The 112,381-nt window shown below is 69.2% G+C and carries 119 protein-coding genes and 1 riboswitch (1 of these 120 cut by a window edge); of the genes, 79 read left to right on the top strand and 40 right to left on the bottom strand.

Going from position 1 to position 112,381, the window contains the following annotated elements; genetic code table 11:
• Positions 1–400 carry the 3' portion of a response regulator gene (locus QSK35_RS17100; protein WP_285747209.1) on the top strand. It extends 251 nt beyond the left edge of the window, so the window shows 400 of its 651 coding nt (coding positions 252–651); its start codon lies beyond the left edge, outside the window; it ends in the stop codon at positions 398–400.
• A gap of 31 nt (positions 401–431) precedes the next feature.
• Positions 432–1,739, top strand: coding sequence for a DUF2185 domain-containing protein (locus QSK35_RS17095; protein WP_285747207.1), 1,308 nt, complete (start codon positions 432–434; stop codon positions 1,737–1,739).
• 170 nt (positions 1,740–1,909) lie between these two features.
• Here the strand turns inward: QSK35_RS17095 and QSK35_RS17090 are convergent, their stop codons facing one another.
• Positions 1,910–2,176 (bottom strand): GlsB/YeaQ/YmgE family stress response membrane protein, encoded by a 267-nt coding sequence (locus QSK35_RS17090; protein WP_285747205.1) that lies wholly within the window; start codon positions 2,174–2,176, stop codon positions 1,910–1,912.
• Positions 2,177–2,310: 134 nt separating this feature from the next.
• Between QSK35_RS17090 and dxr the strand changes: the two genes are divergently transcribed.
• The 10 genes from dxr (at position 2,311) to map (ending at position 12,177) form a co-directional block, all read left to right on the top strand.
• Positions 2,311–3,444, top strand: coding sequence for a 1-deoxy-D-xylulose-5-phosphate reductoisomerase (gene dxr / locus QSK35_RS17085; RefSeq protein ID WP_285747201.1), 1,134 nt, complete (start codon positions 2,311–2,313; stop codon positions 3,442–3,444).
• Positions 3,445–3,446: 2 nt separating this feature from the next.
• Positions 3,447–4,652 (top strand): M50 family metallopeptidase, encoded by a 1,206-nt coding sequence (locus tag QSK35_RS17080; RefSeq protein ID WP_285747198.1) that lies wholly within the window; start codon positions 3,447–3,449, stop codon positions 4,650–4,652.
• Between the two features lie 17 nt (positions 4,653–4,669).
• A complete protein-coding gene (ispG, locus tag QSK35_RS17075; protein ID WP_285747196.1) occupies positions 4,670–5,818 on the top strand; it encodes a flavodoxin-dependent (E)-4-hydroxy-3-methylbut-2-enyl-diphosphate synthase in 1,149 nt (382 codons plus the stop codon).
• A gap of 145 nt (positions 5,819–5,963) precedes the next feature.
• Positions 5,964–6,089 (top strand): lasso RiPP family leader peptide-containing protein, encoded by a 126-nt coding sequence (locus QSK35_RS17070; protein WP_285747194.1) that lies wholly within the window; start codon positions 5,964–5,966, stop codon positions 6,087–6,089.
• 6 nt (positions 6,090–6,095) lie between these two features.
• A complete protein-coding gene (locus QSK35_RS17065; protein WP_285747192.1) occupies positions 6,096–7,871 on the top strand; it encodes an asparagine synthase-related protein in 1,776 nt (591 codons plus the stop codon).
• Positions 7,834–8,082, top strand: a complete 249-nt coding sequence (locus QSK35_RS17060) for a lasso peptide biosynthesis PqqD family chaperone (RefSeq protein ID WP_285747191.1) — start codon at positions 7,834–7,836, stop codon at positions 8,080–8,082. The genes QSK35_RS17065 and QSK35_RS17060 overlap by 38 nt, the downstream gene beginning before the upstream one ends.
• The gene (locus QSK35_RS17055; protein ID WP_285747189.1) at positions 8,079–8,501 is read left to right on the top strand and encodes a lasso peptide biosynthesis B2 protein; all 423 of its coding nucleotides are present in this window, start codon (positions 8,079–8,081) and stop codon (positions 8,499–8,501) included. The genes QSK35_RS17060 and QSK35_RS17055 overlap by 4 nt, the downstream gene beginning before the upstream one ends.
• Positions 8,502–8,537: 36 nt before the next feature.
• Entirely contained in the window at positions 8,538–9,392 is an 855-nt protein-coding gene (locus tag QSK35_RS17050; RefSeq protein ID WP_285747187.1) for a GNAT family N-acetyltransferase, read from the top strand.
• A 36-nt stretch (positions 9,393–9,428) separates the two neighbouring features.
• Positions 9,429–11,216 carry a penicillin-binding transpeptidase domain-containing protein gene (locus QSK35_RS17045; protein WP_285747185.1) on the top strand — a complete coding sequence of 596 codons (1,788 nt, stop codon included), beginning with the start codon at positions 9,429–9,431 and terminating at the stop codon, positions 11,214–11,216.
• A 103-nt stretch (positions 11,217–11,319) separates the two neighbouring features.
• Positions 11,320–12,177, top strand: coding sequence for a type I methionyl aminopeptidase (gene map, locus QSK35_RS17040; protein ID WP_285747183.1), 858 nt, complete (start codon positions 11,320–11,322; stop codon positions 12,175–12,177).
• On the opposite strand, the gene QSK35_RS17035 is transcribed toward map, so the two are convergent.
• The 3 genes from QSK35_RS17035 to QSK35_RS17025 all read right to left on the bottom strand — a co-directional run bounded on the left by QSK35_RS17035 (position 12,174) and on the right by QSK35_RS17025 (position 13,637).
• On the bottom strand, positions 12,174–12,449 hold the full coding sequence (locus QSK35_RS17035; RefSeq protein WP_285747181.1) for a hypothetical protein: 276 nt from the start codon (positions 12,447–12,449) through the stop codon (positions 12,174–12,176). The two genes, map and QSK35_RS17035, sit on opposite strands and share 4 nt — an antisense overlap.
• Before the next feature lie 107 nt (positions 12,450–12,556).
• Positions 12,557–12,730: a hypothetical protein gene (locus tag QSK35_RS17030; RefSeq protein WP_285747179.1), complete on the bottom strand. Its 174-nt coding sequence runs from the start codon at positions 12,728–12,730 to the stop codon at positions 12,557–12,559.
• Positions 12,731–12,950: 220 nt separating this feature from the next.
• Positions 12,951–13,637 carry a hypothetical protein gene (locus QSK35_RS17025; protein ID WP_285747177.1) on the bottom strand — a complete coding sequence of 229 codons (687 nt, stop codon included), beginning with the start codon at positions 13,635–13,637 and terminating at the stop codon, positions 12,951–12,953.
• 28 nt (positions 13,638–13,665) lie between these two features.
• On the opposite strand from QSK35_RS17025, the gene QSK35_RS17020 reads away from it, so the two are divergent.
• A complete protein-coding gene (locus QSK35_RS17020; protein WP_285747644.1) occupies positions 13,666–15,168 on the top strand; it encodes a cobyric acid synthase in 1,503 nt (500 codons plus the stop codon).
• Here QSK35_RS17020 and QSK35_RS17015 read toward each other — a convergent pair.
• Positions 15,092–15,985: an EamA family transporter gene (locus QSK35_RS17015; protein WP_285747169.1), complete on the bottom strand. Its 894-nt coding sequence runs from the start codon at positions 15,983–15,985 to the stop codon at positions 15,092–15,094. The genes QSK35_RS17020 and QSK35_RS17015 overlap by 77 nt on opposite strands.
• Before the next feature lie 73 nt (positions 15,986–16,058).
• Between QSK35_RS17015 and QSK35_RS17010 the strand changes: the two genes are divergently transcribed.
• On the top strand, positions 16,059–16,946 hold the full coding sequence (locus QSK35_RS17010) for a LysR family transcriptional regulator (protein ID WP_285747166.1): 888 nt from the start codon (positions 16,059–16,061) through the stop codon (positions 16,944–16,946).
• Here the strand turns inward: QSK35_RS17010 and QSK35_RS17005 are convergent.
• The 3 genes from QSK35_RS17005 to QSK35_RS16995 are packed head-to-tail and all read right to left on the bottom strand — an operon-like array spanning position 16,933 to position 19,832.
• Positions 16,933–18,000, bottom strand: coding sequence for a winged helix DNA-binding domain-containing protein (locus tag QSK35_RS17005; protein ID WP_285747164.1), 1,068 nt, complete (start codon positions 17,998–18,000; stop codon positions 16,933–16,935). The two genes, QSK35_RS17010 and QSK35_RS17005, sit on opposite strands and share 14 nt — an antisense overlap.
• 17 nt (positions 18,001–18,017) lie before the next feature.
• Complete coding sequence (locus tag QSK35_RS17000; RefSeq protein WP_285747162.1) at positions 18,018–19,118, bottom strand: epoxide hydrolase family protein; 1,101 nt, start codon at positions 19,116–19,118, stop codon at positions 18,018–18,020.
• A gap of 42 nt (positions 19,119–19,160) precedes the next feature.
• Positions 19,161–19,832: a FadR/GntR family transcriptional regulator gene (locus QSK35_RS16995; RefSeq protein ID WP_285747160.1), complete on the bottom strand. Its 672-nt coding sequence runs from the start codon at positions 19,830–19,832 to the stop codon at positions 19,161–19,163.
• Between the two features lie 162 nt (positions 19,833–19,994).
• Between QSK35_RS16995 and QSK35_RS16990 the strand changes: the two genes are divergently transcribed.
• Positions 19,995–21,128, top strand: a complete 1,134-nt coding sequence (locus QSK35_RS16990; RefSeq protein WP_285747157.1) for an MFS transporter — start codon at positions 19,995–19,997, stop codon at positions 21,126–21,128.
• Here the strand turns inward: QSK35_RS16990 and QSK35_RS16985 are convergent.
• From QSK35_RS16985 to QSK35_RS16975, 3 genes are all read right to left on the bottom strand, one after another.
• Complete coding sequence (locus tag QSK35_RS16985; RefSeq protein ID WP_285747155.1) at positions 21,125–21,544, bottom strand: NADPH-dependent FMN reductase family protein; 420 nt, start codon at positions 21,542–21,544, stop codon at positions 21,125–21,127. The two genes, QSK35_RS16990 and QSK35_RS16985, sit on opposite strands and share 4 nt — an antisense overlap.
• A gap of 65 nt (positions 21,545–21,609) precedes the next feature.
• Positions 21,610–22,980: a mycothione reductase gene (locus QSK35_RS16980; RefSeq protein WP_285747153.1), complete on the bottom strand. Its 1,371-nt coding sequence runs from the start codon at positions 22,978–22,980 to the stop codon at positions 21,610–21,612.
• Between the two features lie 39 nt (positions 22,981–23,019).
• The gene (locus QSK35_RS16975) at positions 23,020–23,547 is read right to left on the bottom strand and encodes a YbhB/YbcL family Raf kinase inhibitor-like protein (RefSeq protein WP_285747151.1); all 528 of its coding nucleotides are present in this window, start codon (positions 23,545–23,547) and stop codon (positions 23,020–23,022) included.
• Positions 23,548–23,631: 84 nt separating this feature from the next.
• On the opposite strand from QSK35_RS16975, the gene QSK35_RS16970 reads away from it, so the two are divergent.
• The 3 genes from QSK35_RS16970 to QSK35_RS16960 all read left to right on the top strand — a co-directional run bounded on the left by QSK35_RS16970 (position 23,632) and on the right by QSK35_RS16960 (position 25,426).
• Entirely contained in the window at positions 23,632–24,408 is a 777-nt protein-coding gene (locus QSK35_RS16970; protein ID WP_285747149.1) for a polysaccharide deacetylase family protein, read from the top strand.
• A gap of 25 nt (positions 24,409–24,433) precedes the next feature.
• Positions 24,434–24,898: an AMIN-like domain-containing (lipo)protein gene (locus QSK35_RS16965; protein ID WP_285747148.1), complete on the top strand. Its 465-nt coding sequence runs from the start codon at positions 24,434–24,436 to the stop codon at positions 24,896–24,898.
• 63 nt (positions 24,899–24,961) lie between these two features.
• The gene (locus QSK35_RS16960) at positions 24,962–25,426 is read left to right on the top strand and encodes an AMIN-like domain-containing (lipo)protein (protein ID WP_285747146.1); all 465 of its coding nucleotides are present in this window, start codon (positions 24,962–24,964) and stop codon (positions 25,424–25,426) included.
• Between the two features lie 51 nt (positions 25,427–25,477).
• Here the strand turns inward: QSK35_RS16960 and lon are convergent, their stop codons facing one another.
• The 3 genes from lon to QSK35_RS16945 form a co-directional block, all read right to left on the bottom strand.
• The gene (gene lon / locus QSK35_RS16955; RefSeq protein WP_285747144.1) at positions 25,478–27,793 is read right to left on the bottom strand and encodes an endopeptidase La; all 2,316 of its coding nucleotides are present in this window, start codon (positions 27,791–27,793) and stop codon (positions 25,478–25,480) included.
• 80 nt (positions 27,794–27,873) lie between these two features.
• On the bottom strand, positions 27,874–28,734 hold the full coding sequence (locus tag QSK35_RS16950) for a nuclear transport factor 2 family protein (RefSeq protein WP_285747142.1): 861 nt from the start codon (positions 28,732–28,734) through the stop codon (positions 27,874–27,876).
• Positions 28,735–28,765: 31 nt separating this feature from the next.
• Entirely contained in the window at positions 28,766–29,980 is a 1,215-nt protein-coding gene (locus QSK35_RS16945; RefSeq protein WP_285747140.1) for a cytochrome P450, read from the bottom strand.
• Positions 29,981–30,066: 86 nt separating this feature from the next.
• Here QSK35_RS16945 and QSK35_RS16940 point away from each other — a divergent pair, with 86 nt between their 5' ends.
• Positions 30,067–30,858, top strand: coding sequence for an SAM-dependent methyltransferase (locus tag QSK35_RS16940; RefSeq protein WP_285747642.1), 792 nt, complete (start codon positions 30,067–30,069; stop codon positions 30,856–30,858).
• On the opposite strand, the gene srmL is transcribed toward QSK35_RS16940, so the two are convergent.
• Positions 30,828–31,868, bottom strand: a complete 1,041-nt coding sequence (gene srmL, locus QSK35_RS16935; protein ID WP_285747138.1) for a PheS-related mystery ligase SrmL — start codon at positions 31,866–31,868, stop codon at positions 30,828–30,830. The genes QSK35_RS16940 and srmL overlap by 31 nt on opposite strands.
• A 264-nt stretch (positions 31,869–32,132) precedes the next feature.
• On the opposite strand from srmL, the gene QSK35_RS16930 reads away from it, so the two are divergent.
• The 3 genes from QSK35_RS16930 to QSK35_RS16920 all read left to right on the top strand — a co-directional run bounded on the left by QSK35_RS16930 (position 32,133) and on the right by QSK35_RS16920 (position 34,370).
• The gene (locus QSK35_RS16930) at positions 32,133–32,948 is read left to right on the top strand and encodes a hypothetical protein (RefSeq protein WP_285747136.1); all 816 of its coding nucleotides are present in this window, start codon (positions 32,133–32,135) and stop codon (positions 32,946–32,948) included.
• Positions 32,949–33,024: 76 nt separating this feature from the next.
• Positions 33,025–33,228, top strand: coding sequence for a hypothetical protein (locus QSK35_RS16925; protein ID WP_285747133.1), 204 nt, complete (start codon positions 33,025–33,027; stop codon positions 33,226–33,228).
• Positions 33,192–34,370 (top strand): DUF6585 family protein, encoded by a 1,179-nt coding sequence (locus tag QSK35_RS16920; protein ID WP_285747131.1) that lies wholly within the window; start codon positions 33,192–33,194, stop codon positions 34,368–34,370. Before QSK35_RS16925 ends, QSK35_RS16920 begins: the two co-directional genes overlap by 37 nt.
• Before the next feature lie 63 nt (positions 34,371–34,433).
• On the opposite strand, the gene QSK35_RS16915 is transcribed toward QSK35_RS16920, so the two are convergent.
• From QSK35_RS16915 to QSK35_RS16905, 3 genes are read right to left on the bottom strand one after another with little or no spacing between them, the layout of a single operon-like run.
• Positions 34,434–36,311 (bottom strand): patatin-like phospholipase family protein, encoded by a 1,878-nt coding sequence (locus QSK35_RS16915; protein WP_285747129.1) that lies wholly within the window; start codon positions 36,309–36,311, stop codon positions 34,434–34,436.
• A 41-nt stretch (positions 36,312–36,352) separates the two neighbouring features.
• The gene (locus tag QSK35_RS16910) at positions 36,353–36,991 is read right to left on the bottom strand and encodes a CatB-related O-acetyltransferase (protein ID WP_502881673.1); all 639 of its coding nucleotides are present in this window, start codon (positions 36,989–36,991) and stop codon (positions 36,353–36,355) included.
• The gene (locus QSK35_RS16905; protein WP_285747127.1) at positions 36,991–38,076 is read right to left on the bottom strand and encodes an alpha/beta hydrolase-fold protein; all 1,086 of its coding nucleotides are present in this window, start codon (positions 38,074–38,076) and stop codon (positions 36,991–36,993) included. The genes QSK35_RS16910 and QSK35_RS16905 overlap by 1 nt, the downstream gene beginning before the upstream one ends.
• Before the next feature lie 107 nt (positions 38,077–38,183).
• Here QSK35_RS16905 and QSK35_RS16900 point away from each other — a divergent pair, with 107 nt between their 5' ends.
• Positions 38,184–38,717 (top strand): TetR/AcrR family transcriptional regulator, encoded by a 534-nt coding sequence (locus tag QSK35_RS16900; protein ID WP_285747125.1) that lies wholly within the window; start codon positions 38,184–38,186, stop codon positions 38,715–38,717.
• On the opposite strand, the gene QSK35_RS16895 is transcribed toward QSK35_RS16900, so the two are convergent.
• Both QSK35_RS16895 and QSK35_RS16890 read right to left on the bottom strand, forming a co-directional pair.
• Positions 38,712–40,583, bottom strand: a complete 1,872-nt coding sequence (locus QSK35_RS16895) for an ABC transporter ATP-binding protein (RefSeq protein WP_502881666.1) — start codon at positions 40,581–40,583, stop codon at positions 38,712–38,714. The two genes, QSK35_RS16900 and QSK35_RS16895, sit on opposite strands and share 6 nt — an antisense overlap.
• Before the next feature lie 34 nt (positions 40,584–40,617).
• Positions 40,618–41,529 (bottom strand): alpha/beta hydrolase, encoded by a 912-nt coding sequence (locus tag QSK35_RS16890; RefSeq protein ID WP_285747120.1) that lies wholly within the window; start codon positions 41,527–41,529, stop codon positions 40,618–40,620.
• 71 nt (positions 41,530–41,600) lie between these two features.
• Here QSK35_RS16890 and QSK35_RS16885 point away from each other — a divergent pair, with 71 nt between their 5' ends.
• The 7 genes from QSK35_RS16885 to QSK35_RS16855 all read left to right on the top strand — a co-directional run bounded on the left by QSK35_RS16885 (position 41,601) and on the right by QSK35_RS16855 (position 47,945).
• Positions 41,601–42,626 carry a M48 family metallopeptidase gene (locus tag QSK35_RS16885; RefSeq protein WP_285747118.1) on the top strand — a complete coding sequence of 342 codons (1,026 nt, stop codon included), beginning with the start codon at positions 41,601–41,603 and terminating at the stop codon, positions 42,624–42,626.
• A 15-nt stretch (positions 42,627–42,641) separates the two neighbouring features.
• Entirely contained in the window at positions 42,642–43,409 is a 768-nt protein-coding gene (locus QSK35_RS16880; RefSeq protein WP_285747116.1) for a S1 family peptidase, read from the top strand.
• Positions 43,410–43,538: 129 nt separating this feature from the next.
• Positions 43,539–44,255, top strand: a complete 717-nt coding sequence (locus tag QSK35_RS16875) for a S1 family peptidase (RefSeq protein WP_285747114.1) — start codon at positions 43,539–43,541, stop codon at positions 44,253–44,255.
• Positions 44,256–44,420: 165 nt separating this feature from the next.
• On the top strand, positions 44,421–45,788 hold the full coding sequence (locus tag QSK35_RS16870) for a serine hydrolase domain-containing protein (protein WP_285747112.1): 1,368 nt from the start codon (positions 44,421–44,423) through the stop codon (positions 45,786–45,788).
• A 232-nt stretch (positions 45,789–46,020) separates the two neighbouring features.
• Positions 46,021–46,914 carry a diiron oxygenase gene (locus QSK35_RS16865; protein WP_285747110.1) on the top strand — a complete coding sequence of 298 codons (894 nt, stop codon included), beginning with the start codon at positions 46,021–46,023 and terminating at the stop codon, positions 46,912–46,914.
• Between the two features lie 12 nt (positions 46,915–46,926).
• Positions 46,927–47,721 (top strand): class-II aminoacyl-tRNA synthetase family protein, encoded by a 795-nt coding sequence (locus QSK35_RS16860; protein ID WP_285747108.1) that lies wholly within the window; start codon positions 46,927–46,929, stop codon positions 47,719–47,721.
• The gene (locus QSK35_RS16855) at positions 47,718–47,945 is read left to right on the top strand and encodes an acyl carrier protein (protein ID WP_285747106.1); all 228 of its coding nucleotides are present in this window, start codon (positions 47,718–47,720) and stop codon (positions 47,943–47,945) included. The genes QSK35_RS16860 and QSK35_RS16855 overlap by 4 nt, the downstream gene beginning before the upstream one ends.
• Here QSK35_RS16855 and QSK35_RS16850 read toward each other — a convergent pair.
• On the bottom strand, positions 47,942–48,640 hold the full coding sequence (locus QSK35_RS16850) for a maleylpyruvate isomerase family mycothiol-dependent enzyme (protein ID WP_285747105.1): 699 nt from the start codon (positions 48,638–48,640) through the stop codon (positions 47,942–47,944). The two genes, QSK35_RS16855 and QSK35_RS16850, sit on opposite strands and share 4 nt — an antisense overlap.
• 12 nt (positions 48,641–48,652) lie before the next feature.
• Between QSK35_RS16850 and QSK35_RS16845 the strand changes: the two genes are divergently transcribed.
• From QSK35_RS16845 to QSK35_RS16830, 4 genes are read left to right on the top strand one after another with little or no spacing between them, the layout of a single operon-like run.
• Entirely contained in the window at positions 48,653–49,054 is a 402-nt protein-coding gene (locus QSK35_RS16845) for a MaoC family dehydratase (protein WP_285747104.1), read from the top strand.
• Positions 49,055–49,061: 7 nt separating this feature from the next.
• A complete protein-coding gene (locus QSK35_RS16840) occupies positions 49,062–49,853 on the top strand; it encodes a class I SAM-dependent methyltransferase (RefSeq protein ID WP_285747103.1) in 792 nt (263 codons plus the stop codon).
• Between the two features lies 1 nt (position 49,854).
• On the top strand, positions 49,855–50,496 hold the full coding sequence (locus QSK35_RS16835; RefSeq protein ID WP_285747101.1) for a PIG-L deacetylase family protein: 642 nt from the start codon (positions 49,855–49,857) through the stop codon (positions 50,494–50,496).
• Positions 50,493–51,638 carry a trans-sulfuration enzyme family protein gene (locus tag QSK35_RS16830; RefSeq protein ID WP_285747100.1) on the top strand — a complete coding sequence of 382 codons (1,146 nt, stop codon included), beginning with the start codon at positions 50,493–50,495 and terminating at the stop codon, positions 51,636–51,638. The genes QSK35_RS16835 and QSK35_RS16830 overlap by 4 nt, the downstream gene beginning before the upstream one ends.
• Here QSK35_RS16830 and QSK35_RS16825 read toward each other — a convergent pair.
• A complete protein-coding gene (locus QSK35_RS16825; protein WP_285747098.1) occupies positions 51,627–52,232 on the bottom strand; it encodes a LysE family translocator in 606 nt (201 codons plus the stop codon). The two genes, QSK35_RS16830 and QSK35_RS16825, sit on opposite strands and share 12 nt — an antisense overlap.
• 149 nt (positions 52,233–52,381) lie before the next feature.
• Between QSK35_RS16825 and QSK35_RS16820 the strand changes: the two genes are divergently transcribed.
• Positions 52,382–53,113 (top strand): serine protease, encoded by a 732-nt coding sequence (locus QSK35_RS16820; protein WP_285747096.1) that lies wholly within the window; start codon positions 52,382–52,384, stop codon positions 53,111–53,113.
• 62 nt (positions 53,114–53,175) lie between these two features.
• Positions 53,176–53,631: a GNAT family N-acetyltransferase gene (locus QSK35_RS16815; protein ID WP_285747094.1), complete on the top strand. Its 456-nt coding sequence runs from the start codon at positions 53,176–53,178 to the stop codon at positions 53,629–53,631.
• On the opposite strand, the gene QSK35_RS16810 is transcribed toward QSK35_RS16815, so the two are convergent.
• Positions 53,585–54,787: an 8-amino-7-oxononanoate synthase gene (locus tag QSK35_RS16810; protein WP_285747092.1), complete on the bottom strand. Its 1,203-nt coding sequence runs from the start codon at positions 54,785–54,787 to the stop codon at positions 53,585–53,587. The genes QSK35_RS16815 and QSK35_RS16810 overlap by 47 nt on opposite strands.
• A gap of 14 nt (positions 54,788–54,801) precedes the next feature.
• On the opposite strand from QSK35_RS16810, the gene QSK35_RS16805 reads away from it, so the two are divergent.
• The 13 genes from QSK35_RS16805 (at position 54,802) to QSK35_RS16745 (ending at position 69,773) form a co-directional block, all read left to right on the top strand.
• Entirely contained in the window at positions 54,802–55,908 is a 1,107-nt protein-coding gene (locus QSK35_RS16805) for a cytochrome P450 family protein (RefSeq protein ID WP_285747090.1), read from the top strand.
• A 10-nt stretch (positions 55,909–55,918) separates the two neighbouring features.
• Positions 55,919–56,908 (top strand): threonine aldolase family protein, encoded by a 990-nt coding sequence (locus QSK35_RS16800; RefSeq protein ID WP_285747088.1) that lies wholly within the window; start codon positions 55,919–55,921, stop codon positions 56,906–56,908.
• Between the two features lie 20 nt (positions 56,909–56,928).
• Positions 56,929–57,062: riboswitch (cobalamin riboswitch) on the top strand.
• A 36-nt stretch (positions 57,063–57,098) separates the two neighbouring features.
• On the top strand, positions 57,099–59,000 hold the full coding sequence (locus QSK35_RS16795) for a magnesium chelatase subunit D family protein (RefSeq protein ID WP_285747086.1): 1,902 nt from the start codon (positions 57,099–57,101) through the stop codon (positions 58,998–59,000).
• A gap of 9 nt (positions 59,001–59,009) precedes the next feature.
• Entirely contained in the window at positions 59,010–59,624 is a 615-nt protein-coding gene (cobO, locus tag QSK35_RS16790) for a cob(I)yrinic acid a,c-diamide adenosyltransferase (RefSeq protein ID WP_285747084.1), read from the top strand.
• Complete coding sequence (locus QSK35_RS16785; protein WP_285747082.1) at positions 59,618–60,997, top strand: cobyrinic acid a,c-diamide synthase CobB; 1,380 nt, start codon at positions 59,618–59,620, stop codon at positions 60,995–60,997. Before cobO ends, QSK35_RS16785 begins: the two co-directional genes overlap by 7 nt.
• Positions 60,998–61,030: 33 nt before the next feature.
• Positions 61,031–62,059, top strand: coding sequence for a cobalt-precorrin-4/precorrin-4 C(11)-methyltransferase (locus tag QSK35_RS16780; protein ID WP_285747080.1), 1,029 nt, complete (start codon positions 61,031–61,033; stop codon positions 62,057–62,059).
• A complete protein-coding gene (locus tag QSK35_RS16775; RefSeq protein WP_285747078.1) occupies positions 62,059–62,886 on the top strand; it encodes a hypothetical protein in 828 nt (275 codons plus the stop codon). Before QSK35_RS16780 ends, QSK35_RS16775 begins: the two co-directional genes overlap by 1 nt.
• Positions 62,887–63,097: 211 nt before the next feature.
• Positions 63,098–64,351, top strand: coding sequence for a cobalamin biosynthesis protein (locus QSK35_RS16770; RefSeq protein WP_285747077.1), 1,254 nt, complete (start codon positions 63,098–63,100; stop codon positions 64,349–64,351).
• Positions 64,352–64,449: 98 nt separating this feature from the next.
• Entirely contained in the window at positions 64,450–65,829 is a 1,380-nt protein-coding gene (locus QSK35_RS16765; RefSeq protein ID WP_285747075.1) for a M36 family metallopeptidase, read from the top strand.
• 117 nt (positions 65,830–65,946) lie between these two features.
• Entirely contained in the window at positions 65,947–66,717 is a 771-nt protein-coding gene (locus tag QSK35_RS16760; RefSeq protein ID WP_285747074.1) for a S1 family peptidase, read from the top strand.
• Positions 66,718–66,781: 64 nt separating this feature from the next.
• A complete protein-coding gene (locus QSK35_RS16755; protein ID WP_285747072.1) occupies positions 66,782–67,498 on the top strand; it encodes a PIG-L deacetylase family protein in 717 nt (238 codons plus the stop codon).
• A gap of 51 nt (positions 67,499–67,549) precedes the next feature.
• Positions 67,550–68,761 carry a uroporphyrinogen-III C-methyltransferase gene (gene cobA / locus QSK35_RS16750; protein ID WP_285747070.1) on the top strand — a complete coding sequence of 404 codons (1,212 nt, stop codon included), beginning with the start codon at positions 67,550–67,552 and terminating at the stop codon, positions 68,759–68,761.
• Positions 68,762–68,900: 139 nt separating this feature from the next.
• Positions 68,901–69,773 carry a ricin-type beta-trefoil lectin domain protein gene (locus QSK35_RS16745; protein ID WP_285747068.1) on the top strand — a complete coding sequence of 291 codons (873 nt, stop codon included), beginning with the start codon at positions 68,901–68,903 and terminating at the stop codon, positions 69,771–69,773.
• Between the two features lie 794 nt (positions 69,774–70,567).
• Here QSK35_RS16745 and QSK35_RS16740 read toward each other — a convergent pair.
• The 5 genes from QSK35_RS16740 to QSK35_RS16720 all read right to left on the bottom strand — a co-directional run bounded on the left by QSK35_RS16740 (position 70,568) and on the right by QSK35_RS16720 (position 75,367).
• A complete protein-coding gene (locus tag QSK35_RS16740; protein WP_285747066.1) occupies positions 70,568–72,097 on the bottom strand; it encodes a DEAD/DEAH box helicase in 1,530 nt (509 codons plus the stop codon).
• 239 nt (positions 72,098–72,336) lie between these two features.
• Entirely contained in the window at positions 72,337–73,287 is a 951-nt protein-coding gene (locus tag QSK35_RS16735) for a serine protein kinase RIO (protein ID WP_285747064.1), read from the bottom strand.
• Positions 73,288–73,465: 178 nt separating this feature from the next.
• Positions 73,466–74,194 carry a peroxide stress protein YaaA gene (gene yaaA / locus QSK35_RS16730; protein ID WP_285747062.1) on the bottom strand — a complete coding sequence of 243 codons (729 nt, stop codon included), beginning with the start codon at positions 74,192–74,194 and terminating at the stop codon, positions 73,466–73,468.
• Between the two features lie 11 nt (positions 74,195–74,205).
• The gene (locus QSK35_RS16725; protein WP_285747060.1) at positions 74,206–74,568 is read right to left on the bottom strand and encodes a DoxX family protein; all 363 of its coding nucleotides are present in this window, start codon (positions 74,566–74,568) and stop codon (positions 74,206–74,208) included.
• 46 nt (positions 74,569–74,614) lie between these two features.
• Entirely contained in the window at positions 74,615–75,367 is a 753-nt protein-coding gene (locus QSK35_RS16720; protein ID WP_285747058.1) for an SAM-dependent methyltransferase, read from the bottom strand.
• Between the two features lie 65 nt (positions 75,368–75,432).
• Here QSK35_RS16720 and QSK35_RS16715 point away from each other — a divergent pair, with 65 nt between their 5' ends.
• Complete coding sequence (locus QSK35_RS16715; protein ID WP_285747055.1) at positions 75,433–76,404, top strand: GNAT family N-acetyltransferase; 972 nt, start codon at positions 75,433–75,435, stop codon at positions 76,402–76,404.
• 489 nt (positions 76,405–76,893) lie between these two features.
• On the opposite strand, the gene QSK35_RS16710 is transcribed toward QSK35_RS16715, so the two are convergent.
• Complete coding sequence (locus tag QSK35_RS16710; protein ID WP_285747053.1) at positions 76,894–77,250, bottom strand: VOC family protein; 357 nt, start codon at positions 77,248–77,250, stop codon at positions 76,894–76,896.
• Between the two features lie 124 nt (positions 77,251–77,374).
• Here QSK35_RS16710 and QSK35_RS16705 point away from each other — a divergent pair, with 124 nt between their 5' ends.
• Entirely contained in the window at positions 77,375–79,120 is a 1,746-nt protein-coding gene (locus QSK35_RS16705; RefSeq protein WP_285747051.1) for a proline--tRNA ligase, read from the top strand.
• A gap of 1 nt (position 79,121) precedes the next feature.
• On the opposite strand, the gene QSK35_RS16700 is transcribed toward QSK35_RS16705, so the two are convergent.
• The 3 genes from QSK35_RS16700 to QSK35_RS16690 all read right to left on the bottom strand — a co-directional run bounded on the left by QSK35_RS16700 (position 79,122) and on the right by QSK35_RS16690 (position 81,359).
• Positions 79,122–79,643 carry a hypothetical protein gene (locus tag QSK35_RS16700; RefSeq protein WP_285747050.1) on the bottom strand — a complete coding sequence of 174 codons (522 nt, stop codon included), beginning with the start codon at positions 79,641–79,643 and terminating at the stop codon, positions 79,122–79,124.
• Positions 79,644–79,725: 82 nt separating this feature from the next.
• On the bottom strand, positions 79,726–80,409 hold the full coding sequence (locus QSK35_RS16695; protein WP_285747048.1) for an HAD family hydrolase: 684 nt from the start codon (positions 80,407–80,409) through the stop codon (positions 79,726–79,728).
• Complete coding sequence (locus tag QSK35_RS16690) at positions 80,406–81,359, bottom strand: DUF8017 domain-containing protein (protein ID WP_285747046.1); 954 nt, start codon at positions 81,357–81,359, stop codon at positions 80,406–80,408. The genes QSK35_RS16695 and QSK35_RS16690 overlap by 4 nt, the downstream gene beginning before the upstream one ends.
• 113 nt (positions 81,360–81,472) lie before the next feature.
• Here QSK35_RS16690 and QSK35_RS16685 point away from each other — a divergent pair, with 113 nt between their 5' ends.
• Positions 81,473–82,453 (top strand): YhgE/Pip domain-containing protein, encoded by a 981-nt coding sequence (locus tag QSK35_RS16685; RefSeq protein WP_285747044.1) that lies wholly within the window; start codon positions 81,473–81,475, stop codon positions 82,451–82,453.
• On the opposite strand, the gene QSK35_RS16680 is transcribed toward QSK35_RS16685, so the two are convergent.
• Together QSK35_RS16680 and QSK35_RS16675 are read right to left on the bottom strand one after the other, a co-directional pair.
• Positions 82,349–82,756, bottom strand: a complete 408-nt coding sequence (locus tag QSK35_RS16680; protein ID WP_285747043.1) for a YjbQ family protein — start codon at positions 82,754–82,756, stop codon at positions 82,349–82,351. The genes QSK35_RS16685 and QSK35_RS16680 overlap by 105 nt on opposite strands.
• On the bottom strand, positions 82,753–83,310 hold the full coding sequence (locus QSK35_RS16675) for a sugar O-acetyltransferase (protein ID WP_285747615.1): 558 nt from the start codon (positions 83,308–83,310) through the stop codon (positions 82,753–82,755). Before QSK35_RS16675 ends, QSK35_RS16680 begins: the two co-directional genes overlap by 4 nt.
• Between QSK35_RS16675 and QSK35_RS16670 the strand changes: the two genes are divergently transcribed.
• The 4 genes from QSK35_RS16670 to QSK35_RS16655 are packed head-to-tail and all read left to right on the top strand — an operon-like array spanning position 83,303 to position 86,305.
• Complete coding sequence (locus tag QSK35_RS16670; RefSeq protein WP_352244001.1) at positions 83,303–84,082, top strand: SDR family NAD(P)-dependent oxidoreductase; 780 nt, start codon at positions 83,303–83,305, stop codon at positions 84,080–84,082. The two genes, QSK35_RS16675 and QSK35_RS16670, sit on opposite strands and share 8 nt — an antisense overlap.
• Before the next feature lie 25 nt (positions 84,083–84,107).
• The gene (locus tag QSK35_RS16665; RefSeq protein ID WP_285747039.1) at positions 84,108–84,569 is read left to right on the top strand and encodes a DUF4442 domain-containing protein; all 462 of its coding nucleotides are present in this window, start codon (positions 84,108–84,110) and stop codon (positions 84,567–84,569) included.
• Positions 84,508–85,536, top strand: coding sequence for an aminotransferase class V-fold PLP-dependent enzyme (locus tag QSK35_RS16660; protein WP_285747038.1), 1,029 nt, complete (start codon positions 84,508–84,510; stop codon positions 85,534–85,536). The genes QSK35_RS16665 and QSK35_RS16660 overlap by 62 nt, the downstream gene beginning before the upstream one ends.
• Positions 85,537–85,591: 55 nt before the next feature.
• Entirely contained in the window at positions 85,592–86,305 is a 714-nt protein-coding gene (locus QSK35_RS16655; RefSeq protein WP_285747036.1) for a hypothetical protein, read from the top strand.
• Here the strand turns inward: QSK35_RS16655 and QSK35_RS16650 are convergent.
• Together QSK35_RS16650 and QSK35_RS16645 are read right to left on the bottom strand one after the other, a co-directional pair.
• A complete protein-coding gene (locus QSK35_RS16650; RefSeq protein ID WP_285747034.1) occupies positions 86,297–86,737 on the bottom strand; it encodes a ferritin-like domain-containing protein in 441 nt (146 codons plus the stop codon). The genes QSK35_RS16655 and QSK35_RS16650 overlap by 9 nt on opposite strands.
• Entirely contained in the window at positions 86,734–87,180 is a 447-nt protein-coding gene (locus QSK35_RS16645) for a hypothetical protein (protein WP_285747032.1), read from the bottom strand. Before QSK35_RS16645 ends, QSK35_RS16650 begins: the two co-directional genes overlap by 4 nt.
• A 128-nt stretch (positions 87,181–87,308) precedes the next feature.
• Here QSK35_RS16645 and rimP point away from each other — a divergent pair, with 128 nt between their 5' ends.
• The 9 genes from rimP to QSK35_RS16600 all read left to right on the top strand — a co-directional run bounded on the left by rimP (position 87,309) and on the right by QSK35_RS16600 (position 96,708).
• A complete protein-coding gene (gene rimP / locus QSK35_RS16640; RefSeq protein ID WP_285747030.1) occupies positions 87,309–87,824 on the top strand; it encodes a ribosome maturation factor RimP in 516 nt (171 codons plus the stop codon).
• Positions 87,821–88,822 carry a transcription termination factor NusA gene (nusA, locus tag QSK35_RS16635; protein ID WP_285747029.1) on the top strand — a complete coding sequence of 334 codons (1,002 nt, stop codon included), beginning with the start codon at positions 87,821–87,823 and terminating at the stop codon, positions 88,820–88,822. Before rimP ends, nusA begins: the two co-directional genes overlap by 4 nt.
• Before the next feature lie 97 nt (positions 88,823–88,919).
• Positions 88,920–89,189 carry a YlxR family protein gene (locus tag QSK35_RS16630; protein ID WP_502881665.1) on the top strand — a complete coding sequence of 90 codons (270 nt, stop codon included), beginning with the start codon at positions 88,920–88,922 and terminating at the stop codon, positions 89,187–89,189.
• A gap of 87 nt (positions 89,190–89,276) precedes the next feature.
• Positions 89,277–92,381 (top strand): translation initiation factor IF-2, encoded by a 3,105-nt coding sequence (gene infB, locus QSK35_RS16625; RefSeq protein WP_285747027.1) that lies wholly within the window; start codon positions 89,277–89,279, stop codon positions 92,379–92,381.
• A 63-nt stretch (positions 92,382–92,444) separates the two neighbouring features.
• Entirely contained in the window at positions 92,445–92,741 is a 297-nt protein-coding gene (locus QSK35_RS16620) for a DUF503 domain-containing protein (RefSeq protein ID WP_285747025.1), read from the top strand.
• Positions 92,742–92,754: 13 nt separating this feature from the next.
• Positions 92,755–93,207 (top strand): 30S ribosome-binding factor RbfA, encoded by a 453-nt coding sequence (gene rbfA, locus QSK35_RS16615; RefSeq protein ID WP_285747024.1) that lies wholly within the window; start codon positions 92,755–92,757, stop codon positions 93,205–93,207.
• A 57-nt stretch (positions 93,208–93,264) separates the two neighbouring features.
• The gene (locus QSK35_RS16610; protein WP_285747022.1) at positions 93,265–94,242 is read left to right on the top strand and encodes a DHH family phosphoesterase; all 978 of its coding nucleotides are present in this window, start codon (positions 93,265–93,267) and stop codon (positions 94,240–94,242) included.
• Complete coding sequence (locus QSK35_RS16605; protein ID WP_285747020.1) at positions 94,239–95,402, top strand: ROK family transcriptional regulator; 1,164 nt, start codon at positions 94,239–94,241, stop codon at positions 95,400–95,402. The genes QSK35_RS16610 and QSK35_RS16605 overlap by 4 nt, the downstream gene beginning before the upstream one ends.
• A 13-nt stretch (positions 95,403–95,415) precedes the next feature.
• Entirely contained in the window at positions 95,416–96,708 is a 1,293-nt protein-coding gene (locus QSK35_RS16600; RefSeq protein WP_285747018.1) for an MATE family efflux transporter, read from the top strand.
• On the opposite strand, the gene QSK35_RS16595 is transcribed toward QSK35_RS16600, so the two are convergent.
• Positions 96,698–96,871: a hypothetical protein gene (locus QSK35_RS16595; RefSeq protein ID WP_285747016.1), complete on the bottom strand. Its 174-nt coding sequence runs from the start codon at positions 96,869–96,871 to the stop codon at positions 96,698–96,700. The genes QSK35_RS16600 and QSK35_RS16595 overlap by 11 nt on opposite strands.
• Before the next feature lie 146 nt (positions 96,872–97,017).
• Here QSK35_RS16595 and QSK35_RS16590 point away from each other — a divergent pair, with 146 nt between their 5' ends.
• The 10 genes from QSK35_RS16590 (at position 97,018) to QSK35_RS16545 (ending at position 106,673) form a co-directional block, all read left to right on the top strand.
• A complete protein-coding gene (locus QSK35_RS16590; RefSeq protein ID WP_285747014.1) occupies positions 97,018–98,349 on the top strand; it encodes an MFS transporter in 1,332 nt (443 codons plus the stop codon).
• A gap of 11 nt (positions 98,350–98,360) precedes the next feature.
• Positions 98,361–99,248, top strand: coding sequence for a tRNA pseudouridine(55) synthase TruB (gene truB, locus QSK35_RS16585; RefSeq protein WP_285747012.1), 888 nt, complete (start codon positions 98,361–98,363; stop codon positions 99,246–99,248).
• 51 nt (positions 99,249–99,299) lie between these two features.
• Positions 99,300–100,232 (top strand): bifunctional riboflavin kinase/FAD synthetase, encoded by a 933-nt coding sequence (locus tag QSK35_RS16580; protein WP_285747010.1) that lies wholly within the window; start codon positions 99,300–99,302, stop codon positions 100,230–100,232.
• Between the two features lie 87 nt (positions 100,233–100,319).
• Positions 100,320–100,793 (top strand): helix-turn-helix domain-containing protein, encoded by a 474-nt coding sequence (locus QSK35_RS16575; protein ID WP_285747008.1) that lies wholly within the window; start codon positions 100,320–100,322, stop codon positions 100,791–100,793.
• The gene (locus tag QSK35_RS16570; RefSeq protein WP_285747006.1) at positions 100,790–101,230 is read left to right on the top strand and encodes a 2'-5' RNA ligase family protein; all 441 of its coding nucleotides are present in this window, start codon (positions 100,790–100,792) and stop codon (positions 101,228–101,230) included. Before QSK35_RS16575 ends, QSK35_RS16570 begins: the two co-directional genes overlap by 4 nt.
• A gap of 135 nt (positions 101,231–101,365) precedes the next feature.
• Positions 101,366–101,635, top strand: a complete 270-nt coding sequence (gene rpsO, locus QSK35_RS16565) for a 30S ribosomal protein S15 (protein WP_285747004.1) — start codon at positions 101,366–101,368, stop codon at positions 101,633–101,635.
• Between the two features lie 223 nt (positions 101,636–101,858).
• Positions 101,859–104,099: a polyribonucleotide nucleotidyltransferase gene (locus QSK35_RS16560; protein WP_285747002.1), complete on the top strand. Its 2,241-nt coding sequence runs from the start codon at positions 101,859–101,861 to the stop codon at positions 104,097–104,099.
• 2 nt (positions 104,100–104,101) lie between these two features.
• Complete coding sequence (locus QSK35_RS16555) at positions 104,102–105,499, top strand: M16 family metallopeptidase (protein WP_285747000.1); 1,398 nt, start codon at positions 104,102–104,104, stop codon at positions 105,497–105,499.
• On the top strand, positions 105,496–106,239 hold the full coding sequence (dapB, locus tag QSK35_RS16550) for a 4-hydroxy-tetrahydrodipicolinate reductase (protein ID WP_285746998.1): 744 nt from the start codon (positions 105,496–105,498) through the stop codon (positions 106,237–106,239). Before QSK35_RS16555 ends, dapB begins: the two co-directional genes overlap by 4 nt.
• The gene (locus QSK35_RS16545; protein WP_285746995.1) at positions 106,236–106,673 is read left to right on the top strand and encodes a hypothetical protein; all 438 of its coding nucleotides are present in this window, start codon (positions 106,236–106,238) and stop codon (positions 106,671–106,673) included. Before dapB ends, QSK35_RS16545 begins: the two co-directional genes overlap by 4 nt.
• On the opposite strand, the gene QSK35_RS16540 is transcribed toward QSK35_RS16545, so the two are convergent.
• Complete coding sequence (locus QSK35_RS16540; protein WP_285746993.1) at positions 106,670–107,323, bottom strand: TetR/AcrR family transcriptional regulator; 654 nt, start codon at positions 107,321–107,323, stop codon at positions 106,670–106,672. The two genes, QSK35_RS16545 and QSK35_RS16540, sit on opposite strands and share 4 nt — an antisense overlap.
• A gap of 47 nt (positions 107,324–107,370) precedes the next feature.
• On the opposite strand from QSK35_RS16540, the gene QSK35_RS16535 reads away from it, so the two are divergent.
• Both QSK35_RS16535 and QSK35_RS16530 read left to right on the top strand, forming a co-directional pair.
• On the top strand, positions 107,371–108,072 hold the full coding sequence (locus tag QSK35_RS16535; RefSeq protein WP_285746991.1) for a DUF4386 domain-containing protein: 702 nt from the start codon (positions 107,371–107,373) through the stop codon (positions 108,070–108,072).
• Positions 107,972–108,823: an SRPBCC family protein gene (locus QSK35_RS16530; protein WP_285746989.1), complete on the top strand. Its 852-nt coding sequence runs from the start codon at positions 107,972–107,974 to the stop codon at positions 108,821–108,823. Before QSK35_RS16535 ends, QSK35_RS16530 begins: the two co-directional genes overlap by 101 nt.
• Positions 108,824–108,991: 168 nt before the next feature.
• Here the strand turns inward: QSK35_RS16530 and QSK35_RS16525 are convergent, their stop codons facing one another.
• Both QSK35_RS16525 and QSK35_RS16520 read right to left on the bottom strand, forming a co-directional pair.
• Positions 108,992–109,486, bottom strand: coding sequence for an SNARE-associated domain-containing protein (locus tag QSK35_RS16525; RefSeq protein ID WP_285746987.1), 495 nt, complete (start codon positions 109,484–109,486; stop codon positions 108,992–108,994).
• A gap of 24 nt (positions 109,487–109,510) precedes the next feature.
• Positions 109,511–110,050, bottom strand: coding sequence for a GNAT family N-acetyltransferase (locus tag QSK35_RS16520; protein WP_285746986.1), 540 nt, complete (start codon positions 110,048–110,050; stop codon positions 109,511–109,513).
• 141 nt (positions 110,051–110,191) lie between these two features.
• Here QSK35_RS16520 and QSK35_RS16515 point away from each other — a divergent pair, with 141 nt between their 5' ends.
• Positions 110,192–110,659 (top strand): Uma2 family endonuclease, encoded by a 468-nt coding sequence (locus tag QSK35_RS16515; RefSeq protein WP_285746984.1) that lies wholly within the window; start codon positions 110,192–110,194, stop codon positions 110,657–110,659.
• A 41-nt stretch (positions 110,660–110,700) separates the two neighbouring features.
• Complete coding sequence (locus QSK35_RS16510) at positions 110,701–111,900, top strand: winged helix-turn-helix domain-containing protein (protein ID WP_285746982.1); 1,200 nt, start codon at positions 110,701–110,703, stop codon at positions 111,898–111,900.
• Positions 111,901–112,381 lie beyond the last annotated feature (481 nt).

Here is a 112,381-nt window from a genome sequence, read left to right as displayed (position 1 = left end):
CGGCGAGGACGAGAACATCGTGCGCGCCCTCTCGGACGGGGCCGCTGGGTTTCTCTTGAAGGACTCGGCGCCTGAGGAGTTGCTGCGGGCCGTGCGTGCCGTGCACAACGGGGAGGCTTACCTGTCGCCCATGGTTACCAGCCGGGTGGTGGGGATGGTGGCCTCTTCCGGGCAGCCGAAGCGGCAGGAAGCCGTGCGGCAGGTGCAGCGGTTGACCGAGCGTGAGGTTGAGGTGCTCACTCTGTTGGGGCAGGGGATGTCCAATGCTGATGTCGGGCAGAAGCTGCACATGTCCGAGGCAACTGTGAAGACTTACGTCAGTCGGTTGCTCGCCAAGCTCGGGTTGACCAACCGGGTGCAGGCGGCGTTGCTGGCGCGGGACGCGGGTCTGGCGACCTGAGGCAGCCCTGCTGAATGGCACGATGTGCCGCATGACGGAGTTGCTGGGGAGCGCGTCCTTCCCGTCAGGTGATCTGCTGCTGATCGACTTCGGCTTGCTCCGGCTGTGGTCGGGTGATCAGCCACCGTTGCTTCCCGAGGAACTCGCGCCACCAGTGGTCGTGGCGAAGGCGAACGCCGCTGCGGACTTCGAGATCGTCGGCCCGCAGGCGGCCGAAGCCGCCGCACGCCTGAGCCTTGCCGCCGTCAAGGGCCGGTACGTCTTCGACGTGCCGCAGGACGGTGACCCTGTAGTCGAGGCGGTGGCGCTCACCGGACTCGAAGCGACCGTGCGGCAGGTGCCGAGGATGCCGCACTACACGCGGGTGCAGCGGCTGCTCGACGATCTGCCCGGCGGTGCCGAGGTGCCGTTCCACGGCGGCTGGGGTGTGGCGGTGCGTGGTCTGCCTGCCGGGCCGTTGCGGGTGCTGGGTGAGCGGATGGAGCCGGGGCCGGACCAGGAGCGGTGGCACTCGGTGTGGGTGGAGTGCGCGGAGGGTGTGCCCGCGGAGTCCATCGAAGCCGGATACGTGCTGGTCGACGAGGCGCGGCTGATGTTCGCGGATCCGGCCGCGTTGAACACTTGGGTCAACGACGAACCGGTTGACGGGCTCTTCGACCTCGCGTTCTGGGGCGCGGACGCGGAGCAGGTCGCCACGAGGCTCGCTGGTTCCAAAGTGGAGGACGAGTACCTCTGGGCCGATCTCACCTTCGACGAGATGCGGTCCCGGTACCACCAGCTGGAGTCGTTGCGGGGCGATGGTGTGAAGTTCGCGTTCGACCTGCGGCCGCACGACGACCACTATCGCCTGCTGAAGCCGATGCGTTCGTCCGCGACCGAGTCCGGGGACGTCGAGGTCGGCGGCGCGCTGATGACCGGCTGGTTCACCAGTTGGGGTGACGGTGCGTTCCCGGTGTACCGCGACCTCGCCGAGGACGGCACGTTGTTGCGTGTCCGAGTGGAGCTGGGAGCGCCGGAGATCGTGGCGCGCCAGCGACGGTTCGAACGGTTGTATTTCGGCGACCTCGCGAGGATGGCGATCGTGTCCGCCCGCGTGGCGCGCGACGGTGCCCACGCCGCGTGGCTGTACCGCGAAGAGCCTGGCCGCGACGAGGACAGTGGTTGGCGTGTGTTCGCCGGCGACGAGACGCAGGAGTACGCGGACGACGCCTCGAACGCCACGATCCTGCCGTTGCGCGAGCTGATCGGCGCGGACCCCGCGCTGGAGGCGGTGTTCGATCAGCCGCCGGGATCGGCGTTCGAGCGGGTGGACGGCGAGTTCGTGCCGGCCGAGGACTAGAACTTTGCCCGCGTAAGCCGTCGGCCCGCACTCGAATGGCCCAACCGCCGCAGGATGCTCGATCGAGACTGGCGACCTGAGCCAGCCCGGAACTGTCAGACCCTTCTGGAAGAATTGAAACCGGGGGTCCCCCAAGCGGGAGACCCCCGGTTTCTGCAGGTCAGGCAGGGCTAGGTGCGTGCGCGGCTCCCCGTGACCAGCCGGTAGATGCCCAGCAGGACGATCGCTCCGAGGATCGCGAGCAGCCACGTGCGCATGTCGAAGAAGGTTCCGAGATCAGTGCCGAACAGCGCCTGACCGATGAAGCCACCGAGGATCGCGCCCACGATGCCGAGCAGCATCGTGATGATGATCCCGCCGGGATCGCGGCCGGGCATGATGGCCTTGGCGATGGCGCCGGCTAGCAGGCCGAGAACGATCCAGCCCAGGATACCCACGGTGAGTCTCCCTTCCTTTGGTCCAATCGGGAGAGGGATGCCCATATCGAGCGACTTCACACTGCCGTGACCACGCCGTTATCAAAGTACGGGGGCGCACGGCTCTCAGCCGTGGTCCGGAACAATGAGGGGCGATGAGTACTCCACGCACTGTCCTGATCCTCGGATCGACGGGCTCCGTAGGCACGCAGGCGCTCGACGTCATCCGGGCCAACCGCGACCGGTTCAAGGTGGTCGGTCTGGCGGCAGGCGGTGCCAACCCCGCGCTGCTCGCCGAACAGGCCGCCGAGTTCGGCGTCGGGACGATCGCGGTCGCGAAGCCCGTCGACATCGCGACGGATGCCAAGGTCCTCACGTCGATCCAAGACCTCATCGAGGCCGAACCAGCAGACGTGATCCTCAACGGCATGGACGGCTCGCGCGGGCTGGAGCCGACGCTCAAGGCGCTCGAGACCGGCGCGGTGCTCGCGCTGGCGAACAAGGAGTCGCTCATCGCGGGCGGCCCGCTCGTCACCAAGGCCGCCAAGCCGGGGCAGCTCATCAGTGTCGACTCGGAACACTCCGCGCTGGCCCAGTGCCTGCGCGGCGGCACCGAGAACGAGGTCGCGCGGCTCGTCCTCACCGCATCGGGTGGACCGTTCCGCGGGAAGACGAAAAATGAGCTCGGCAAAGTCACCTTCGAGCAGGCCATGGCGCATCCGACTTGGGCCATGGGGAAGGTCGTGACGATCAACTCGGCCACCCTGGTCAACAAGGGGCTGGAGCTCATCGAGGCACACCTGCTCTTCGGCGTCCCGTACGATCGGATCGACGTCGTCGTGCACCCGCAGTCGATCATTCACTCGATGGTGACCTTCACGGACGGATCGACGCTGGCCCAGGCTAGTCCGCCCGACATGCGCCTTCCGATCTCACTCGGTCTCAGTTGGCCGGAGCGAGTGGCCGGTGCGGCACCCGCGTGTACCTTCGACGCACCCACCGCATGGACTTTCGAGCCGTTGGACGCCGGCACGTTCCCAGCGGTGGAACTGGCCAGGCAGGCGGGCACCACGGGCGGGTGCCAGCCGGCGATCTACAACGCCGCGAACGAAGAGGCCCTGGCCGCCTTCGTCGCTGGCGCCACGCCGTTCCTCTCCATCGTGGACACCATCGGGCGGGTGCTCGCGGAGGCGGACGGCTGGAAGCACGACCCGGCGGACGTGGCAGAGGTGCTCGCCGCCGAGGAATGGGCGCGGGCACGCGCACGTGAACTGGTCGGAAGGAACTGAACGTGGGCTACGTCCTCGGCGTCCTGCTCTTCGCCCTCGGCATCGCGGTGTCCATCGCGTTGCACGAGTTCGGTCACCTGCTGACCGCGAAGGCCTTCGGGATGAAGGTCACCCGGTACTTCATCGGGTTCGGGCCGAAGCTCTTCTCCTTCCGCAAGGGAGAGACCGAGTACGGCCTCAAGGCGATCCCCGCCGGCGGCTTCTGCGAGATCGTCGGCATGACCGCCCTGGAGGAGGTGCCGCCCGCGGACAAGCACCGCGCGTTCTACAAGCAGAAGACATGGAAGCGCGTGGTCGTGTTGGCCGCCGGGTCGATCACGCACTTCATGGTCGGCTTCGTCGTGCTCTACCTGCTCGCCGCGACACTGGGCCTGCCGAACAACAAGGACGTGCCGGTGCTGTCGCAGATCTCGAACTGCGTGCAGAACCACACGGTGCCGCTGGACTCGCCGTGTCCCGCGAACGCCCCGGCGCCCGCGAAGGCGGCGGGTCTGCAGGCCGGTGACCAGATCCTGGCGGTCGGCGGCGTCACGACGCCGACGTGGACCGACGTCCGCAAGAAGACCCAGGAGAGCAGCGGGCCCACGGACTTCAAGGTGCTGCGCAACGGCCAGGAGCAGACCATCAAGGTCGATGTTCCCAAGGTCTCGCGCGAGTTCCCCGACGGCAAGGGCGGCAAGACCGTCAAGGACGTCGGCACGATCGGTGTGCAGACCACCACGACCTTCCAGTACGGACCGGTCTCCGCGATCGGCGGCGCGACCGCGTTCACCGGCCAGATGTTCGTCAACACCTGGGAAGGCCTCATGCGCTTCCCGGAGCGGATCCCCGCCGTGGTGAAGGCGATCGGCGGCGGCGAGCGCGACCTCGACACCCCGATCAGCGTGGTCGGCGCGTCGCGGCTCGGCGGCGAGGCGGCCGAGCGCGGGCTGTGGGCGTTCTTCCTGCTGATGCTGGCGGGACTGAACTTCTTCGTCGGTGTGTTCAACCTCCTGCCCCTGCTGCCCCTTGACGGTGGTCACATCGCCGTCAACCTCTACGAACGGGTGCGAGACTGGGTGAGGGCCCTGCGCGGCAAGCCGGCCGGCGCACCGGTGAACTACCTGCGGTTGCTCCCGCTGACCTACTTCGTGATCTTCGTCGGCGGTGCCATCACCCTGCTCACGGTGACCGCGGACATCGTCAACCCCATCAGGCTCGGCCAGTAGTGAAAGGTGCTCAACCCATGAGTGACGGCGTGATGCTCGGAATGCCGGCATTGCCGCCTCCGGTGCTGTCGGAACGTCGCAAGACGAGGCAGCTCATGGTGGGAAACGTCGGCGTCGGGAGTGAGTTCCCGGTGTCCGTCCAGTCCATGACGACCACGCTGACCGCGGACGTCAACGCCACACTGCAGCAGATCGCCGAGCTGACGGCCGCGGGCTGTGACATCGTGCGCGTCGCGTGCCCGTCGCAGGACGACGCGGACGCGCTGCCGGCGATCGCGAAGAAGTCGCAGATCCCGGTGATCGCGGACATCCACTTCCAGCCGAAGTACGTGTTCGCCGCGATCGAGGCGGGCTGCGCCGCGGTGCGGGTGAACCCCGGCAACATCAAGAAGTTCGACGACAAGGTCAAGGAGATCGCGCAGGCGGCCCGCGACCACAACACGCCGATCCGCATCGGCGTCAACGCCGGTTCGCTCGACCCGCGCCTGATGCAGAAGTACGGCAAGGCCACGCCCGAGGCGCTGGCGGAGTCGGCGCTGTGGGAGGCCTCGCTGTTCGCGGAGCACGACTTCCACGACATCAAGATCTCGGTGAAGCACAACGATCCGGTGGTCATGGTCCGGGCGTACGAGATCCTGGCCGAGCAGTGCGACTATCCGCTGCACCTCGGCGTCACGGAGGCCGGCCCGGCGTTCCAGGGCACGATCAAGTCGGCGGTGGCGTTCGGCGCGCTGCTGCGGCAGGGCATCGGCGACACGATCCGGGTGTCGCTGTCCGCGCCGCCGGTCGAGGAGATCAAGGTCGGGCACCAGATCTTGCAGTCGCTGAACCTGCGGCCGCGCAAGCTGGAGATCGTGTCGTGCCCGTCGTGCGGCCGCGCGCAGGTGGACGTCTACACGCTCGCCGAGCAGGTGACCGCCGGCCTGGAGGGCATGGAGGTGCCGCTGCGCGTCGCGGTCATGGGCTGCGTCGTGAACGGGCCCGGTGAGGCCCGCGAGGCGGACCTGGGTGTCGCGTCCGGCAACGGCAAGGGCCAGATCTTCGTGAAGGGCAAGGTCATCAAGACCGTGCCCGAGCACCAGATCGTCGAGACGCTCATCGAAGAGGCCATGCGGATCGCGGAGGACATGGAGGCCGGCGGCGAGCCGGTCGTCTCAGTCGGCTGATTTCGCAACTTTCGGCACACACGAACGGACGCCTTCCTATCCGGAAGGTGTCCGTTTTTTCGTAACGATGATCGAGAAGCTTGACCTTCGAATTGGGATTGGATAGGCATATGGGCAGTCCCCTCATTTTCGAAGGAGAACTGCCATGGAGTTCGACGCGATTTACGAGCCGCCGGCACTGGTGGAACTGGGTGACCACGAGGAACTGACCATGGGTGGCAGCATGGGTATCTCATTTGACGGTACCCACGCTCGGTGGGAATACCTGTAATTCACCATGACGGAATCTTTGGACTGGTTCGTCGCGGTGGCCGACGGCGACCGCGAGGCACACGCGGTCCGGGGGTTCCTCGCGCGGGCGCCCCAGCGGATCGACCACCCGTCGGGGCGCCCGTGGCTGCTCGGGCGCTGGGCGGACGACCGGCTGGTGCGCGTGACCGAGCGGGGCGTCCAGATCGCTGTCCTGGGCGTCACCTCGGTCACGGCCTCGGCGTTGCGCGGCCGCTCGCTGGACGAGATCGCCGGGCTGCTGCGCGGCGAGTGGCATCTCGTCGCGGCCGTCGACGGGTGTCTGTCGGTACGCGGCATGGTCTCTGGCCTGCGGCGAGTCAGCTATTCGCTGATCGACGGCGTGCCCGTCGCCGCCGACCGGGACGACCTCCTGGCGAGCGACGGCGTCGATCCGGCGGTGGTCGCGGTGCAGCTGCTGACCCGCGGCGCCGGGCAGCTCGGTGACGTGCCGGCGTGGCGCGGGGTACGCCGGGTGCCACCCGATTCGGTGTTGCACACCAGGCCGGGCGGGGGGCACCGCGTGGAGCGGTGGTGGACGCCGCCGGCCCCGGAACGGTCGCTGGCCGAGGGCGTGCCGCTGGTGCGCGGCGCGTTGCGGTATGCCGTGGCGGCCCGGCTCGCGCCTTCGATGAGCGCCGACCTGTCAGGTGGAATGGACTCGACGTCGATCTGCTTTCTGCTCGACGCGTATCGTCCGGGTGAATTCGTAACGCAGGTAATGTCCGCGCCGGACGCCGATTTTGATGACGTGGAATGGGCCGGTCGGGCGGCCGCATATCTCAATTCGAAACACCAGGTTCTGGATGTCGGTGAACTGCCTTCGGCGTTCGGTGGGTTCGACGCCGTCTGGACTGATTTGGAACAGCCGCACGGCTGGATCCGCAACCGGTGGCGGCTGCAGGATCAGGCGGTGCGGATGGCCGCCGCCGGATCGGTCGCCCATTTCACCGGCGCCGGCGGCGACGAACTGTTCCGCCCGTGGGTGCACCACCTGCACACGCTCGTGCGGACCCGGCCGTGGCAGGCACTGCGGTCGGTGCGGGCGTACCGCCGGTTCGCGCGCTGGCCGCTCGGGCAGATCGTGCGCGCGCTCGCCGACCGCCGGTCGTACCGGGCGAACGTGCTCGACGCCATCGCGGGCATCGGCACGCCCGAGCGGGCGTCCGGCGTGCTCGACATGTCGTGGGTCGCACCGCTGCACCTGCCACCGTGGGCGACCCCGCTCGCCGCCGAACTGGCCGCTGACCAGCTGAGATCCGTCGACGAACCGGAGCCGCTCGGCCGGGACCGGGCCGCGCACACGATGCTGGAAGGGGTCCGGACCTGTGCCGCGAACGCCCGGCTCACGGACCGGCTGATGCGCCGGTTCGGCGTGCGGACCGCGACGCCGTTCCTGGACGACCGCGTGGTGGAGGCCGTGCTGTCCGTGCGGCAGTCCGACCACGCCGGCCCGGTGCGCTACAAGCCGCTGCTGGCCGCCGCGATGCGCGGGATCGTGCCGGACGATGTGCTCGGCCGGCGGACGAAGGGCGAGTTCAGCTCGGAGGTCCACCTCGGGCTGCGCCGCAACCGGGCCGCGATCGCCCGGCTCTTCGAGGACTCGGAACTGGCCCGGCTCGGGCTGATCGACCCGGCGGGCGTGCGGGACGTCCTCGTCGGGGTTCATCGGGACAACCTGGGCGTGATCGCCCTGGAAAGCACTCTGGCCTGTGAGGTGTGGCTGCGTGAAGTGGCAACTCGAACCGCACGTGTCGTTCGCTGAGACCGGGGACGGGATGGTGCTGCTCGACGAGCGCACCGGCCGGTACTTCCAGCTCAACACCACCGGCGTGGCCGTGTTGCGGGTGTTGCAGAGCGGCGGCGACCCGGTGTCGTCGCTGGTCCAGCGGTATCCCGGCGCGGCGGAGCGGATCGCACGGGATGTCGAGCAGGTCATGGAGGCACTGATCGACCGTGGGCTGGTGTGGTCGTGAGCGCGCCGGTCACGCTCGACGAAGGGGTGCGGCTGCCGGTGTGGCGGCGGGGCGCGCCGTTGCTCGCGGTGATCGCCGCGCGGGTGCTGGCGCGGGCGAAGCCTTACCGGATCAGGCGAATTCTGGAACGGCTGCGGCGGGGTGCCGCGCCCGCCACGCACGGGCAAGCGCTTGCCGCGCGGCAGCACGTGGTGGCCGTGTCGACGATGTGCGCCGGGCGGTACTGCCTGCAGAGATCGCTCGCGGCCGCGCTGCTGTGCCGGATGCGCGGCACGTGGCCGACGTTCTGCACCGGAGTGCGCACGTCGCCGTTCTACGCGCACGCGTGGATCGCCGTGGATGGCGTCGCGGTGGGCGAGCCACATGGGACGGCCGGGCTGCGACCACTCATGGTGGTCGGTCCGGGCACTGTTGGCTGATGCGATCGGCCCGTCTCGTCTGGCACGCTGGGGGGCGTGCTGAGGCTGGCCGGTGCGCGGTTGCTCGACGAACGGGATCTGCCCGAGGTGCTCGGGGTGCTGGAACATGATCCCGTCGCGTCGTGCATGGTGGCCGCAAGGGTCGAGACCGCGGGCTTGGACCCGTGGCGGCTCGGCGGTGAGATCTGGGCGTCCGACACCCGGTCGCTGCGCGGCGGCCGCGTGGAGGGGCTGTGCTTCTCCGGGCCGAACCTCATCCCGTTACGCGGCAACGCCTCGGCGATGCGGTCGTTCGCCGACCGGGCGCGCAGACGCGGGCGGATGTGCTCGTCGCTCGTCGGCCCGGCCGAGCAGGTGCTCTCGCTGTGGGAGGAGCTGCAGCCGGACTGGGGTCCCGCGCGCGAGGTCCGCGCCGAGCAGCCGCTGATGGCGCTCGGCTCGACGCCGCTGATCAAGGCCGACCCGCTGGTGCGCCAGGTGCGGCCGGACGAGCTCAACCGGTATCTGCCCGCGGCGATCGCGATGTTCATCGAGGAGGTCGGCATCGACCCGTGCGCGGAGGACGGCGGCGCCGGCTACCGCGCCCGCGTCGCCGAGCTGATCGCGGGCGGCCGGGCGTTCGCCCGGTTCGAGGGCGGCGAGGTCGTCTTCAAGGCCGAGATCGGCGCACTGTCCAAGAAGGTCGGCCAGATCCAGGGCGTCTGGGTGCGGCCGGACCGGCGTGGCCACGGCTACGGCACGGCGGGCACCGCGGCCGTCGCGGACCGGCTGCTGCGCGGACTCGGGCGCACCGCCTCGTTGTACGTCAACGGGTACAACCACGTGGCACAGGCCGCGTACCGGCGTGTCGGGTTCGAACAGGTCGGTCAGTACGCCACAGTGCTTTTCTAACGACGTTCGCATCCTTTTTAGGCAATACTGCCCGCCGTGCGGTTCATCACGGTATGCGCGGTTCTGGTGTTCGTCAGCGGCTGCGGGCTGTTCACGTCCAAGCCGGGCCCGTCCGACGTGACCAATGACTTCGTCGGCAAGCTCGCGAGCGGTGACGTCAAGGGCGCGGCCGGTCTGACCGACGACCCCGGTTCGGCGACCGAGCTGCTGGACAAGTTCCGCGGCGCCCTCAAGCCGAAGGGCATGGCGCCCAAGGTCGAGCAGGTCCGGGAGCCGGGCGGCGAATCGGTGTCGTCCGAGGCGACCGTGACGTTCGACTGGGACCTCGACAAGGGCAGGCACTGGAACTACCAGACCAAGTTCGAGCTGCGCCGCGACGCCGACGTGTGGAAGGTGCACTGGGCGCCGTCCGTCGCGCACCCGAAGCTCGGCGCGCAGCAGACCATCGCGCTGACCGAGCTGAAGCCCGACCCGGCGCCCGTGCTCGATCGCGACGGCACGGCCGTGCTGACGCCCGAGCGAGTGGTGTCGGTGCTGGTGAACCGCAAGGAGGCCGGTGACGTGGCCGCGGTGGCCAAGGCCCTGGCCGACGCGCTGGCCCCGTTCGACAAGTCGATCACCCAGCAGTCGATCACCGATGGGGTGAACAAGACGCCCGAGGGGCAGGTCTACCAGGCCGCCGCCCTGCGCGACGCGGACTACCAGACCGTGAAGCCCAAGATCTACGAGCTGCCCGGCGTGCGCTTCACGACTCAGATCTCCGTGCTGCCGCCGTCACGCGGCTTCGGCTCCCAGGTGCTGCCCGCCGTGCGCAAGGCCGTCGAGGAGGAGATCGCGGGGCACGCCGGCTTCCGCATCGCGACCGTCGACGCGGCCGGTGGCGAGGTCGACGAGCTGCACGCCACCCAGCCGTCGCCTGCCAAGGCCATCAACGTGTCGTTGTCGCGGGTCGTCCAGGCGGCGGCCGAGGACGCTCTGGAGCCGGTCACGCAGCCCGCCATGCTGGTCGCCCTGCAACCGTCCACCGGCGACATTCTGGCCGTGGCGCAGAACGAGCCGGCCGACGCGCAGGGGCCGATTTCCCTGAGTGGCCGCTTCCCGCCCGGTTCGACGTTCAAGATCCCGTCGGCGCTGGCCGTGCTGGAGGCGGGCAAGGTCAACGCCGAGTCGCCCGTGCCGTGTCCGGGGAAGACGACCATCGACGGGCGGCGGATCGTGCCGAACTCCAGCGAGTTCGAGAAGGGCACCATTCCGCTGCGGTCCGCCTTCGCCTTCTCGTGCAACACGACGTTCGCGACTTTGGCCGTGGACCTGCCCGCGGATGCGCTGTCCAACTCGGCTCGGTCGCTTGGGCTGGGGGTCGACTTCGAGATTCCGGCGTTGACGACGATCACCGGGTCGGTGCCGCCCGCTGCCGACGTGGTGGAACGGGCTGAGGACGCTTTCGGGCAGGGCAAGGTCGTGGCTTCGCCGTTCGGGATGGCCCTGGTGGCTGCGACCGTGGCCAAGGGGTCCATGCCTACGCCTTCGTTGTTGCGAGGGCGGGAGACCAAGGTCGACAAGGCTCCGGTCGCGCCCAAGGCGTTGGATCCCGTTCGGCAGATGATGAAGGAAGTCGTCGACTACGGGACCGCGCCGCAGTTGAAGGGGCTCGGGGACGTGCGGGGGAAGACCGGGACCGCGCAGTTCGGGGACGGCGTGCACTCGCACGGGTGGTTCGTCGGGTATCGCGGTGACGTGGCGTTCGCCGTGCTGCTGCTCGGGGCGGACAGCTCGACGCCCGCGGTGGACGTGTCGGCGAAGTTCCTGCGGGCGGTGCCGTGACCGCATGAGCACGCCCGAGGAGCGCCGGCTCCCTCCGAGGAGCGGGGGGCCGTCGTCGGCCCGCTTCCTCAGGGCGGTGCCGTGACGCCGTAATGTGGAGGCCATGGCTGTTCGTGCTCCGCTGGTTCCAGGTGTGCAATCCCCACGTCGACAGGTGCCGTCACGCATCGTGCGTCCCGAGTACGTGGACAAGCCCGCCCCGGCGAAGAACACGGACCCGTGGGTGCAGCCGCCGGAGATCATCGAGGCCATGCGCGTCGCCGGCCGCCTTGCCGCGCAGGCGTTGCAGGAGGCGGGCAAGGTCGTGCAGCCGGGCGCGACGACAGATGACATCGATGCCGTCGTGCACGAGTTCCTCTGCGACAACGGCGCGTACCCGTCGACGCTCGGCTACCGGAACTACCCGAAGTCGTGCTGCACCTCGCTGAACGAGGTCATCTGCCACGGCATCCCGGACAGCACGGTCATCGAGGACGGCGACATCGTCAACGTCGACGTCACGGCCTTCATCGGCGGCGTGCACGGCGACACCAACGCGACGTTCCTCGCGGGTGACGTCGCCGAGGAGAACCGGCTGCTCGTCGAGCGCACGCACGAGGCGACCATGCGGGCCATCAAGGCTGTGAAGCCGGGGCGTGAGATCAACGTCATCGGGCGCGTCATCGAGGCCTATGCCAAGCGGTTCGGGTACGGCGTCGTGCGCGACTTCACCGGGCACGGCATCGGGCGGTCGTTCCACAGCGGGCTGGTGGTGCTGCACTACGACGAGCCGTCGATGAAGACCGTGCTCGAGCCCGGCATGACGTTCACGATCGAGCCGATGATCACGCTCGGTGGGATCGACCACGACATGTGGGACGACGAGTGGACCGCCACCACGCAGGACAAGAGCTGGACCGCTCAGTTCGAGCACACCATCGTCGTGACGGACACGGGCTCGGAGATCCTGACGGTCTGCTAGCTCACCAGATGGCGTTGGGCGAGCGTCGACCAGCCGACGTGGGTCGCCGGTGCGTCGACCCAGGAGTTCGCGCGGGCCAAGAGGGTTTCGTACCTGGCGTACTTCTGTTCGCGCCACGCGCGCGGGTTCATGCCGCAGGCGAGCACGTAGGCCTGGACGTTGCGCCACGGCGGCCATTGGCGTCCGTTGTGCGTGCGCGCGAGCGTTGCGTAGGAGACGTGCATGTCCGGGTGCTCTCGGGCCAGACGGTCCGCGAGCGCTCGCAGGGACATGCCGGTCGATCGGCTCAGGGTCTGCAGGTCGAATGCGTGGGCTGCGACCGGGCCGTCCGCAGGATCAGGGATGTGGTGAGACCGGCCAGGACGTCGGCGCGTGGTGCTCATCTGCTTGCCCTGGCGCGAGGACTGGCCGGGCGCGGATCCTGCCTGGGGAAGCCCGACAGTTGCCGCACGGTGACCGCGGCTGCGCCCAGCACGACGACGATGGTGTCGATTCCGTACCCGAGCAGCATCATCGTGCTCGACCAGATCAACACCAGGGTGATCAGAACCAAGTACGAACCCGGAACGGGTGGGACGTCTGGGCGTGGCTTGACAGCGGAACCGGGCATGAGAACTCCAACGCTCCGTCGGGGGCCGGGTTGGCCCCTCGGTCAAACTGCCGTGCGAAGGATCGCTGGCGCGGTCTGCTGAGTGCTGGGCCGTGATTCCAGATTGGCCCCGAACGGTCGGTTGAACAAGGTCCACTGTCGTGGTCGTGTAACAACTCCGGTGCTACAAGGTGCTGAGTACGTCGGTGAGGGCGTCGGCGACGGTCACCGGGTCCGTGGCCGCCGCCAGGTGGTGCGACGACATCCGCTTCACCGGCCACCCGCGCTGCTCCGCCTCGTCCGCGGCGACGGAATAAGCGTCACTGAGCTGCACGTAGCCCGACGGTCCGAGCCACGCCACGGCCGGCCGTTGCTCCTTCAGGAACTCCCAGGACACCTCGGGGATCTCGTCTCGGATCTCCTCGCGCAGGACCGCGTCGAACACCAGCGACGAGAGCGGGTCCGGGGAGAACCAGAGGTCCCACCGCGGCAGCTTCCCCGCCCGCACCCGTGACTTGATCTCGGAGACAAGCGAAGGATCCACGGTGTCCCGCCACGCCCGGCCGGGGGTGGGCAGGTCGGAGTCCAGGTAGACGATCCCGGACACGGGCGATTCCAGGGCGTCGGCGAAACCGGGCAGCAGCGGGCCCGCGCCGCTGTGACCGACGAGCACGATGTCGTCGGTCACCATGGAGTCCTCCAGGGCGTCGGCGAAGGCGCCGATCAGGCGCTGGTGCACCGGGGGCTCGTTGACCGTCATCTGCAGGTCCATCAGCAGCACCGGCCATCCCCGCGCGGCCAGCGCGTCGGCTAGCGGACGCAGGCTCGCCGGGCCTAGGAAGGGGCTGTGCAGGAGGACGACGGTCGACATGCACGTGATGATGGCAGCATTGGCGCTCATGCGGGGTGCGCTGTTGATCGCAGGGACGACCAGTGACGCGGGTAAGAGCGTCCTCACGGCTGGGCTGTGCCGGTTTCTGAGCAACAACGGCGTGGACGTCGTGCCGTTCAAGGCGCAGAACATGTCGAACAACTCGGTGGTCACGCTCGACGGCGGCGAGATCGGGCGGGCGCAGGCGTTGCAGGCCGCGGCCTGCGGGAAAGAGCCCAGCGTGCGGTTCAACCCCGTCCTGCTCAAGCCCGGTGGTGACCGCACCAGCCAGGTCGTCGTGCTCGGCAAGGCGATCGGCGAGGTGTCGGCGCTCAGCTACCGCGAGCGAAAAGCGGAGCTGCAACACACAGTTCTGTCTACTTTGGACGGACTGAGAAGAGACCACGAAGTCGTCATCTGTGAAGGTGCCGGTTCACCCGCTGAGATCAACCTGCGCGCCAACGACATCGCGAACATGGGCCTTGCGACCAAGGCGAACATCCCCGTGCTCGTCGTGGGCGACATCGACCGCGGGGGAGTGTTCGCGCACCTCTTCGGCACGCTCGCGCTCCTCGACGCCGCGGATCAGGCACTGGTCGCCGGCTTCGTCATCAACAAGTTCCGCGGCGACCCGAAGCTCCTCGAACCGGGCCTCAAACAACTCGAGCAACTCACCAAAAGACCAATACTCGGTGTCCTGCCGTGGCGCGAAGAGCTGTGGCTCGACGCGGAGGACTCGTTGTCCTACACGGCGGACGGCGTGGTCGGCCGGCCGAAGCCGCCGGTGGGCGAGCAGTGGCTCAGGATCGCCGTCGTCCGGTTGCCGCGCATCTCCAACGCCACGGACGTCGAGGCGCTGGCGTGCGAACCCGGCGTGAGCGTGCGGTTCGTCACCGAGCCGTCGCGGCTCGCGGACGCGGACCTCGTGGTGCTGCCGGGATCCAAGGCGACGGTCGACGACCTCGCGTGGCTGCACCGGACCGGCCTGGCGCAGGCGATCACGGACTTCAGCGGCCCGATCCTGGGCATCTGCGGCGGCTTCCAGATGCTCTCAAGGCAGATCGAGGACGACGTCGAGTCGAAGAACGGGGTCACGAAGGGGCTTGGGCTGCTCGACGTCGACATCCGCTTCCGGCAACAGAAAACCCTCGGCAGGCCCGAAGCGACCGCCTGGGGAGAACCCGTGAGCGGCTACGAGATCCACCACGGCCAGGTCGTTCGCAGCAGTGAGGACCCGTTGATCGGCGACGAAGGCGCCCACCAGGACAGGATCCTGGGCACACACTGGCACGGGCTGCTGGAGAACGACGGCTTCCGCCGGAAGTTCCTCATGTGGGCGGCCGAACGGGCGAACCGCGACTTCAAGACGGGAACCGTCAGCTTCGCGCACGAGCGGGCCGCCCAGCTGAACCTGCTGGGCGACCTCGTCGCCGATCACCTGGACACCGCGAAGGTCATCGAACTGCTGGAACGAGGGGCTCCGAAAGGGCTGCCGTTCGTGCCGCCGGGCGCGCCACCAGCTGTGGAATAGCCAGCCCGGCCAGCACCAGGCCGCCCGCGGCTAGGCGCAGCGCGGTGAGCTGCTCGCCGAGGAACAGCCATGCCGAGAGCATGCCGAAGATGGGCACCAGCAACGAGAACGGCGCCACCGTGCTCGCGTCGTAGCGCTGCAGCAGGAAACCCCAGATGCCGAACCCGAGCAGCGTCGAGATCCACGCGACGTAGCCGATCGCGCCCGCGCCGCCCCACGACAGGCGCGTCAACGCCGACATGTCCTCGAACAGGAACGACAGCGCGAACAACGGCAGCACGGCCACCGCGCTCACCCACACCATGAACCGCAGGGTGTCGGCGGGCTTCGCGTACTTCATGACCACATTGGACACACCCCAGCACGCCGCCGCACCCAGTACGAGCAGGAACGCCCCGAGCGGGCTGCCCGCCCCGTAGTCGAGCGCGATCACCACGATGCCGGCGCACGCGATCGCGATGCCGGTCAACTGCACGCCACGCGGGCGTTCGCGCAGCACCACGAAAGCGAAGAACGTCGTGAAGATCACCTGCGACTGCAACACCAGCGAGGACAGGCCGGGTGGCATGCCCGCGTACATGCCGCCGAACAGCAGGGAGAACTTGAGGACACCCAGCACCAGCCCGACGAGCAGTACCCAGCGCCACGGCACCGACGGCTTGCCGACGAACAGCACCGCGGGCACGGCCGCGGCGAGGAAACGCAGCGCGGAGAACAGGATCGGCGGGAAGTTCGCCAGCCCGACGTGGATCACCACGAAGTTGAAGCCCCAGATGGCGGCGACGAGCACGGCGAGGGCGATGTGGCGTGGGTTCACGTCATCGAGTCTGAAGACAAGAACAGTTAAGAACCAGTGATTTATGCTCAACCGAATAGTTTAGAATCGCTACATGTTGGATATGGGTCGGCTCCGTGCGCTGCACGCCGTGGCGGCGCACGGTTCGGTGGGCGCGGCGGCGGAGGCTCTCGGGTTCACGCCGTCGGCCATCTCGCAGCAGATCGCCAAGCTGGAACGCGAGACGCGAACCACGCTACTGGAGAAGCGGGGCCGGGGCGTCGCGCTGACGGACGCGGCGCAACTGCTCGTCGAGACGGCCGGGCACGTGCTCAAACTCGTCGAAGAGGCCGAGGTCACGCTGGAGGAGCTGCGCGGCGCCGCGGTCGGGCGGCTGTGCATCGGGTCGTTCGCCACGGCGGCGCGCGGGCTGATGCCGCGGGTCCTGGTCGAACTGGCCGAGGAACACCCCGCGCTGGACGTGCGGCTGCTGGAGATCGACCCGCCCGAAGCGCTTGACGCCGTCTCGCGCGGTGAGCTGGACCTCGCGGTCGTGCACGACTGGACGAACACGCCGCTGCCCGTGCCGGACGAGCTCTCCCGGATGAAGATCTGCGACGACATCGCGGACGTGCTGATCCCGGAGAGCAACCCGTTGGCGGACAAGGACGTGCTCGAACCGGCCGACCTCGCGCACGAGCGGTGGATGTGCCAGCCGGAGGGTTCGATCTGCCACGACTGGCTCGTCAACACCTTCCGTGCGGCCGGCATCGAGCCGAACCTCGTCTACCGCATCGGCGAGTACCAGACGCAGTTCGCCCTGCTGGCCAAGGGAATCGGTGTCGCGCTGCTGCCGCGTCACGGTCGTGGTGTCGTGCCGGACAATGTCCGGGTCATCCCGTTGCGCCCGACGCCGACGCGCCGGCTGTTCGCCGTGTGGCGCACACAGGCGTCGCGGCGCCCGGCGATCACCGCGGCGCTGGACGTGATCAGGCGGGTGTGAAGCGAAAGTCGTGCGACTTGCCGGGTGCCACGAACTTCAGCAATGCCGCACCCTCACGGGACAGCGCCTGCTGGTCCCGTTTGGACACCTTCGCGTACCCCGTCAGCACGAGCGTCGCCGCGGCCTTCGTCTCCTCGATCTCCCACGTGCCGCGCACGAACCCGTCGACCAGGAACGTCTGCGGGAACACGCCGTTCTTCGTGGCCCCCCAACGCTTGCGGTGCTCGTCGGACATCACGCGCGTGCGATCGGCGTGCGACAGCAACAGGTTGTCGTAGACCGGCAGGTACCGCACCGGCGCGGGTGCGTCCTCGTCGGTCAGCTCACCGTCCGGCACGTCCAGCAGCTCGCGGCCGTTGGGATCCTGGTACTTCACGAGATCGAGCTGGTTGATGTGCGGCCGCAGCCCGGTCAGCTTCGACCACGCGGCGATGTCCGCGGCGGATGCGGGACCGAACGCCCGCAGGTAGCGCTCGATCATCGGGCCGGCGGGCGCGGTGTCCGGCAGCTCCAGACCGCTCCACTGGCGCAGCGACCCGTTCGACGGCATGGCCGACTGCCCCCAGACACCGCTCGGCGGCACGCGGACCATGGGGGACAACAACTGCGCGCCGAACGACAGGGCCCGCGCGGTCGAGTCCGGCCAGCGTTCCAGCAGGCGCGATCCCAGGTCCGCGACCGTCAGCGGCCCCTCTGCCAGGAGCGAGTCCGCCTCGGCGACCAGCTCGTCGAGGTCGACGGACTTCAGCTGCGGGCCGTAGGCGTTCTGCAAACCCTTGGCCAGCATCGGTTGCAGCACGGGCCGCAGCGCCGCGCAGTCCGGCGCCGCTACGAGGTGCAGGGTGCCGCGCATCAGCGTCATCCGCACCAGCGTGCGGTCTTCGATCAACGAGCTGAGGTCGTCGACCGAAAACGACTGAAGCCGCGACCACAGCGCCAGATACGGCGGCGTGGTGGTTTGCGCCTGGAGTCCGACGAGGTGGGTGATGGCGTCGACGACCGGCACGTCCTGGCGCGCCAGCAGGAGCTGACGCGCCAGGAGTGTGCGGTTCAATGTGCGCAGGGACAGTTTCACAGCTCTCCGAAGAACTTCCTGATGTCGGCAACCAGCAGGTCGGGCTCCTCCATGGCGGCGAAGTGGCCGCCGCGGTCGAACTCCGTCCAGTGCACGAGCGTCGGGATCATCTTCTCCGCCAGCGTTCGCACCGGCGAGCCGAGGTCGTGCGGGAAGACCGCGACGCCGGTCGGCACGGTCGTCGTCTCGCGCTTGCCCCACGCGGAGTCCTGCTCGCGGTAGAGGTCCGCCGACGAGCCCGCCGTGCCGGTGAACCAGTAGATCGAGATGTTGGTCAGCATCAGGTCGCGGTTCACCGCGTCCTCCGGTACCTCGTCGGAGTCGGTCCACTCGCGGAACTTCTCGGCGATCCACGCCAGCTGACCCACCGGCGAATCGTGCAGCCCGTACGCGAGCGTGCGCGGCCGGGTGCGCTGGATGTGCATGTAGCCGGACAGCTCCTGCATGTACCGGTCCAGCCCCTCCAGGCGCTTCTCGTCGTCCGCGGACAACTCGATGCCGGGGATTCGGTACGTCATCAGCATGTTCACGTGCACGCCCACGACGTGCTCGGGGTCGACCTGGCCGATGGCCTGCGAGATGGCCGATCCCCAGTCGCCGCCCTGCGCGCCGTACCGCTCGTAGCCCAGGCCGGTCATCAGCGCCGCGAACGCCCGCGCGATGCGGTTGACGTTCCAGCCGGTCTCCGTCTTCGGGGTGGAGAAGCCGAAACCCGGGATCGAGGGGATCACCAGGTGGAAGTCCTGCGACAGCGGCTCGATCACGTCGAGGAACTCGACGACCGAGCCGGGCCACCCGTGCGTGAGGACCAGCGGCAGCGCGTCCGGGCTCTCCGACCGCACGTGCAGGAAGTGGATGCGCTGACCGTCGATCTCGGTGACGAACTGCGGGTACGAGTTCAGCCGCGCCTCCCACGCGCGCCAGTCGTACTCCTGCTCCCAGTAGGACGCGAGCGACCGCAGGTAGTCGACGGGCACGCCGTACGACCAGCCGGCTCCCGGCAGGTCCGGTCCCGGCCAGCGCGTGTTCGCCAGCCGGGCCTTCAGGTCCTCGATGTCGGCGTGCGGGATCTCGATGCGGAACGGGGTGATGTCCATGTCGCTCACGCTACGAGCAAACGCGGACAGGTTCAGTCCTTTTCACCCGTGCTTCTGCAGCAGCTCCTCCAGGAACCCGCCCGCCTCCGCGGCGGCCTTCGCCGGGTCGCCCGCGCGGACCGCGTCCAGCAGCCCGGTGTGCGACACCTGGTTGTGGAACGGCAGCGACGTGTCGACCGATGCCGCGACACTGGCCCTGACCGCCTCGGAGAGCCCCTGGTAGAGCTCGGCGAGCAGGGTGTTGTGCGAGGACTTCACGAGCAGCAGGTGGAACGCGGTGTCGTGCTCGACGACCCGGTCCCAGTCCTGTGCCGCGAGTGCGCCGTCCCGCTGGGCGAGCAACGTGGTCAGCGTCGCGAGCTCCGCCTCGGTGCGGTGCGTCGCGGCGAGCCTGGCGCCCTCGACCTCGAGCGTGCGGCGAACCTGCAGCACCTCGCGCAGCTCGTTGCCGCACATGCGGCGGACCGCGCCGGAGAGCTCGCTGGTCGCGCGGACGAACGTCCCGTCGCCCTGTCTGACCTCCAGCAGGCCCGCGTGCGACAGCGCCCGGACGGCTTCGCGCACGGTGTTGCGCCCGACGCCGAGGGCGGTGACCAGCTCGGGCTCCGGCGGGATGCGCTGCCCGACGGGCCACTCGCCGCTGGTGATCGTCGCTCTCATCTGCTCGATCACCTGGTCAACGAGGCCCGCCCGTCGGGTAGTGGCCAACGGCACAGCGTCATCCTTTCATCCGAACATCCCATGTCTGCGATAGTAGAGCGCGTGACGATTCAGCAGACGACTCTCGACGCCCAGATTGCCACCGATCGTGTTCAACCGGTGCCGATCGCGGTTAAGAATCGTCACGTTCCGCTGATCGGAACCACGCTGCTCGCTGTGGGGGTCGCCCTGGCGGCAGCGAACCTCCGGCCCGCGGTGACCAGTCTGGCCTCGGTCCTCGGCGATGTCCGGTCCGCCCTGGGTGTTTCCGCCGCATGGACCAGCGCGCTGACCGCCGTTCCGGCGCTCTGCTTCGGCTTCGCGGCGTTCGCCGCTCCGTGGCTCGGTCGCCGGCTCGGCATGGCTCGGGCGGTGGGTCTGTCGCTCGCGGTGCTGACCCTTGGTCTCGTGCTCCGCGTGATCGACGGTCCGTGGGTGGTTCTGGGCGGCACGTTCATCGCCTGCGCCGGGATCGCCGTGTCGAACGTGCTGATCCCGGTCGTGGTCAAGGACTCGTTCCCGGCCAGGGTCGGCCTGCTCACCGGCGTGTACACGGCAGCGCTCGCCGCGGGAGCGGCACTCGCCGCCGCCGCGACCCCGCGCCTCGAGGAGCTCATCGGCTCCTGGCGCGGCGCGGTCGGCGCGTGGGCGCTGCTCTCGCTCGCCGCCTTGCTCGTGTGGGCCGCCGGTGCGCGGCACGGTGCTCCAACTCGGACGACGGGTGTTCGTTCCGCGTCGGCATCCGGTTCGATGCTGCGTTCGCCGCTCGCGTGGGTGATCACCGTCTTCTTCGGGCTGCAGTCGCTGTTCGCCTACACCGTCATGGGCTGGCTGCCCGCGATCCTCAACGACGCGGGCGTCGACCGGAACACCGCCGGACTGCTGCTCGCGGTGTCCATGCTGCTCAGCGTCCCGGTCAGCCTCATCGTGCCGCCGATCGCCGCGCGGCAGGCCTCACAGGCCGGCATGGTGGTGCTGCTCGGCCTGCTGTCGTTCGCGGGCATCCTCGGTCTGCTGGTCGCGCCCACGCTCGCGCCCGCCCTGTGGGTGGTGCTGATCGGCCTGGGCATGGGCATGTTCCCGCTCGCGCTGCTCATCGTGTCGCTGCGCACCCGGTCCACTTCGGACACCGCGCGCCTCTCGGCGATGTCGCAGTCGATCGGCTACCTGATCGCCGCCACCGGCCCGTTCGCGTTCGGCGTGCTGCGTGACTTCACCGGCACGTGGTCGGTGGCGCTCGTCGTGCAGCTGGCGCTGCTGGGCGCGCTGACGGCGTTCGGCGTGATCGCTGGGCGCCCCCGCGTCATCTAGTTGCTGACGAACCCGCGGTGCAGCACCGTTAGCTGGTCCGCTAGGTAGCGGGCCCAGGCTTTGGCGCGGTCCCAGTCCGGTGCCGCGCCCCCGAAGCTGACCGGTCCGCTGGCCCCGAGCCGGCGGATCATCCGCGTCACCTCCGGTGGCACCGGCGGCTGACCCCGGTGGAACAGCCAGAGTGGCGTGCGGCGCAACGGAACCTTGTGCAGCTTCACGAACCGGTGCGCGTCACGGGCGGCGGCGTCGCCCATGATCACGGCTCCGAAGTCGTGCAAGCTCGCCGTGTCCGCGACGCTGAGGACGGTCACGCGGAGCCCGCATCCGGCGAGCTCCGTACCGATGACTTTGGCGATCTCGTCTGTGGCGGCGATGGTCGAGGTGTAGGCGACCAGCACCCTCCCCTTCTCTCCCATCGGAGCATCGTGAAGGGTCGAATGCGCGCACTCCAGTGGCAGAAGTCCCTATGTGCTAGGGCGTTTCAGTCCAACGGGAGGTTCAGCAGAGCGTTTTCGACGATCTCGGGCATCGCGGGATGGATCCAGTACTGGCCCCGCGCCATGCTGCGCGCGTCCAGACCGAAGCTCATCGCCTGGATGATCGGCTGGATCACCGTAGACGCCTGCGGCCCGATGATGTGCGCGCCCAGAATTTGGCCACTTTCCGGGTCCGCCAACAGCTTCGCGAAACCCGTCGTGTCCTCCATGGCCCAGCCGTACGCGATCGACGCGTAGGCCTGGCTCGCGGTCACGTACCGGATGTTCTTCGCCTTCGCCTGTTCTTCCGTCAGGCCGACGCTCGCGATCTGCGGTGCCGAGAACACGGCGGCGGGCACGAAGCGGTGGTCCGACCTGATCTTCTCGTCGTTGATCAGGTTGTGCTGCACGACCCGAGCCTCGTGGTTGGCCACGTGCTTCAGCTGGTAGTCCGAGCTGATGTCGCCCAACGCGTAGATGCCGTCGACGTTCGTGCGCTGGTACTCGTCGACCTTGACGCGGCCGTCGTCGTGCTGGGCGATCCCGGCCTGGTCGAGGCCGAGCAGGTCCGAGTTCGGCGTGCGGCCGACGGCCACGAGGAGCACCTCCGCGTCGACGTTCTCCTCGCCCTCCGGGCCTTCGAGGTGCAGGCGGGTGATGTCACCGAGGCGTTCCGCGCGCACGGCCTTGCGCTTCAGCCGGACGTCCCACTTGTCCTTGGCGATCTCGGTGAAGCGTTCGGAGATCTCGCGGTCCTCCTTGCTCAGGAGGAGATCGCCGCGGGCCACGAGCGTGACCTGGACCCCGAAGCTGGAGAAGACGTGTGCGAACTCCGTGGCCACGAAGCCGCTGCCCAGGATGATCATCCGTTGCGGCAGCTCTTCCAGGCGCATGATCGTGTCGCTGGTGTGGTAGCCGACCGTCTCCAGGTCGGCCACGTCCGGGACGACGGGGCGGCTGCCCGCGGCGATCACGAACCGGTCCGCCGTGATCGTCTCGCCGGTGCCCGTGTCGAGGGTCTTCGGGCCGACGAACCTCGCCGTGCCCTCGAAGACCGTGACGTTCGGGTTGTCGTTGGCGCGCCAGTCGCGGCCCGACTTCGCGATCGGGTCGATCCGGCCGAAGATCCGGTCGCGGACGTCGGGCCAGCGGACACCGTCCAGATGGGCGTCCACGCCGAGCTTCGCGGCGTTGGCCGGAGCGGCGGCCTGGTCGGCGGTGTGGACGAACATCTTCGTGGGGATGCAGCCCATGTTGAGGCAGGTGCCGCCGAAGACACCCTTCTCGACTATCGCGATGTTCCAGTGGGCGAAGCGCTCGTCGGGGATCGAGTTGCCGGAGCCGGTGCCGATGATGACCAGGTCGAAGTGCCTCACGCCTTGATCCAACCATCGGCGTGAGGCACTTTGTTCCACTCAGTGCTGGTAAGTGGGTGTGATGATGGCCCTTGCCAGCGTGTGGAACGCGAGGTTGAAGCTGACCACCGCCGGCGACGCGTTCTCGTCCACGTCCAGCTTCTCCACGTCCACCGCGTGCACCACGAAGTAGTAGCGGTGCGGCATGTCGCCCTTCGGCGGCGCGGCTCCGCCGAAAGCGCGCTGGCCGTAGTCCGAACGCACGTGGAAGGCGTCACCGGGCAACGAGGCGTCGGAGGCACCCGCGCCCGTCTCCAGGGACTGCACGGAGGCGGGGATGTTGACCGCGACCCAGTGCCAGAAACCGGACGGGGTCGGCGCGTCCGGGTCGAAGCAGGTCACCACGAAGCTCTTCGTCTCGGCCGGGAAACCGGACCAGCTCAGTTGCGGGGACGTGTTGCCGCCCTCGAAGACCTGCGCGTCGGGGAGCTGCTCTCCGTCGCTCACGTCCGTCGACGTCACGTCGAAGGACGCGACCTTCGGGAGCAGCGAGTAGGGGTCGGGAGCGGCCGGGCGCTCGAGGAACATCGCAATCCCTCCACACGAGATGAATGTGACCTTGACGACCCTAGTCCCGTGCAACCCGAGCGGCCTCTCTAACGTCTCCGAGTTGTGGGGGGAAAGTTGCGTGTTGCCGCCGCGTTGTTGATCGCGGCTGTTGCGGTGTCCTGTGCCCGTGAGCCGGAGGCTCCGCCGCAGGCACCCGTCCTGACGACGTCGTCGCCGAGTCCGACGACCACGACCACTCCGCCGCCGCCTCCGGTGATGTTCCCGCCGCCGTACGCGTACGGGACGGTGCAGGCGACGGCACCGCCGATCGAGCACGGGATGGTGCCCGTGGTCAGCCGGATCGCGACGGACAAACCGTACGTCTTCATCACGATCGACGACGGGGCGATCAAGCATCCGGCGGCGGCCGAGATGATGAAGAAGGCGGGCATCCGGCCGTCGCTCTTCCTCAACACCAAGTACATCGAGGGGCACAAGGACTACTTCAAGCCCCTGCCCGTGACGGTGCACAGCCACACGGCGAACCACCCGAACATGAGCGGTAAGGGCTACGAGTTCCAGAAGCAGGAGATCTGCTCCAACGCCGACTTCATCGCCGGCGAGTACGGCAAGCGGCCCACGTTGTTCCGGCCGCCGTTCGGCAACTACGACGCCACCACGCGCAAGGCCGCGGCCGACTGCGGGTTCAAGGCGCTGGTGTTGTGGACCGCCGCGGTGAACGACGGGCACGTGCAGTTCCAGGCCGGCGACAAGCTCAACAAGGGTGACATCGTGCTGATGCACTTCCGGAGCACGTTCGCCGAGGACTTCCAGGCGTTTCTCGATCGGGCCAAAGCCGACGGCCTGACGCCGGTTCCTCTGGAAGACTTCCTGGCATAACGCTTTCCGACTGAGGGGGAGACTCATGAAGCGTTTCTTCGTGCTGCTCTTGGCCGCCGTGGCGATGTTCGCGGTGGTGCCGGCCGCCAACGCCGACTCGATCGCGCACCTGACGAACATCAGGACCGGGCGGAACATCGGGTACGACCGGGTGGTGCTCGACCTCACCGGGCCGCAGCCGGGGACTTCCTCGTTCGTGACGACCGAGCCCGCGAACTGCGCGTCCGGCAAGCCGATCTCGGTGTCCGGCAACGAGTTCCTCGAGGTGCACGCGCAGCCCGCCGCCACATACGATGATGCCGGAAACCCGACCTACACCGGTCCGCGCAAGTTCGACACGCCGGGACTCACCAACGTGCGCGGCGTCGCGATCACGTGTGACTTCGAGGCCGACCTCGGGGTGGTCGTGGGCTACGAGCGGCCCGGTTCGGCGCACTCGGTGTTCTTCCTGCAGAACCCGTTGCGCCTGGTGATCGACATCAAGAACTGACGCAACCCTGGGCGGGACGGCGCGTCTGCTCTTTCATCGAGGTAGCCCTGAGAGGGGGCCAACATGAAGAGACTCGCCGTCCTGCTTCTCGCGATCGCGGCGGTGTTCTACATCGTCCCGGCCGCCTCCGCGACCAGCACCCCGACCCTCACCGCCATCAGAACGGGCAGGCACACGGGCTTCGACCGCGTGGTGCTCGACCTGAACGGCAACCGGCCGGAGTTCTTCGTCAACGAGGTCGACCAGCTCTACGACTGCGGGCCCGGTAACCCGGTTTCCGTGCCCGGCAACGGTTTCCTGGAGGTTCGTCTCGCGCCCGCCGCGGCGCACGACGATGCCGGGAACCCGACCTACACCGGGCCGCGGAACTTCCCGACGCCCGCACTCGCCAACGTTCGCGGGGTCGCGCTCACGTGTGACTTCGAGGCGAACCTGACCGTCGGGCTCGGATACGCCAACGCCAACTCGTGGCACCGGGTGTTCCTGCTCGACAACCCGACCCGCGTCGTCATCGACATCGGGCTCTAGCGAAAAGCCCCGGGCGGGGAGCCGTCGCCGCGGCTCCCCGCCCGGAGGTCGTTACGCCGCAACGGTTGCGGCGGTCTTCTGCTCCAGCGCGTGCTGCAGCACCTCGGTCACGTCCGACACCAGGTGCACGGTCAGCGCGTCGCGGACCTCGGCCGGTACGTCGTCGAGGTCCGGCTCGTTGCGCTTGGGCAGCAACACTGTCGTGATGCCGGCCCGGTGGGCGGCGAGCAGCTTCTGCTTCACGCCACCGATCGGCAGCACGCGGCCGGTCAGCGAGATCTCGCCGGTCATCGCGACGTCCGAACGCACCGGGCGGCCGGACAGCAGCGACGCCAGTGCCGTCGTCATCGTGACGCCCGCGGACGGGCCGTCCTTCGGCACCGCGCCCGCCGGGACGTGGATGTGCACGCCCTCATCGTCCTTGGGTGCGATGTCCTTGGAACGCAGGTATGACAACGCGATCTGCGCCGACTCCTTCATCACGTCACCGAGCTGGCCGGTGAGGGTCAGGCCCTTGCCGCCCAGCGAGGCCTCGACGAACAGCACGTCGCCGCCCGCGCCCGTGACGGCCAGACCCGTTGCCACACCGGGATGTGCGGTCCGTTCGGCCGACTCCGGCGTGTGCTTCGGGCTGCCCAGGTAACCACGCAGGTCCGGCTGACCGATCGCCACCGGCAGTTCCTCGGAACCGACCGCGACCTTCGCCGTCACCTTGCGCAGCACCCGCGCCAGGGCGCGTTCCAGTTGCCGCACACCGGCTTCGCGCGTGTACTCGCCGGCCAGCTGCCGCAGTGCCGGCTCGTCGATCGACACGTCCTCGGTGGTGAGGCCGGCCTTGTCGATCTGCCGCGGCAGCAGGTGGTCACGGGCGATGGTGACCTTCTCGTCCTCGGTGTAGCCGTCGAGCTGCACCAGCTCCATCCGGTCCAGCAGCGGCGCCGGGATGGACTCCAGCACGTTCGCCGTCGCGAGGAACACCACGTCCGACAGGTCGAGCTCGACCTCCAGGTAGTGGTCGCGGAACGTGTGGTTCTGCGCCGGGTCCAGCACCTCGAGCAGCGCCGCGGTCGGGTCGCCGCGGTAGTCCGAGCCGACCTTGTCGATCTCGTCCAGCAGCACGACCGGGTTCATCGAGCCGGCCTCGGAGATGGCCCGCACGATGCGGCCGGGCAGCGCGCCGACGTACGTGCGCCGATGCCCGCGGATCTCCGCCTCGTCCCGCACGCCGCCCAGCGCGACGCGCACGAACTTGCGGCCCATGGCCCGCGCGACGCTTTCGCCGAGCGACGTCTTGCCGACACCGGGCGGACCCACGAGCGCCAGCACCGCGCCGCTGCGCCGGCCACCCACGACACCCATGCCGCGGTCGGCCCGCCGCTTGCGGACGGCCAGGTACTCGGTGATGCGCTCCTTCACGTCGGCCAGGCCGGCGTGGTCGGCGTCGAGGACCTCGCGGGCGCCCTTGATGTCGTAGGCGTCCTCGGTCCGTTCGTTCCACGGCATCTCGAGCACCGTGTCGAGCCACGTCCGGATCCAGCCGACCTCGGGCGACTGCTCGGACGTCCGTTCCAGCTTGTCCACTTCGGACAGCGCGGCCTTGCGCACGTTCTCGGGCAGGTCGGCGGCCTCGACGCGGGCCCGGTAGTCCGCCTCCTCGGACGCGGGCTTGCCGTCCAGCTCGGCGAGCTCCTTGCGGATCGCGGCGAGCTGCTGGCGCAGCAGGAACTCCCGCTGCTGCTTCTCCATGCCCTCCTTGACGTCCTTGGCGATCGTCTCGGCGACGTCGAGCTCGGCCAGGTGCTCGCGGCCCCACTCGAGCAGCTTGGTGAGGCGCTCGGCGACGTCGGACGTCTCCAGCAGCCAGACCTTCTGTTCGTCCTTGAGGTACGACGCGTACCCCGCGAGGTCGGCCAGCGCGGACGGGTCGTCCACCTGCTGCACCGAGTCCACGACCTGCCACGCGCCCCGCTGCTGCAGGATCGTGGTGACCAGCGCCTTGTACTCGCGGGCCAGCTCACGGGCGTGGCCGTCGACGGTCTCCTCGACGACGGTCGCCTCGACCCACAGCGCGGCGCCGGGACCGGTCGTCCCGCTGCCGATCCGCACGCGCTTCGTGCCCCGCACGACGGCCGCGCGCTCGCCGCCCGGCAGGCGTCCCACCTGCTCGATCTCGGCCAGTGTGCCGACCGGCGCGTACTTTCCGTCCAGCCTGGGGACCAGCAGGACCTGCTGGTTCGACGTCGCGGTGGCCGCGTCAACCGCGGCTCGGGCCTCGGCGCTGGCGTCGGATCCGGAGATGCGGATCGGTACCACCATGCCGGGCAGTACAACGACGTCGTCCAGCGGCAGTACCGGCAGAGCCACCATGTCGGTCTCCTTCAAAGTTGAGTCTGACTGGCTCAACCAAGTGGAGCACCGCACTGTTCCTTTGTTCGCTGTGGGCGGACTCACCTGTCCATGCGGGAGAACTTCTGTGCGATGGAAAAGTGCTGGTGGAGCTGGGGATCGACGAATCCGGCGAGCCAGCTGATCCGGCCGTCGCGCACGTGCGGCAGGTTGATCGCGCCCAGCAGGAACTCGTGGTCGACGTACTGGTAGCAGGCCAGCGCCAGCTGCGCGTTGGCCCGGATCGGCACGAGCCGCCACGGCGTCGCGAACAGCCGCTCGCTGACGAACCTCCGGATGCGGTCGCGGCCGTCGAACCACGCGGGCAGCGGCGGCATGGTGAACCGCGCGTCCTCGGTGAGCAGATCGAGTAATCCGTCCACGTCGGCCTTCTCCCACGCGGTGACGAGCGCGTCGACCAGCTCCCGCCGCCCGTCCGCGCCGAGCGCCCGCAGTTCCTCCCGCTGGCTGCGCTCGGGGTGGTCCACCGCGGCCCGCGCGGCTTCGAGCGTGCTGCCGACCGACGCGCGCGTCATGTCGAGGATCTCCGCCGTCTCGTCCGCGCTGAACTCCTCGCACAGGCTAAGCACCGCGCGCTGGGGGAACGGCAGGTGTTGCAGTGCGGCGACGAACGGCAGCTCGACGCTCTCGCTTCCGGCGCCGAGCAGGTCGTCGGGGGCGGGTTCCACCCACAGCGGTCCCGTGACCGGTGTGCCGAGGTCGCTAGCGTCGGCGCACGCGGGGCCGTGGTCGAACGGCAGCATCCGCCGCGGGCGATTCCGGATCAGGCGCAGGCACGCGTTGTTCGCCGCGCGGTAGCGCGACGTGCGTTCGGAGCCGGTCGTTCCGCGCGACGCGTCCTGGGCGTCCTGGACCGAGCCGAGCATCCGGTAGCAGTGGGCGAACAGCCCGTCGGTCGCCATGGGCAACATCTTGCCCAACCGGATGGGCTCGTTACAGGTGAACGGGAAACGCCGTGAGCCCGCGCAGTACCGGGTCCGGCCGGAACAGCGGCGTGGTCTCGGTGAGCCGCAGCTCCGGGAAGCGGCCGAACAACGCCGGCAGCGCGACCTTGGCCTCCAGCCGCGCCATGACGGCGCCGATGCAGTAGTGCACACCGCCGCCGAACGCGAGCGTGCCCGGCGGGTCGCGCGTGATGTCCAGCCGGTCCGGGTCGGCGTACTTGACCGGGTCGCGGTGCGCGGCGCCGATCACCGGGAACAGCAGTTGGCCCGCCTCGACCCGGCGGCCGCTCAGCATGATCGGCGCGGTGGTGAGCTGCGGCGGGGTGACGGGCACCGGAGTGTCGTAGCGCAGCAGTTCCTCCACCGCGGAGTCGATCAGCTCCGGCTGTTCCCGCAGCAGCGCCGCCTGCGCGGGGTGGCGCAGCAGCGCGAGCGTGGCGTTGCCGATGAAGTGCGCGGTGGTCTCCAGACTGCCGTTGATCAGCACGAGCACGGTGAGGATGAGCTCGGCGTCGTCGTATCCGGGCGTGGCGGCGATCTGGGAGATCAGGTCGTCCTCGGGTGTCCTGCGGCGCCACGCGATGAGGTCCTCGAGGTAGTCGAAGATCTTCTCGGTGGCGAGGCTCGCGTTGCGGGCGGCCGCGATCGGGTCCTCGGACGGCAGCGCCTGGCCGATGATCTTCATGGCGTCGCCGACGAGTCCCACCAGCCCCTCGACGTCCTCGTCCGGCACACCGATCAGCCGGGACACCGCGATCGTGGGCAACGGATACGCGAGGTCGCGCAGCACGTCCGGGTCGGGCTTCGCGGCCATGTCGTCGAGCAGCTGCTCGGTCACGCGCTCGATCTCGGGGCGGATCCGTTCGGCCGTGCGCGGCGTGAACGCCCTGGCCACCAGCGCGCGCAGCCGGCCGTGCTCCGGCGGGTTGGCGAACGCGAGGCTCGTCGCCAGCTTCTCCTCGAACCAGGCCAGTTCGCCGCGCACCTCGTCGGGCAGCCGGCCGAGCAGCATGTCACCCGCGGGCGGGCGGATCGTGCGGGGATCTGTCAGCACCGTGCGGACGTCGTCGTACCTGGTGACGAACCACCCACCGAGCGCGGGCTCGAAGTGCACGGGGGAGTACTCGCGCAGGAACGCGTAGGCGGGATACGGATCCTGGATGAACGCGGGGTCGATCGGGTTGAACATGGCGGTGGTGGGCATGACGCTCAACACGTTGGATGAAATGTCTCAGTTCGGTCGTGTGGCGGTGGACACCCGTGTGGCGTAGAGGCAACATCTCGCGCGTGATGGAACAGCTCAACTGGGTGCCCTCGTCGGTCGACGTCACCAAGCCCAGCGTGGCGCGGATGTACGACTACTTCCTGGGCGGCTCGCACAACTTCGAGGCCGACCGCGCCGCCGCCAAGGCGGTCGAGCAGTTCGCGCCGGGAGCCGCGACCGGCGCGCAGTCCAACCGCTCGTTCCTCCGCCGCGCCGTGCGCACCCTCCGGGCGGCCGGTGTCAGCCAGTTCCTCGACCTCGGCAGCGGCATCCCGACCGTCGGCAACGTGCACGAGATCGCCCAGCAGGACGATCCCACCGCGCGCGTCGTCTACGTCGACTTCGAGCCCGTCGCCGTCTCCCACGCCAACCTGCTGCTCGCGGAGAACGACTACGCGTGCGCGATTCAGGCGGACCTGCGGTCGCCGTCGACCGTGCTGACGCAGTCGAATCTCCTGGACTTCACCAAGCCCGTCGGCGTGCTCATGGTCGCCGCGCTGCACTTCGTCCCGGACTCCGACGACCCGTACAGCGTCGTCGAGACCTACCTGGACGCGTGCGTGCCCGGCAGCTACCTGGTGCTCTCGCACGGCACCATGGACGGCTACGACCCCGAGGACAACGGCGCCGACCAGGTCAGCGCCATCTACAAGCGCACGGGCAACCCGGTGACGCCGCGCACGCACGCCGAGGTGTCGCGCTTCTTCACCGGGCTGTCCCTGATCGAGCCGGGCGTCGTGCCGGTCAACGAGTGGCGGCCCGACGCCGACGCCGACTTCGTGGGCATCTACGCCGGGGTGGCGCGCAAGGACTCGTAGATCCGGTCCCTGATCTCGTTCGCCTCCTCGTCGGTCAGGGTCCGCGTCGGCGCGCGCAGGGTCAGGCGCAGCAACACGTTCTTCTGACCTGGCATCGCTTTGAGACGTTCGACGACGTGGTCCGGCAGGTCGGCCACCGGAGTCTCGCTGAGGATCTCGATCTCCTCGACGGTGTTGCCGGTGTCCGTGTCGCGGATGACGTCGCCCAGCGTCTCCAGGTCCGCCTCCGGGTCCGTGGCGATCGAGATGTCGCGGATCATCCTGGGGTGCCTGGAGATCGGCCGGTACGGGCTCAGGTCGTGCATCTGGTCGTCCGTGGTCCTCAGCAGGCGGATGTCCGGGATTCCCTTGCGCAGCATGAGCAACCGGTCCAGCCCCCAGCCGCTGGCGAGGCCGTGCCGGTCCACTCCGGCGCGGTCCAGGACGTGGCGGGCCGCGATGCCGCACTCGCCGATCTCGACCCACCGGTCCGCTTGTTTGACGTCCACCTGCCAGCCCTGGTCGGTGTACGGGTGTTCCCTTGGTGTCAGGCGGTATTCGGCTCCTGGGAGTGCCGCTTCGACGATCGTTTTTACGAGCGTCCTTATGTTCTGTGGTGTTCGGCTGATCTGCCACACGTCGAGTTGGTGTGGCGTCCCGGTGTGCAGGCGGTCGACCGTGTCGCGCCGGTAGACCATGCCTGGGCACACGAGCGTCACGTCGTCCGTCGTCTGCTGGAGGGCGGGCGGGATCATGGCTGACGTGTGGCTGCGGAGCATGCACGTCTCGCTGACGTACCTCGTGTAGCGGGCGTCGCGGGTGATGGCGTTGCGCGGATAGCCGAGGTGTTCGTAGTTGTGCTCCACCGGGACCAGTGGGTGGCGGCGCACGATCTCGACCGGTTTGGTCAGTCGCTCCGTGATCGCTTCGATGATCAGCTGGATGGCGTGGTGGCCCTGGGCTGGGTCGGTGAGGTCACGGATCTCGAGGGCGCGGGTCAGTTCTTCGGTGCGGTACATGAGAGTTCCCATCGGGTCGCGGGTACGGGATCAACCCCCTGGCCGGGTCCCGCCGCCGATGGAAGTCAGGCGCGCGTGCACGCCCCGGCGACTGGCTCTGCCAGCCGGGGGCCGCTAAATCGCTGCGTCATGGTTCGAGGGTAGCGCGATCGGCAACCCCGATGCGGCCATTCGAGTGGTGGACGATTCAACGTGATAACGCATGGTGATCCTTCCCCGAAGGACGGGGCAGCCGGCTGAACCAACGTCCACCACTCGTCCTCGAAGGTGAGATTCGTGACCCAACCGCCGTTCGGCACCCCTGGGCAACCGCCGGCCGATCCGCCGCCCTCGTCGATGTGGCAGCAGTCCGCACCAGTCCAAGTACCGCAGTCGTATCCCTTGCCGCTCAAGAAGAAGCCGAAGAAGTGGCCTTGGATCGTCGGTGGGGTTGTCGTGCTGATCGTCGCCGGTTCGGCCCTGTCGAACGCGCAGCGCGACCAGGCGACCGGCGCCGCGAGCACGACGAGCGCCAAGCCCACGACCACGGTTCGGACGACCACGACGACGACCACCACGACCACGACCAAACCGCCGCCCCCGCCACCGTCCGTGTTCAAGGGCAGCGGCGACGACGTGATCACATTGGACCGTCCGGCCGGAGTGAAGATCGCGAAGTTCGAGTGTCCCGCCTGTACCAGCAACACCATGCTGAAGTCGGACGGCTTCGAGTCCTTGCTCGTCAATGAGATCGGCGCGTACAGCGGTCAGATGTGGTTGGACATCAGAGACGGCAGCCGGACCACCACCTTGACCGTCAAGGCCTCCGGGGCCTGGACCTTGACCGTAGGTGAACTCGACATGGCGACGAAGGCGTCGGGCCCGGTGTCGGGCAAGGGCGACTCGGTCGTCTTCTTCAGCGGCAAGTCGACCAAGGCGAAGATCACCAACGTCGGCGAGAGCAACTTCATTGTGCACGTCGTCTCACTGGACAAGGAGCGGTTGGACCTCGCGGTCAACCACATCGGGAGTTACGAGGGCACCGTGCCGCTCGCCGGACCGGCGTTGATCCAGATAACGTCGAGCGGATCTTGGTCGATCACACCGGGGTAGCGCGATCGGCAACCCCGATGCGGCCGTTCGGGTGAGTCGCGGCTAACGAATGGAGGCCTTCGAGCGAAGGAAGGACATGACCGAACCCACGCCGTGGTGGACTCACCTCGCACCGGCCTACGTGCCGGAGCAGCGTGGCCTGCCGTCCGCGCACCGGCGGTGGCCGTGGTTCATCGCCGCCGTCGCGGGCGTGGTCGTCTTCCGTGTGGTCGGCATGTGGTGGGGCTATCTAGGTTCCCCGCCATGTCGAAGAAGCGCGGTGGTCCCTGGGCGCGGCTGACGCCGCTGTTCATTCTGCTCGGTCTTGGGGCAGGGATCGCGAGTGTGTGGGCGTGGCCCGCGTACACCTACCAGTTCGGCGACCAGGTGATGGTGAGCTACACCGGTCCGTGCGAGACCACGTACGGACGCCGGGGCGGCAGCACGACGGACTGCCCGGCCACGTGGACGGTCGACGGTGTCGAGGTCAAGGGAGAGCTCACCGACAGCGTCGGTGAGGACATCAGGGACACCAGTACGGGTGGCGCGTTCGTCACGAGCGTGTGGGGGACCACCGCGCGCACCAAGATTCGGCAGCCGGAGTCCGCGCTCGGCCTTGCGGGGCCGTGGGTGCTGCTGCTGGCGATCGCGGGCGGCCTCGTCTCGGCCCGGCAGCAGCGCAGGATCACCAAGGAGTGGCGGGCCGAGAACCCGGACGCCGACGAGCTGCACCTCGCCGACGAACCCGAGCTGACGGCGGAGATCGTTGGCCTGGAAGCGAAGCTGGGCCGGCCCGTCGCGGAGTACGCCGGCAAGACGCCGGTCGGGTGGTTCGTGTTCGGCGTGCTGTTGCTGGGACCGTTGGGGTACAGCCTCTTCCAGGGGATCGAGACGGTCGTCGAGTACGGCATCGCCGCGTGCGCGGTGCCGGCGGTGATCTACGGCCGCGTGCGCGTGGCGAAGCGGAAGGCGTGGCGCGCGACGTTCTTCACCAACGGCATTCACGTGGTGCAGGACGGCAAGCGGTTCACCTCGCGGTGGGACGAGGTGACGGCGGTGCTCGTGTCGATCGGCCAGCGGCACAAGTACACGGTGTGGCGCAACGCCGAGGAGAGCTTCGACTTCGAGGACGAGTGGCGCGACATCGCCGAGCTCGGGCAGCGGCTCACGCGTGATGCCAACCGCGTGATGCTGCCGCGTTACGTCGAGTCGTTCGAGGCCGGTGTCGCGTTGAAGTTCGGCGGGATCGTGGTGAACCGGGACGGGGTCAGCGCGGACAACTCGTTCGCGCCATGGCACACCGTGACGCGGTTCGAGCTAGCCGCCGGGCAGGTCGACATCAAGGCGCCCACGCTGCGCAAGGTGCTGTGGGTCAGGGACACGCCGAACGTGCAGATCCTGCTCGCACTGGCCAACGCCGCGCGGGCTACTCGGGCAGCGTGATTCGGGGGGGTTCCGTTATGGCCACCATGACGGATGTGAGGTCCGTAATGGTGGCCATAACGGTCATTCCGGCGGTGTGAGGCGGAGGTCCGGATCGACGGGTGGGGCCCCGTCGTACGGACCGAACCCGGCGAGGTCAGCCACGCCGGACAGGGCGTTCGAGATCTCCGGCCCGCACGGGTCGGTTCCGCTCGGTGGGGTGCGGAACCACCCGTGCAACGCGGCCGGGATCTCGAACCGCTCCAACAACTCCCCATACCCGGCCTTGCGCTCGGCCGCGTCCTGCCCGAGCTCCTGGTACTCGCGCATCGCGATGCGCAGCCGGATCCAGCGGTAGCGGTCGGTCTCGGGACGCTGAACGAACCGGTCGTGCAGCAGCTGCCCGGAGCGGCCGCCGCGCTCGGCCAGATCCCGGATGGTCTCCGGCGGCATGAACAGGTTCGTGCCACCCTCGTTCTCGTGCTGCCGGATGTGCGCGATCCGGCCGCGGTACCCCGGCATCGCCGACTGCATGGTGTCGCGCCAGCCGAGGAACGTGTCGAGGATCGAGACCAGGAACGAGCGCGTCGAGTTCAGCGGTGCATAGGGCGCGCCGCTGGTCGAGGCATCCTGCTCGGGCAGCCAGATCTCCTGCGAGTCGCCGATGGGGAACGACTGCAGGCTCAGGCCGAACGTGGGCCAGCGGGGGAGCAGCGAGTCGAAGAAGTGGATGGGGAAGTTGCTGGTGAGGCCGCCGTCGGAGAACCAGTGCACCCGCCCGTCACGGCACAGCGGTACCGCCGCGATCAGACCGGGACACGACAGGCTCATCCGCACCGCCAGCGCGACCGGCAGGTCCGGCGGCAACGGCCGCAGCGGGACGTCGGCGTGCAGCGGGCACCGCACGCCCAGCGACTCGCCGCCGAGCGCCAGCACGACCCGTTCGGGCAGCACGTACGCGAGGCAGGAAGTGCAGTACTGCCAGTGGTTCTCCTCCTGGAACGGCACCCGGAACGGACGGCCCGCGGACAGGTCCGTCGTCATCAGCACGAGGTTCGACGACAGGTCGCTGAACCTCAGCACGTGATCGACGCCCGCGAGGTCGTCGAGCTGCGCGGCGATCCAGTCGGCCAGCGGCGGCACGCCCGTCGACTTCGGCACGCCGGAGAGCCGGTCCAGCAACGAAGGCTTGAACGTGCCGGTGCCGGGCACGAGTCCGAAGTGGATCCGTTCGGCGTTGTCGCGCAGGAACCGTTGCGCGGCCAGGCCATAGGTCACGATCAACGCACTCACGCCCGCGAAGCTGAGCACCAGCCACGCGATCAGCGCGACCGCCGCGGTCGCCCAGTGCCGGGCGAACGCGAGCCCGAGCACCAGCGGCACAACCGCGACCAGCCAGGCCGGCCACGGCAGTGCGCGGCGGATGCGCAGCAGCACCAACGGAACCGTGAGCAGCGCGAGCGCGATCAACGTGATCGCGAGCCAGCGTTCGTACGACGCCGGTGCCAGCCAGGCCGTCCACATGACGGGCCCGCCGAGCCACAGCGCCGCCATCAGCCCCAGCGCCAGCTTCGCGCGGAACCCGACCGCGCCGAGCAGCGCGAAGAACAGGCAGGAGAACGAGCTGCGACCCGTCGTCCGGCGTTGCTGCATGGTCGCGACGACGATCCGGTACAGCGCGCGGGTGCGGTCGCCGGGCTGGAACAGCTGCGCCAGCCGCCATCGCTCCGGGCCCTTACCCGAGGTGAACCAGTCGATCGTGGCCGCCAGCTTGGTGAACCCACCTTGCGCGCGGCCCTTCTCGGCGGCCGCGGTGAACGCCGCCGCGATCGCGCCCGCCGACGAGCCGCCGATCGACTTGAACTCGTAGTGCTCCGCGAGCGCACAGACCGCGAGGGGGTAGACCACACCGCTGGTCGTGCCACCGCGCATCGTCAGATCGCAGTACCGGTCGTACTCCATGTGCTCATGGTGACGCGATCAGCCGGAGGCATCGGAAAAGTTCACTCGGACGCCACCCTTTCGATCTCCTCCGGTGTCCCGGCCATGAGGACGCGCAGGTGTCGCGTGACCTTTTCGACCGGCCAGTCCCACCACTTCACGCGCAGCAGGCGTTCGATGTCCTCATCGGAGTACCGCTGCTTGACCACCTTCGCCGGGTTGCCGCCGACGACGGTGTACGGCGGCACGTCGGACGTGACGACGGCGCCGGTCGCGATGATCGCGCCGTCACCGATGTGCACACCGGGCATGATGATCGCCCGGTAGCCGATCCAGACGTCGTTGCCCACCACGGTGTCCCCGCGGCTCGGGATGTCGAGCGCGATGTCCAGCGTGCGCTCGGCCCACTCGCCGCCGAAGATCGTGAACGGGAACGTCGACACGCCCTTCGTGCTGTGGTTGGCGCCGGACATGATGAACCGCGTCTCGGCCGCGATCGCGCAGTACCTGCCGATGATCAGGTTCTCGGCGCCGTAGTTGTAGAGGACGTTGCGGTGCTCGAACTCCTCCGCGTGCTCCGGATCGTCGTAGTAGGTGTACTCGCCGACCTGGATCTGCGGGTTCTTCACCAACGTCTTCAGCAGCACGACGCGCGGGTGGTCGGGCAGCGGGTAGAGCTGCTTCGGGTCAGGTATCAAGATCAAGCCCCCAGGAAGTGGAGCAGCCCCTTCAGGGTGCTGCGGCGGAAGGTCGCGAAGTCGTGGCCGCCCGGCGCCTCGTGGTAGGCGACGTCGTATCCCTTGGCCTGCAACACGGTGCGCAGGTGCCGGTTGGCGGCGCGCTGGTCGACGCCCGGCGCGTACGGCGTCACGCCGGTCTCCAGCATGCCGACGTCCACCCAGAACCGCACCGGTTTCCGGTCGGCCTGAGCGATCTGCCGGGTGAGCCACTCGGGCTCGCCGTCGACGAGCTGCCCCCACCAGTGGCTGCCGGACGTGGAGATCACGCCGCCGAACACGTCCGGGCGGGTGAACGCGGCGTGCGCGGCGGCGAGTCCGGCGAGGCTGTCGCCGCCGATGATCACGTCCTTCGGGGTGCCGATCGCCGGGACGATCTCGTCGGCCAGGTGGTTCGCGAAGTCCTCGGAGCAGGTCTGTTCCGCGAACCGCTCCGCCGGCCCGCCATTGTTGTGGACGAACGCGAACGTCGCCTTCAGCCCGAGCCGCCGGATCGCCGCGGGCAGGTTCGCGACGCGGGACCAGCACTCCCCGTCGAGCAGCACGACGACCGGGTCGTCGCCACTGTGCAGGACGTCGGTGTGAAGGACGTCGATCTGCCTGCCGCTGACGTGCCGGATGGTGAGCTCCGGCGCGGGGCCGTCGAACCAGTCCATCGGCTCGGCCTTCGGCATGATCGCGACCGAGTCCCAGTTCTCCGGTGGCGCCTCGGTTTCGCCGGCGATCACGGCCACCTGCGGGAAGATCCGGTGCGGGTTCGCCGGGTCCGCGAACGACCGCGTGCGCGCATCGGCCATCAGCTTCGCGAGCAGGTTCAGGTCCGTGGTGTCCGCGTCGACGAACGGGTCGTCGACGATGAACTGGTAGGTGAACACCGCGTCCGCCCGCACCACGGCGTCCAGCCGCCACTCGTCGCCGACCCGCTGCATCGGGTGCGACAACGCGTTCGGGTCGTCGAACACCTGTGCCCGGATGGACACCTGCCGGTCCGGCCGCGGCCAGACGAACGTGACCCGCACGTGGTCTTCGTCTACGTGCTCGAGTTTCAAGTCGTCCCCCCAAATGCAACTTGTGTTGCGTTAAGCTTGCCACGAGATCGACGCTAACGCAACTGGAGTTGCATTTGAATGCGAGACCTGGTGGCCGGACCGCCCGTGTGCGGGCTGCCGTCCTGGAGGCGACGTATGCCGAGCTGGCCGAACGCGGCTATCTCGGACTCACGGTCGAGAACGTCGCGCAACGCGCGGGCGTGCACAAGACGACGGTGTACCGGAGATGGGCGACCACCGACGGCCTGATCGCGGACGCGCTCGCGTCGACGGCCGCCGACGCGTGGCCGATCCCGGACACGGGCACGCTGGAGGGGGATCTGATCGAGCTGGCGCGTGAGGTCGTGCGCGGGCGGTCGCCCGTGTTCGAGGCGGTCATCGCCGCCGGGTTCCAGTCGACGCCCGCGCGGGACGCGCTGCGGGAGTTCTACGCGCGGCGCCACGAGGAGGCGGCGACCGTCGTGGTGCGCGGAATCGAACGCGGGGAGGCACCCGAAGGCACCTCCCCGGTGGAGCTCGTGCGGCTGACGTGCGCGCCGCTCTACTACCGGATGTTCGTCACCCGCGAACCGGTCGACGACGAGGTCGCCGTGCGTTCGGCGCGAGCGGCGCTGGCGGCGGCGCGAGCGGGAGTCCTATGACGCGACGGGCTCCTCGCTGAACTGCGTCCGGTACAGCTTCGTGTAGTGGCCGTCGAGCGCGAGCAACGCGTCGTGTGTGCCGCGTTCGACGATCCTGCCCTTGTCCACCACCAGAATCTGGTCCGCCGCGCGGATCGTCGACAACCGGTGCGCGATCACCAGCGATGTCCGTCCGGCCAGCGCCTCGACCAGCGCCTCCTGCACCGCGGCCTCCGACCGCGAGTCCAGGTGTGCGGTGGCCTCGTCCAGGATCACGACCCGCGGCTTGGCGAGCAGCAGCCGGGCGATCGTCAACCGCTGGCGCTCGCCGCCGGACAACCGGTAGCCGCGCTCGCCGACCACGGTGTCCAGGCCGTCCGGCAGCGACCGGACCAACGCCGAGAGGCGGGCCCGTTCCAACGCGTCCCACAGTTCGTCGTCGGTGGCGCCGGGTGCGGCGAGCCGCAGGTTCGCGCCGATGCTCTCGTGGAACAGGTGCCCGTCCTGCGTCACCATGCCGACCGTGTCGCGGATCGAGTCGAACGACAGGTCGCGAACGTCCACACCGGACAGCCGGATCGAGCCCGAGTCCGCGTCGTACAACCGGGGCGTCAGCGAGGCGATCGTCGACTTGCCCGCACCCGAGGCGCCGACCAGCGCGATCATCTGGCCCGGTTCGGCGCGGAACGAGACGTCGTCGAGGATCTGCTCGCCGCCGCGGGTGTCCAGACTGGCCACTTCCTCCAGTGACGCCAGCGACACCTTGTCCGCGGACGGGTAGGCGAACGACACCCCGGAGAACTCCACCGAGACCGGACCGTCGGGAACCGTTGCGGGAGAGTCCTTTTCCTTGATCAACGGCGGCAGGTCGAGCACCTCGAAGACGCGCTCGAACGACACCAGCGCGGTCATCACGTCCAGCCGCGCGCCGGCCAGCGCGGTCAGCGGCGAGTACAACCGGGTCAGCAGCAGCGCGAGCGACACGATCGTGCCCGCCTCCAGCTGGCCGCGGATCGCGAAGTAGCCGCCGAGACCGTAGACGACCGCCAACGCCAAGGCGGACACCAAGGTCAGCGCGACGATGAAGACCCACTGCCGCACCGCGGTGCGCACACCGATGTCCCGCACGCGCCGCGCACGCCGGCTGAACTCCGCGTTCTCCTCGGCGGGCCGGCCGAACAGCTTGATCAGCGTCGCACCCGGCGCCGAGAAGCGCTCGGTCATCTGCGTCGTCATCGACGCGTTGAGGTTCGCGCGCTCGGCCTCCATGCCCGCCAGCCTGCGGCCGACCCGGCGGGCCGGGATGACGAAGACCGGCAGCAACACCATGGCCAGCAACGTGATCTGCCACGACAGCGTCAGCATCACGGCCAGCGTCAGCACCAGCGCGATGATGTTGGTGACCACACCGGACAACGTCGTCGCGAACGCCCGCTGCGCGGCGATCACGTCGTTGTTCAGGCGCGACACCAGCGCGCCGGTGCGGGTACGGGTGAAGAACGCGACCGGCATCCTTTGCACATGCGCGAAAACAGCCTCGCGCAGCCGCAGGATCAGGTCCTCGCCGACGCGGGACGACTGCCACCGTTCCGCGAGACTCAGGCCGGCCTCGCCGACCGCGATCACGGCTATGAGTAACGAGAGCCGCACGACTGTTCCGACGTCACCGCCATGAACGATCGCGTCGACGACCCGGCCCGCCAGCACCGGCGTCAGCACGGCGAGGACCGCCGCGACCGAGCTGGTGCCGAGCAGGGCCAGCACCGCGAACCTCTGCGGCGCCGCGAACCGCGCCACCCGCGCGACGGTCGCGCGGGTGATCTTGCGGCTCTGCTTGTCCTGCATCGCGCTCTGCAGCGCCACCCAGGCGTTCATGTCGATGTTCATGGACGCCAGTCTCGAACGTGTAGTTAGGTCGAGGTCAAGCCGTTTTCTCGGCCAGGAACTTGTCGACCTCGTCGAACGCACGCGTGCGGACAGCCTCCGGCGACAGGAAGAGGTCGTGCAGCCCGCCGGGCACCTCGACGACCGTCACGTCCTTGCCGATGCCCGGAGCCCACTTCTTCATGTGCTCGACCTCGAGGACGGCGTCGACCTTCATGACGTCCTCGGACCACTCCTTCTCGGTGATCATGCTGCGGTCCGAGTGCAGGACGAGCACCGGCACCGGGACGTCGAGGCCCTGCTGCAGCCGTTGCTGCGCGATGAGGATCGCGCGGATCCAGCCGGCCAGCACCGGGAACCCGGCGAGCGGCTTCATCGTCAGGTCGAACGCCCACTCACCCTTGTGGTCGCTGTGGATGCTCTTGCCGTAGACGTCGCCGAGCCCAGGCCGGATCACGAGCTTGGGCGCGACGCGGCCGAGGAACCGCACCAGCCTGCGGATCGGCGGCGGCTCCGGCACGTCGAACCACGGGCTGTTCAGCACCAGCGCGTCGATCAGCTTGTCGGCGCGGCGCGCATGCGCCCACAACGACGTGGTCAGCCCGCCCGTGGAGTGGCCGAGCACGACCAGGTGCTCGTGGCCGTCGTCCTGGCGGATCGCCTTGACCGCGGCGTCGAGCTCCTCGAAGTACACCGACATGTCGGTCACGTAGTTCGGCGGTGTGCCGTCGCGCAGCGACCGCCCGTACCCGCGCAGGTCGATGGCGTAGAAGTCGTAGCCCTGCGCCGTGAAGTGGTCCGCGACATGGTCCTGGAAGAAGTAGTCGGCGAACCCGTGGACGTAGAGGATCGCGCCCCTGGTGTTCGTGGCGGGCCGCCTGCGCAGCAGCGTGGCCACGACCTCGCCGCCGAGGGGCAGGGTCCGGGTGTCTTCGCTCGCTTCGGTCACGGGCGTCAGTGTGCAACGCCGATTCGGCGAAACAAGACAGCCGAGGCCGATTCGTGTCTAACCTGGGGTACGTGACTGGGGATATCGAGCAGACATCCAGGGTGCGCTTTCCGGGGCTGAGCCCGCGCGCCTACGAACACCCGGCCGACCGGGGCGCGCTCGCCGTGTTGCGTGCGGTCCCCGGCATCGGCCCGATCCTGCAGGCCGTCGCGGGCGCGTTCACCGAACGCGGCGAGCGCTTGCTGCAGGTCGCGTCGTCGATCCGCGTCGGACCCAAGCAGTACCCGAACATCAACCGGCTGCGGCTGGAGGTGGCCGCGACGCTCGACATCGAGCCGGTGCCCGACGTCTACATCGAGCGCGCGGCCGAGGCGTACGCGGGCACCTACGGCATCGACCAGCCGTTCATCGTGCTGTCGACCGGCCTGGTGGAGCTGCTCGACTACGACGGCCTGCGGTTCGTCATCGGGCACGAGATGGGGCATGCCAAGTCCGGCCACGCCCTGTACGCGACGATCCTGCGCAGGCTCCTCGGGCTGCAGCAGTCGCTCGGCTGGATGCCGGCCGGGTACCTCGCGATGCGCGCGATCATCGCCGCGCTCTACGAGTGGCAGCGCAAGACCGAGCTGACGTGCGACCGGGCCGGCCTGCTCGCGTCCCAGGACCCGCAGGCCGCGTTGCGCGTGCACGTCGCGCTGGCGGGCGGCATGGACGTCTCCGAGGTCGATACCGGCGAGTTCCTCGCCCAAGCCAAGGAGTACCAGGAGGTCGAGGACATCCGCGACAGCCTGCTCAAGCTCCTGCACACCGAGCGCCGCAGCCACCCGCTGGCCGTCGTGCGGGCCGCTGAGCTGCAGAAATGGGCTGCGAGCGAGGAGTACCGCTCGATCCTCACCGGCGAGTACCCGCGTCGCGAGGACGACAGTCCCTCCAGCAACTTCACCGAGGACATCAAGTCCGCCGCCAAGTCGTACAAGGAGTCGATGGCGAACTCCACCGACCCGCTGATCAAGGTCATCAACGAGGTCGGCGAGGCCGTGGCGGGCACCGCTGGAAAGGTTTGGAGCAAGTTTGCTCCGAATGGAGCAGCGGAGTGACTACTCTGTAGGTTTATGCGACGACTCGCCGTAGCGCTGGTACTGCTCCTCCTGCTGCCTGGGCAGGCACTCGCGGACGCCCAGATCGTGGGCGGGAAGCGGGCGCCGATCAAGGACACCCCCTGGGTGGTGTACCTGACGGACAAGACCGGCTTCCAGTACTGCGGCGGGACGCTCGTCGCGCCCGACAAGGTGCTGACCGCGGCGCACTGCGCGGCGGGCAAGTCCGCCTCTTCGGTCCGCGTGGTCGCGGGCCGTGAGGACAAGCAGGACAAGGACTCCGGGTACGCAGTCACACCCGACGAGGTGTGGGTGCACCCGGACTACTCCGCCGCCGACCAGGGTGCGGACGTCGCGGTCTTCACGCTGAAGGAACCGCTGCCCTACGAGCCGCTGAAGATCGCCACGTCCAAGGAGCTCTACGCGGTCGGCACGCAGCTGACAGCGCTGGGCTGGGGGCGCACGAGCGAGCAGGGCAACCCGTCGCGCTACCTGATGGCCGCATCGGTGCCGGTGCTGCCGGAAAAGTCGTGCCGCGAGGCGTATCCCCAGTTCGTCGCGGCCGCGATGTTCTGCGCCGGGCTGCCCGACGGCGGGGTCGACACGTGTCAGGGCGACTCGGGTGGGCCGATCGTCGCGAACGGCACGCTGGTCGGCATCACGTCGTGGGGTGAGGGGTGTGCGCGCCGGGGCAAGCCCGGCGTGTATGTGCGGGTGGCCGCGTACGCCGACGACCTGCACGCGGTCTTGGTGCCCTCGCCGGTTCGGGCTGGTGGGCGTTAGCGGGGTGTTCGGGGTAGTGGGCGTCCTTAGTGGGTGTCCGGGGCCGCGTATGCCGACGGCCTTCACTCGGTGGTGTCACCTTCGCCGGTTCGAGATGCCGGGCTCTGACGGCCTCGGTTCAGTGGCCGTATGCGCCTCTTCGCTGCGGTTCTGGCCCTGATCTTCGTCACGGTGGTGCCCGCGCAAGCCTCCCCTCGCATCGTCGGCGGGACAGCGGTCGGGAGCATCTCCGAGTACCCGTGGATGGTGTCCCTCCAGAGCGAGGGCCGTCAGTACTGCGGTGGCGCGCTCGTCGGCCCCGCGCTCGTCGCGACCGCGGCGCACTGCGTGGCGAACCGGACGCCGGGCAGCATCCACGTCGTCGGCGGCCGGCTCGACCTGAGGACGGCCGACGGCATCGACGCGGTCGTGACGAAGTACCAGATCGCGTCCGGCTACACGGTCCCGAGCATGGGCGCCGACATCGCCCTGGTCACGCTGGCGCAGGAGATGCCGTACGCGGTGCTGCCCATCGCGGACAAGTCGGTGTACGTGGCGGGGAAGGCCGGCACCGTGCTCGGGTGGGGTGTGCAGCACTTCGGTGACATGACGAAGCCCGCGGTCCTGCGCCAGGCGTCGATCCCGATCATGGCGGACACGGTCTGCGCCGCCGCCTACCCGCGGTACAACGCCAAGGCGATGTTCTGCGCCGGGTACCCGCAGGGCGGCGTGGACGCGTGCACCGACGACTCCGGCGGCCCGTACATCGTTGACGGCAGGCTGGCGGGCGTCGTGTCGTGGGGCAAGGGGTGCGCCGAACCCGGCCAGCCCGGCGTCTACACGCGCGTGACCTCGTACCTCTACTAATTCGTTCGCGGCACCCAGGCGGCCGGGATATGTTGGGGCTTGGCGGTTTCCGGCCGCCTCCGGGTCCGCGGGCAGAGCTGCAAGCTCACCGGTCGCACACGAAGATCATTGGCAGGTCTTTCCAGCCCGATGTCGCGGACCCGCGGGCGCTGAGGAAGGACTGCCTTGTCCGCACAGTCACGCCAGTTCCCCGACCGGCCCAGCCTTCGCCACCTGAAGGTCGAGGCCAAACGCCGCCTCGCCGCCGGGGAGTTCGACACACTGCACGACACCCAGCTGGCCATCGCCCGTGAGCACGGGTTCCCGAGCTGGACCGCGCTCAAGGAACACGTCGAAGGCCATGCCCTCGCCCAAGTTCGGTGGATGCTGTCCCGCTTCGCCACCGCCGACAGTCCGGAATGGACGGTTCCGGACGCCGGCGAACTGCGGCGGCACTTCGCCGACGACTATCTGGATCTGTTGCCACCGGACAGGTTGCCCGGCCTGTTCGGTGCGTTGGCGCCGCAACTGCGGGCCGGCCTCACGGAAGTTCGGGCCGAGCCGCTGCGGCTGCGGGCGAAGATCGCCGGTCTGCGGGTCGAGGCGGCCACCGAGGCGGAGCCGCCGCACCGGCTGCGCACCCTGAGGCTGTACCCGCTGGAGACGAAGGCCGCGGACCCGCGGGTGGCGGCACCGCCGAGGCGCACGTCCGGTGCGGTACCGGAGGAAGCGGCCGTTGTGGCCGCGGAGTCGTTCGCCGAGCTCGGACTGGTCGGCCTCACCGTGGCCGGTGCGACCGCGGACGGCTCGGCGTGGGCGATCTCCCGCGGCTGGGCGAACCTCGACCGTGCCGAGGTACTGCTGCCGGAGCACCGCTTCCCGGCGTTCGCGGTCACCAAGCTCGTCACCGCGACCGCGGTCCTGCGGCTGGTCGCGGACGGGCGCGTGCGGCTCGACGAGCCCGTCGACTCGCACGGTGCCGTCACCGTGCGGGAGTTGCTCGCCCACACCGGCGGCGTGGACGGCAAACGCGGCACGTTCGCCTACGGCCACAGCGGGTACGAGGTGCTCGGCCGCCTGATCGCCGACGTCACCGCGTTGCCGTATCCGCAGGCCGTGACGCGCATGGTCCTCGACCCGCTCGGCATGGCCGGGTCCTCGTTCCCGACGAGCCCTCCCACGACCGGGGCGGCGACCGGCCACCGCCTGACCGAGGCGGGCTCCTTCGAGCCCGTGCCGGCCGAGGTGTCCACATTGACCGCCGCGGCCGGCCTGTGGACCACCGCGCTCGACCTGGTCCGCTTCGGACTCGGGTGGTCCTCGCTGTTGCCCGCCCCGCTCGTGCACGAGGCGCTGTCGCCACAGGCCGAACGGGACGAATTCGGCGGCCGAGCGGGCCTCGGCTGGATGCTCGTGCCGGCCAGGGACGTCGCCGGCCACCCTGGTGCCGGGGCTGGTTTCAGCGCATCGGTGATCGTCCGCGGTCAGCCGTGGGTCGTCGTCACCAACCGGCAGGTCCTGGTCGAAGCAGTCAACGAGCGACTCGCCTTTTGAGTCCCAATTGAAGCGGTCCACATGAGACGCGAAGTGATTGACGGCGACAAAACATATTGACGCATTGCGGTTCTACCTGGGTTTTTCCACATCAGCCGGTGTTCGCATCGTGAACACCGGCTGATACGGATGTGCGTTAGGGGGACGTCGGGTTGACTGTGCGTAAGGGGCGTCACTACCTTGCCGTATTGGTAGCGCTATCTTCGGAATTAGACCGAAAGGCTGCACGCGCATGCGTTCTGCGGTTGACAACGCTGTCACAGAGCGGTTCAAGGAACTCCTCGACCGATTGGGCGAAAAGTCGGTCGAAGACTACTACAATCCCTACAAAATGTTCGACTGGGTTGACAGCATCCCGGAGGACGTCTACTGGATGAGCGAGGATCTGATCTCGCCGTACGGTACGGAACTGGTCGATGAGCTGGGCGTTGAGACCATGATGCGACTTTCCAAGTGGGAGAGCATCAACTTCTACAGCATGAACGTGCACGGCATTCGTGAGTTGCTGATCGAGGTCGTCAACCGCATCCACATGCCCGGTTTCGAGATTCCCTCGGACTTCTTTCACCACTTCATCGGTGAGGAGAACGAGCACATGTGGTTCTTTGCCGAGTTCTGCCGGCGGTACGGTGGCAAGATCTATCCGACGGTCAAGCTCGAACTCGGTTCGGCCGGCGACGCGGACGTCGAGAACTTTCTCGTTTTCGCTCGGATTCTCCTGTTCGAGGAGATCGTCGATTTCTACAACATGCGCATGGGTGAGGACCGCTCACTTCACGAGACCATTCGCCAGGTCAACCGCATTCACCATCAGGACGAGTCGCGGCACATCGCGTTCGGGCGAGAGCTGGTCGCGTTGCTGTACAAGCGGATCGCCGGCCGGCTCGACGAGACGGAGCTGCGCGGGATCGAGGACTACCTCAAGCGCTACGTCGCGTTCAGCCTCCGGGCGTTCTACAACCCGGCCGTGTACCGCGACGCCGGCGTCGAGGACCCGATGGGCTTCCGCTCGCGGCTGCTGGCCGACGAACGGCGGCGCGCGCCCGAGCTCAAGGTCGTCCGCAAGCCCATGTCGTTCCTGACGAAGAACGGCATCATCACCGACCCGACGTTGTCGATCAACTGAGCGGGGTGGGACATGCCGGTTCATCAACAGATCACCGGGCTCCTCGCGCTCGGCCCCGAGGAAACCCGGCTGCTCGGCGTGCTCGACGCGGTGTTCACCGGGTGGGGTGTCGAGCACGGCGCGGCGCCGATGACGATGCCGCCGCTGCTTCCGGTGGAGGACCTCGCCGCCTTCGACTACTACGACAACTTTCCACACCACGCGTTGGTCGCATGTGGACTCGACCTCGAGTACACGCCGCCGACCGTGGAGCGGCTCGATCCGCCACGGCTGGGGCTGCCGTCCGCCGCGTGCTACGCGGTGTACCTGCATCACCGAGGCGCGCAGCTGACCACCGGCACGCGGGTGACGGTGCTCGGCCGCTGTTACCGCAACGAGGACCACTATGACGGTCTGCGGCGGTTGCTCGGGTTCCACATGCGCGAGATCGTCGCCTTGGGGGACAAGGACTTCACCGACGAGCACCTGCGCATCTACACCGAGCGGATCCACCGGTTCGCCGGGGCGCTCGGCCTGCCGCTGCGCAAGGAGCCCGCGACCGACCCGTTCTACCGGCGCGACGGCGGGCGTGCCCTGATGCAGCAGCTCGCGCCGGTCAAGTACGAGTTCAGGTACGGCGACCTCGCGATCGCGTCGGTGAACGTGCACCGGAACTTCTTCGGCGCCCGTTGTGAGATCACCTATGGCGGTGTACCCGCGTTCACGAGTTGTGTCGCGTTCGGTCTGGAACGCTGGCTCGAAGTTCTGCGGGAGAAATTCGGAAGCTGGTCCGACGCGATCGAAGCGGTGGAGGGGCTGAGGATATGAGCACGGCAATCAACGAAGTCAAGGAATGGATTCTCGCGAAGCACGCCGAGCTGACGGACATCGATCCGCATCTCGATCTCATCGAGAACAGGCTGATCGACTCGCTGTCGTTCGTCGAGTTCGTCTTCCTGGTTTCCCAGTTGTCCGGCGTCGAGATCAACGTCGACACCATCGAGCTCGATGACTTCCGCACACTGCACAACATCGAGAAACGGTATTTCTAGCGGTAGATGACGAGTTCCTCTGGGCTCGCGCCACGCAGCCGGTAGTCGTTCGGGCCGGCTTTGCGGCCGGTGTACAGCCGGATGAACGTGGGCACGGCGGCGATCAGTTCGGCGGTCTCCCGGCCGGGTTCCGCGGTGCCGAGCAGCCACTCCTGATCCGGTGTCCGCACGCGGGTCAGCGGTGTCTTCAACACTCGGTTCGAGCTGGTCAACAGGGTAATGGCGGCATCGATCCCGGCGCTCGCGTACGCGTTCGGCTCACCGAGCGCCTCGCGGACGTCACCACCGTGCACCCACTCGCCGAGCGCGATGACGTCGAGTCTGCCGTCGGACCGGGAGAGCGCCTCGCCCGCGGTGACGTAACCGGATTCGAGTTCGTCGAGAATGTCGGTGATCGTGTGGTCGCGTCGATCGTCGATGTCCTCCTGATTGCATTTCGGGCAGAAATCGTGCACGCGGTCCTCGGTCAACCGGGTGAGGGCCGCGGCACAGTGCGCCAGCACATCGCGAACCGACCAGCCGGTGCATGCCGTCGGCAGGTCGAATTTCTCGATTGGCATTCGGCGCAATATCGGGACGAGTTCGTCACGCTCCGCCAGCAGCAGTCGTGCCGCCAACTTCGGGTCACGGGTCATGCTTGAAGCATAGGGGTGCAATTGCGTTACTTTGAAGACTACGTCTCCGGAGACGTCCACGATCTGGGAAAAGTGGAGGTGATTGAGGCGGAAATTATCGAATTCGCACGCCAGTACGATCCCCAGCCATTCCACGTCGATCACGACCAGGCCGCGGAGTCGTCGTTCGGCGGCCTGATCGCGAGCGGCTGGCACACGGCGTCGATGTTCATGCGCTGCTACGTCGACGGGTTGCTCGCGGACAGCGCCTGCGAGGGATCGCCCGGCGTCGACGAGATCCGGTACCACCGCCCGGTCCGGCCGGGCGACCAGCTCACCGCGCGGCTCACGGTGCTCGGCACGTCTCCGTCGTTGCGGCGGCCGGACACCGGTGTCGTCAAACCGAAGTGCGAGTTCGTCGACGCCGACGGCGAGGTCGTGTTCAGCATGATCCTGCACAGCATCTTCCGGCGCAGGCCGGCCACCGAGGAGTAGACCGACGATGGAAGCCGTTTCGCAGACCGCCCGGTGGACCGCTGCCGCCCGCGCGCTGGAGTCGGAAAGGGAAGACGCGCTGTTCACCGACGAGCATGCGCGCAAGTTGGCCGGTGACACGGGGTTCGAGCTGCTGAAGAGGTACGCGGGCGCTGGCACCGCGCCGTTCATCGCGATCCGCACGCGGTACATGGACGATGCGATCATGCGCGCGGCGTCGACCGTGCGGCAGGTCGTGTTCGTCGCCGCCGGGATGGACACCCGCGTGCTGCGCTTGCCGTGGCCGGACGACCTCGTGATCTACGAGCTCGACCGGCCCGCGTTGCTCGACGCCAAGGCGGAGTTGCTGCGGGGCGCACGCAGCAAGCCGGTTCCGGTCGACCTCGCGGAAGAGTGGACCGGCGCGTTGTGCGACGCGGGATTCCGCAAGGATCTGCCGACGCTGTGGGTCGCCGAGGGACTGTTGTTCTTCCTGACCGAGGAGTGCGTGCGCGCGTTGCTGCGCGATCTCGCCGCGCTGTCCGCACCGGGCAGTGTGCTGGTCAGCGACATGACGAGCGCGGCGTCGCTGAAGAACCCGTTCGCGCGGTCGTTTCTCCGGGCGCTGTCGGAGGACGGCGCGCCGTGGCGGTTCGGCACCGACGACCCGGAGGGACTGCTGCTGTCCTGTGGCTGGCAGGTCGAGGACCTGCGCGAGCCGGGGCAGGAGGGCGCGAACTTCGGGCGCTGGGACTATCCCGTCGTACCTCGCGAGGTGCCGGACGTGCCGCGGTCGTTCCTGTTCACCGCGAGGGTGTGACATGCGCGCACTGGTTGTCGTCGCTCATCCCGACGACGCGGAGTTCTGCGCGGCGGGCACCATCGGCCGCTGGACCGACGGGGGAGCCGAGGTCGTCTACTGCGTGATCACCGACGGGGCCGCGGGTGGCGCGGCGTCGGTGCGCCGGGCGGAGCAGCGGGCTGCTGCGAAGGTCACCGGGGTCGGTGACGTCCGGTTCCTCGGCTATCCCGACGGCGAGCTCGAGGTGTCGGGCGCGCTGCGTCAGGACCTGAGCCGGGTGATCCGGGAGTTGCGACCGGACCGCGTGGTCATGCACAGCCCGGAGATCAACTGGTCCCGGCTGCCGGACGCGCATCCGGACCACCGGTCCGCGGGCGAGACGACGTTGCGGGCGATCTACCCGGACGCGCGCAACCCGCTGCTGCACAACGACCCGTGGACGGTGCCCGAGACGTGGCTGATCATGAGCCCGCGTCCGGACCACTTCGTCGACATCACCGACGTGTTCGACCGCAAGATCCTCGCGCTGGAGGAGCATCGCTCCCAGGTCGGGCCCGGCGTGCGCGAGCTGGTGCGCGGCTGGATGGCGGAGCACGCCCGGCAGGCGGGCCTCCCGGACGGGCGGCTGGCCGAGGCGTTCCAGGTGGTGCGGACGGCATGACGCATCCCGAGACCCGCGTGATCCACTCGGTCGTGCCCTCGCTGCCGGACTGCCGGCCGCTGTCGCCGCCGATCTACCAGACGTCGGCGTTCGCGTTCGACGACCCGGAGGCGTTCGCGTTTTCGTTGGGCAGCCCGGAAGGTTTCGCGTACAGCAGGCGGGCGAATCCGACCACCCGCGCGTTGGAGGACACGCTCGCCGCGCTGGAGGGTGGCGTCGCCGCCTTCGCCACCGCGTCCGGGATGGGTGCGATCAACGCCGTGCTGCTGTCGTTGCTGCGGCCCGGTGATCACGTTGTGGCGCAACGATGTCTGTACGGCGGCACGTTCGCGGTGTTCACGGACCTGGCGGCGCGGTTCGGCATCGAGGTGACCTACTTCTCGGACACGCCGGTCTTTCAGGACAACACCAAGGTGCTGTACGTGGAGACGATCGCGAACCCGATGACCGGCGTGAGCGACCTGCCCGCGCTGGCCGCCGCGGCCAAGTGCGCCGGGGTGACCGTTGTCGTGGACAACTCGTTCGCGTCTCCGTTGCTGTGTCAGCCTTTGCGGCACGGCGCGGACATCGTGATCCACTCGACGACGAAGTACCTCGCCGGGCACTCCGACGTGATCGGCGGTGCCGCGGTGTTCGCCTCGGCCGATCTCTTCCGCTCGACGTGGACGTACGCGGGCGAGCTCGGCGCGGCGGCGGATCCGTTCGGGTCGTGGCTGACGTTGCGCGGCATGCAGACGCTGGCGTTGCGGATGGAACGCCATTGCTCGAACGCCGAGTACGTCGCGACCCGGCTGCTGACCCATCCCGCCGTGTCGGCGGTGCACTGGCCGGGCCTGGCGGGCCATCCCGACCACGCGATCGCCAAGCGCTTGCTGTCCGGCTACGGCGGTGTGCTCGCGTTCGACCTCGCCTCACGAGCGGCCGGTCGTGCGTTCACCAGCAAGGTTCGGCTGGCCGCCCTCGCCGCGTCGCTCGGCGGGGTGGAGACGCTCGTGCTGCATCCGGCTTCGACGTCGCACCAAGCCCTGGACGCCGCGGCGTTGCGTGCGGCGGGAATCGGCGAGGGGACCGTGCGGATGGCCGTCGGGCTGGAGCACCCGGAGGACATCTGGGCCGACGTCGAGCAGGCGCTAGACGACTAGCCCGACTGACATCGTCAGGAAGACGGCCGCGCACACGGCGTCGAGCGCGGTCGTCACGCCCGGCTTGCCCAACCGGCCCGCGACGCGGCTCGCGGCCAGCACGATCAGCAGCTCCCAGATCGCGGCCAGGCCGAGGAAGATCGCCGCGAGCATGGTCAGCTGCGCGGCGGGCTGGCCCGTGCCGATGAACTGCGGCAGGAACGCCAGCGAGAACAGCAGCATCTTCGGGTTCGTGATGTTGGTCAGGAAACCCTGGCGGAACGGGTGGCTCGTCGCCTGTTCCTCCGCGGCCTGTGCGCCGCTGAGGAGGCCGCGGGCGATCGTGACGGCCAGGTAGAGCAGGTAGGCGGCGCCGATCCAGCGCAGCGCGGTCAACGCCATCGGGTACCGCTGCAGCACCACCCCGAGGCCGGCGATCACGGCACCGGTCTGGATGGCCGCGGCCGAGTGGATTCCGGCGAGAGCGAGGAGGCCGGCCTTGGTGCCCTGTTTGAGTGACGTCCGGAGCAACAGGAAGGCGTCCACACCGGGCGTCACGACGACGACCGCGCATGCGATGAGGAAGGCCGGAACCTGGCCGAAGTCGAAGTACACCGGACATTACCCCCGTGATCTGTGCCACTTGCCGTGAATCTTTCGGCTTGATGCGACTCTAACAGGACGATTTGCGGTTTTGACGCGGCTCTAGCGCGTTCGCTACGGTTCGTGACCGTTCGTCCACCTGGCGCAACGAGGAGTGGTCCGTGAGGGTCAAGCGGTATGCCGTGGTCGCAGCGGTGATCGCCCTGGTCAGCGGCGCGCAGAACGCCGAAGCGATCGTCGGGGGCTCGCCTTCGCGGATCTCGGACACACCGTGGGTTGTGGCCATCACCACCCCGGACGGCCAGTTGATCTGTGGCGGTTCGCTGGTCGCGCCGGACAAGGTCCTGACCGCCGCGCACTGCGCCACGGACCGGGGCGTGCTCGGCTCGAGCCAGCGTTCGGCGTCGGCGTTGCAGGTCGTGGCGGGCCGGACGGCCCTGACCTCCACGTCGGACGGCGTCGCGGTGCCGGTGCGGTCGGTGTGGCGGCACCCTGCGTACCGCTCGGTCGCGACCGGCGACGACGTCGCCGTGCTGACGCTCGAGCGCTCGTTGCCCTATCGCACGATCTCGTTGGGGGACACGGGTTCCGTGGGCACCGTGCTGGGCTGGGGGCGGACCGGCGAGCTGGAGGCCCCGTCGCCGGTGTTGCGTCAGGTAGAGCTGCCGATCCTCAGCGACGACGAGTGCCGGCGTGATCCCGACTACCGGCCCGGCGCCATGCTGTGCGCCGGTCGCGGCGGGCGGGACGCGTGCACCGGCGACTCGGGCGGGCCCATGGTCGTGCGCGGCCGGCTCGCCGGTGTCGTGTCCTACGGCCGCGGATGTGCTCGCGCTGGGGAGCCGGGCGTGTACACGCGGCTCTCGTACTACCGATCAGTGCTGCCGCTGTAGCCGCCGCACGCGAGACTTTCTCAACTACCGATCGACGCATGCCATCTGATATGCGTTGTCCGATGCGAACATCACAGTTTCCCGCCACCCTGCGCAGGCTGTGGGCGGCCGACCTGACCCCGGCCCAGCTCTACGGCTTCCTCAGGCTGCGCGCCGAGGTGTTCGTCGTGGAGCAGAACTCCCTGTACCTCGACCTGGACGGCCGGGACCTCGAGCCCACCACCCGGCACTTCTGGCTGGAGACGGACTCGCCGAAGCCGGTGGCGTACCTGCGGCTGCTGGAGGAGCCCGACGGGTCGTTCCGCATCGGCCGCGTCGTGACGGCGCGCGCGGCCCGCGGCTGCGGGTTCAGCCGCCGCCTTGTGGAGGCGGCGCTGGCCGACGTGGGGCACGCGCCGTGCGTGCTCGACGCGCAGGTGTACGTGGCGGACTTCTACGCGTCGTTCGGGTTCGAGCCCGAGGGCAACGAGTTCATCGAGGACGGGATTCCACACCTGCGGATGCGGCGCACTCACTGATCACGCGCACCGCGCGTTCGATGTCGGCCTCGGTGAGGTCGGCGCGCGCGGTCAGGCGCAGGCGGGAGATCTGGTCCGGCACCGACGGCGGCCGGAAGCAGCCGACCACCACCCCGTTCGCGCGGCACGCCTCGGCCCAAGCGAACGCCTGCTCGGGTCCCGGCGCCCGGACGCTGACGACGGCCGCGGTGGGCGTGCTGGTGTGGAAACCCCCTTCGCGCAAGCGGTTGCTCAGCTCGTGCGCGACGTTCAACGCCTGAGCGGGACGGTCCGGCTCCTCGCGCAGGATCTTGATCGCGGTGAGTGCCGCCGCGGCGCTGCTCGGCGCCAGGCCCGTGTCGAAGATGAACGTGCGCGCCGTGTCGACCAGGTGCCGGATCACGCGGCTCGGGCCCAGGACCGCACCACCCTGCGACCCCAGGGACTTGGACAGCGTGAGGGTGGTGACGACGTCCGGCGCCTTGGCCAGACCCGCTTCGTTCACCGCGCCCCGGCCGCCCGGCCCGACGACACCCAGCCCGTGTGCGTCGTCGACGATCAACGCGGCGTCGTTTTCGCGGCACGTCTGGTGGAGCTCGTTGAGTGGCGCCAGGTCGCCGTCCACGGAGAAGACCGAGTCCGTCACGACGAGTGCGCGCCGCTTGCCGCGCGTCTTGAGCGCGTGTGTGACCTGGGCGACATCGCAGTGCCCGGCGACCACGACGTCCGCCTTGGACAGTCGCGTGCCGTCGATGAGGCTCGCGTGGATGTGCTGGTCCGCGACGATCGCCGTGCCGGGACCACTCAATGCGGTGAGAACGCCGAGGTTCGCTTGGTAACCGCTGCTGAAGACCAGCGCGCTCTGCGAGCCGCAGAAGTTCGCCAGCTCGTACTCCAACTCGGCGTGCAGTTCCGTGCTCCCCGTGACCAGGCGTGATCCGGTCGAGCCCGCACCCCACCGCAGCGTCGCGGCCGCGGCGGCCCCGGTGACGCGCTTGTCACGGGCGAGGCCCAGGTAGTCGTTGCTCGCGAGGTCGAGGTCCGTCGAGTCGGCGTGCCTGGGCCTGAGGCGACGGGCGAGGCCGGCCTTGGCGCGCGCCTCGGCGCGGACGTCGATCCAGTCGAACGTCGACTCTCCTGTGCTGACGGTCACCGATGCAGTTTCGCATCCGCCCATTACCGTTCGACGGCGTGGACCTCTTCACGCTCACTCGGGACGAGCTGCCGTCGGCGGTGTGTCCTGTCTCCGGGCGTTGGGTGGTCTCGGGGTACTCGGCGGTGCGGTCGGTGCTGGCCGATCCCGTCACCTACCTGCCCGACAACGCCCTGACCGCCGTGACGCCCGTGCGGCCCGCCGCTCTGCGATCGCTGGTGCGGGCTCGGTTTTCCTTGCCGCCGACCTTGGCCAACAACTCCTCGTCTTCGCACACCGGGTTGCGGCGGCTGGTCGCGTCCTTCCTGACGCCCGCTCGGGTGGCTGCGATGGAGCCGCGGATCGTTTCGCTGGCTCTCGAACGGTTGGACGGGGTGGATCTGGTTTCCGATCTGGCCTGGGATCTGCCGTGCATCGTGCTGCTGGAATTGCTCGGGTTGTCCTCTGTGGACGTTCCTGCTCTGAAGGCGTGGAGTGCTGCGTCTTTGGAGTTCTTCTGGGGTGATGTTTCTCCTTCGCGACAGCTTGAGCTGGCCGGGCCGGTGGGGGAGTTCCACCAGTGGCTGGTTTCTCGCTACCACGCGCGCGACGGCGCGCTGTTCGAAGCGCTCGCTGATTTCGGCGTCTCCGCTGAGGATGCCGCCGGGCTTTGCTACTTCCTGCTGATCGCCGGTCAGGAGACGACCACGCAGCTGTTGTCGGTGGCTTTCGACCGGGCTCTGCGTGATCGTTCCTTGTGGGCTCGTCTGGGGTCGCCTGGCGTGGCCGAGGAGTTCGTCGAGGACGTGCTGCGGACCGCACCGCCGGTCGTGACGTGGCGGCGGGTGACCTCGCGGCCCGTCGTGCTGGACGGGGTGTCCCTGCCCGCCGGGGCTGAGCTGGTGTTGTTGCTGGCCGGGGCGTTCGATTCGAACGGGCGGCACATGGCGTTCGGGTATGGGCGGCACTACTGCCTCGGGGCCGGGCTGGCGCGGCTGGAGGCGGCCGTCGTGCTGCGGACGGTCGCGTCGAAGCTGCCTGACCTGGAGCTGGCTTCGTTGGAGCCGCCGCCGATGCTTCAGCTGCTGTCGTTCCGGGCGCCGCTGTCGGTGCCGGTGCGCTGCCCGATGAGTCAATTCGATGGCGAGCGTCCGCGGGTCGGTTGATGCTGGACCGATGAACCGTCAGCTGTCCGGTGTCCGTCCCACCACGATGCGTGAGCAGCTCGCCGACCTCCTCACCGACGACAAACCCGACCGCTACGGCGAGGGCGGCCCCGTCGAGGAGCTGGAGAAACGGGTCGCCGAACTGCTGGGCACCGAGGCGGCGCTGTTCGTCCCGACGGGCACGATGGCGCAGCAGATCGCGCTGCGCTGCTGGGCCGACCGGACCCACAACGACATCGTGGCGATGCACCCGACCGCGCACCCGCTGCTGCACGAGGACGAGGCGCTGACGGTCCTGGCGGGACTGCGGCCGATCCGGCTCGCGACGGACACGAGATTGATCACGCCCGAGGACGTGCACGACTGCCCCGAGCCGTTCGGCACGCTGTTGCTGGAGGTGCCGCAGCGGGAGATCGGGTTCGTCCTGCCGACGTGGGACCAGCTCCGCGAAACCGTGGAAAGTGCCCGCGAACGCGATGCCGTCGTGCACCTCGACGGGGCCCGGCTGTGGGAGAGCACGCACGGCCTGGGGCACGACCTGCGCGAGGTCGCCGGGCTGTTCGACTCGGTGTACGTGAGCTTCTACAAGTCGCTGCAGGGCATCTCGGGCGCGGCGCTGGCGGGCCCGCGGGACTTCGTCGACCAGGCGCGCGTCTGGCGGCACCGGTACGGCGGGCAGCTGTGGGGGCAGTGGCCGGCCGCGCTCAGCGCCCTGCACGGGATCGACACGGTCCTGCCCCGGCTGAAGACGTACGTCGAGCACGCCAAGGTGGTCGCGAAGGCGATGGGCGTGGCGGAGCCGCACACGCACCAGTTCCGGCTCCACATTCCGGGCGATCCGGAGCACATCAACGAGGTCAAGGGCGACTTTCTCGGCAAGTTCTTCCCGAGTCAGGTGCCGGGTGTGGCGGTCACCGAGGTCACGGTCGCCGAGCCCGCGCTGGAGTGGACGCACGACGAGGTCGCCGAGGCGTTCCGGGAGTTCCGCGCGAAGGTGTGAGGCACGCGGGGTTGGTCGGCGAACCCACGGGATGCGACGATGCCCAGGCTGTAGGGGAGTGCGAGGAAGCCGGTGGGAATCCGGCGCCGTCCCGCGACTGTGACCGGTGCGAAAGATCCGGGAGTCAGGAACTCGTCCCCCTTGATCACCGGACACGGGCGTGGACACCCGAGGAAGGACTCCCTGGAGCATGTTCCCCTTTTCGGCTGTCGTCGGACACGACGACCTCCGGCTGGCCCTGCTGCTGAACGCGGTGCACCCCGGCATCGGCGGCGTGCTCGTCCGCGGCGAGAAGGGGACCGCGAAGTCGACCATCGTGCGTGCCCTGGCCGCGCTGCTGCCCGAGCTCGAAGTCACCAAGGGCTGTCGGTTCGGGTGTACGCCCGGCACGACGGACTGCCCCGACGCGCCGCACAACGGTGACGTCGAGACCCGGCCGGCCAAGCTCGTCGAACTGCCCGTCGGCGCCACCGAGGACCGGCTCGTCGGCAGCCTCGACCTGGAGCGGGCGCTCACCGAGGGCGTGCGCGCCTACCAGCCCGGACTGCTCGCCGCCGCGCATCGGGGCGTGCTCTACGTCGACGAGGTCAACCTGCTGCACGACCACCTCGTCGACCTGCTGCTCGACGCCGCCGCGATGGGCCGGGCGCACGTCGAACGCGAGGGCGTGTCCGTGTCGCACGCGGCGCAGTTCCTGCTCGTCGGCACGATGAACCCCGAGGAGGGCGAGCTGCGGCCGCAGCTGCTCGACCGGTTCGGGCTGACCGTCGCGGTCAAAGCCGCTCGGGACGTCGAGGTGCGCACCGAGGTCATCCGGCGCCGGCTCCGGTACGAGGCCGACCCGCACACGTTCGCCCAGCAGTGGGCGGTCCACGACATCGAGCTCAAGGATCAGATCGCCCAGGCGCGCGCCATCCTCCCGCGAGTGTCCCTTCCGGACAGTGAGTTGCGCCGCATCGCCGCCGTGTGCGCGGCGTTCGAGGTGGACGGCATGCGCGCCGACCTCGTCGTCGCCCGCACCGCCACGGCGCACGCCGCCTGGCGCGGATCGGAGCGGGTCGAGGAGGCCGACGTCGAGATCGCGGTGCGGCTGGCGTTGCCGCACCGGCGCCGGCGCGACCCGTTCGACGAGCCCGGCATCGAGGAGCAGCAGCTCCAGGACGCCATGGACCAGGCACGGGAACACGCCGACGACGACCCCGGACCCGATGACGACGGTCCCGGTGGTGGCGAACTTCCCGCGCCGAATGAGGCCCCGCAAGGCAACGGGAAAGCGCCGGACAAGCCCGCGCCCGCACCGGATCCGGCGTTCAAGGCCCGCCTGCTCCAGGTGCCCGGCGTCGGTGAAGGAGCGCCGGGCAAGCGTTCCCGCGCCCGTGCGCGGACCGGACGCGTCGTACGTTCGTCCACTGTGGATGGTAGTGGTCTGCATCTGATGGACACGCTCGCCGCCGCGGCGCCGCACCAGCTCGGCCGCGGCCGCAGCGGGCCGGGGCTCGTGCTCGCGCGGACCGACGTGCGCAAGGCGGTCAAGGAGGGCAAGGAGAGCAACCTCGTGCTCTTCGTGGTCGACGCGTCCGGCTCGATGGCCGCGCGGCAGCGGATGTCGGCGGTGAGCGGCGCGGTGATCTCGTTGCTGCGCGACGCCTACCAGCGCCGGGACAAGGTCGGCGTGATCACGTTCCGCGGTGGCGCCGCCGAGCTGGCCCTGCCGCCGACCACGAGCGTCGACGCGGCGGCCACCCGGCTGAAGAAGATGCGTACGGGCGGCCGCACCCCGTTGGCCGACGGACTGCTGAAGGCGCACCACGTGCTGGAGATCGAACGGCTGCGCGACCCGTTGAAGCGGCCCCTGGTGGTGCTGCTGACCGACGGGCGGGCCACGGCGTCCGGGCTCGGCGGCGACCCGACCAAGGACGCGCTGAAGGCAGCCGGGCTCCTTGCCCCGCAGGCCGTCGTGGTGGTCGACTGCGAGAGCGGGCACGTCCGGCTCGGCCTCGCCGCCAAGATCGCCGAGGCGCTCGACGCCGCGTGCGTCACGCTCGAAGAACTCAACGCCGACCGGCTCGCCGGCGTCGTGCGCGCTGCTTAGGAGATCGTTGTGCCGCAAGGACAACCGAACGTCGTGCCGCAGGACGGCCTCACCACGCGGCAGCGCCGCAACCGGCCGTTGCTGATGTTGCACACCGGCGAGATGAAGGGGAAGTCGACCTCCGCCTTCGGGCTCGCGTTGCGCGGGTGGAACCAGGGCTGGGACATCGGCGTCTTCCAGTTCGTGAAGTCCGCCAAGTGGAAGGTCGGCGAGGAGTCGGCGTTCAAGGCGCTCGGGCGGCTGCACGACGAGACCGGCCAGGGCGGCGCCGTCGAGTGGCACAAGATGGGCGAGGGCTGGTCGTGGTCCCGCAAGCAGGGGTCCGAGGAAGATCACGCCGCCGCCGCGCTCGAGGGCTGGCACGAGATCCAGCGCCGCATCGCCGCCGAACGCCACGGCCTCTACGTGCTCGACGAGTTCACCTACCCGATGCACTGGGGCTGGATCGACGTCGACGAGGTCGTCGACACGCTGGCGAACCGGCCCGGCCACCAGCACGTGGTGATCACCGGGCGGTACGCGCCGGAGAAGCTCGTCGAGGCCGCGGACCTCGTGGTCGAGATGACCAAGGTCAAGCACCCGATGGACGCGGGCCAGAAGGGCCAGCGGGGGATCGAGTGGTGAACCGGCTGGTCATCGCCGCGCCCGCGTCGGGCAGCGGCAAGACCACCGTGGCCACCGGGTTGATGGCCGCGTTGCGCCGCAGCGGCAACCGGGTCGCGCCGTTCAAGGTCGGCCCGGACTACATCGACCCCGGCTACCACTCGCTCGCCACCGGCCGGCCCGGCCGCAACCTCGACCCGGTGCTCGTCGGTGAGTCCACCATCGCGCCGTTGTTCGTCCACGGCTCACGCGGCTGCGACATCGCGGTCGTCGAGGGCGTGATGGGCCTGTTCGACGGCCGGGTGGACACGATGGGCATCGGCTCCACCGCGCACGTAGCGAAGCTGATCAACGCGCCCGTGCTGTTCGTGGTCGACGCACGCGGGCAGAGCCGCTCGCTCGCCGCGCTGCTGCACGGGTTCCGCGGCTACGACCCGACCGTGCGGCTCGGCGGCGTGATCCTCAACCAGGTCGGCTCCGAGCGGCACGAGCAGGTGCTGCGCGACGCGTGCCTGGAGGTGGGGCTGGACGTTCTCGGTGTGCTGCCTCGTGATCCGGAGTTCGTGCTGCCGTCGCGGCACCTCGGCCTGGTCACCGCGGCGGAGCACGGGCCCGAGGCCGTCGCCGCGGTGGACGCCATCGCCGCCGCCGTCGCCAAGCACGTGGATCTCGACGCCGTGCGCGCTTTGGCGGCCTCTGTGCCCGCGATGGCCGTGCCCGCCTGGGATCCCGGTGTCTCGTCTGTTGCGAACGGTCCGCTGATCGCCGTGGCCGGCGGGGCGGCCTTCACGTTCGGCTACGCGGAGCACGTCGAGATCCTCCGTGCGGCGGGTGCTTCGGTGGTCACCGTCGATCCGCTGCGCGACTCGGCTCTGCCCGCGGGAACCGCGGGACTGGTGCTGCCGGGCGGATTTCCCGAGCAGCACGCGGAAGAGCTGTCGGCCAACTCCGCGCTCCGGACGGCCGTCGCCGAGTTCGCCCGGTCAGGCGGACCGGTGCACGCCGAATGTGGCGGGTTGCTGTACCTCGCGCGGTCGCTGGACGGCCGGCCGATGTGCGGGGTGCTCGACGCCGACGGGTCGATGACCCCACGACTGACCCTCGGTTATCGAGATGCTGTCGCTTCGGAGGATTCGGCGCTCTATCCGGCGGGCAGCCGCGTCACCGGACACGAGTTCCACCGCACCGCCCTGTCCACTCCGCACGGTGAGCGCCCCGCGTGGCGCTGGCGCGGCACAGATCACAAACCGGTCGCGGAAGGGTTTGTGGTTGGTGGAGTTCACGCGTCATACCTGCACACGCATCCCGCGGGTGACCCACTCGCGGTGGAAAGGTTCGTCCACGCCTGCCACCCGTTCGTGGAGCCGACGGCAGGCGGTACGGTCTTCGCCTAGCCCAATCCCAAGCAACCGTCGTGGGGAGCAGTCGTGACGACCGGTCGGGTCTCCTTCGTCGGTGCCGGTCCCGGTGCCGCCGATCTCATCACCCTGCGGGGTGCGCGTCGCATCGCCGAGGCCGATGTCGTGGTCTGGGCGCCGAGCGTCGTGGACGCCGAATGCGTTCGCGAGCACGCGAAACCCGAGGCCGACCTGGTCGACTTCTCGCGCGTCCCGCACGAGGAGATCATCGAGCTGTACCGCAAGGCCGCGGCCAGCCGCCTGAAGGTCGTGCGGATGCACGCCGGTGACGCGGCGACGTGGGCCGGGGTGCAGGAGCAGTTCGACAGCTGCCAGCGGCTCGGCCTCGAGGTCGAGATCGTTCCCGGTGTGTCGCCCCTCTCGGCGGCGGCCGCGTCGATCGGCCGCGAGCTGACCGGTTCCGAGCTCGCGCAGTCGATCATCCTCGCCGCGCCCGACCGGGTCGAGGGCGTCAGCGAGTTCGCCGCGCACGGCACCACCATGGCGGTGTCGCTGCCGGGTGCGCGCGCCGGGCACTTCGTGGAGAAGCTGCGCGCCGGCGGTTACGCCGACGAGACGCCGGTCGTGGTGGCGTACAAGGTTTCCCAGTCCGACGAGCTGATCGTGCACACGACCGTCGGCCAGCTGGAGCAGACGGTCAAGAAGCACAAGCTCTACCGCGCCGCGCTGTTCCTCGTCGGCCGCACGGTCGCCAAGGGCAGGTCGCGCCGCGAGCCGCTCGACGAGCCGATCCGCTCGGCGCGTCCGACGCGCTGGTCGCGCCGGGCCGCGACCCGGATCGCCTCGCGTGTCGAGGAACCGAACCCGGCGTGGACGGCGGTCGAGGAAATACAGCAGGCGGCGCGTAAGACCGCCCCGGAGCCTGTCGCGGCTCCTGCTCCCGCTCCGGTTGAGGAAGAGAAGCCCGTTGAGCCGCAGCCGAAGCCGAAGCTGACGGTGGTCGCGGCGACGAAGAAGACCACCGGCGTGCGGGCGAGTACGACGCCGCCGAAGAAGAAGCCGCCGCAGCGTAAGCCCAAGCGGGCCAACCCGAACTGATGACAGTCCAGCGTCTGCTAGACGCCTCCGGCCGTTCCGACGTCCCCGTGGTCGACGCGGCGGACGGTCTGCGCCCCGCGCTGAACCTGTGCCGCGCCCGGCCCGCCGTGGTCGTCCGCGTGGCGCCCGGTGCCGGTCCCGCCGAGCTCGGCCAGGGCCTGGCCGGCTGGCGCCGCACGCTGACCGTCGCCGGCTCCGACTCGGATGAGCTGTCCACTGTGGACCCTGCGGACGCCGTGACGCGCCGCTGGGTCGAGCCGACCGCCGTGCTGTGCCTGGCGGACACGGAGATCGCGGACGGTCACGTCGGCTGGGCGTTGCCCGACGACGCCTTCGCACACCGTGAGGTCATCGGCTCCGAGGTGCGTTCCCTGGTGCTGGCGCGGCTGGCGCCGCGACCGGGCACCCTCGTGTGGGACGTCAACGCGGGCTCGGGCGCGGTCGCGATCGAATGCGCGCGGCTCGGTGCCGCGGTGGTCGCGGTAGAGCCCGATCCCGTGCAGTGCGTGCGGATCATCGCGAACGCCTCGGCGCACCAGGTTGATGTGCGCGTGGTGGAGTCCGAGCTGCAGTCGGCGGAGCTGCCCAAGCCCGACGCCGTGTTCGTCGGTGGTGGGGCTCCGGGTGACGTCCGGACGTCCGTGGCCGTTGGTGCCTCGCGGGTCGTCGTGACGACCACGCACGTGGATCGGATCGTGCCGGCTCGGGATGCGTTGCGGGCCGCGGGGTACGAGGTCGACGGCTGCCAGCTGACGGCCGCCCGGCTGGTGGACGACGGTTTCGCGGCCGCCGCTCCCGTTGCGGTGGTGTGGGGGACCAAGCGGTGATCGGAGTCTTCGCGGCGACCGAGCGCGGTCGCCGGGACGCGGCCGTGCTTGCGCAGGCGTCCCCGCCGGGGGAATCCCTGATTTCATTTTCCCATGCGGCACCGACAGTTCGGGGTGCTGCGGCGGCGCCTGTGGACAACTCGGCGGCTGTGGGCAACTCGGTGTCTTTGGGCAGATCAGCCGCACCGGCGACCGGCTTGTGGGGGCGCAAGTGATCGGAGTCTTCGCGGCGACCGAGCGCGGTCGCAGGGACGCGGCCGACCTCGCCGGCCTCCTCGGCGCGGACGCCGTCGTCCCGGACGGGGCGCCCCGCCCCGCGCTGCACAGCCTGTGGCCGCGTCTCGGCGCGGTCGTGCTCTTCACCGACGCGGGTTCGGCGGTCCGGCTCATCGCGCCCCTGTTGCGGGACAAGCGATCCGACCCGGCCGTGGTGTGCGTGGACGACGAGTTCGTCGTGGCGCTCGCCGGCGACGCGGGGGCGTTCGCGCGGCACGTGGCGGACGTGCTGAACCGCACGCCGGTGGTGACCACCGGCGAGACGAACGAGAGCGTGCTCGACGAGCTCGTCGAACAGCTCGACGCCACGGTCGACGGCGACCTCGTCGCGTGCGCGGCGGCGGTCGAGGCGGGTGAGGTCGTGGTGCTGCGCAACCCGCTCGGCTTCCCGTTGCCCGCGTTGCCGGACAACGTCGTCGGCGCCGGCGAGGGCGCGGCGTGGGTGATCGTCATCGACGACCGGTCGGCGCCGCCGAAGGAGCACACGCTCCGGATCGTGCCGCGCACCCTGGTCGTCGGCGTCGGGTCCACGCGCGGTGTCACGGCGCAGTCGGTCGGTGCCGCGTTGGAGGGGCTCGACCTCGACGGTGGGCTCGACCTGCGGGCGATCAAGGCGTTCGCGACGGTCGACGCCAAGGCGGACGAACCGGGCATCGTCAACGCCGTGGAGGAGTGGGGTTTCTGGCACGGCGACACCGCCGAGCTGCTGACGTTCAGCACGGAGATCCTCAACGAGATCGGCGTGCCCAACCCGAGCTCGGTGGTGCGCAACTCGATGGGCACCGCAAGCGTCGCGGAGGCGGCCGCGTTGCACGGCGCGGGCACGCTCGGCACGAAGGTGGAGCTTGCGGCCCAGAAGTTCAAGCGGGACAACGTGACCGTGGCCGCGGCTCGGGTGTTGCCGCGCGGCCGGCTCGCGTTGGTAGGGCTCGGGCCGGGCACCGCGGACCAGCGCACGCCGCGGGCGGAGGCGGAGCTGCGGCGCGCGGCGTTCGTCGTCGGAACCGCGGCGGCGGTCGACGGCATTCGGCACCTGTTGCGCCCCGGCACGGAGATTCGCGAAACGGGTGCCGTCGAGCTTGCCGAAGCGGGCGCCGCGGTGGCTTTCGTAACGCTTGGAACCGGTCCCACTGTGGACAATCCGGTCGAAGCCGACGTCGTTGTTGTTCCCGGAGTCTGGGAGCGTTGACGAAAATCCTCCTTTCGTCGGGTATTAAAACGAAACTTCCTGATTAGCGTCGCCAGGCACACGGCCCACCCTGCAGGGCCCGAAAGCCTGGAGCACACATGCGACCGCGTCGTTTCGTCGCGGCGGCCTGCACCGCCGGCGTCGCGTTGTCCCTCATCCCGATCACCGCGCAAGCGGCACCGTTGAAGGAAGGCCTGCAGCTCGTCGTGATCCGCGAGTCGGCACTCGCGACGCACACCTGGTTCGTGCAGACCGTCGGTGGCAAGCCTGTACTGGGCAGCTACTTCGCGCGCCACGTCGACCGGAAGACCGGGCACGTCACCGTCGACGACGGCCGTCGTTCCGTCGCCGGCCTGACCGACGTGACGCCGTCGGTCAGCGTCGAAAGCGCCGAGCAGCGGACGAAGGGCGAGCGGTCGGGCACCAAGCTGGCCGTGCTGCCGGGTGACTCCGCGAAGCTGGTCTACGAGGTCATCTCCGACGAGGGCCAGGGATCCGTGCGCACACTGGTCGACGCGGTCACCGGTGAAGTGGTCAAGACGGAGAGCCTGATCAAGCGCATCGACGGCACCGGCAAGGTGTTCTCGCCGAACCCCGTCGCGTCGCTCCAGAACGACAAGCTCGTCGACTCCAACGACGCCGACTCGGCTGTGCCTGCCGAGGCGTACAAATCCGTCACACTGTCCGATCTGAACGGTTCGGGCCGCCTCGTGGGCAAGTACGCGCAGCTGCTCGGCACCAAGAACAAGCTCGCCTACTCGGCGACCAACACGTTCAACTACACGCGCAACAGCGACTTCTTCGAGCAGGTCATGGCGTACCACGCGGTGACCGAGGCGCAGAAGTACATCCAGGGCCTCGGCTTCACGGACATCAACAACGAGGCCCAGGACATCACCACGATCGGTTACAACGCCGACAACTCGTACTACGAGCCGAACAAGGACAAGATCACGTTCGGCACGGGCGGTGTGGACGACGCCGAGGACGCCGAGGTCGTGTGGCACGAACTGGGCCACGCGATCCAGGACGCGCAGGTGCCGGGCTTCGGCTCGTCCGACGAGGGCGGCGCGATCGGTGAGGGCTTCGGCGACTGGTGGGCGCTGATCATGTCCGCCGCCGTGCAGCAGGACACCGCGACGACTCCGCTGGCCTGCATCGCAGACTGGGACGCGATCTCGTACGCCAGCGGCACCCCGAAGTGCTTGCGCCGCACGGACACCGACACGAAGGTCGCCGACAAGACCGGCGAGGTGCACCACGACGGCCAGATCTGGTCGCGCGCGCTGTTCGACATCTTCAAGCAGTTCGGCCGGGACAAGTCGGCGAAGATCGTGCTGGAGGCCCAGTTCTCCTACGCCCCGGACACGTCGTTCGCCGCGGCCGCACAGGCAACCGTCGCGGCCGCGCGCACGCTCTACGGCGACGCGGACGCCGCCGTGGTGCAGGCCGCGTTCAGTGCTCGCGGCATTCAGTGAGTCAACTGTGAAACCGGGCAAGTCAGACGAGTGGCCCTTGTGGCACTGATCGTTCTGCGATGACGCTGTGTGTACCGCCGCTAACCGGTTACACACAGCGTCATCGGAAGGACGGCTATGGCGAAAACCCTGCGTCGCCTGTTCATGTCAGTCGTGCTGGCCGCACTCGCGAGCACCGTGGTCTCGCTCCCCGCGAGCGCGGACGTCCAGCCCAACATCGTGGGCGGCACCCGTGCCAGCACAAAGGACTATCCCTGGGTCGTGTTCCTGGCCTCGACCTCGAACTTCCAGTTCTGTGGCGGCACGTTGGTGAAGGCCAACAAGGTTGTCACCGCGGCGCACTGCGTGAAGGGCCGCTCGCCCGCCAGCACGCGCGTCGTGCACGGCCGTGACGACAAGCAGAGCAACGTCGGAACGAACGCCGCCGTAACGAAAATCTGGGTGCACCCGTCGTACACGACGGCGACGAAGGGCTTCGACGTCGCCGTGCTGACGCTCGACCGTGCGATCACCTCGGCCACCCTGCCGCTGGCGACGCCGGCCGACGCCTCGCTTTACAAGGAGGGCAACAGCGCGTTGATCCTCGGCTGGGGCACCACCTCGTCCGGTGGCTCGGCTTCGCGTTACCTGCTCAAGGCGAACGTGCCGCTGACGTCCGACGCGACCTGCAAGAAGGCCTACCCGCAGTACAGCAACCAGTCGATGGTGTGCGCGGGCTTCCCGCAGGGCGGCGTCGACACCTGTCAGGGCGACTCGGGCGGCCCGCTCGTGTTCGGCGGCAAGCTGATCGGTGACACGTCGTGGGGCCAGGGCTGCGCGGCGGCCGGCTACCCCGGCGTCTACGGGCGCATCGCTCCTTACTACGCGGCGATCAACGCCCAGCTCTGAATCAGTCCACAGTGGACGAGCGGACGGCCTGCTTCGGGTCGTCCGCTCGTTTATTCTGCCCGGTATGGCCGACTTGGAAGCATTCCCCGAGGACTGGGACACCGCGCTGTGCGTGGTGGCGCATCCGGACGACATGGAGTACGGCGCGTCCGGCGCCGTCGCGCGGTGGACCGCGCAGGGCAAGAAGGTCGCCTATCTGCTCGCATGCCGCGGTGAGGCCGGAATCGACGGCATGCCGCCGGAGGAGGCCGGGCCGTTGCGCGAACGTGAGCAGTGGGCCGCCTGCACGGCGGTCGGCGTCAGCGAGCTCGAGTTCCTCGACCACCCGGACGGGATGATGGAGTACGGCCTGCCGCTGCGCCGCGACATCGCCGCCGCGATCCGCAGGCATCGGCCGCAGCTCGTCATCACCGGCAACTATCAGGAGAAGTTCGCGGGTGGCTTTCTCAACCAGGCGGACCACATCGCCGTTGGCCGTGCGACGGTCGACGCCGTGCGCGACGCGGGCAATCGCTGGGTGTTCCGTGACCTGGAGTTGGAGCCGTGGACCGGCGTGAAGTACGTGGCGATCTCGGGCTCCCCGGACGCCGCGCACGGCGTGGACATCACCGACACGTTCGACCAGGCCGTGGCGTCGTTGCGGGCACACGAGCAGTACCTGGCCGGGCTGGGTGACAACGGCATGGCGGATCCGGACGCCTTCCTGCGTCCGTTCGCGGAGACGGCTGGTCAGCGGTTCGGGGTGGGCCTCGCGACCACGTTCGAGTTGTTGACCATGTGAGGAACAACCCTTCGGGTGGACAGCGGCGATCCCGTGTGGATGCTTCTACCCATGTCCGCTGAACAGCACTACCTGGCCGGTCTCGATCTGCGGGGCCGGCGTGTCGTCGTGGTGGGTGGTGGCACGGTCGCACAGCGCCGCCTGCCGCGCCTGGTCGCGTGCGGCGCCGCCGTCGAACTGGTGTCCCCGTCCGTCACGCCCGCCGTGCAGGGCATGGTCGACGCGGGGGAGCTGACGTGGCATCAGAGGCGTTACGAGCCCGGTGACCTCGACGGCGCGTGGTACGTGCTGGCGTGCACTTCTTCGGCCGAGACCAACGCCGCTGTCGGCGCCGACGCCTCGGCGCGGCAGATCTTCTGCGTGCGCGCGGATGTGGCGGTCGAGGGCACCGCGGTCACCCCAGCTGTCGGCAGGCACGACGGACTGACCCTGGGCGTGCTGGCCGGCGGCGACCACCGGCGTTCGGCCGCGGTGCGCGACGGCATCGTCTCGGCGTTGCGCGACGGCTCGATCGCGGACCAGCACAAGGCGCCGGTCGGCGTCGCCCTCGTCGGCGGCGGACCGGGCGACCCGGACCTGATCACCGTGCGCGGCCGTCGCCTGCTCGGCCTGGCGGATGTCGTCGTCGCAGACCGCCTGGCGCCGCGCGAACTGCTGGAGGAGCTCGCGCCGCACGTCGAGGTGATCGACGCGGCGAAGATCCCGTACGGGCGTGCGGCATCGCAGGAGTTCATCAACAACGCGCTGATCGAGGCCGCCAAGGCGGGGAAGTTCGTGGTGCGCCTCAAGGGCGGCGACCCGTACGTGTTCGGCCGCGGCTTCGAGGAGCTGCTGGCGTGCGCCGAGAACGGCATCCCCGTGACGGTCGTACCGGGCGTGACGTCGGCGTTCGGCGTGCCGGCGCTGGCCGACGTGCCGGTGACACACCGCGGTGTGGCGCACGAGGTCGTCGTCGTGTCGGGCCATGTCGCCCCGGACGACCCGCGTTCGCTGGTCGATTGGCCCGCTTTGGCGCGTTTGCGCGGAACCATCGTGTTGATGATGGCGGTGGAGCGGGCCGAATCTTTCGCTACGGCTCTTGTGTCCGGCGGTCGACCTTCGGACACGCCCGTTGCGGTGATCCAGGAGGGCAGCACGCCGGGGCAACGCGTAGTTCGGTCCACTTTGGACAATCTGGGTGTTGTCGTGAAGACCCAGGGCATCAAGCCGCCCGCGATCATCGTGGTCGGCCCGGTGGCGGCACTTGCAGACGCAAATAGTTAGAGAACTTTCCTAACAAATATTGACCGTCCGCATCTTTCGGCGGGACTCTGCCCTCACGCCGCCGTGTCACGCTTTTGCGTTTGCGGGAGGCAACATGCGCAGTCGCGTCCTATCCGTGTCGACTGTCTGTCTAGTGCTCATGGGCCTGTTGACCGCCGGAGTGGCGCAGGCGGCGCCCGCGCGTGCGTCGCAGCAGGTGTTCTTCACCTTCTACGGCTGGTACGACAACACGCCGCCGGGTGGTGACATCGCGTATCCCCAGATCCACAAGTCGGCGGGCGGCAAGGGCACGTGGGCCGACCCGATCACGTTCGCGACGTCGAGGAAAGAGGCGAAGCCGGGCACCCGGATCTGGGTTCCCAGGGTGAAGAAGTACTTCATCATGGAGGACGGCTGCTCAGCCTGTGAGCAGGACTGGGACGGCCACGGCCCCAACGGCGGCCCGAAGCTGTGGCACTTCGACCTGTGGATCGGCGGCAAGGGCGGCAACGCCATGAACGCCATCGACTGCGAAGACGCGCTCACCAACTACCACGACGACGGCAAGCCGGTGATGGAGGAGACCATCATCAACCCGCCGTCCAACCTGACCGTGGACCCGACGCCGATCTTCAACACGTCCACCGGTGAGTGCTACGGCGGTGCCAAGCCGAAGACGACCATTGGTGAGTACAAGAACGTTGCTTCCGGACAGTGCTTGTACACGCCTGCGTCTTCCGCTGGTACGCAGCTGAAGACCGCGGCTTGTGACGGGTCGGCGGCGCAGCAGTACAAGTTCCACGGTGCCTTCATGGAGCAGGGGACGAACCTGTGCACCGCTCAGTCTTCCGGCAAGGTCGTGCTGAACAAGTGCAACGGTGGGCCTTCGCAGCAGTGGTCCATCAACCCCAACCAGACGATCTCCGACATGCAGACGAATACCAAGTGCTACCGCGTGTCCGGGACTTCCGTGGTGGCCGGGAAGTGTTCGGGGAACGAGGCGAAATGGGTGTTCAAGTCTTCCGGCCCCTGATCTGACGTTCCGGAACTGTCAGACCCTTCTGGGAGAATTAGAAGCGGGGGTCCCCCTGGGCGGGGGGACTCCCGCTTTGCGTTGCGGTGCAACGGGTTCGTGGCGGTGGAGCCGCACTGTGTGGGCTCTTCAGCCCGGCGTGTTGCCTGTTCAGCCGCCCGAGTTGCGGAGTTGGGTCTGGCGGGGTTGTCGGGTCGGGTCCGCGTGTTGCCCGCTCAGTCCCGCGGGTTGTCGGGGAGGGCCTGCGGGTTGTCCGCTCAGCCTCGCGGATCGTCGGGTGGGTCCACGTTGCCCGCTCAGCCTTGGGGGTTGTCCAGTCGGCCTGCGGGATTGTCGGGTGGGGACTAGCGGGTTGTCGGGGAGGGCATGCGGAAATTCCGCTCACCCCTCGCAGGTTGTCGGGTCCGTCTGGCGAGCTGTCCAGTCGGCGTCCGCGTATCCGTGCTTGGCGCCGCGTGCTCCCCACTCATCCCCCCGAGTCGTCCCTTCGGATCCCGCCGTAGCCGGACACGGCAGTGGCGAAGGCGATCGCGGCGGCCCCTCGTGCCGAGTAGCTCTGCTGCCCCCCGCCCCTGCACGCCCCGCGTGTTGCCCTGTCAGGCCCGGCGAGTTCTCCGTTCGCGCCCCGCGCAGCGGAACATGCCGCTGGCGAACGCCGCCTGGGGCGTACGTCGTATCCGTCAAGCCGCTGCGACCTCATCCCTGCACGCTCCGCGACTCGTCCGTGCAGCAGAACGCCCCGATGGCGAAGGCCATCGGGGCGTTCCGTACTGATCAGCCGGTGCGATCTCGCGTCAGTGCTGCGTCGCGTGGCGCGGGCGGCTCGGGCGGTCGCCACGGCCGAAGCCGCGGCCACCCTCGGAGCGCTCGCTGCGGCCGAAGCCGCGACCGCCGCCGTCCGTGCCGCGGTCCGAGCGGCGCGGGCCGCCGCGGAACTCCGGACGGCCGCCGCCGGAGCCGTTGTTGCCGAAACGGCGGGGGCCGCCGCGGCGGGCGTTGGCGGGCTTCTCGCGCTCGACCACCGGCTCGCCGCTCGGGAGGCGGGCGCCGGTGATGCGGATCAGTTCCTCGTCGCCGGGGCGGACCTTGGCGGTTTCCGGGCGGATGCCCGCTCGGGCCGCCATGCCCTGGACCGCGCGGCGCTGGTCGTGCGTCACCAGGGTGACGACGGTGCCGGACTGGCCGGCTCGCGCCGTGCGGCCCGCGCGGTGCAGGTAGTCCTTCGGGTCGGCCGGCGGGTCCACGTGGACGACCAGGGACACGTCGTCGACGTGGATGCCGCGGGCGGCCACGTCCGTTGCGATCAGGACCGGCGTCGTGCCCTCGCGGAACTCGCCCAAGACCCTGGTGCGGGCGCTCTGCGCCTTGCCGCCGTGCAGGGCGCCTGCGTGGACGCCGACCGAGCGGAGCTTCTTCGCCAGGCGGTCGACGTGGTGCTTGGTGCGCACGAACATGATCGTGCGGCCCTCGCGGGCGGCGACCTCGGTGACGACGTTCTGCTTGTCCTCGGCGGACACGAAGAGCAGGTGGTGCTCCATCGTGGACACGCTCGCGGTGGGCGGCGCTACCGAGTGGGTCACCGGGGCGGTCAGGTACTGGCGCACCAGCTTGTCGACGTCGCCGTCGAGCGTCGCCGAGAACAGCAGGCGCTGGCCGTCCTGCGGCGTCAGGTCGAGGATCGCGCGGACCTGCGGCATGAAGCCCATGTCCGCCATCTGGTCGGCCTCGTCGAGCGCCGTGAACATGACCTGCGACAGGTCGCAGGTGCCCTGGCGGACGTGGTCGGACAGGCGGCCCGGCGTCGCGATCAGCAGGTCCACGCCGCGGCGCAGGTGCTCGATCTGACGCGGGAACGACGTGCCGCCGACGACCGTGCGGCACCACAGGCCGATCGCCTTCGCGAACGGCATCAGGGCGGTCTCGACCTGCATCGCGAGCTCGCGGGTCGGGACCAGGATCAGGGCACGCGGCTGCATCGGGCGCGCCTTGCCGCCCGCGAGGCGGGACAGCAGGCCGAGGCCGAACGCCAGCGTCTTGCCGGAGCCGGTCTGGCCGCGGCCGAGGACGTCACGGCCGGCGAGAACGTCGGGGAGCGTGGCGGCCTGGATCGGGAACGGCTCCGTGATGCCCGCCTCGATCAGCGCGCGCACCAGCTGGTCGGACAGACCCAGCTCGGCGAACGACGGCAGGGGGCCCTCCGGGAGCGTGCTCTCGAAGTGCTCCGGCACGATCGGCGCCTCTGCGACGCGCTGCGGACGGGTGCCCTGGCCGGTACGGCGGCGCGGCTTGCGGCTGCGCGAGCGCTCGGAACGGCCTTCGGACATGGATGGCAAAGCAAACCTCCGGGACATGGCACGTCTCGGGGATGCCCCGCGGTGATCGCGGTGCCGATCGCAAGGACGGGCCCGACGCGAATCTCGCGCCGTTGAGTGGGTGTGACGCACCGGCGATTCATCCGTCATCGGTGCACTGGACAGTCTAGCTGATCAACGCATAGGCCTTTCGCGGCGATGCCGCTGCCGGACGTGGCCTTGCGCACAGCTGTGCGCAAGGCCACTCCGGTTCAGTTCAGACCGGCCACCTCCAGCAGCGTCTCGGTGAGCGCCGCCGGGTCGCCGATCTCGGGTGGCAGCCCGCGCGCGGCGAACCAGCCCGCGACGTTCTGGACGTCGCGGTGCAGGAACTCGACGCCGCGCGGATTGGCGACGATGTCGACGATCTGCGGCAGGTCGATCAGGATCAGCCTGCCATCGTGGACCATCAGGTTGTACGCCGAGAGGTCGCCGTGAGTGAGCCCGGCCTCGGCGAGCATCATCAGCGCCGCCACCAGCTGCCGCCACAGGTCGAGGAGCTCGTCCTCGTCCGGTCGCGTCTGTGCCAGCCGCGGTGCCGCGGTGCCCTCGTTGTCGCCGATGAACTCCAGCAGCAACTCGGTGCCGCTGCGCTGCACCGGGTACGGCACCGGGGCGCCGAGCTGCCAGAGCCGGCCGAGCGCGGCGAACTCTGCGACCGCCCACTGTTCCGCGATCAGGTTGCGCCCGAACGCGGTGCGGTTGGCGATCGCCCTGGTCATGCGGGACTCCTTCATGCGTCGTCCCTCGAGATAGCCGGCGTCGCGGTGGAACATGCGATGGTCGTTGCTGCGGTACCGCTTGGCGGCCAGCAGGCACGACCGGTCCGGCGTGCCCCGTTCCAGCAGGAAGACGTCCGCCTCCTTGCCGGTCTTGACGATGCCGAGCTCACGGTCCGTCGCGGCCAGCTCGGTGACGAGCCAGTTCGGGTACGGCTTCGGACCGTGCTCGGAATCGCCCCAGGTGGACCAGCGGTCGCCGTCCGGCTCCACGTCGTCGGCGTCCTCGCGGGCGCGGGCGACCCTGGCCTTCTCCTGTTCGGTCATGCGGCCGCGCCGGGTCGGCTCGGTCTCTTCGTTGCGGCTGCGCCTGGACTTGCGCTGCTTGGTGTCGGTGTCGTCGAAAGCAGCCTCGTAGTCGAGGTAAAGATCGTGCTCGCGCACGGTGGGGTCTCCTAAGAGCTGAAGAGTGAACGCCCCACCTGCTGCGTTGCTACGCGCCAGGGGCGTGTGGACGGGTCGGTGCCACGTCCATGACAGGCGTAGACATGTCGCACCTCCTCAGTTCCCATCACGCTTCTGCGCACAGCTTGCCGGTCGTGATCTCCAGGCCGCAACCGAATTAATGGACGATCAGATCCGCCGCGTGCGGCCCGGTCGCCCGCAGGTCGATGCCCGCCTTCTGCGCGAGCTTGACCAGGCCCTTCAGGTCGCCCGGCTCGGCGCGCGAGGTCGCGATCGCCCTGGCGAGCAGGCCCTTGTGCGCCTTGTTGAAGTGGCTGATGACCTTGCCGTCCTCGGTGAGCACGCGGACCTGCGCCGCGCCCGGCACCTTCGCGAGGTTCGCGTACGCGCCGGACCGCAGGTCGACGACGAAGTCCTCCCGTTGCGCCAGAACAGGTTCCAGCACGGGCTTCCACAGCGTGCGCAGCGATCCCAAGGCGGGCAACGTGTTCCCGCCCGACAGCCGGTAGGCCGGGATCGGGTCGGCGCCGCGCACGACGCCGAACAACGCCGACGCCACCGCGAGTTTCTGTTGTGCGCGAGCACGTTCCGCCGCGGTGAGGGTGGCGAAGCCCAGCGCGTCGTACAGCACGCCGGTGTAGCGGGCGAGCGCGGGCAGCGCCGGCGACGTGCGCAGCTCGGCGTTGCGCCGGACCTCGTCGGTCTGCTTCGCGGAGATCTCCAGCGCCTTGATGCTGGCGGCCTCGTCGCGCGCGAGCTCGACGAGCGCGGTCACCAGCTTGTCCCGCGTCGGGTTCAGCTCGGGGAACGACAGCCGGTCCAGGTCCAGCGGCGACTGGTCGCCGCCGATCGCCTTGGTCTCCGACGGGGGAAGCAGCACCAGCACGGAGCGGGAGTTTAGGCCAGTCGGCCGACCACCACGAAAACGCACAGCGCGAACAGCACGACGTTCGCCGCCACCGCCTTCGGCTCCTTCAACCGGCTGTGGCTGATCGCGGCACCCACCATCACGATGGCAAGCCCCATCGCCGCCGCGGGTGTGAGCACCGGGGCGGTGTCGGTGAGCACGGGCAGGACCAGGCCCAGCGCACCCGCGAGCTCCAGCGCGGCGACCACCCGGATCACCCCGAGCGGGAAGAACACCACGCCGGTCTGGCCGGTCGCGATCATCCGTTCCTTCGACTGGGTGGACTTCAGCGTGCCGGACAGCAGGAAGACCGCCGCCAGCACGCCCTGGCAGATCCACAACGCCACATTCATCTCGGTTCACCTCTCTGCTCTCCGCAGTGGTGACGAGATGGCGGCGTCAGGTGTGACTCACCACCAGCGTCAGGTACGCCATACCGAGCGTGCCGCGCCACCCACGCAGCCGGTAACCGCGGAACGTGTCGGCCTTCGCGCGGATCTTGTCCGCCTCCGGCGAGTCCGGGTTGGCGAGCAGCCAGTGCTCCCAAGCCAGCGAGTGCTGGGACTCGAACTCGTCCCACTCGTCCAGGCTCGCCTGCGACAGGGACAGCAGCCGGTACCCGTGCGCCATCGCCAGGTCGACCAGGCCGGGCAGGTCCCGGTACTGGTCCCTGGGAATGGGCATGGCGGCGAGCTGCTCGTCCGTCGGCTCGCGCTCCCAGAACCCCTCGCCGAGCAGCAACCGGCCACCGGGCCGCAACAGCGCGCGCCCCGCGCGCAGGGCGTTCGCCGTGTGCTCGGTCTCCGCACCGCCCCAGACCTGCGAAGCGCCGTTGACGATCAGCACATCCGCCGGCCCGCCCGACCACGCCGCCACGTCCGCGACCTCGAGCTCGACGCGGTCCGCCAGCCCACGAGCGCGTGCGTTCTCGCGGCCGTGCGCGATCGCCTCCGCATCCCGGTCGACGCCGTGACCCGTCGCCGACGGATCGGCCTCGAGGATGCGCAGCAGCAGTTCCGCCCACCCGCAGCCGACATCGACGACGTGGGCGTCCTTCAACGAGCCGAGTGACCGGATGAGCCGGGCGGCCCGTTCCTCGGACAGCGGTCCGTGGAACGTCAGGTCCTCGTGCAAGGGCGTCAGTTTTGTCATCGCGTGGATCATGCCCGTGCTTATTCGGTCGAGCCACGCAATTACGGCGCGTAGCTTCGACGAGCGTGGAACTCACCTGGCGCCCGCTCTCGAAGGCGGACATCCCGGCAGTCACCGCGTTGCGCGCAGCCGTCGAGGCTGTGGACCGCACCGGCCACATCGTGTCCGAGGACGACGTCGCCTTCGAGTTCGCCGACTCCGACCTCGACTTTCCCGAGGGCTCACTCGGAGTACTCGACGGTGACGAACTCGTCGGGTACGGCCTGGTTCGCGTCCGGGGCAACGCCGTGGATGTGCACCGCTGCCACCTCGAAGGCGCCGTCCGGCCGAGTCACCGCCGCACCGGTATCGGCGGTGAACTCGTCCAGCGCCTCATCGCCTGCGCACGCGTCGTGCACCGTTCGTTCTACGCAGATCTGCCGCTGGTCGTGCAGATGCTGGTCAGGGAGAAGAACGAGGGGCACCGCGCACTGGCGACCGCACTCGGCTTCACCGACGACCGACGGTTCTACGACATGCAGGTGTCGCTCGACGCGCCGGTGCCTGTGCAGCCGGTCGACGCGGGGCTCGCGATCGTGCCGTACACCCGTGACCGCGACGAAGAGGTTCGCCTCGCGCGCAACGACGCCTTCGCCGATCACTGGGGTACCACCGCCGCGAGCCCGGAGGTCTGGGCGGAGCGTTACACGGGCATGAAATCGTTCGTGGCGGGCACCTCCTTCCTGATGGTCGACAAGGACAGTGGCGCCGTCGTCGGCTTCGTGCTGTGCCAGCACAGCGAGGCCGAGTACGCCGCCTCCGGCGTGCGTGAGTTGTGGGTCGCCGACGTGGGCACGCTGCGCCCGTACCGCGGTCGGGGAGTGGCAGGGGCACTCCTGAGCTGTGCGCTGGCCGCGGGCAGGGATGCGGGGTTCGAGCGGGCCGCGTTGTCGGTCGACTCCGCCAACTCGACGCCGGCGCTTGGGGTTTACGAGCGGGCCGGGTACCGCGTGGTCGGGTACTGGTCGGACTACGGGTTGCCGGTGTCTTCGGGTTGATGGCGGGTGGGGTCGGTGTTCGGGGGCTGATCGCGGACGGCGGCTGGGAGGGTTGCTTCTGGGCCTTGATGCCGCTTCCCGGGCCGCGCGTCGGGTGTTGGTCGGATGGCGGGGTTGGCGGTGACGGTGGGGGAGTTGACGGGTTGGCGGTGACGATGGGGAGTCGGCGGTGGGGAGTCGGCGGTGGGGGAGTTGACGGGGTTGGCGGTGACAGTGGGCGAGTTGCCGGTGGGCTACAGGTGCGCCGGTAGGCCTCTGGGGGCTTGATGCCGGTCTGGAATGTGGGCGGGTGTCGGGTAGTAGGGGGTTGGTCGGGGCGGTGGGTTGTGGGAATCGATGGCGGGCTGCGGTCGCGCAGGGTTGAGTCCGGGGACGTCATGCCGGCCTTGGGGCGAGCTGGGTCGGGTTCGGCGGTGGGTTGGCGAGGCCGGCTTTGGGAGTGCCCGGCGCGCGTGGGCGCCGGGCGCGGTGTCGGTGAAGAGCCGCGGTCTACGACTCCGCCGCCGCGATGCAGAACTGGTTGCCGTCCGGGTCGGCGAGCACGTTCCAGGTGAAGTCGCCCATGGTGTGGGTGGCGACCTCGGTCGCGCCTAACTCGAGCAGCCGCGCGACCTCGGCCTCGCGGTCCTCCGCGAGCAGGTCGAGGTGCAGCCGGTTCTTGCCGGGCACCGGGTCCGGCACGCGCTGGATGGCGACCTGCACCGCGCCCTTCGCCGTGGGCTCGAGGATGAGGTACTCCCCCTCGTAATCCCGGGCCACCGACGTGCGCAGCGCGGCCGTCCAGAAGTCGGCGAGCTTGCGGGTGTCGGTCGTGTCGATCGTGATCATTCCGATGGTGAGAGGCATGGTCGGGACGCTACTCAGGGGGTCTGACAATTTCTGACGAGAGCACAGCGGAGCACGCCCGGACGTTCGCCCCGAGCGGAACCAGTAGGCTGCTCCAACAGCCCGTGAACGAGGAGCACTCACCGTGATCACCAGGATGTCGTCGCTGTTCCTGCGAACCCTGCGTGAGGACCCGGCCGACGCCGAGGTACCCAGCCACAAGCTGCTGGTCCGCGCCGGCTACGTCCGACGCGTCGCACCGGGCGGTTACTCCTGGCTGCCGTTGGGGCTCAAGGTCCTGCGCAACATCGAGACCGTCGTCCGCGAGGAGATGGACGCCTTCGGCGCGCAGGAGATCCAGTTCCCCGCGCTGCTGCCGAAGGAGCCCTACGAGGCGACGAACCGGTGGGAGGAGTACGGCCCCAACATCTTCCGCCTCAAGGACCGCAAGGGCGCCGACTACCTGCTGGGCCCGACGCACGAGGAGCTGTTCACGCTCGTCGTGAAGGGCGAGTACAGCTCGTACAAGGACTACCCGGTCACGCTGTACCAGATCCAGACCAAGTACCGCGATGAGGCGCGGCCCCGCGCGGGCATTCTGCGCGGGCGCGAGTTCCTGATGAAGGACTCGTACTCGTTCGACCTCACCGACGAGGGGCTCAGCAAGTCCTACCAGGATCACCGCGACGCCTACATCCGGATCTTCGACCGGCTCGGCATGGAGTACGTGATCGTCTCCGCCACGTCCGGAGCGATGGGCGGGTCGGCATCGGAGGAGTTCCTCGCCGTCGCCGAGACCGGTGAGGACACGTTCGTCCGCAGCACCGAGTCCGGGTACGCGGCGAACGTCGAGGCCGTGCGCACGCCCGTGCCGGAAGCCCAGGACATCGAGGGCAAGCCCGAGGCGCAGGTCCACCACACGCCGAACACGCCCACCATCGAAACCCTGGTCGACTTCCTCAACGCCAACACCGACCGCACCTTCACCGCGGCCGACACGTTGAAGAACGTCCTCGTCAAGACCCGCAAGCCCGGCGAGAAGGACTGGCAGCTGCTGGCCATCGCGCTGCCCGGCGACCGCGAGGTCGACTTCAAGCGCCTGGAGGCCGCGCTCGAACCGGCTGAGGTCGCGATGCTCGAGGACGTCGACTTCGCCCGCAACTCGTTCCTGGTCAAGGGCTACATCGGCCCGGCTTCGCTGCAGGCGAACGGCGTCACCTACCTCGCCGACCCGCGCATCGTGACCGGCACCGCGTGGGTCACCGGCGCGGACAAGGCCGACCACCACGTCGTCGACCTCGTCGCCGGCCGCGACTTCACGCCCGACGGCGTCATCGACGTCGCCGACGTGCGCGAGGGCGACCCGTCGCCGGACGGCAAGGGTGTCCTGAAGGCCGCGCGCGGCATCGAGATCGGCCACATCTTCCAGCTGGGCCGCAAGTACGCCGACGCGTTCGCGCTCGACGCGCTCGGCCCGGACTCGAAGCCGGTCCGCATCACCATGGGTTCCTACGGCATCGGCGTGTCCCGGCTGGTGGCCGCGATCGCCGAGCAGTCGCACGACGACCGCGGCCTCATCTGGCCCCGTGCCGTGGCGCCCGCGGACGTGCATGTCGTCATCGCCGGCAAGGACGAGACGCTGACTGCGGGCGGCGAGAAGCTCGCGGCCGAGCTCGACGCGGCCGGCGTGCGGGTGCTGCTGGACGACCGCAAGGCCAGCCCCGGCGTGAAGTTCGCGGACGCCGAGCTGATCGGTGTGCCCACGATCGTCGTCGTGGGCCGCGGGCTGGCGAACGGCGTGGTCGAGGTCAAGGACCGCAAGTCCGGCGAACGGGTCGAGGTGGCCGTCGAGTCCGTCGTGCAGCACCTCGTGGAGCTGGTCAAGGGCTGAATCAGCCCTCGACCCGTTTCTCCCAGGTGCGGGCGGTCACGCCGGCCTGGGCGAGCGCTTCCTCCTTGGCGAGTCTGAGGCCGATCCCCGCGAGTATCGCCGCGGGGACGGCCCAGATCGCGAACGTGATCACGGCGTTCAGTGCGGCCGACTGCGCGGACTGTGCGGAGCTGGTGTGCCACAGGCCGACCGCGGCGTGCACACCACGGTCGAGCGCGACGCCGAGCACCGCGTAACCGCTGATGATCAGCAGGCGGCCGAACCGGTCGCGCGCGCCGCGCCTGCGGGCACCACGCCAGAAGTAGCGGCCGATGGTTAAGACGATGATCCCCCAGAACGCCATGGTCGCGCCGTCGGCGGTCCGGTCTGGCGGACCGTCTCCGCGGAACGGGTCGAACCCGCTCATGATCCGGAAGATGTACGCGACGCCGTAGACCGTCAGCGCGATGCCGCCCAGGATCAGCACCAGGCCGACCAGGATGAACAACGGGTTGGCTCGGTGCCGCATCGGGATGTTCGCCACGAGTCCACCTCCCCGGCCGAAGTATGGGCTCGGTGCGGCGCTCGCATCCATCCGGCGACCGAGTGACCGGCCGCCTAGGCGATCACTGGAGCACCGCGCGCACCACGGCGCCGGTGTCGCTGAGGTCGTCCAGGACCACGTGGGCGCCGGCCGACCGCAACTGGTCGGCCGTGCACCCGCCGGTGGCGACGGCGACGGCGGTGAAACCGTGGTGCAGCGCGGCTTCCACGTCGTGCTCGGTGTCGCCGATGACGACGACGGAATCGGCGCCACGGCCGTGCTTCACCGTGGCGAGGCGCAGCGCCTCGGTCACGAGATCGGGCCGGAACGCGGAGAGCGAGCCGTACCCGCCGATCTCGAAGTCCACGAACGTGTGCAGGTCGAACGCCGTCAGCTTCTGCCGGGCGATCTCCGCCAGGTTGCCGGTCACGACGCTCTGCACCACACCGGACACCGAGGCCAGCGCGGACAACGCCTCCGCGGAACCGCTCAACGCCCGGCCGTGCACGGCCACCTGGGGATACTCACGGGTGGCGATCTCGATCAGCGACTTGTGCAGCGAGCCCACGACTTCCTCGGTGGGCTCGATGCCATGGGACGTCAGGATCTCCATCGTGATGGCGCGTTCGGTGCGACCGCCGAACGCGGGTAACCGGACCAGGTCGAGGCCCGTCACCGCACGCAACGCCTCGCGGTACCAGTCACCGCCCATGCGGGACAGATCGACCAGCGTGCGGTCGATGTCCCACAGGACCAGGGTTCTCATGACGTCGGCGTGAGCGAGTTGATCATTTCCTGCAGCTCCGGCTCCTTGGGCAGCGGCGGGTTGCTGCCGCCACCGCCACCCTCGAGGTCACCGTTCACGATGAACGCGTGGAACTTGGTCGTGCCGACCAGCAGCAGGACCTTCACGATTCCCTTGGAGGCCAGGCACTTGTCGCCGGACGTGGTCACGGTCGCGTCGACCTGGACGCCCTCGACCGTGATGTCCTTGCCTTCCTTGGTCTTGTGCGGGAACTTCACCGGCTTCGGCGCCCCGACCGTCACGGTGGGTTTCGCGGCTCCCGTGTAGAAGTCGGTGGCGACGGCCTTCGCCAGGTCGGCCGCGACCTTGTTGATGTCACCCTTGTCCACCAGCACACCGCCGTCGGTGCCCTTGTGGAACTCCTTGCCTTCGCACTTGTACGCGCCGTACTCGGCGACACCGGTGATCGTCGCGCCGGGCATGCTCGGGATCGGGTAGCGCACGTCGGACGCCTGCCACCCCTTTGGGACGTCGTAGTTGTAGCCCAGCGCCGTGGCCACGCAGGTCATGCCTTCCTTGCGCGGCTTGCAGTCGCCGTTCGGCGGCGGGGTGGACGTCTCGGTCTCCTCCGGCGTGGCGGAGGTCGGCGTCGGAGTCTCCGAAGTGGACTGTGCGACCGGTGGTTCCTCGGACTTGTTGTTGAGCAGCAGGAACGTCGTGATGCCGCCACCGACGAGCAGCACGAGAACGACGGCGCCGATCACGAGCCAGAGCTTCTTCTTGTCCTTCTTCGGGGGCTCGTCGCCGCCCGAGAACACACCGAGCCCGCCGTACGAGCCGCCGAAGCCCTGCTGGGGGAAGCCGCCGGTCGTGGGATAGCGGTCGGTGTAGTCACCGTATTCACCCTGCCCCCACCCGGACTGGCCGGACTGGTCTCCCCAACCGCCTTGTCCGCCACCTGGGTAAGTCACGCGCAAACCGTACCTGCTCGATGTAACAGGTCTTAATTCATCCAGCGTTGACTTCAGCGGCGTGTCGGGCGTAGCTTTTTCAACACCTGATGAACAAGTAGAGGAGACAAGCCATGACCGCACCACGTGCCGCGCTGATCACCGCCGTCGTCGGCGCGGTGGTGGCGTTCGTGCTCGGCGTGCTGACGTTCGGCGTCCAGGCCACCGTGCATCCCGACCATGTGCCGCTCGCTCTGGTAGGACCGCCGCAGGTGGCCCAGAGAGTCCAGGCCGCATCAACCGGTGAGATCGACTGGAAGATCGTGAGCTCCGACGACGCCCGGCGGTTGCTGGACGACAAGGAGGTCTACGGCGTCCTGGAGATCGCGTCGGCCGGAGCCACCGTGAAGCTGTCCGCTGAGGTCAACCCGTCCGGAACCCAGTTCGCGCAACAGGTTCTGACCGGAGTCGCCCAGGGTGCGGGCGTACCGGTGAAGGTGGAGGCACCGGCGGTGTCGGCCGCCGCACGCACGGTGCCGCTCGCCGCGAGCGCCCTGCTGTGGATCGGCGGGCTCGTCGCGGGCGTGCTGTTCACCGTGTTCGACAAGCGCAGGTACCGCTCGATCTCCGCGGTCACGGCGGCGATCCTGAGTGTCGGCTCGGTGGCCGGCCTGATCACGTGGTGGGACAGCGGTCTGACGCTCGACGCGGGCGTCATCGGCTTCCTGCTGCTGGTCGCCACGGCGTTCGCGCTGGTGCAGGCAGGGTTGTTCAAGCTCCTGGGCATCCGTGCGATGGCACTGCTGGCGCCGCTCTACCTGATGGCGCCCGCGGTCGCCGGCCAGGTGCCGGAGCTGCTCAACCCGGCCTACCGCGCGGCGCTGTGGTCGTGGACGCCGTTCCGCTTCTCCACCGAGGGGCTGCGCAGCCTGCTGTTCGGTGGCTCGGTGACCAGCACCGAGCTGTGGGTGTTCGGCGGCATCGCGCTCGCGGGTGTGATCCTGCTGGCGCTACCCGGCAAGAAAGCTCAGCCGGACCTTGCGGACGGGGTTGTCGACGTTGGTGTCGACCAGGCACACGGACTGCCACGTCCCCAGCGCCAGCACACCGCCTAGCACCGGGATCGTCGCGTACGGCGGCACCAGCGCGGGAAGCACGTGGTCACGGCCGTGACCGGGCGACCCGTGCCGGTGCCGCCAGTTCGTGTCGCGCGGCAGCACGTGTTCCAACGCCTTCAGCAGGTCGTGGTCGCTGCCCGCGCCGGTCTCGATGATCGCGACGCCCGCCGTCGCGTGCGGAACCCACACGTGCAGCAGGCCGTCGCCGTCGACCTGGGACAGGAACCGCTCGCACTCGCCGGTCAGGTCGTGCACCGTCTGCTCGGACCCGGTCCGGATCTCGATCTCCTCGCTGATCACAGTTCACGCACGATACGGGCCGGATTGCCGACCGCAAGGACATGGTCCGGAATGTCGCGGACGACGACGCTGCCCGCGCCGACCACGCTGTTGCGCCCGATCGTCACGCCCGGACAGACGATCACTCCACCGCCGAACCACACGCCGTCCTCGATCACGATCGGCGCCGTCGTCTCCCAGCCCGCGTGCCGCGCCTCGTGGTCCTCGACGGGGTGCAACGCGGTCAGCAGCTGCACCCGCGGTCCCATCTGGACGCGGTTCCCGATCGTCACCGGGCCGCAGTCGAGGATGATCCCGTCGTAGTTCATGAAGCTGTTCTCGCCGATGCGCGTGTTGTAGCCGTACTCGATCTGCAGGCGTGGCAACAGAACCGTGCCTTCGCCGATCGACGCGCACAGTCCTTTCAAGATCTCGAACCGCTCGGCGTCGTCGTCCGGTCCCGTCGCGTTGTAGCGGACCATTGCTCGCCACGCGTGGTGGCGGTCCTGGTCGAGTTCGTCGCACAGCGCCAGGTATGGCTCCCCGGAGATCATTCGATCGCGCTCGATGCCCATGACGTGCAAGTATCGGCGCATGATCCATACCGCGATAGTCACTGGGGCGAACCAAGGGATTGGTTTGGCGGTCGCGAAGGCGTTGTCGGCGCAGGGCGTCCAGGTGTTCGGCACCTACCTGCGCTACCAGCCGCCGCCGGACCCGAGCCTGCCCGACGCCTACTTCACGGACCGCGCTTCCGCGCCGCCACCGCTCGACGGCGTGCACTGGTTCGAGATCGACCTGTCTCTCGTCGATGCGCCGAAGATCGTGTTCGATTCCGCCGAGGAGGCGTTCGGCGCGGTCGACATCCTGGTCAACAACGCGTCGAGCTGGGTGCAGGACACGTTCCTGCCCGCGCAGCCGGACAAGTTCGGCCGGTCGATGGCGCAGATCTCGCCGGAGACCTTCGAGAAACAGTTCGGCGTCGACGCGCGCGCGACCGCGTTGCTGATCGGCGAGTTCGCCCGGCGGCACATCGAGCGCGGCGGCACGTGGGGCCGGATCGTGTCGCTGACCTCCGGCGGGCCCGAGGGCTTCCCGTCCGAGGTGTCCTACGGTGCGGCCAAGTCGGCGCTGCAGTCGTACACGTTCGCCGCCGGGCACGAGCTGGCGCCCTACGGCGTGACCGCGAACGTGCTGTATCCGCCGGTCACCGACACCGGCTGGGTGAACGACGAGGTGCGGGCCAAGTTCGACGTGGCTTCGGCGGACGAGGTCGGTGAGGTCATCGCCTACCTGTGTTCCGATGCGGCGCGACGCATCTCACGAAACTTGGTGCACATGCGATAACAGTGTTATGTAACACTGTTGATTTATGAACGCCAGAATGCTGCGCTTCGGGATGAACCTGTGGCCGCCGTTCCTGTTCGCCGGGATCCGGGTGCTGGAGATCTCTTCCGACTACCGGTACGCGCGGGTGCGGATGCGGCTGCGGCCGTGGAACCGCAACGCCTTCGGCACGCACTTCGGGGGCTCGCTGTTCTCGATGACCGATCCGTTCTGGGCGATCCTGTTGTTGCGCAACGTCGGGCGTGAACACATGGTGTGGGACCAGGCGGGGGAGATCGAGTTCGTCAGTCCGGGGCGGGGGACCGTGGAGGCGGAGTTCCGGCTCACCGATGAGGTGATCGCGGACGTCCTCGACCGGACCGCGTCCGGGGAGAAGGCGCTCGTCTGGTTCGACACGGACGTGAAGTCGCTGGAGGGGGATGTCGTTGCCAGGGTTCGCAAGCAGGTCTACGCACGACGGAAGCGGGCGCTCGCCCTCGTCGCGTGAGGCGTTCGGCAAGTGGTTCGACGTCGCGCCCGGCTACCTGAACACGGCGTCGATCGGCGTGCCGCCGGTCGACGCCGTGAGCGCGGTGCGCGACGCGCTGGAGCGGTGGCAGCGCGGCGAGGACCGGCCGTCCTCGTTCGAACCCGCCATCGCGACGGCACGTGCGGGCTTCGCCGCTCTGGCCGGCGTTCCGGTCGAGTCCGTCGCATGTGGAACGACGGTCTCGCAGCTGATCGGCTCGATCGCCGCGACGTTGCGTCCCGGCGCACGGGTGCTGGTGGCGGCCGAGGACTTCACCAGCGTGACGCTTCCCTTTGTGGCACAGGGCTTCGATGTCACGGCGGTGCCGCTCACCGAACTCGTGTCCGCTGTGGATGGTCACGACCTCGTGGCGGTGAGCGTCGTGCAGTCCGCGGACGGCCGCATCGCGGACCTGGACGGGCTGCGCGCGTGCGGCGTGCCGGTGCTGCTGGACGTCTCGCAGGCGCTCGGCTGGTACCCGTTGTCCTTGGGGTGGGCCGATTTCGTCGTCGGCGTGGCCTACAAGTGGCTGATGGCACCGCGCGGTGTCGCGTGGCTCGCCGTGCGCCCGGACCGGCTGGACGACATCGTGCCCGTCGCCGCGAACTGGTTCAGCACCAACGAGAACTACGGCGTGGTGCTGCCGATGGCACCGGACGCCCGGCGGCTCGACCTCTCACCCACGTGGTTCGCGCACACCGGTGCGGCCGTGACGCTGCCGTGGCTGGCCTCGTTGGACATGAAGGAAGTTCGCGATCACTGCGTCGGGCTCGCCGATTCCCTGTTGGCCGGACTGGGTTTGCCGCCAAAGGGCTCCGCGATCGTGTCGCTCGAAACGAAGCGGGAGGTGCCCAGGGCGAGTTTGCGCGCGGGGCGGCTGCGGCTCGCGTTTCACCTGTTCAACACGGCAGAAGACGTCGATCTAGTGCTCGAAGCGCTGGCCTGAACCGAGTCCGTTACCGTGGGTACTTGTGCAGCAGCCCAGTGAGTCGCCTGAAGAGGTGACACAGCAGCTCCCTATGTTCCCGCCGCGGCCATACGGCACCGCCCCGCTCTACCCGGCCGACGAGCTGCAGAAGCTGCAGACGATCATGGATCGGCGCAGCGCCCCGCCACCGCCCCGCGGCCGCAACCCGTGGTTGTTGCGCGGGCTCGTGCTGGTGGCCGTCGCGGTCGTGTCCGGGCTCGTGTGGTGGCTGGTCAACTCCGGCGGTGGCGGCACGTCGGGCGCGCCGACCACATCCTCGGCGCCGGCGGGGAAGTTCGCCTTCGTCAAGGCCGCCGAAATCCCACAACCGTTGCACGACACCAACTGCGCCGCGCACTCCTACGGCAAGACCAAGGAGTTCCTCGGCCAGACGCCGTGCCAGCAGCTGACACGGGCGCTCTACACGACGAAGCTGTCCGACGGGCGGACGGTGTACTCGTCGGTGTCCGTCGTGCGGATGAAGTCGGCCGAGGACGCCGCGAAGCTCAAGGACATCACGTCGCAGGACGGCACCGGCAGCGTCTCGGACCTGTTGCTGGACAAGGCCGTCTCGATCCCCGGACTGGACCGGCTGAACAACGGCGGGTTCGCCAACGAGCAGCGCGAGCGCACGGTCGTGATCGTCGAGTCGGACAGTCCGAACAAGGGATCCGACAAGGCGTCGCACCACGCCGAGATGAAGCGCGTCAGCCTCGACGCCCTCCGCCTGGCCGCCGACCTAACCTGACGCCACTCCGGGGAACGTGATCGAGGCGGGCGTCGTACCGGCGGCCTTGCGCCAGCGGGTTGCGCGGACGGCTGCCGCGGTGAGCGCGTCCAACGCCGCCTTGCGCAGGTTCTGGTCGTCGGAACGCTCCAGCACGCCCCGCCACGCGGCGCACGTGTCGTTCTCGACGGCCACCAGCGCGGCCAGCGACGACGGCCCGTCCGACACCGGCTGCGGCGGCAGGTAGGCGGGGGCGGGCGGCTGCGGCGTGGCGCCGTTGTCCCGCAGCCAGCGCTCGGTCGTGTCCCGCCGGGCGCGGTGGGCGTTGGAGCCCTCGGCGACGGCGTTGGCTTGCTGCGCCCCCAGGAAGGCGCTCACCAGGCCGTACGTCCACAACGCGGCGTGCTCGGTGCCCAGCGCGGTCTGGACGGCGGCGACGGATTCGGGGCTCACGCGAGAACCTCCAGCAACGAGGCACAGCCCGCGGAGATCGAGCCGACCAGTCCGGCGCGGTGCGTGGGCAGCGTGGGCACCAGGGCCGCCGCCTTGCGCTGAGAGTCGTCCAGCGCGGCCCGCAGCGCGGCGACCGGGTCCGGTGGCGTCGGCGGGGTGGTCGGGGCGGGCGTGGGCGTCGACGACACGGTCGACGGCGGGCGTTCGCGGTCGATCTCGGCCTGCAGGCGCTCGGCGTGCTCGGTGCGGTTCTTCGCCACCTCGGCGGCGGCGGGAATCCCGGTGGCCAGCGATGCGAGCGCCGCGTCGTTGCGCGCCGCGGCCGCGAGTTCCACCAGCGGGTCCGGTGGGGGCGGGGGCGGCGGTGTGGTGCACGCAACGGCGAGTGGCGACACCGCCACCGCGAGCAGCACTCGCCGTCTGCTGACCGAATCGGAGATCACGTGGATCCATCTTGCCAGGCGCCTGCGGGCGAGTGGACGCACGGTAAAAGAGATAGTCTGGGCGACCACGGCCGCCGAAACACCGTCGGCCGGGATTTTCGTGCGTTCGAACAGTAGGGAGTCACCACGTGTCCAGCCCGCCGCGCGGAGAGCTTGCCGCGCAGCTAGCACCCGTTGTGCGCGAAGCGCTCGAGGCCGTCGGCTTCGACCTCGACGCGCTCGACGTGAACCAGGCTGGGCGTCGCCGGCTGGTGAAGGTCGTCGTCGACGGCGAGGACGGGATCGGGCTGGACGAGGTGGCCGAGGCCAGCCGGGTCGTGTCCGCCGCGCTCGACGCGCACGACCACCTGATCAACGGCCCCTACACGCTCGAGGTGACCTCACCCGGCGTCGACCGGCCGCTGACCAAGCCGCGCCACTGGAAGCGCGCGCACCTGCGGTTGGTGAAGGTCAAGCAGCCCGAGCAGGTCGAGTGGTTCGGCCGCGTCGGCGACTGCGACGACACGGGAGTCGAACTGCTCCACCAGGGTGAGATCAAGCGCGTGGAGTACCGCCACATCGAACGCGCCGTCATGGAGATCGAGTTCAAGCAGCCGCCGGTCGATGAACTGGCTCGGCTCACCAAGAAGGAGGGGCCGAGGTGAACGTCGACATCGCCGCGCTCAGGGCGATCGAGCGGGACAAGGACATCCCCTTCGACACCGTGCTGGAAGCGATCGAGTCAGCACTGCTGACCGCCTACAAGCACACCGAAGGCCACCACGCGCACTCGCGAGTGGAGATCGACAAGAAGACCGGTGTGGTGCGCGTGCTCGCGCAGAACATCGGCCCGGACGGCGTCGTCGCCGAGGAGTGGGACGACACCCCCGAGGGCTTCGGCCGCATCGCCGCCACCACCGCGCGTCAGGTCATCCTGCAGCGGCTGCGCGACGCCGAGCACGAGCGCACCTTCGGTGAGTTCTCCGCCAAGGAGGGCGAGATCATCGCCGGTGTCGTGCAGCGCGACGCGCGTGCCAACGCCCGCGGCATGGTCGTCGTGCAGGTCGGCGACACCGAAGGCGTGCTGCCGCCCGCCGAGCAGGTGCCCGGCGAGACCTACAACCACGGCGAGCGGATCAAGTGCTACGTCGTCGGCGTGTCACGCGGTGCGCGCGGACCGCAGATCACGCTGTCCCGCACGCACCCGAACCTCGTGCGCAAGCTGTTCGCGCTGGAGGTCCCGGAGATCGCCGACGGCACCGTCGAGATCCCCGCGGTGGCGCGTGAGGCCGGGCACCGGTCCAAGATCGCGGTCCGGTCGACCGTGCAGGGCGTCAACGCCAAGGGCGCGTGCATCGGCCCGATGGGCGCGCGCGTGCGGAACGTGATGAGCGAGCTCGCCGGCGAGAAGATCGACATCATCGACTTCTCCGACGACCCGGCGACGTTCGTCGGGAATGCCCTGTCGCCGGCGAAGGTTGTGTCGGTACGGGTGCTCGACGAGCGGGCCAAGACGGCCCGCGTCATCGTGCCCGACTTCCAGCTGTCGCTCGCGATCGGCAAGGAAGGTCAGAACGCCCGGCTCGCGGCCCGTCTGACGGGCTGGCGGATCGATATCCGCAGTGATGCCGAGTCGCCGGTTACATCCGGTTCGGCTGAGTGAGCTTCAGGGGATAGAATTCTCAGTGGTTCAACGTCGGGGATCGGTCTCCCAGCACATCGGCCCAGTTCGCACGTGCATTGGATGCCGCGCTCGGGCGTTGCACTCTGAGCTGCTGCGCGTGGTCGCGGTGGACGGGATGGTCGTCCCGGACGTCCGCAAGCGGCTTCCTGGTCGGGGTGCTTGGTTGCATTTTGATCTCGAATGTCTGCGCAACGCCGAGCGGCGGAGGGCGTTCACCAGGGCTTTGCGAGTCCAGGAAACGCTCGACGTCGCCTCTTTGCGCGAGCACGTGGAGCAGAACGAGAAAACGGTCGCGGGACAGCCCCGCGGCCAGCACGAACCAAGGAAGCAGGTCGACCCGTCATGAGTCAGCCGTGAAGCTGAAGCCATGAACGCGCGACGTTAGGACGAGGTCGTCGGGACTTGCCCGCCGGCCTCACGACCGAGGAGAGCAGTGGCAGGCAAGGCCCGCGTGCACGAGCTCGCGAAAGAGCTCGGAGTCACGAGCAAGGAAGTTCTCAACAAGCTCGCCGAACAAGGCGAATACGTGAAGTCCGCGTCCTCCACCGTCGAGGCCCCCGTGGCCCGGCGGCTTCGTGACGCCTACATCAAGACCGAGGGCAAGCCGAAGCCGGCGGCTCCCAAGCCGTCCGCGCCGAAGCCCGCGGCACCCGCCGCGAAGGCCCCGGCTCCCGCTCCGGCCGCGCCCCAGAGCAAGCCTCAGGCGGAGCCGAAGACCGAGACCAAGTCCGAGCCGAAGGCGGCCCCGAAGGCCGTTCCGGGCCCGAAGCCGCCGGCGCCCAAGCCGGCACCGGCTCCGAAGCCCGCTCCGGCACCGGTCGCGCAGCCGGCCGAGCCGAAGCCGGCTACCCCGGCTCCGGCCGAGGTCGCGCCCGCCGCGCAGGCACCGGCCGCTCCGGCGGCCAAGGCTCCGGCGTCCGCGCCGAAGCCCGGTGGCCCGCGCCCCGGTCCGCGTCCGGTCCAGCAGCCGCAGGCTCCGGCCGCGTCGGCGGGTGGCTCCTCCGTGGTGCCGCCGAAGCCGCAGGGCCCGAAGCCCGCTGCTCCGCGCCCGCCGCGGCCCGGCAACAACCCCTTCGGCGTGGGTGGCGGCAACGCTCCCGCGCCGCGTCCCGGCCCCCGTCCGGGCCCGCGTCCCGAGCGTGACGACCGTCCGTCCGGCAAGCCCGGCGACGCCCGTCCGTCGGGCCCGCGTCCCGGTGGTGACCGCGACTCCCGTGGCCCGCGTCCGGGTCCCGCCGGTTCCGGCGGCCCGCGGCCGAACCCCGGCAACATGCCGCCTCGGCCGAACCCCGGCATGATGCCCGGCCGTCCGGCCGGTCCCCGTCCCGGCCCTGGTGGCGGCGGCGGTGGCGGTCGTGGCCCCGGTGGCGGCGGTGGCCGTCCCGGTGGCGGTGGCGGCGGTCGTCCCGGTGGCGGCGGTGGCGGCGGCGGCTTCCGTTCCGGCGGTCCCGGTGGCGGAGGCGGCGGTGGCGGCTTCCGCGGTGGCGGCGGTGGTGGCGGCGGTGGCGGTGGCTTCCGTCCCGGTGGCGGTGGCGGTGGCGCCCCTGCCGGCGGTGGCGGTGGCGGCGGCTTCCGCGGTCGTCCCGGTGGCGGTGGTGGCGCCGGTCGCGGCGGTACCGCTGGTGCCTTCGGCCGTCCGGGTGGTCCGGCGCGTCGCGGACGCAAGTCCAAGCGGCAGAAGCGCCAGGAGTACATGGACAACATGCAGGCGCCGTCGGTCGGTGGCGTTCGCCTGCCCAAGGGCAGCGGCGAGACGATCCGCCTGCCGCGTGGCGCCTCGCTGACCGACTTCGCCGACAAGATCAACGCCAACCCGGCCTCGCTGGTGCAGGTGTTGTTCCACCTCGGTGAGATGGTCACCGCGACGCAGTCCGTGTCGGACGAGATCCTCGAGCTGCTCGGCTCGGAGATGAACTACGTCGTGCAGGTCGTGTCCCCCGAGGAGGAGGACCGCGAGCTGCTGGAGACGTTCGACATCACCTACGGCGAGGACGCCGGTGACGAGGACGACCTGCAGATCCGTCCGCCGGTCGTGACCGTCATGGGTCACGTCGACCACGGTAAGACGCGACTCCTCGACACCATCCGCAAGGCGAAGGTGGCCGAGGGCGAGGCGGGTGGCATCACCCAGCACATCGGTGCCTACCAGGTGCCGACCGAGCTGGAAGGCAACCCGCGTCTGATCACCTTCATCGACACCCCGGGTCACGAGGCGTTCACCGCCATGCGTGCCCGTGGTGCGAACTCGACCGACATCGCGGTCATCGTCGTCGCCGCTGACGACGGCGTGATGCCGCAGACGGTCGAGGCGATCAACCACGCCCAGGCCGCCGAGGCCCCGATCGTGGTCGCGGTCAACAAGATCGACAAGGAAGGCGCCAACCCGGCCAAGATCCGTCAGCAGCTGACGGAGTACGGCCTGGTCGCCGAGGAGTACGGCGGCGACACGATGTTCGTCGACATCTCGGCGAAGCAGGGCATCAACATCGACGGCCTGCTCGAGGCCATCCTGTTGACGGCCGACGCCTCGCTGGACCTCCGGGCCAACCCGGACATGGAGGCCCAGGGTGTCGCGATCGAGGCGCACCTCGACCGCGGTCGCGGTCCGGTCGCCACGGTCCTCGTCCAGCGCGGTTCGCTGCGCGTCGGTGACTCGATCGTCGCGGGTGACGCGTACGGTCGCGTCCGCCGCATGGTCGACGAGCACGGCGACGACGTCACCGTCGCGACCCCGTCGCGTCCGGTGCAGGTCATCGGTCTGACCTCGGTGCCGCGGGCGGGTGACACGTTCCTCGTCGTCGAGGAGGACCGGGTCGCCCGGCAGATCGCCGAGCGTCGTCAGGCTCGCACTCGCAACGCGCAGAACGCCGCGAAGCGCAAGCGCGTCAGCCTCGAGGACCTGGACGCCGCGCTCAAGGAAACCAGCCAGCTCACCTTGATCATCAAGGGTGACAACTCGGGTACCGTCGAGGCCCTCGAGGACGCGCTCATGAAGATCGAGGTCGGCGACGACGTCGAGCTGCGCGTGATCCACCGCGGTGTCGGTGGCATCACCGAAGGCGACATCAACCTCGCCGTGGCCGGTTCCGCCATCGTCCTGGGCTTCAACGTCCGGGCCGAGGGCAAGGCGACCGAGCTCGCGAACCGCGAAGGCGTGGACGTCCGGTACTACACGGTCATCTACCAGGCGATCGACGAGATCGAGGCGGCCCTCAAGGGTCTCCTCAAGCCGGAGTACGAGGAGGTCCAGCTCGGCCGCGCCGAGATCCGGGACGTCTTCAAGTCCTCCAAGGTCGGCACGATCGCGGGTTGCATGGTCCTGTCGGGCGAGATTCGCCGCAACGCGAAGGCCCGCCTGATCCGGGACGGCAAGGTGATCGCGGAGAACCTCCCGGTCAGCTCGCTCAAGCGGTTCAAGGACGACGCCACCGAGGTCCGCGAGGGCTTCGAATGTGGTCTGACGCTCGGCAACTACAGCGACCTCAAGCTCGAGGACGTCATCGAGACGTACGAGATGCGCGAGAAGCCGCGTAGCTGATCGTCTGTTCGCTGATGCGGGGCTGCCCACTCGGGCGGCCCCGCACCTGCGTTGGAGGAACTCGTGTACGTGGGGGCTCTTGAGCTGGACTTGCTGCTCGGCGATGTCCACTCGTTGAAGGAGAAACGCTCGGTCGTGCGCCCGATCGTCGCCGAACTGCGGCGGCGGTTCGAGGTCGCCGTCTCGGAGGCGGGTCACCTCGACCTGCACCGCCGGGCGTTGATCGGGGTGGCGGCCGTCGCCGCCGACGCCGAGCATGTCAGGGAACTGCTTGTCGCGTGTGAACGACTCGTGGCAGGCAGGCCCGAACTGGAACTGCTCTCCGCTCGTCACCGTCTGGTGGGACCGGAGGACGACTAGGAAGGGGAGGCTCGTGGCCGACACGGCACGCGCCCGCAAGCTCGCGAAGCGCATCTCGCAGATCGTCGCTTCCGCGCTGGAACATGAGGTCAAGGACCCGAGGCTGGCTCGGGTGACGATCACCGACACCAAGGTGACCGGGGATCTGCACGACGCGACCGTCTACTACACCGTGCTCGGCGAGAAGCTCGACACCGAGCCCGACTTCGCCGGTGCCGCCGCGGCTCTCGAGTCCGCCAAGGGTGTGCTGCGGTCGATGGTCGGTGCGCAAACCGGGGTCCGGTTCACGCCGACGCTGACGTTCGTGACGGACACCGTGCCCGATGTGGCGCGCAAGATGGACGAGCTGCTGGCTCGGGCTCAGGCCGCGGATGCCGAGGTGGCGCGGCTGGCTTCGGGTGCCCGGCACGCGGGGGAGTCCGACCCGTACAAGGCGCCGCGCGAGGACTCGGACGACGAGGACTGACACACTTTGCGGGTGGCCTGCGGCACGGCGACTCGTTGAACGGTTAACGTCTCCCGTGTGGCTGACGACCTGAGTACTGCCCTGGTGGAGGCGGCGCGCCTGCTGGCCGAGGCCCGCGATGTGACGCTGCTTTCGCATATCAACCCCGACGCGGACACGCTCGGCAGTGCGCTGGCGGTCGGCCTCGTGCTGCACCGCCGCGGCGCGCGCGTGCGGGTGTCGTTCGCGGAGCCGGACGTGGTGCCCGAGTCGTTGTTGTCGCTGGACGTGGCCGGCCTGCTGGTGCGGCCGGACGAGGTGCCCGACGAGGCGGAACTCGTCGTCGTGATGGACACCGGAAGTCTGCAGCGGCTCGGGAAGCTCGCGGATCGCGTGCCGAAGGCCAAGAAGGGCGCCGTCGTCATCGACCACCACGTGTCGAACACGAGGTACGGCACGGTGCACGTGATCGACGACCGGGCGGAAGCTACCGCGCTCGTCGCGCTGCGCGTGCTGGACGAGATGAAGGCCGAGATCGACGAGCCGGTGGCCCGGTGCCTGTACGCCGGGATCGTCACGGACACGCGGGGATTCCGGAACGCGGGGCCCGAGGTGCACCGCATCGCCGCGCGCTTGCTGGAGGCCGGGGTGGACGCCGAGGGCGTCACCAGGCCGTTGATGGACGAGCATCCGTTCGGCTACCTCAAGATGCTGTCGCACGTCCTCGGGCGCGCGGAGCTCGACCGGAACGCGGCCAAGGGGCTGGGGCTCGTGCACGCGACGGTCACTGTGGACGATGCCCAGGGGCTGCGCAGCGAAGAGGTCGAGAGCGTCGTCGACATCGTGCGGTCCGCGGAAGAAGCCGAGGTGGCCGCGGTGTTCAAGGAACTGCGGCCGCAGTACTGGTCGGTGTCACTGCGCGCGGTGTCCGAAGTGGACGTGCGGCGGGTGGCGCAGCGCCTCGGAGGTGGCGGGCACCGGCTGGCGGCCGGGTTCACCTTCGAAGGGACTGCCGAGCGGCTGCTGGCCGAGCTGAAAGAAGCGCTGGAGTCATGACACGCACAGGGAGCCCGCGGCTGCTGCGGGAGATCAACGACCGGGCCGCGATCGAGACGTTGTTGCGGACCGGGCCGATGACGCGGTCGGAGCTGGAAGAGGTCATCGGGCTGTCCAAGCCCGCGACGGCGCAGTTGCTGGCGCGGCTCGAAGAGGACGGCTGGGTCGTGCGCACCGGGTTGCGCGGCGGCGGGCGCGGTCCGCGGGCGCAGATGTGGGCGGTCAACGGGGGAGTGGGGCACGTCGCCGCCGTGGAGCTCACGCCCGACCTGATCGACGTGGCCATCGCGGACATCACCGGTGCCCTGCTCGCCGAGCACAGCGCGCCGATGCCGAAGAAGGACACGCTCACCGCGTTGCGCGACGTGCTCGCCAAGGCCGCCGGACTCGCCGGGCTGGAGCTGGACGCGCTCAGCCACGTCGTGATCGGCACGCCCGGCGCCGTCGACCCGGCCACCGGGCACCTCGGGTTCGCGCCACACCTGCCGGGTCTCGACGGGGTCGACCTGCCCGGCCGGCTGCGCGAGCTCTTCGGGACGTCGGTGAGCGTCGAGAACGACATCAACCTCGCCGCGCTCGAGGAGATGAGCACCGGGCGTGCCAAGGACGTGCGGAACTTCGTGCTGTTCTGGCCCGCGGACGAGATCGGGTCCGCGGTCGTCGTCAACGGTGTGCTGCTGCGCGGCGTCACGGGCGGTGCCGGTGAGGTCGACTCGATGCAGGTGCCCGGCGGGCGGTACGGCGACCAGGTGGACTCGGACGCGATCGTCGCGCTCGCCGCCGACCACGGGATCTCCGCTCCGACCGGGCTGGAGGCCGTGCGGCACGCGTTGGAGGCGGGCACCGAGGGGCGGGAGTTCCTCAAGAGCCTCGCGCACCGGATCGCGATCGGGCTGGCGAACGTCGTGTGTGTGCTGGACCCCGAACTGGTGCTGCTGTCCGGCGCGCTGGCGCAGGCCGGCGGTGAGGCGTTGTGCGAGCTGGTGTCGGCCGAGCTGCGTGAGCTCGTCGTGCCGCGGACGCCCGTGCAGCTCGCGCAGGTGACCGCGCACCCGGTGAAGTCGGGTGCGTTGCACTCGGCGCTCGCGGTGGCGCGGGAGCAGGTGTTCGGGATGCCGGCCACGGCCGCGCCGTTCCGGAGCCACATTGTCCAGTCTTGATCCTCACGACGGTGTGCCCGCCCGCCGGATCGCGGGGCTGGCGTTACCCGCGCTGGGGGTGCTCGCGGCCGAACCGCTGTACGTGCTCGTCGACACGGCTGTCGTCGGGCACCTGGGGGCGTTGCCGCTCGCCGGGCTCGCGCTCGGCGGGGTGGTGCTGACGCAGGTCTCGACGCAGCTGACGTTCCTGTCGTACGGCACGACGTCGCGGACGGCCCGGTTGCACGGGGCCGGTCGGCGGCGGGACGCGGTCGAGGAGGGGGTGCAGGCGACCTGGCTGGCGCTGGCCGCCGGCGTGGTCGTGTTGCTGCTCGGGCAGCTGTTCGCGGGTCCCCTGACGCGGTTGCTGGCGGGCAGCGGGGATGTGGCGGACGCGGCTGTGCAGTGGCTGCGGATCGCGTTGTTCGGCGCGCCGTTCATCCTCGTGACGATGGCGGGCAACGGCTGGATGCGCGGGGTCCAGGACACGAAGCGCCCGCTGCGGTACGTGCTGATCGGCAACGGCCTGTCGGCGTTGCTGTGTCCCGCGCTGGTGTACCTGGCCGGGTGGGGGCTCGTCGGGTCGGCGGCCGCGAACGTCGTGGCGCAGGTCGTCTCGGCCGCGTTGTTCCTCAAGGCGCTGGCGGTCGAGAAGGTGCCGTTGAAGCCGGTGCCGTCGTTGATGCGCGCGCAGCTCGGCATGGGCCGTGACCTCGTGCTGCGCAGCCTGGCGTTCCAGGCGTGCTTCGTCTCGGCCGCGTCGGTGGCGGCGCGGACGTCGATCGCGGCGGTCGGCGCGCACCAGGTGGTGCTGCAGCTGTGGACGTTCCTCGCGTTGCTGCTCGACTCGCTCGCGATCGCGGCGCAGTCGCTCGTGGGCGCGGCGCTCGGAGCATCGCGACAGAACCAGGCGAAGCGACTCGCTCGACAGGTCACCGGCTACGGACTGGTGTCCGGGATCGCGTTCGGAGTGCTGTTCGCGGCGCTAGCCGGAGTGCTGCCGAAGGCGTTCACGACGGACGCCGCGGTGCTCGCCGAGATCCCGCACGCGTGGTGGTTCTTCGTCGCGCTGCAACCGGTCGCCGGTGTGGTGTTCGCGCTGGACGGCGTGCTGCTCGGCGCCGGGGACGCGGCGTTCATGCGCAACGCGACGCTGATCTCCGCCATCGCCGGCTTCCTGCCGCTGGTGTGGGCGTCGCTGGCGTTCGGGTGGGGACTGGCCGGGATCTGGACCGGGCTGTCGGCGTTCATGGTGCTGCGCCTGGCCGCCGTGGTGTGGCGTGCGCGGTCCGGTCACTGGGCCGTGGTCGGCGCGGTCAGGGCCTGATCGACAGCACTGCCCGGCGCAGGAGGAAGACGACGATCGGCACCGCAACGACGATCGCGGCGACCGGACTGATCAGGTAGGCCAATCCGACGGCGACCAGGGCCGCGAAGGCCTTGATGATCGCGAAGCGTGGTCTTGTTTGCGAGCGAACGAGTGACCCCATGCGCAACAGGGTGACACGACGTGGCGCGCTGTGATGTCCGCCGAACGGCTGCTGTGTCGAAGCCCACGGCATGCAATCGTTACCAAAGTTGTTGTTTAGGCGATGTAACTAATGTCAGACCACTCCGACCTGGGGAGAGTGTCGCCTTGCCGTCCGATTCCGCCACCCGCCAAGCGTGGCTGATCTGGACCACCGCCGTCGTCGTCTACATCGCAGCCGTCTTCCACCGTTCCACGCTCGGCGTGGCCGGCCTGGCTGCCAGCGAGCGTTTCGGGGTAGGACCCGCAGCGCTCGGCGTCTTCACCGTCCTGCAGGTCGGTGTCTACGCGTTCATGCAGATCCCGACCGGGTTGCTGGTCGACCGGTTCGGCCCGCGCCGCGTGCTCACGCTCGCGGCGCTCCTGATGGGTACCGGGCAGCTGCTGTTCGCGGTCGCCGAGTCGTACCCGCTCGGTTTGGTCGCTCGTGCCGTGCTCGGTGTCGGCGACGCCATGACGTTCGTCAGCGTGCTGCGTCTGGCCGCGGCGCACTTCTCGGCCCGCCGGTTCTCGCTGATCGTGTCGCTGACCGCCGCGCTCGGTGGCGCGGGCAACCTGGTCGCGACCGTGCCGTTGACGTTCATGCTGTCGCACTGGGGCTGGACCTGGGCGTTCGTGATCGCCGGCGGCTTCACCGCGCTGTACTCGGCAGTGACTTTGTGGCGGCTGCGCGACCTGCCGGTTGGTGTCACACCGCCGGTTCCCGAGCCCGTGTCGTTCCGCGGCGTGCTGGGACGTGTCGCCGAGGCCTGGTCCGTGCCCGGCACACGCCTCGGGTTCTGGGCGCACTTCGCGACCATGTCGACGCCCGCGATCCTCGGCCTGCTGTGGGGGTTCCCGTACCTGGTGCAGGCGCAGGGGATGTCGCCGGAGCAGGCGTCGTCCATGCTCGGTCTGCTGGTGATCGGCGCGATCGTGTCGTCGCCGGTGATCGGTGCCGTCTTCTCCCGCAAGCCCGAGCTGCGGATGCCGATCGCCGGGTGGTTCGTGGCCGCTGCTCTTCTGGTCTGGACGGTGCTGCTTCTGTGGCCCGGTGGGGTCGTGCCGGTGCCGATACTCGCGGTCGCGTTCCTTGTGTTGACCGTCGGCGGTCCCATCTCGGGTGTCGCGTTCGCCCTGGCACGCGACTACAACCCGATGCAGCGGGTCTCCACCGCCAGCGGTCTGGTGAACGTGGGCGGGTTCACGGCGGTGACGATCGGCGCCCTCGGTGTCGGTGTGCTGCTCGATCTCTGCTCCGGCCTGGCGCCCGCCGTGGCGTTCCGGATCGCCCTGCTGGCGTGCGCGTTCGTCCTGCTGCTCGGCACCTGGCGGATGCTGGTGTGGTGGCGTCGCGCGCGGGCCGAGGTGTTCGCGGCCGAGGCGCGTGGCGAGACCGTACCCGTGCGGCTGCGGCGCAGGCGGTGGGACGCCTCCGCGAACCAGCCGACCGCCGCTTAGGATCTCCGCTCGTGAAGCAACCTGTTGCGCCTGGTCTGGTGGTCGTCGACAAGCCGGACGGCATGACCTCGCACGACGTCGTCGCCCGGATGCGACGCATCCTCGGCACGCGCAAGGTCGGCCACGCGGGCACGCTGGACCCGATGGCCACCGGCGTGCTCGTGCTCGGTGTCGAGCGCGCCACGAAGCTGCTGGGCCACCTGGCTCTGGACAGCAAGGCCTACCTCGCCACGATCCGCCTCGGCGCGGCCACCACGACGGACGATCTCGAAGGCGAGATTCTGTCCACTGTGGACGCATCCGATGTGGACGAAGACGCGATCATGGCTGGGGTCAGGGCTTTGACCGGTCCCATTCAGCAGGTGCCGTCCGCGGTGTCGGCGGTGAAGATCGACGGCAAGCGGGCCTACGCGCGCGTTCGGGCCGGTGAGACCGTGGAGATTCCACCTCGTCCGGTGACCGTGCACCGGTTCGACGTGCTGATGGTGCGGCGGCTCGACAAGTCCACCGAGCTCGACGTGATGGTCGAGTGCTCCTCCGGCACTTACGTGCGCGCTCTCGCGCGTGACCTCGGCGCTGGTCTGGGCGTCGGCGGGCACCTCGGGGCCTTGCGGCGCACCAGGGTCGGGCCGTTCGACCTGCGGGTCGCGCGGACGTTGGAGCAGCTGGAGGCCACTCCGGAGCTGTCGCTGGACCTCGACGCCGCCGTGGCCACGGCGTTCCCGCGGCGGGAGATCGACCCGCTGGAGGCGGCCGCTCTGTCGCACGGGCAGCGGTTGCCTGCTGGTGGGTTCGACGGGACTTACGGCGTTTTTGGGCCGGACGGGCACGTGATCGCGCTGGTGAAGGACGAGGGCAAGGTGGCGAAACCGGTCGTCGTGCTGAGCCCGGCTGGCTGAGAGCGGACCGGAGCGCGCCAGACGAGACGCCTTCAACGTAGGCTGATCGCCGTGCAACGCTGGCGCGGACTCGATCATCTACCAGGCGGCTGGGGCCGGTGCGTCGTCACCATCGGCGTCTTCGACGGTGTCCACAAAGGCCATCAGGCCCTGATCAGCCGGGCCGTCGAGCTGGCCCGCCAGCGGCACGTGCCGTGCGTGCTGATGACGTTCGACCCGCACCCGAGCGAGGTGGTGCGGCCCGGCAGCCACCCGGCGCAGCTCACGACGTTGCGGCGGCGGGCCGAGCTGGTCGAGCAGCTCGGCGTCGACCACTTCTGCGTGCTGCCGTTCACGGTCGAGATGTCGCGGATGCCCGCGGACGAGTTCGTGCACGAGGTGCTGGTCGAGCGGATGCACGCGGCCGCGGTCGTGGTGGGGGAGAACTTCACCTTCGGGCACAAGGCCGCGGGCAACGTCGAGCTGCTGAAAACGCTCGGGCACCGGTTCGGGTTCGTCACCGAGGGGGCGGACCTGGTCACCGCGGACGAGGTGACGTACTCGTCGACCTACATCCGCGCGTGCATCGACGCCGGGGACGTCACGGCGGCGGCGGAGGCGCTCGGCCGGCCGCACCGGCTCGAGGGCATCGTGGTGCGCGGGGACGGGCGGGGTAAGGAGCTCGGGTTTCCGACGGCGAACCTGTCCACGCCCAAGTTCGCCGCTGTGCCCGCGGACGGGGTGTACGCGTGCTGGTTCACCGACTCGCGCGGCAAGCAGCTCAAGGCCGCCGTCAGCGTGGGTACGAACCCGACCTTCTCCGGGCGCGAACGCCGGGTCGAGGCGTTCGTGCTCGACGTGGACGAGGACTACTACGGTCAGCGGGTGTCGCTCGACTTCGTCGAACGGCTCCGCGAGATGGAACGGTTCGACTCCATCGAGGCATTGCTGACGGAAATGCACCGGGATGTAGACCGAACGAGGGAACTGCTCGATCGGTCCTGACCGTCATATCAGGCGAAACCGCACATCCGGACGCCTGCGGCTGGCAGGATGCTGGGCGGACGACACCGGGCTACGGGAGAGGCGAAGGTGGAGGACCACAAGATCGTTCAGCGCAACCTTGCGTTGCAGCGCGAGTGGTACGGCGAACCGCTCGGCGACCGGGTGCGCCGGCTGGTCGTGGCCTTCAACGTGTCGCAGGCGCAGCTGGCCGACGTCCTGGGGATCAGCGCCCCGATGCTCAGCCAGGTGATGAGCGGCAGGCGGGCCAAGATCGGCAACCCGGCCGTGCTCGCGCGCATGATCATGTTGGAGCGCAAGGTGCTCACGCCGGACGTCGCCACCGGCGCGCCCGAGGCGTTGCAGCGCGCGCTCGACGACGTGCGCGAGTCGAAGCCGACCGTGTCGCGGGACTCACTGCCCGTGAACGGCGACGAGGCCTCCGGCCTGCTCGTGCTGCGCAGCGTCGCGGACCGCGCCGAGCTGGTCCAGGCCGCCGACATGCTCAGCGAGGACTTCCCGCACATCGCCGACCTGCTCCGCAAGGCCGGCCGCTCTAGGTGAAGCCCCGGCTCTTCACCGCGCTCTTTCCACCCGAAGAGGTGGTCCGTGAACTGGACGCGGTGCTCGACCGCTCCATGCGACTTCGCTGGGTGAAGCGCGAGAAGTGGCACGTCACGCTGTGCTTCCACGGTGAGCGGGCCGACCTGAGGCGCTTCCACGCCCTCAAGGAGCAGCCCGCGCCGACCCTCAAACTGCACGGTTTCGGGTCGTTCAAAGGCGGCATCCTGTGGGCCGGAGTCGAAGGTCGATTAAATGACTTGGCCCAAGCCGCCGGCTCCGATGAGAATTGGCAGGCGCACCTGACGATCGCGCGGGGCTATCGGAAACAGCCCATGCCGGACTTCACGAGTGCCACCTGGACGGCGACCGAAGCCGTCCTCATGAGCAGCCACGAAGGCGCCTACGTGCCCATCGCGCGGGTGGGCTTGCGCACGTGAGGGGGCCGTCCGCGAGGACGCCTGATAACCTTTCCAGTTGGGTCTGGCTGCGTTCCGTGGCGGCCAGTACCGACTACCCCGGTCCGGAAGACCTGACGCGGGGCCGCACGGAACCGATACAAGGAGAAACACCAAGTGGCACTGACCACTGAGCAGAAGAAGTCCATTCTCGGCGAGTACGGGCTGCACGACAGCGACACCGGCTCCACCGAGGCCCAGGTCGCCCTGCTGAGCAAGCGCATCGCTGACCTCACGGAGCACCTGAAGCAGCACAAGCACGACCACCACTCCCGCCGTGGTCTTCTGCTGATGGTCGGCCGTCGCCGCCGTCTGCTGAACTACCTGACCAAGGTGGACATCAACCGCTACCGCGCGCTGATCCAGCGCCTCGGTCTGCGCAGGTGATACTTGCCGAGGGGGAGTGACCGGAGTGGTCACTCCCCCTCGGCTTACAGCCAGGTGTATACAGAGCCCTGGCTGAAAAGAGGAAACAGGGAACACGCTCACGCGAGCAGTTCGCCGGTCCTCGGTAGTGGCCCCCTGGCAGCAGGAGTCCAGGGGACTTCGATCGAAGACCGGCCTCGTCAAGGCGTGTGCGTGTGCCCAAAAGACGAGGAGTCACAAGTAAATGACGGACATCGAGGTCCACGAGGCGACCGCCGTTATCGACAACGGCCGGTTCGGCTCTCGCACGATCCGGTTCGAGACCGGCCGGCTGGCCAGGCAGGCCGCCGGTAGCGTCGTCGCCTACCTGGACGACGACACCATGCTCCTGAGCGCCACGACGGCGTCGAAGCACCCCAAGGAGCAGTTCGACTTCTTCCCGCTGACGGTTGATGTCGAGGAGCGCATGTACGCCGCGGGCCGCATCCCCGGCTCGTTCTTCCGCCGGGAGGGCCGCCCGTCCACGGACGCGATCCTCACCTGCCGCCTGATCGACCGGCCGCTGCGTCCGTCCTTCGTGGACGGCCTGCGCAACGAGATCCAGGTCGTCATCACGGTGATGAGCCTGAACCCGGCCGACCTGTACGACGTCGTGGCGATCAACGCCGCGTCCGCGTCCACGCAGCTCGCGGGCCTGCCGTTCTCCGGCCCGATCGGCGGCGTCCGCGTCGCGCTGATCGAGGGCCAGTGGGTGGCGTTCCCGACCCACGAGCAGCTCGAGAAGGCCGTGTTCGACATGGTCGTCGCGGGCCGCATCGTCGGTGACGACGTCGCGATCATGATGGTCGAGGCCGAGGCCACCGAGAACGTGATCGACCTGATCGGCGAGGGCGCCACCGCCCCCACCGAGGAGGTCGTCGCCTCGGGTCTGGAGGCCGCCAAGCCGTTCATCAAGGTCCTCTGCGAGGCGCAGGCGCAGCTCGCGCAGGTCGCCGCCAAGGAGACCGGCGAGTACCCGACGTACCCGGCCTACCAGGCCGACGCCTTCGAGGCCGTCGAGCAGGCCGCGTCCGGCGAGCTCGCTCAGGCGCTGACCATCGCGGGCAAGCAGGAGCGCGAGGAGAAGCTCGACGAGATCAAGGCGGCGACGCTGGAGAAGCTCGCCGAGCAGTTCGAGGGTCGCGAGAAGGAGGTCGGCGCCGCGTTCCGCTCGCTGACCAAGAAGCTGGTCCGCCAGCGCATCCTGCGCGACAAGGTCCGCATCGACGGCCGTGGCGTCACGGACATCCGTGACCTCGGCGCCGAGGTCGCTGTGATCCCGCGGACGCACGGCTCGGCGCTGTTCGAGCGCGGCGAGACCCAGATCCTGGGTGTCACCACGCTGAACATGCTGCGCATGGAGCAGCAGATCGACTCGCTCTCCCCGGAGACGCACAAGCGGTACCTGCACCACTACAACTTCCCGCCCTACTCCACCGGTGAGACGGGCCGCGTCGGTTCGCCGAAGCGCCGCGAGATCGGCCACGGCGCGCTCGCCGAGCGCGCTCTCATGCCGGTCCTGCCGAAGCGCGACGAGTTCCCGTACGCGATCCGCCAGGTCTCCGAGGCGCTGGGCTCCAACGGCTCGACGTCGATGGGCTCCGTCTGCGCGTCGACCATGTCGCTGCTCAACGCCGGTGTGCCGCTGAAGGCGCCGGTGTCCGGTATCGCCATGGGGCTCGTCTCCGACGAGGTCGACGGCAAGACCGAGTACGTGGCGCTGACCGACATCCTCGGTGCCGAGGACGCGTTCGGCGACATGGACTTCAAGGTCGCCGGCACCAAGGAGTTCGTGACCGCGCTGCAGCTCGACACGAAGCTCGACGGCATCCCGTCCGAGGTCCTCGCGCAGGCTCTCGGCCAGGCCCGCGACGCCCGTTACACGATCCTGGAGGTCATGGCCGAGGCCATCGACCGCCCGGACGAGATGAGCGCCTTCGCGCCGCGCGTCACGTCGGTCAAGATCCCGACCGACAAGATCGGCGAGGTCATCGGCCCGAAGGGCAAGATGATCAACTCGATCACCGAGCAGACCGGTGCCGACATCTCCATCGAGGACGACGGCACGATCTACGTCGGCGCGGCGGACGGCCCGTCGGCCGAGGCCGCGATCGGCATGATCAACGCGATCGCGAACCCGCAGCTGCCGAAGGTCGGCGAGCGCTTCCTGGGCACCGTGGTGAAGACCGCGGCGTTCGGCGCGTTCGTCTCGCTGCTGCCCGGCAAGGACGGTCTCGTCCACATCTCCAAGCTGGGGAACGGCAAGCGCATCGCGAAGGTGGAGGACGTCGTCAAGGTCGGCGACAAGCTCCGCGTCGAGATCGCCGACATCGACCAGCGCGGCAAGATCAGCCTCATCGTGGTCAACGAAGAGGACGCCGAGAAGAAGACCGAGGCGCCTGCCGCTGAGGCTGCCGAGGCTCCCGAGGCGACCCCCGCGCAGTGATCGTGACGGAAACAAAGGCGACGGCCGCGGGTGCTTCCACCCGCGGCCGTCCGCGTACTGGACGGTTGGGGCACCTGCAGCGGCCCGGCAGCACCGTGGTGCTGGAGCGTTCCGAGGGCTCCGAGGTGCGGCGCAGCATGCTGCCCTCGGGCCTGCGCGTGATCACCGAACGCATTCCGAGCGTGCGCTCGGCGTCGGTCGGGCTGTGGGTGCAGGTCGGGTCGCGCGACGAGCGCCCCGAGGTCGCGGGTGCGGCGCACTACCTGGAACACCTGCTGTTCAAGGGCACCGCGCGGCGCACCGCCAAGGGCATCGCCGAGGAGATCGACGCGGTCGGCGGCGAGCTGAACGCGTTCACCGCGAAGGAACACACCTGCTACTACGCGCACGTGCTCGACGAGGACCTGGCGCTGGCCATGGACCTTGTGTGCGACGTGGTGTTCGACGCGGTGTGCGGGCCGCGTGACTTCGAGACCGAACGCGGTGTCGTGCTCGAAGAGATCGCGATGCGCGACGACGACGCGGAAGACCTGCTGCACGACGCGTTCATCGAGGCGCTGCTCGGCGGGCACGCCCTGGGACGTCCGGTGCTGGGCACCGAGAAGTCCATTCAGGACATGGACCGCGACGCGCTGTACACGTTCTACCGCAAGCGTTACACGTTGCCGCGCATGGTGCTCGCGGTCGCGGGCAACATCGAGCACGCGCACGTGATGCGGTTGGCGCGCAAGGCGATCGGCGAGCGGCTGTCCCGCACGGGCACGGCCGTCGCGCCGCGGACCGGACGGGCCCGCATCCCCGGAAACCGCAAGCTGGTGCTGCACACCGACGACACCGAGCAGGCTCACCTGATGCTCGGCGTGCGCGGGCTGGACCGGCACGACGAGCGCCGGTTCGCGATGAACGTCCTCAACGCCGCGATCGGCGGTGGCATGAGCTCGCGGCTGTTCCAGGAGGTCCGGGAACGGCGCGGCCTGGCGTACCAGGTGTACTCCTCGGCCGGCCTGTACGCGGACACGGGCACGCTCTCGGTGTACGCGGGCTGCCAGCCGGACCGCCTCGGCGATGTCGCCGGCGTCGTGCGCGAGGTGCTGTCCGACGTCGCCAAGCACGGCATCAGCGACGCGGAGGTGGCGCGCGGCAAGGGACAGCTGCGTGGCGCGCTCGTCCTCGGTCTCGAGGACACGAGCTCCCGCATGTCGCGCATCGGCAAGAGCGAGCTGAACTACGGCGACCACCTCAGCGTGGAGCAGACCCTGGCGCGCATCGACGCGGTCACCGCGGACGAAGTGGCGTCGCTCGCACGTGATCTGTTCCGCCGTCCCGTCGCCGCGGCCGTGGTCGGGCCATACGATCACGCCGACGATCTTCCTTCTCAGGTGCACGAGGTGATTGCATGATCCGCGTCGGAGTGCTCGGCGCTCGGGGCCGCATGGGCGCCGAGGTGGTCCGGGCCGTCGAGGGCGCACCGGACATGGAGCTCGTGGCGCAGGTCGACGCGGGCGACCCGTTGTCGGCGCTGACGGACGCGGGCGCCGAGGTCGTCGTCGACTTCACGCAGCCGCACGTGGTGATGGACAACCTCAGGTTCTGCGTCGACAACGGGATCCACTCCGTCGTCGGCACGACCGGGTTCTCCGAGGAGCGGCTCGCCACGGTCGCGTCGTGGCTCGAGGACAAGCCGTCGGTCGGTGTGCTGATCGCGCCGAACTTCGCGATCGGTGCCGTGCTGTCGATGCGCTTCGCTTCGATCGCCGCGAAGTACTACGAGTCGGCCGAGGTCATCGAGCTGCACCACCCGCGCAAGGTGGACGCCCCGTCGGGCACCGCCGCGCACACCGCGCGGCTGATCGCCCAGGCCCGCAAGGCCGCGGGCGTCGGCCCGATGCCGGACGCCACCACGGAGGAGGCGCCCGGTGCCCGCGGCACCTCCGTCGACGACGTGCGCGTCCACTCGTTGCGGATCACCGGCATGATCGCCCACCAGGAGGTCGTGTTCGGCGCCGAGGGCGAGACGCTGACCATCCGGCACGACTCGCTGGACCGCAAGTCGTTCATGCCGGGTGTGCTGCTGGCGGTGCGGGAGATCCTGACCCACCCCGGTCTCAGCGTCGGGCTCGACACGTTCATGGACCTGTGAACACTCGCGTCACCGCACTGATCCTGACCGCCTGCCTGGTGGTCTACTTCGTGCTGCTCGGCCAGCGCGGGGTGCTGTTGATCGGCACGGGTGAGCCGGTCGGGATCGCGCTCGGCATCGGCGTCCTGCTGCTGCCGTTGATCGGCGTGTGGATCGCCTGGACGAACCTCAGGTTCGGCTGGCAGACGGAGAAGATGGCGCGGGAGCTGGCGGACCAGGGCGGCCTGCCCGACACGTCCGCGCTGCCGCGCCGTCCCTCCGGCCGCGTCGACCGCGACGCCGCCGACGCGTGGTTCGAGGACCGCCGCGCCGAGGTCGAGGCGACGCCGGAGGACTGGCGTGCCTGGTTCCGGCTCGCCCACGCGTACGACATCGCGGGCGACCGCCGGCGGGCTCGCGAGACCATGCGACGGGCCATCGAGCTGCACTCCTAGCTCAGGCCGTCGAGCACTCGGTCGAGGCCCCAGACGTACTGCTCGGTCGAGATGTAGGCGGCCATCACCTCCGTGCTGGCCGCAGTGCGCGGAAACACTTGCGGTGGAACGGCTTCGAAGGCTTTTCTGCGGGTGTTGATCCGCTCTTTCTCGGGTGGCGCGGGCATCTTCGGGTCGAGTTCCGCGGCCTCCAACGCGATCGACCCCAGCATGTAGACGATCAACAGGTAGGACGCGCGCGCCGCGTCCTCTTGGGACAGTCCGACCTCGGCCAGCAGATCGAGCAGCCGTTCGCCGAACTCCAGCGCCCTCGGTCCGTCCATGGGTGCGCCCAGCAGCAGCTTGGTGGCACCGGGGTGGTCGAGCAGCCGTTTGCGCAACCCGAGCCCGACCTCGTGAATCCGTTGCCGCCAAGGGATTCCGGTATCCGCGAGCACGTCGAGGCTCTGCTCGCCGATCAGGCGGTCGACCACGGCCCGCAGCACGGCCACCTTGTCCGGGAAGTACGTGTAGATCGCGTTCGGCGCCACGCCGACCTCACTCGCGATGCTGCGCACCGACACGGCGTCGCCACCGCGTTCGTCGAGCAACTTCAGCGCGGCGGTGACGATCACGTCGCCGGACAGCGAGCGCTTCGGGCCAGGTTTCACGGCACTCCCTCTTGACTCGATCTCTGTACAGCGTACAGACTCGAAGAATGTTGTACACCGTACAGAGATCTGCTCGTGGGTTGATGGTCGCGGCCGTGGTCGCGGCGAACGTGGCGTTCGTCCTGCTCGGCGCCTCTTTCGACTATCCGGCCGTGCTGCGGTATCCAGACGCAATGGCTCGGTTCCAGGCCGACGCCGGGGTGATCGGGGCCGAGTTCGCCCTGCTGGCGTTGGGCGCTGCGTTGCTGGCGCCGATCGCGTGGCTGGTGGACCGGCGCACCGCCTGGCTCGGCATTCTTGCCGCTGCGGTGCAGGTCGTCGGGCTGCTCCGGTGGCCGCTCGTCGTGCCGCACCTGACCGACGTGTCGACGTTCCACACGCTCAACCTCGTGCTGGGCGTGATCGTGGGAGAGACGCTCGGGTACCTGTTCACCGCGGCATGGACGGCCGCGATCGCCTGGCGGTTGAAGGGTTTTCTCAAGTGGCTGGGCGTGGTGTCCGCGGTGATGATCGCGAGCGGCGTGGTTCCGGCGTTGGGGCTGGTCAACTTCGCCGGCTACCTCGCGTGGAGCGTCTGGCTGCTGGTGCTCGCTTTTCGGTCGAGCGGTTCCGGATCGATCTCCGACCGACCTTCGAGAACCTCGTCGCATGAGCGAGACGTTGACGCTGAAGGCGCGCGCCCAGGCCCCGCTCGAGCGGGTGCACCGGGCGCTGACCGACGCGGGGGAACTGCGCGCGTGGCTCGCTGAGCACGCTGCCGTCGAACTGCCTGGCACGTATGGGTTCTGGGGTCGCTACACACCCGAGGGGGATGCGCCGCATCAGCGGCCGTTACACGTCGACGACCACACCGTGCGGGTCGCGTGGCTGCTCGACGGTGTGGAGACCGTGCTCGAGTTCTCGTTGGCTTCGTTGGACGGCGAGACGATCATTTCGTTGTCGCAGACGGGTTTTCCCGGCTGGCACGAGGCCGCTCGCGCCACCACGATCCGCGGCGTGCTGCACACGTTCTGGGCGTTGTCGCTGGCGAACCTGGTCGACCACGTCGAGGGCCGGCCGTTGACGCCGCGGGCGGACTTCACCGCGTCCGAGATGCGTGCCGTCGTCGACATCGGTGCCGCGCCGGCGGACGTTTTCGACGCGTTGACCGATCCGGAGAAGTTCAGCCGGTGGTTCGGTACCGAGATCGGCATCGAGCCGTTCGTCGGCGGCCGGTTCGCCATGGGTGGCCTGGAGAACGACCCGTCGCCGGCGAAGATCGTCTCGTTCGCACCGGGGCGCTCGCTGGTCGCCTCGTGGGACGAGGGCGGCATGGTGGCCTCGTGGGAGCTCGCGGGTTCCGGCGGCGGGACGCGGGTGACGTTCGTGCAGAACGGGTTCGGGCCGGCGCACTTCGGGTCGTGGCTGGGATGGCTGGCCGGGTTCGCCGAGCTGCGGCGGTTCCTGGAGTACGCCGACTGGCGGTCGCTGTTCGTGACAGTTCCGCTGGGTGTTGAATAATCGCGGGTATTTCGTAACCGTGAGAGCTAGATCATTCGGCTTTCACCCGTTTGCGCTTTGGATTGTCCGGCGCGCGCTCGATACGTTAAGGGTCGTGCCGGACAATGCCAAACTCACCGTCGCCTGCCTCGTCATCGTCGCCGCCGTGACCGCGTCGCTCGTACTCGGTTAGGCGATCCAGCCCGCGAACATCGCGGGTGAGGCGGCCAGCAGGCTGAACCGGGCGAAGCGGCCGACCGTGCTGGTCGTCACGAACAATGTGGTCGACATGCCCGAGAACCCCGCGAGCACGCTCGTCGCCATGAACGGCGGCAGGCCGACCACAGAACTCACCGCATGCGTGCCGAACATCCAGTGCGGGTGCCGGTGGCAGCGGTCGCGCACCCACTCCATCCAGCGCTGCCAGCGTGACTTCGGCTTGTCCGGGTCGCGTTCCTTCTTCTTGCGCTGCAGGAACTTCGGCAGGTGCAGATCGCCACGGGCGGCGTAAAAGTAGAGCAGCTTGCCGATGACCTGCCCGGCCGCGACGGCAGCGCCGACGAGCCAGCAGGTCATTCCCGTCTGTTGCGTCGCCAGGCCCAGCACGAACAGCTCGATGCTGATGAGCGGAATGATCGCTGAGCCCAAGGCGATGCCGAAGGTCAGTGCCACCCAGGCAATCACCCGGCCGAGGCTACCAACCTCACATCAGCCGAGTCTTATCGACAGCTCTCCGGTCACTCTCACTTCACGCAACGGTCGCCCGCCCGCGTCCAAAGTGCGTACCGTGCCGTCCGGCATCCAGCCCAGTCGTTCATAGAACGCCTTGGCCGCGCGGTCCGCCTCCGGAATCCACGCGATGCCGCGGGTGGCCCCTTCTTTCTTGAGCGCTTCGGCCGCGGTGGCGACGAGGCGGGCGCCGTGGCCGCGCCGGCTCCACCGTGGTTCGACGAGCACGCTGACGAGGGCGGTGGTGGCGGCGTCCTCGGGCAGCGATCCGTCCGCCTTCGCCACTTCTTCCTCCGGAGCGGCCCCGGCGACGATGAAGCCGACGGTCCACTCGCCTTCGGTCGCGACGAAGACCCCGCCGTGGTCCACGGCCTCCTGCCACGCCGGTCCGGCGTCGAGACCCTCCAGGACCTCGGCCGGAAGGAGATCCGCGTACACCGCGCGCCACGTGTCCCGGTGGATGCGGGTGATCTCGGGAACGTCGTCGGGAGTGGCGGCGTGGACGCCGGCGTCGGCCATGCCGGAAACCTAGTGGATGGCACTGCGGGCTTGTCGCAGTGATCCCGTTCATACCGGGAAGTCCTTTTGCCGCAACCGATCCGCAACACCCCCCGATCGTGATCTCCGCATGCCGACCTTCGTCGGTTAGGGTTTTTGTTCATGTCCAAACAGACAGCATGGACGCTCGCGGACCTCTCGGCGTTGCCCGAGGACTGTGCGGTGGAGGTGCTAGACGGCGCTCCACTGGTGCGCGCGAACCCGTTGCCGGTCCACCAAAGGATCATCCGTCGCCTGGCGTCCGCACTGGAGACCCAACTGCCCGACGCGTGGCAACTGGAAACGCGTGTCCCGTTGTTGCTGGCCGACAACCCGCTCGACTACCTGTGCCCGGACCTGGTGGTCTTCGGCGCGGACGTCCCGCTGACGGAGCGGTTCGTGTCAGGCGCCTCGGTCCTCCTGGTGGTCGAGATCGTCGGCACCAACCCGTCGATCACCAACGCCTACGCGCGCGCCCGCATCCCGCACTACTGGCGCGTGGAGGAGAACTCGGTGCAAACCCACGTCCTGGACACCGGCCGCTACGTGCCGACGGGCGTCTGCGCCCTGTCTGACGTGCGCTTTTCCTGAAATTGTCGGACAGTCGTGGCAACATCCGTCCCGTGCAGACGATGAGCGCGGATGTTGCCCGCCGAACCGCGTTGGCGGCGCAGGGCTTCGCCGACCCCCGACCTGTCTCGGCGCCGGGCCGGCGTCACCTGCAGCGAGTCATGTCCCGAGTCCAGCTGATCCAGCTCGACTCGGTGAACGTCGCCGTGCGCGCGCACTACATGCCGTTGTTCAGCAGGCTCGGCGCCTACTCGCCGTCGCTGCTCGACGACGCGGCCTGGTCTCACACCGCCCGCAAACCGCGCATGCTGGTGGAGTCTTGGGCGCACGAGGCGAGCCTGATTCCGGTGGAGGACTGGCCGCTGTTGCGTTCCGGCGCCAAGAAACCTGGGTGGTGGCGGCATTACGCCCACCTTTTGGAGGACGAACCGGGGCTGGGTGACGAGCTGCTGGCCGCCGTTAAGGAGCTCGGCCCGATCGGCGCTGGGCCGCTGGAGCGGGCTCTGTTGCAGGAGTCGCAGCGGTCCCGTGGTCCTTGGTGGGATCGTTCGGAGGTTAAGCGGCTCTGCGAGTACTTCTTCGGGCTGGGCGTTCTGACCACCGGTACTCGTAAGGGGTTCGAGCGCCTCTACGACCTGTCCGAACGTGTGCTGCCGCCCTCGGTCTTGTCCCGTGAGGTGTCTGCTGAGGAGGGTGCCCAGGCGTTGGTGACCCGCGCTGCTGTGGCGCTTGGGGTGGCTACTGAGCCTGATCTGCGGGACTACTACCGGCTTGATCCACGCCGTAGTCAGGCGGCGGTGGCTTCGTTGGTGGCGGATGGGGTGTTGGAGCCCGTTTCTGTTGATGGCTGGAAGGCTCCCGCCTATCGGCACGTTTCTGCGCGGACGCCTCGGCAGGTTCGTGGGCGGGCTCTGTTGTGTCCCTTTGATCCGTTGATCTGGGAGCGGGCTCGTACTGAGCGGATCTTCGGGTTCCGGTACCGCATCGAGATTTATGTGCCTGAGGCTCGGCGGGTTCACGGGTACTACGTGTTTCCGTTCCTGTTGGACGGTCACCTGGTTGCTCGGGTGGATTTGAAGGCTGATCGGGCGGCTGGGGTGCTGCGGGTTCAGGGGGCGTTCGCGGAGGACGGGGTTGATCGGGCTCGGGTTGCGGTGGAGTTGGGGGAGGAGTTGCGGCTCATGGCCTCTTGGTTGGAGTTGTCCGGGGTTGTGGTGAATGGGCGGGGGGACCTGGCGGCTGAGCTTGCCGCCGTGGCTTGAGGCTCGGGGGCGGGAAGGTACGGCTCGCGGGGCTGGGTGGGCTCGCGCGGGGCTGAGGTGCGGACTCGCCGGGGCTGAGCTGAGGACTCGCGTGGAGCGGGAGGCGGGGCGCCGAGCGGGGGCCGGGATTGTTGGGGCCGTGGCGCTGTCGGTCGGCTTGCGTTTGTGTTGACGCGGCGGCTTGTGTGGTGGGTTGCGTCGTGTGACGCGCTGACTTCCTTGGCTGCCGGTTGGGTGCGTGGTTGCGCCTTGGCTGCCGGTTTCGTGCGTGGTCGCCTTTTACTGCTCGGGGCTCCGCCCCGGACCCCGGCTCAGCTCAAAGAGGGGCCCTCCCTGGGGTCCGGTTTCGTAGTGGGTTGCGTTGGGGTGGTGGGCCCCTCCCGTCGCATCGCACCTGAGGCAGCCGCATCCGAGACCCCAGGTCAAGCGAAAAGCGTGCTTGACCTGGGGTCTCGGATGCGGCAGGGCTTCGCCTGCGATG

Source organism: Lentzea sp. NBRC 105346, from assembly GCF_030269605.1.
GTDB lineage: Bacteria > Actinomycetota > Actinomycetes > Mycobacteriales > Pseudonocardiaceae > Lentzea.
The sequence above is the reverse complement of the archived record's forward strand: the minus strand, read 5'-3'. Positions and strand labels throughout refer to the sequence as shown.

Bases quoted from the DNA above. Each gene is read 5' to 3' on its own strand.
- QSK35_RS17095 (WP_285747207.1), top strand. From the start codon at position 432: ATGACGGAGTTGCTGGGGAGCGCGTCCTTCCCGTCAGGTGATCTGCTG.
- dxr (WP_285747201.1), top strand. From the start codon at position 2,311: ATGAGTACTCCACGCACTGTCCTGATCCTCGGATCGACGGGCTCCGTA.
- ispG (WP_285747196.1), top strand. From the start codon at position 4,670: ATGAGTGACGGCGTGATGCTCGGAATGCCGGCATTGCCGCCTCCGGTG.
- QSK35_RS17070 (WP_285747194.1), top strand. From the start codon at position 5,964: ATGGAGTTCGACGCGATTTACGAGCCGCCGGCACTGGTGGAACTGGGT.
- QSK35_RS17065 (WP_285747192.1), top strand. From the start codon at position 6,096: ATGACGGAATCTTTGGACTGGTTCGTCGCGGTGGCCGACGGCGACCGC.
- map (WP_285747183.1), top strand. From the start codon at position 11,320: ATGGCTGTTCGTGCTCCGCTGGTTCCAGGTGTGCAATCCCCACGTCGA.
- QSK35_RS17035 (WP_285747181.1), bottom strand. From the start codon at position 12,449: ATGTCCCTGCGAGCGCTCGCGGACCGTCTGGCCCGAGAGCACCCGGAC.
- QSK35_RS17025 (WP_285747177.1), bottom strand. From the start codon at position 13,637: ATGTCGACCGTCGTCCTCCTGCACAGCCCCTTCCTAGGCCCGGCGAGC.
- QSK35_RS17020 (WP_285747644.1), top strand. From the start codon at position 13,666: ATGCGGGGTGCGCTGTTGATCGCAGGGACGACCAGTGACGCGGGTAAG.
- QSK35_RS17010 (WP_285747166.1), top strand. From the start codon at position 16,059: ATGTTGGATATGGGTCGGCTCCGTGCGCTGCACGCCGTGGCGGCGCAC.
- QSK35_RS17000 (WP_285747162.1), bottom strand. From the start codon at position 19,118: ATGGACATCACCCCGTTCCGCATCGAGATCCCGCACGCCGACATCGAG.
- QSK35_RS16985 (WP_285747155.1), bottom strand. From the start codon at position 21,544: ATGGGAGAGAAGGGGAGGGTGCTGGTCGCCTACACCTCGACCATCGCC.
- QSK35_RS16975 (WP_285747151.1), bottom strand. From the start codon at position 23,547: ATGTTCCTCGAGCGCCCGGCCGCTCCCGACCCCTACTCGCTGCTCCCG.
- QSK35_RS16965 (WP_285747148.1), top strand. From the start codon at position 24,434: ATGAAGCGTTTCTTCGTGCTGCTCTTGGCCGCCGTGGCGATGTTCGCG.
- QSK35_RS16960 (WP_285747146.1), top strand. From the start codon at position 24,962: ATGAAGAGACTCGCCGTCCTGCTTCTCGCGATCGCGGCGGTGTTCTAC.
- lon (WP_285747144.1), bottom strand. From the start codon at position 27,793: ATGGTGGCTCTGCCGGTACTGCCGCTGGACGACGTCGTTGTACTGCCC.
- QSK35_RS16950 (WP_285747142.1), bottom strand. From the start codon at position 28,734: ATGGCGACCGACGGGCTGTTCGCCCACTGCTACCGGATGCTCGGCTCG.
- QSK35_RS16945 (WP_285747140.1), bottom strand. From the start codon at position 29,980: ATGCCCACCACCGCCATGTTCAACCCGATCGACCCCGCGTTCATCCAG.
- QSK35_RS16940 (WP_285747642.1), top strand. From the start codon at position 30,067: ATGGAACAGCTCAACTGGGTGCCCTCGTCGGTCGACGTCACCAAGCCC.
- srmL (WP_285747138.1), bottom strand. From the start codon at position 31,868: ATGGGAACTCTCATGTACCGCACCGAAGAACTGACCCGCGCCCTCGAG.
- QSK35_RS16925 (WP_285747133.1), top strand. From the start codon at position 33,025: ATGACCGAACCCACGCCGTGGTGGACTCACCTCGCACCGGCCTACGTG.
- QSK35_RS16920 (WP_285747131.1), top strand. From the start codon at position 33,192: ATGTCGAAGAAGCGCGGTGGTCCCTGGGCGCGGCTGACGCCGCTGTTC.
- QSK35_RS16915 (WP_285747129.1), bottom strand. From the start codon at position 36,311: ATGGAGTACGACCGGTACTGCGATCTGACGATGCGCGGTGGCACGACC.
- QSK35_RS16895 (WP_502881666.1), bottom strand. From the start codon at position 40,583: ATGAACATCGACATGAACGCCTGGGTGGCGCTGCAGAGCGCGATGCAG.
- QSK35_RS16880 (WP_285747116.1), top strand. From the start codon at position 42,642: ATGCGACGACTCGCCGTAGCGCTGGTACTGCTCCTCCTGCTGCCTGGG.
- QSK35_RS16875 (WP_285747114.1), top strand. From the start codon at position 43,539: ATGCGCCTCTTCGCTGCGGTTCTGGCCCTGATCTTCGTCACGGTGGTG.
- QSK35_RS16865 (WP_285747110.1), top strand. From the start codon at position 46,021: ATGCGTTCTGCGGTTGACAACGCTGTCACAGAGCGGTTCAAGGAACTC.
- QSK35_RS16860 (WP_285747108.1), top strand. From the start codon at position 46,927: ATGCCGGTTCATCAACAGATCACCGGGCTCCTCGCGCTCGGCCCCGAG.
- QSK35_RS16855 (WP_285747106.1), top strand. From the start codon at position 47,718: ATGAGCACGGCAATCAACGAAGTCAAGGAATGGATTCTCGCGAAGCAC.
- QSK35_RS16840 (WP_285747103.1), top strand. From the start codon at position 49,062: ATGGAAGCCGTTTCGCAGACCGCCCGGTGGACCGCTGCCGCCCGCGCG.
- QSK35_RS16835 (WP_285747101.1), top strand. From the start codon at position 49,855: ATGCGCGCACTGGTTGTCGTCGCTCATCCCGACGACGCGGAGTTCTGC.
- QSK35_RS16830 (WP_285747100.1), top strand. From the start codon at position 50,493: ATGACGCATCCCGAGACCCGCGTGATCCACTCGGTCGTGCCCTCGCTG.
- QSK35_RS16815 (WP_285747094.1), top strand. From the start codon at position 53,176: ATGCGAACATCACAGTTTCCCGCCACCCTGCGCAGGCTGTGGGCGGCC.
- QSK35_RS16810 (WP_285747092.1), bottom strand. From the start codon at position 54,787: ATGGGCGGATGCGAAACTGCATCGGTGACCGTCAGCACAGGAGAGTCG.
- QSK35_RS16800 (WP_285747088.1), top strand. From the start codon at position 55,919: ATGAACCGTCAGCTGTCCGGTGTCCGTCCCACCACGATGCGTGAGCAG.
- QSK35_RS16795 (WP_285747086.1), top strand. From the start codon at position 57,099: ATGTTCCCCTTTTCGGCTGTCGTCGGACACGACGACCTCCGGCTGGCC.
- QSK35_RS16775 (WP_285747078.1), top strand. From the start codon at position 62,059: ATGACAGTCCAGCGTCTGCTAGACGCCTCCGGCCGTTCCGACGTCCCC.
- QSK35_RS16765 (WP_285747075.1), top strand. From the start codon at position 64,450: ATGCGACCGCGTCGTTTCGTCGCGGCGGCCTGCACCGCCGGCGTCGCG.
- QSK35_RS16760 (WP_285747074.1), top strand. From the start codon at position 65,947: ATGGCGAAAACCCTGCGTCGCCTGTTCATGTCAGTCGTGCTGGCCGCA.
- QSK35_RS16755 (WP_285747072.1), top strand. From the start codon at position 66,782: ATGGCCGACTTGGAAGCATTCCCCGAGGACTGGGACACCGCGCTGTGC.
- cobA (WP_285747070.1), top strand. From the start codon at position 67,550: ATGTCCGCTGAACAGCACTACCTGGCCGGTCTCGATCTGCGGGGCCGG.
- QSK35_RS16745 (WP_285747068.1), top strand. From the start codon at position 68,901: ATGGGCCTGTTGACCGCCGGAGTGGCGCAGGCGGCGCCCGCGCGTGCG.
- QSK35_RS16740 (WP_285747066.1), bottom strand. From the start codon at position 72,097: ATGTCCGAAGGCCGTTCCGAGCGCTCGCGCAGCCGCAAGCCGCGCCGC.
- QSK35_RS16725 (WP_285747060.1), bottom strand. From the start codon at position 74,568: ATGAATGTGGCGTTGTGGATCTGCCAGGGCGTGCTGGCGGCGGTCTTC.
- QSK35_RS16720 (WP_285747058.1), bottom strand. From the start codon at position 75,367: ATGACAAAACTGACGCCCTTGCACGAGGACCTGACGTTCCACGGACCG.
- QSK35_RS16710 (WP_285747053.1), bottom strand. From the start codon at position 77,250: ATGCCTCTCACCATCGGAATGATCACGATCGACACGACCGACACCCGC.
- QSK35_RS16695 (WP_285747048.1), bottom strand. From the start codon at position 80,409: ATGAGAACCCTGGTCCTGTGGGACATCGACCGCACGCTGGTCGATCTG.
- QSK35_RS16685 (WP_285747044.1), top strand. From the start codon at position 81,473: ATGACCGCACCACGTGCCGCGCTGATCACCGCCGTCGTCGGCGCGGTG.
- QSK35_RS16670 (WP_352244001.1), top strand. From the start codon at position 83,303: ATGCCCATGACGTGCAAGTATCGGCGCATGATCCATACCGCGATAGTC.
- QSK35_RS16675 (WP_285747615.1), bottom strand. From the start codon at position 83,310: ATGGGCATCGAGCGCGATCGAATGATCTCCGGGGAGCCATACCTGGCG.
- QSK35_RS16665 (WP_285747039.1), top strand. From the start codon at position 84,108: ATGAACGCCAGAATGCTGCGCTTCGGGATGAACCTGTGGCCGCCGTTC.
- QSK35_RS16605 (WP_285747020.1), top strand. From the start codon at position 94,239: ATGACACGCACAGGGAGCCCGCGGCTGCTGCGGGAGATCAACGACCGG.
- QSK35_RS16595 (WP_285747016.1), bottom strand. From the start codon at position 96,871: ATGGGGTCACTCGTTCGCTCGCAAACAAGACCACGCTTCGCGATCATC.
- QSK35_RS16560 (WP_285747002.1), top strand. From the start codon at position 101,859: ATGACGGACATCGAGGTCCACGAGGCGACCGCCGTTATCGACAACGGC.
- dapB (WP_285746998.1), top strand. From the start codon at position 105,496: ATGATCCGCGTCGGAGTGCTCGGCGCTCGGGGCCGCATGGGCGCCGAG.
- QSK35_RS16535 (WP_285746991.1), top strand. From the start codon at position 107,371: ATGTTGTACACCGTACAGAGATCTGCTCGTGGGTTGATGGTCGCGGCC.
- QSK35_RS16530 (WP_285746989.1), top strand. From the start codon at position 107,972: ATGAGCGAGACGTTGACGCTGAAGGCGCGCGCCCAGGCCCCGCTCGAG.
- QSK35_RS16520 (WP_285746986.1), bottom strand. From the start codon at position 110,050: ATGGCCGACGCCGGCGTCCACGCCGCCACTCCCGACGACGTTCCCGAG.
- QSK35_RS16515 (WP_285746984.1), top strand. From the start codon at position 110,192: ATGTCCAAACAGACAGCATGGACGCTCGCGGACCTCTCGGCGTTGCCC.
- QSK35_RS16510 (WP_285746982.1), top strand. From the start codon at position 110,701: ATGAGCGCGGATGTTGCCCGCCGAACCGCGTTGGCGGCGCAGGGCTTC.